At 65.4% G+C, this 113698-nt stretch carries 96 protein-coding genes (2 of these 96 only partly in view); 55 read left to right on the top strand and 41 right to left on the bottom strand.

Annotated elements, in window-relative coordinates:
- A protein-coding gene (locus AC07WS_RS08230) for an energy transducer TonB family protein (protein ID WP_494728569.1) crosses the window boundary here: on the bottom strand, positions 1-484 show its 5' portion. It extends 395 nt beyond the left edge of the window; only the first 484 of its 879 coding nucleotides appear in the window; it begins with the start codon at positions 482-484; its stop codon lies off the left edge, out of view.
- Positions 485-1319: 835 nt separating this feature from the next.
- Here AC07WS_RS08230 and AC07WS_RS08225 point away from each other — a divergent pair.
- Entirely contained in the window at positions 1320-2588 is a 1269-nt protein-coding gene (locus AC07WS_RS08225) for a Fic family protein (protein WP_494728568.1), read from the top strand.
- Between the two features lie 62 nt (positions 2589-2650).
- Here AC07WS_RS08225 and AC07WS_RS08220 read toward each other — a convergent pair whose 3' ends face one another.
- The 3 genes from AC07WS_RS08220 to AC07WS_RS08210 all read right to left on the bottom strand — a co-directional run bounded on the left by AC07WS_RS08220 (position 2651) and on the right by AC07WS_RS08210 (position 4832).
- Complete coding sequence (locus tag AC07WS_RS08220; protein ID WP_494728567.1) at positions 2651-3634, bottom strand: zinc-dependent alcohol dehydrogenase family protein; 984 nt, start codon at positions 3632-3634, stop codon at positions 2651-2653.
- 34 nt (positions 3635-3668) lie between these two features.
- A complete protein-coding gene (locus AC07WS_RS08215) occupies positions 3669-4106 on the bottom strand; it encodes a universal stress protein (RefSeq protein ID WP_494728566.1) in 438 nt (145 codons plus the stop codon).
- Between the two features lie 78 nt (positions 4107-4184).
- Positions 4185-4832, bottom strand: coding sequence for a Clp protease ClpP (locus tag AC07WS_RS08210; RefSeq protein WP_494728565.1), 648 nt, complete (start codon positions 4830-4832; stop codon positions 4185-4187).
- A 268-nt stretch (positions 4833-5100) separates the two neighbouring features.
- On the opposite strand from AC07WS_RS08210, the gene AC07WS_RS08205 reads away from it, so the two are divergent.
- On the top strand, positions 5101-5694 hold the full coding sequence (locus AC07WS_RS08205; RefSeq protein ID WP_494728564.1) for a rhomboid family intramembrane serine protease: 594 nt from the start codon (positions 5101-5103) through the stop codon (positions 5692-5694).
- An 88-nt stretch (positions 5695-5782) separates the two neighbouring features.
- Positions 5783-6436 (top strand): energy transducer TonB, encoded by a 654-nt coding sequence (locus AC07WS_RS08200; RefSeq protein WP_494728563.1) that lies wholly within the window; start codon positions 5783-5785, stop codon positions 6434-6436.
- On the opposite strand, the gene AC07WS_RS08195 is transcribed toward AC07WS_RS08200, so the two are convergent.
- Entirely contained in the window at positions 6437-6805 is a 369-nt protein-coding gene (locus tag AC07WS_RS08195) for a DUF5329 family protein (protein ID WP_494728562.1), read from the bottom strand.
- A gap of 7 nt (positions 6806-6812) precedes the next feature.
- Positions 6813-7001, bottom strand: a complete 189-nt coding sequence (locus AC07WS_RS08190) for a hypothetical protein (RefSeq protein WP_117011873.1) — start codon at positions 6999-7001, stop codon at positions 6813-6815.
- Between the two features lie 132 nt (positions 7002-7133).
- Between AC07WS_RS08190 and msrA the strand changes: the two genes are divergently transcribed.
- The 9 genes from msrA to AC07WS_RS08145 all read left to right on the top strand — a co-directional run bounded on the left by msrA (position 7134) and on the right by AC07WS_RS08145 (position 16715).
- Positions 7134-7634: a peptide-methionine (S)-S-oxide reductase MsrA gene (gene msrA / locus AC07WS_RS08185; protein ID WP_494728561.1), complete on the top strand. Its 501-nt coding sequence runs from the start codon at positions 7134-7136 to the stop codon at positions 7632-7634.
- Between the two features lie 119 nt (positions 7635-7753).
- Positions 7754-8161 carry a DUF1842 domain-containing protein gene (locus tag AC07WS_RS08180; protein ID WP_494728560.1) on the top strand — a complete coding sequence of 136 codons (408 nt, stop codon included), beginning with the start codon at positions 7754-7756 and terminating at the stop codon, positions 8159-8161.
- A gap of 297 nt (positions 8162-8458) precedes the next feature.
- Positions 8459-10174: a glycosyl hydrolase family 18 protein gene (locus AC07WS_RS08175; protein WP_494728559.1), complete on the top strand. Its 1716-nt coding sequence runs from the start codon at positions 8459-8461 to the stop codon at positions 10172-10174.
- Positions 10175-10177: 3 nt separating this feature from the next.
- Positions 10178-11194 (top strand): cupin-like domain-containing protein, encoded by a 1017-nt coding sequence (locus tag AC07WS_RS08170; protein ID WP_494728558.1) that lies wholly within the window; start codon positions 10178-10180, stop codon positions 11192-11194.
- A 16-nt stretch (positions 11195-11210) separates the two neighbouring features.
- Positions 11211-13571: a chitinase C-terminal domain-containing protein gene (locus AC07WS_RS08165; protein ID WP_494728557.1), complete on the top strand. Its 2361-nt coding sequence runs from the start codon at positions 11211-11213 to the stop codon at positions 13569-13571.
- Between the two features lie 9 nt (positions 13572-13580).
- Positions 13581-14999, top strand: a complete 1419-nt coding sequence (locus AC07WS_RS08160) for a glycoside hydrolase family 19 protein (RefSeq protein WP_494728556.1) — start codon at positions 13581-13583, stop codon at positions 14997-14999.
- A 47-nt stretch (positions 15000-15046) separates the two neighbouring features.
- On the top strand, positions 15047-15781 hold the full coding sequence (locus AC07WS_RS08155; protein WP_494728555.1) for a YoaK family protein: 735 nt from the start codon (positions 15047-15049) through the stop codon (positions 15779-15781).
- Between the two features lie 38 nt (positions 15782-15819).
- On the top strand, positions 15820-16221 hold the full coding sequence (locus tag AC07WS_RS08150; RefSeq protein WP_494728554.1) for a GFA family protein: 402 nt from the start codon (positions 15820-15822) through the stop codon (positions 16219-16221).
- Between the two features lie 5 nt (positions 16222-16226).
- Positions 16227-16715, top strand: a complete 489-nt coding sequence (locus AC07WS_RS08145; protein WP_494728553.1) for an arsinothricin resistance N-acetyltransferase ArsN1 family B — start codon at positions 16227-16229, stop codon at positions 16713-16715.
- On the opposite strand, the gene AC07WS_RS08140 is transcribed toward AC07WS_RS08145, so the two are convergent.
- The 3 genes from AC07WS_RS08140 to AC07WS_RS08130 form a co-directional block, all read right to left on the bottom strand.
- Positions 16712-16951 carry a hypothetical protein gene (locus tag AC07WS_RS08140; protein WP_494728552.1) on the bottom strand — a complete coding sequence of 80 codons (240 nt, stop codon included), beginning with the start codon at positions 16949-16951 and terminating at the stop codon, positions 16712-16714. The genes AC07WS_RS08145 and AC07WS_RS08140 overlap by 4 nt on opposite strands.
- On the bottom strand, positions 16939-17532 hold the full coding sequence (locus AC07WS_RS08135) for an RNA polymerase sigma factor (RefSeq protein ID WP_494728551.1): 594 nt from the start codon (positions 17530-17532) through the stop codon (positions 16939-16941). The genes AC07WS_RS08140 and AC07WS_RS08135 overlap by 13 nt, the downstream gene beginning before the upstream one ends.
- Before the next feature lie 154 nt (positions 17533-17686).
- Positions 17687-20788, bottom strand: coding sequence for a two-component regulator propeller domain-containing protein (locus AC07WS_RS08130; protein ID WP_494728550.1), 3102 nt, complete (start codon positions 20786-20788; stop codon positions 17687-17689).
- Between the two features lie 121 nt (positions 20789-20909).
- Here AC07WS_RS08130 and AC07WS_RS08125 point away from each other — a divergent pair, with 121 nt between their 5' ends.
- Positions 20910-24686, top strand: a complete 3777-nt coding sequence (locus AC07WS_RS08125) for a hybrid sensor histidine kinase/response regulator (RefSeq protein ID WP_494728549.1) — start codon at positions 20910-20912, stop codon at positions 24684-24686.
- On the opposite strand, the gene AC07WS_RS08120 is transcribed toward AC07WS_RS08125, so the two are convergent.
- The 3 genes from AC07WS_RS08120 to AC07WS_RS08110 all read right to left on the bottom strand — a co-directional run bounded on the left by AC07WS_RS08120 (position 24680) and on the right by AC07WS_RS08110 (position 27522).
- A complete protein-coding gene (locus AC07WS_RS08120; RefSeq protein ID WP_494728548.1) occupies positions 24680-25801 on the bottom strand; it encodes a branched-chain amino acid ABC transporter substrate-binding protein in 1122 nt (373 codons plus the stop codon). The genes AC07WS_RS08125 and AC07WS_RS08120 overlap by 7 nt on opposite strands.
- A gap of 133 nt (positions 25802-25934) precedes the next feature.
- Positions 25935-26717 carry a substrate-binding periplasmic protein gene (locus AC07WS_RS08115; RefSeq protein WP_494728547.1) on the bottom strand — a complete coding sequence of 261 codons (783 nt, stop codon included), beginning with the start codon at positions 26715-26717 and terminating at the stop codon, positions 25935-25937.
- Between the two features lie 67 nt (positions 26718-26784).
- Positions 26785-27522 (bottom strand): hypothetical protein, encoded by a 738-nt coding sequence (locus AC07WS_RS08110; RefSeq protein ID WP_494728546.1) that lies wholly within the window; start codon positions 27520-27522, stop codon positions 26785-26787.
- A gap of 191 nt (positions 27523-27713) precedes the next feature.
- Between AC07WS_RS08110 and AC07WS_RS08105 the strand changes: the two genes are divergently transcribed.
- The 4 genes from AC07WS_RS08105 to AC07WS_RS08090 all read left to right on the top strand — a co-directional run bounded on the left by AC07WS_RS08105 (position 27714) and on the right by AC07WS_RS08090 (position 32485).
- Positions 27714-28046: a hypothetical protein gene (locus AC07WS_RS08105; RefSeq protein ID WP_494728545.1), complete on the top strand. Its 333-nt coding sequence runs from the start codon at positions 27714-27716 to the stop codon at positions 28044-28046.
- 130 nt (positions 28047-28176) lie between these two features.
- Entirely contained in the window at positions 28177-29850 is a 1674-nt protein-coding gene (locus AC07WS_RS08100; protein ID WP_494728544.1) for an MFS transporter, read from the top strand.
- 5 nt (positions 29851-29855) lie between these two features.
- The gene (locus AC07WS_RS08095) at positions 29856-31055 is read left to right on the top strand and encodes an HlyD family secretion protein (RefSeq protein WP_494728543.1); all 1200 of its coding nucleotides are present in this window, start codon (positions 29856-29858) and stop codon (positions 31053-31055) included.
- Positions 31052-32485 (top strand): efflux transporter outer membrane subunit, encoded by a 1434-nt coding sequence (locus AC07WS_RS08090; protein ID WP_494728542.1) that lies wholly within the window; start codon positions 31052-31054, stop codon positions 32483-32485. Before AC07WS_RS08095 ends, AC07WS_RS08090 begins: the two co-directional genes overlap by 4 nt.
- On the opposite strand, the gene AC07WS_RS08085 is transcribed toward AC07WS_RS08090, so the two are convergent.
- The 6 genes from AC07WS_RS08085 to AC07WS_RS08060 all read right to left on the bottom strand — a co-directional run bounded on the left by AC07WS_RS08085 (position 32466) and on the right by AC07WS_RS08060 (position 40231).
- Positions 32466-33173, bottom strand: a complete 708-nt coding sequence (locus AC07WS_RS08085; protein ID WP_494728541.1) for a hypothetical protein — start codon at positions 33171-33173, stop codon at positions 32466-32468. The genes AC07WS_RS08090 and AC07WS_RS08085 overlap by 20 nt on opposite strands.
- A gap of 137 nt (positions 33174-33310) precedes the next feature.
- Positions 33311-33769: an AraC family transcriptional regulator gene (locus AC07WS_RS08080; RefSeq protein ID WP_494728540.1), complete on the bottom strand. Its 459-nt coding sequence runs from the start codon at positions 33767-33769 to the stop codon at positions 33311-33313.
- Positions 33770-33783: 14 nt separating this feature from the next.
- Complete coding sequence (locus AC07WS_RS08075; RefSeq protein ID WP_494728539.1) at positions 33784-36918, bottom strand: efflux RND transporter permease subunit; 3135 nt, start codon at positions 36916-36918, stop codon at positions 33784-33786.
- 9 nt (positions 36919-36927) lie between these two features.
- Entirely contained in the window at positions 36928-38091 is a 1164-nt protein-coding gene (locus tag AC07WS_RS08070) for an efflux RND transporter periplasmic adaptor subunit (RefSeq protein WP_494728538.1), read from the bottom strand.
- A 14-nt stretch (positions 38092-38105) separates the two neighbouring features.
- On the bottom strand, positions 38106-39536 hold the full coding sequence (locus tag AC07WS_RS08065; protein ID WP_494728537.1) for an efflux transporter outer membrane subunit: 1431 nt from the start codon (positions 39534-39536) through the stop codon (positions 38106-38108).
- 2 nt (positions 39537-39538) lie between these two features.
- Entirely contained in the window at positions 39539-40231 is a 693-nt protein-coding gene (locus tag AC07WS_RS08060; protein ID WP_494728536.1) for a CerR family C-terminal domain-containing protein, read from the bottom strand.
- A gap of 167 nt (positions 40232-40398) precedes the next feature.
- On the opposite strand from AC07WS_RS08060, the gene AC07WS_RS08055 reads away from it, so the two are divergent.
- Complete coding sequence (locus tag AC07WS_RS08055; protein WP_494728535.1) at positions 40399-41853, top strand: DUF1800 domain-containing protein; 1455 nt, start codon at positions 40399-40401, stop codon at positions 41851-41853.
- Positions 41854-41872: 19 nt separating this feature from the next.
- Positions 41873-43153, top strand: a complete 1281-nt coding sequence (locus AC07WS_RS08050) for a DUF1501 domain-containing protein (RefSeq protein ID WP_494728534.1) — start codon at positions 41873-41875, stop codon at positions 43151-43153.
- Positions 43154-43311: 158 nt separating this feature from the next.
- Here the strand turns inward: AC07WS_RS08050 and AC07WS_RS08045 are convergent, their stop codons facing one another.
- The 3 genes from AC07WS_RS08045 to AC07WS_RS08035 are packed head-to-tail and all read right to left on the bottom strand — an operon-like array spanning position 43312 to position 45947.
- A complete protein-coding gene (locus AC07WS_RS08045; RefSeq protein ID WP_494728533.1) occupies positions 43312-44667 on the bottom strand; it encodes a hybrid sensor histidine kinase/response regulator in 1356 nt (451 codons plus the stop codon).
- 54 nt (positions 44668-44721) lie between these two features.
- Positions 44722-45480 carry a 2OG-Fe dioxygenase family protein gene (locus AC07WS_RS08040; protein ID WP_494728532.1) on the bottom strand — a complete coding sequence of 253 codons (759 nt, stop codon included), beginning with the start codon at positions 45478-45480 and terminating at the stop codon, positions 44722-44724.
- 8 nt (positions 45481-45488) lie between these two features.
- Positions 45489-45947 carry a MarR family winged helix-turn-helix transcriptional regulator gene (locus AC07WS_RS08035; protein ID WP_494728531.1) on the bottom strand — a complete coding sequence of 153 codons (459 nt, stop codon included), beginning with the start codon at positions 45945-45947 and terminating at the stop codon, positions 45489-45491.
- 117 nt (positions 45948-46064) lie between these two features.
- Between AC07WS_RS08035 and AC07WS_RS08030 the strand changes: the two genes are divergently transcribed.
- Both AC07WS_RS08030 and AC07WS_RS08025 read left to right on the top strand, forming a co-directional pair.
- Entirely contained in the window at positions 46065-47180 is a 1116-nt protein-coding gene (locus AC07WS_RS08030) for an HD-GYP domain-containing protein (RefSeq protein ID WP_494728530.1), read from the top strand.
- A 16-nt stretch (positions 47181-47196) separates the two neighbouring features.
- Complete coding sequence (locus tag AC07WS_RS08025; RefSeq protein ID WP_494728529.1) at positions 47197-49122, top strand: CHASE domain-containing protein; 1926 nt, start codon at positions 47197-47199, stop codon at positions 49120-49122.
- Here AC07WS_RS08025 and AC07WS_RS08020 read toward each other — a convergent pair.
- Together AC07WS_RS08020 and AC07WS_RS08015 are read right to left on the bottom strand one after the other, a co-directional pair.
- Complete coding sequence (locus AC07WS_RS08020) at positions 49113-49928, bottom strand: sugar phosphate isomerase/epimerase family protein (RefSeq protein ID WP_494728528.1); 816 nt, start codon at positions 49926-49928, stop codon at positions 49113-49115. The genes AC07WS_RS08025 and AC07WS_RS08020 overlap by 10 nt on opposite strands.
- Entirely contained in the window at positions 49928-50767 is an 840-nt protein-coding gene (locus tag AC07WS_RS08015; protein WP_494728527.1) for a phytanoyl-CoA dioxygenase family protein, read from the bottom strand. The genes AC07WS_RS08020 and AC07WS_RS08015 overlap by 1 nt, the downstream gene beginning before the upstream one ends.
- Positions 50768-50874: 107 nt before the next feature.
- On the opposite strand from AC07WS_RS08015, the gene AC07WS_RS08010 reads away from it, so the two are divergent.
- Positions 50875-51819, top strand: a complete 945-nt coding sequence (locus AC07WS_RS08010; RefSeq protein ID WP_494728526.1) for a LysR family transcriptional regulator — start codon at positions 50875-50877, stop codon at positions 51817-51819.
- 49 nt (positions 51820-51868) lie between these two features.
- Here AC07WS_RS08010 and AC07WS_RS08005 read toward each other — a convergent pair whose 3' ends face one another.
- Positions 51869-52933, bottom strand: a complete 1065-nt coding sequence (locus AC07WS_RS08005; RefSeq protein ID WP_494728525.1) for a M29 family metallopeptidase — start codon at positions 52931-52933, stop codon at positions 51869-51871.
- A gap of 163 nt (positions 52934-53096) precedes the next feature.
- Here AC07WS_RS08005 and AC07WS_RS08000 point away from each other — a divergent pair, with 163 nt between their 5' ends.
- From AC07WS_RS08000 to AC07WS_RS07990, 3 genes are all read left to right on the top strand, one after another.
- Entirely contained in the window at positions 53097-53543 is a 447-nt protein-coding gene (locus tag AC07WS_RS08000) for a hypothetical protein (RefSeq protein ID WP_494728524.1), read from the top strand.
- 38 nt (positions 53544-53581) lie between these two features.
- Positions 53582-54052, top strand: coding sequence for a cache domain-containing protein (locus tag AC07WS_RS07995; RefSeq protein WP_494728523.1), 471 nt, complete (start codon positions 53582-53584; stop codon positions 54050-54052).
- A gap of 75 nt (positions 54053-54127) precedes the next feature.
- Entirely contained in the window at positions 54128-54481 is a 354-nt protein-coding gene (locus tag AC07WS_RS07990; protein ID WP_494728522.1) for a F0F1 ATP synthase subunit B family protein, read from the top strand.
- A 3-nt stretch (positions 54482-54484) separates the two neighbouring features.
- Here AC07WS_RS07990 and AC07WS_RS07985 read toward each other — a convergent pair whose 3' ends face one another.
- The 4 genes from AC07WS_RS07985 to AC07WS_RS07970 form a co-directional block, all read right to left on the bottom strand.
- Complete coding sequence (locus AC07WS_RS07985) at positions 54485-56497, bottom strand: tetratricopeptide repeat-containing diguanylate cyclase (RefSeq protein WP_494728937.1); 2013 nt, start codon at positions 56495-56497, stop codon at positions 54485-54487.
- Between the two features lie 330 nt (positions 56498-56827).
- Complete coding sequence (locus tag AC07WS_RS07980; protein ID WP_494728521.1) at positions 56828-58630, bottom strand: ABC transporter ATP-binding protein; 1803 nt, start codon at positions 58628-58630, stop codon at positions 56828-56830.
- On the bottom strand, positions 58620-60374 hold the full coding sequence (locus AC07WS_RS07975) for an ABC transporter transmembrane domain-containing protein (protein ID WP_494728520.1): 1755 nt from the start codon (positions 60372-60374) through the stop codon (positions 58620-58622). The genes AC07WS_RS07980 and AC07WS_RS07975 overlap by 11 nt, the downstream gene beginning before the upstream one ends.
- A 75-nt stretch (positions 60375-60449) precedes the next feature.
- Positions 60450-61181, bottom strand: a complete 732-nt coding sequence (locus tag AC07WS_RS07970; RefSeq protein WP_494728519.1) for a phasin family protein — start codon at positions 61179-61181, stop codon at positions 60450-60452.
- A 259-nt stretch (positions 61182-61440) separates the two neighbouring features.
- Between AC07WS_RS07970 and AC07WS_RS07965 the strand changes: the two genes are divergently transcribed.
- From AC07WS_RS07965 to AC07WS_RS07940, 6 genes are all read left to right on the top strand, one after another.
- Positions 61441-61692 (top strand): DUF2164 domain-containing protein, encoded by a 252-nt coding sequence (locus AC07WS_RS07965; RefSeq protein WP_161089874.1) that lies wholly within the window; start codon positions 61441-61443, stop codon positions 61690-61692.
- Positions 61693-61717: 25 nt separating this feature from the next.
- The gene (locus AC07WS_RS07960) at positions 61718-62992 is read left to right on the top strand and encodes an amidohydrolase family protein (RefSeq protein WP_494728936.1); all 1275 of its coding nucleotides are present in this window, start codon (positions 61718-61720) and stop codon (positions 62990-62992) included.
- Positions 62993-63054: 62 nt separating this feature from the next.
- Positions 63055-63576 (top strand): GNAT family N-acetyltransferase, encoded by a 522-nt coding sequence (locus tag AC07WS_RS07955; RefSeq protein ID WP_494728518.1) that lies wholly within the window; start codon positions 63055-63057, stop codon positions 63574-63576.
- Positions 63573-64088 (top strand): GNAT family N-acetyltransferase, encoded by a 516-nt coding sequence (locus AC07WS_RS07950; RefSeq protein ID WP_494728517.1) that lies wholly within the window; start codon positions 63573-63575, stop codon positions 64086-64088. Before AC07WS_RS07955 ends, AC07WS_RS07950 begins: the two co-directional genes overlap by 4 nt.
- Before the next feature lie 217 nt (positions 64089-64305).
- Positions 64306-65943, top strand: a complete 1638-nt coding sequence (locus AC07WS_RS07945) for a methyl-accepting chemotaxis protein (RefSeq protein WP_494728516.1) — start codon at positions 64306-64308, stop codon at positions 65941-65943.
- A 112-nt stretch (positions 65944-66055) separates the two neighbouring features.
- The gene (locus AC07WS_RS07940) at positions 66056-67561 is read left to right on the top strand and encodes a putative bifunctional diguanylate cyclase/phosphodiesterase (protein ID WP_494728515.1); all 1506 of its coding nucleotides are present in this window, start codon (positions 66056-66058) and stop codon (positions 67559-67561) included.
- On the opposite strand, the gene AC07WS_RS07935 is transcribed toward AC07WS_RS07940, so the two are convergent.
- A complete protein-coding gene (locus tag AC07WS_RS07935) occupies positions 67558-70101 on the bottom strand; it encodes an MGH1-like glycoside hydrolase domain-containing protein (RefSeq protein ID WP_494728514.1) in 2544 nt (847 codons plus the stop codon). The two genes, AC07WS_RS07940 and AC07WS_RS07935, sit on opposite strands and share 4 nt — an antisense overlap.
- On the bottom strand, positions 70098-71948 hold the full coding sequence (locus AC07WS_RS07930; protein ID WP_494728513.1) for a glycoside hydrolase family 13 protein: 1851 nt from the start codon (positions 71946-71948) through the stop codon (positions 70098-70100). Before AC07WS_RS07930 ends, AC07WS_RS07935 begins: the two co-directional genes overlap by 4 nt.
- Positions 71949-72418: 470 nt before the next feature.
- Here AC07WS_RS07930 and AC07WS_RS07925 point away from each other — a divergent pair, with 470 nt between their 5' ends.
- A complete protein-coding gene (locus AC07WS_RS07925) occupies positions 72419-75139 on the top strand; it encodes a TonB-dependent receptor (protein WP_494728512.1) in 2721 nt (906 codons plus the stop codon).
- A gap of 96 nt (positions 75140-75235) precedes the next feature.
- A complete protein-coding gene (locus tag AC07WS_RS07920; protein WP_494728511.1) occupies positions 75236-76786 on the top strand; it encodes a tryptophan halogenase family protein in 1551 nt (516 codons plus the stop codon).
- 76 nt (positions 76787-76862) lie between these two features.
- Here AC07WS_RS07920 and AC07WS_RS07915 read toward each other — a convergent pair whose 3' ends face one another.
- Positions 76863-78698, bottom strand: coding sequence for a M2 family metallopeptidase (locus AC07WS_RS07915; RefSeq protein ID WP_494728510.1), 1836 nt, complete (start codon positions 78696-78698; stop codon positions 76863-76865).
- Positions 78699-78769: 71 nt separating this feature from the next.
- The gene (locus AC07WS_RS07910) at positions 78770-81217 is read right to left on the bottom strand and encodes a glycoside hydrolase family 31 protein (protein ID WP_494728509.1); all 2448 of its coding nucleotides are present in this window, start codon (positions 81215-81217) and stop codon (positions 78770-78772) included.
- Between the two features lie 176 nt (positions 81218-81393).
- On the opposite strand from AC07WS_RS07910, the gene AC07WS_RS07905 reads away from it, so the two are divergent.
- The 3 genes from AC07WS_RS07905 to AC07WS_RS07895 all read left to right on the top strand — a co-directional run bounded on the left by AC07WS_RS07905 (position 81394) and on the right by AC07WS_RS07895 (position 86167).
- Positions 81394-82719, top strand: coding sequence for an MFS transporter (locus AC07WS_RS07905; protein ID WP_494728508.1), 1326 nt, complete (start codon positions 81394-81396; stop codon positions 82717-82719).
- Positions 82720-82820: 101 nt separating this feature from the next.
- Entirely contained in the window at positions 82821-84452 is a 1632-nt protein-coding gene (locus AC07WS_RS07900; protein WP_494728507.1) for an alpha-D-glucose phosphate-specific phosphoglucomutase, read from the top strand.
- Between the two features lie 23 nt (positions 84453-84475).
- Positions 84476-86167 (top strand): alpha-amylase family glycosyl hydrolase, encoded by a 1692-nt coding sequence (locus AC07WS_RS07895; protein ID WP_494728506.1) that lies wholly within the window; start codon positions 84476-84478, stop codon positions 86165-86167.
- 3 nt (positions 86168-86170) lie between these two features.
- Here AC07WS_RS07895 and AC07WS_RS07890 read toward each other — a convergent pair whose 3' ends face one another.
- The 3 genes from AC07WS_RS07890 to pulA all read right to left on the bottom strand — a co-directional run bounded on the left by AC07WS_RS07890 (position 86171) and on the right by pulA (position 91764).
- On the bottom strand, positions 86171-88453 hold the full coding sequence (locus tag AC07WS_RS07890) for a GH92 family glycosyl hydrolase (protein WP_494728505.1): 2283 nt from the start codon (positions 88451-88453) through the stop codon (positions 86171-86173).
- A gap of 116 nt (positions 88454-88569) precedes the next feature.
- Positions 88570-88929 carry a PKD domain-containing protein gene (locus tag AC07WS_RS07885; RefSeq protein WP_494728504.1) on the bottom strand — a complete coding sequence of 120 codons (360 nt, stop codon included), beginning with the start codon at positions 88927-88929 and terminating at the stop codon, positions 88570-88572.
- A gap of 48 nt (positions 88930-88977) precedes the next feature.
- On the bottom strand, positions 88978-91764 hold the full coding sequence (gene pulA / locus AC07WS_RS07880; protein ID WP_494728503.1) for a pullulanase-type alpha-1,6-glucosidase: 2787 nt from the start codon (positions 91762-91764) through the stop codon (positions 88978-88980).
- Between the two features lie 182 nt (positions 91765-91946).
- Between pulA and AC07WS_RS07875 the strand changes: the two genes are divergently transcribed.
- Positions 91947-92303: a hypothetical protein gene (locus AC07WS_RS07875; protein ID WP_494728502.1), complete on the top strand. Its 357-nt coding sequence runs from the start codon at positions 91947-91949 to the stop codon at positions 92301-92303.
- Between the two features lie 122 nt (positions 92304-92425).
- A complete protein-coding gene (locus AC07WS_RS07870) occupies positions 92426-92719 on the top strand; it encodes a PIN domain-containing protein (protein WP_494728501.1) in 294 nt (97 codons plus the stop codon).
- A gap of 5 nt (positions 92720-92724) precedes the next feature.
- On the opposite strand, the gene AC07WS_RS07865 is transcribed toward AC07WS_RS07870, so the two are convergent.
- Complete coding sequence (locus tag AC07WS_RS07865; protein ID WP_494728500.1) at positions 92725-94290, bottom strand: POT-type proton-dependent oligopeptide transporter; 1566 nt, start codon at positions 94288-94290, stop codon at positions 92725-92727.
- 214 nt (positions 94291-94504) lie between these two features.
- Between AC07WS_RS07865 and AC07WS_RS07860 the strand changes: the two genes are divergently transcribed.
- Together AC07WS_RS07860 and AC07WS_RS07855 are read left to right on the top strand one after the other, a co-directional pair.
- A complete protein-coding gene (locus AC07WS_RS07860) occupies positions 94505-96145 on the top strand; it encodes an alpha-glucosidase (RefSeq protein WP_494728499.1) in 1641 nt (546 codons plus the stop codon).
- A 96-nt stretch (positions 96146-96241) separates the two neighbouring features.
- The gene (locus AC07WS_RS07855; RefSeq protein ID WP_494728498.1) at positions 96242-98116 is read left to right on the top strand and encodes a glucokinase; all 1875 of its coding nucleotides are present in this window, start codon (positions 96242-96244) and stop codon (positions 98114-98116) included.
- A 119-nt stretch (positions 98117-98235) separates the two neighbouring features.
- On the opposite strand, the gene AC07WS_RS07850 is transcribed toward AC07WS_RS07855, so the two are convergent.
- Positions 98236-98979, bottom strand: coding sequence for a MerR family transcriptional regulator (locus AC07WS_RS07850; protein ID WP_494728497.1), 744 nt, complete (start codon positions 98977-98979; stop codon positions 98236-98238).
- 138 nt (positions 98980-99117) lie between these two features.
- Here AC07WS_RS07850 and AC07WS_RS07845 point away from each other — a divergent pair, with 138 nt between their 5' ends.
- On the top strand, positions 99118-99648 hold the full coding sequence (locus AC07WS_RS07845; RefSeq protein WP_494728496.1) for a PadR family transcriptional regulator: 531 nt from the start codon (positions 99118-99120) through the stop codon (positions 99646-99648).
- 18 nt (positions 99649-99666) lie between these two features.
- A complete protein-coding gene (locus AC07WS_RS07840) occupies positions 99667-100914 on the top strand; it encodes an MFS transporter (RefSeq protein WP_494728495.1) in 1248 nt (415 codons plus the stop codon).
- On the opposite strand, the gene AC07WS_RS07835 is transcribed toward AC07WS_RS07840, so the two are convergent.
- Complete coding sequence (locus tag AC07WS_RS07835; RefSeq protein ID WP_494728494.1) at positions 100911-101486, bottom strand: hypothetical protein; 576 nt, start codon at positions 101484-101486, stop codon at positions 100911-100913. The genes AC07WS_RS07840 and AC07WS_RS07835 overlap by 4 nt on opposite strands.
- Before the next feature lie 183 nt (positions 101487-101669).
- Between AC07WS_RS07835 and AC07WS_RS07830 the strand changes: the two genes are divergently transcribed.
- The 7 genes from AC07WS_RS07830 to AC07WS_RS07800 all read left to right on the top strand — a co-directional run bounded on the left by AC07WS_RS07830 (position 101670) and on the right by AC07WS_RS07800 (position 106524).
- Positions 101670-102578: a 2-dehydro-3-deoxygalactonokinase gene (locus AC07WS_RS07830; RefSeq protein ID WP_494728493.1), complete on the top strand. Its 909-nt coding sequence runs from the start codon at positions 101670-101672 to the stop codon at positions 102576-102578.
- A 2-nt stretch (positions 102579-102580) separates the two neighbouring features.
- Positions 102581-103201, top strand: a complete 621-nt coding sequence (locus AC07WS_RS07825; RefSeq protein ID WP_494728492.1) for a 2-dehydro-3-deoxy-6-phosphogalactonate aldolase — start codon at positions 102581-102583, stop codon at positions 103199-103201.
- 29 nt (positions 103202-103230) lie between these two features.
- On the top strand, positions 103231-104112 hold the full coding sequence (locus AC07WS_RS07820; RefSeq protein ID WP_494728491.1) for an SMP-30/gluconolactonase/LRE family protein: 882 nt from the start codon (positions 103231-103233) through the stop codon (positions 104110-104112).
- Positions 104112-105089, top strand: coding sequence for a glycoside hydrolase family 53 protein (locus AC07WS_RS07815; protein ID WP_494728490.1), 978 nt, complete (start codon positions 104112-104114; stop codon positions 105087-105089). The genes AC07WS_RS07820 and AC07WS_RS07815 overlap by 1 nt, the downstream gene beginning before the upstream one ends.
- A 48-nt stretch (positions 105090-105137) precedes the next feature.
- The gene (locus tag AC07WS_RS07810; protein ID WP_494728489.1) at positions 105138-105563 is read left to right on the top strand and encodes a DUF7684 family protein; all 426 of its coding nucleotides are present in this window, start codon (positions 105138-105140) and stop codon (positions 105561-105563) included.
- A 99-nt stretch (positions 105564-105662) separates the two neighbouring features.
- On the top strand, positions 105663-106148 hold the full coding sequence (locus AC07WS_RS07805; RefSeq protein ID WP_494728488.1) for a hypothetical protein: 486 nt from the start codon (positions 105663-105665) through the stop codon (positions 106146-106148).
- Positions 106149-106161: 13 nt separating this feature from the next.
- Entirely contained in the window at positions 106162-106524 is a 363-nt protein-coding gene (locus tag AC07WS_RS07800) for a hypothetical protein (RefSeq protein WP_494728487.1), read from the top strand.
- Between the two features lie 18 nt (positions 106525-106542).
- Here the strand turns inward: AC07WS_RS07800 and AC07WS_RS07795 are convergent, their stop codons facing one another.
- Positions 106543-107535: an OmpA family protein gene (locus AC07WS_RS07795; RefSeq protein WP_494728486.1), complete on the bottom strand. Its 993-nt coding sequence runs from the start codon at positions 107533-107535 to the stop codon at positions 106543-106545.
- Positions 107536-107696: 161 nt separating this feature from the next.
- Here AC07WS_RS07795 and AC07WS_RS07790 point away from each other — a divergent pair, with 161 nt between their 5' ends.
- Positions 107697-108335: a hypothetical protein gene (locus AC07WS_RS07790; protein ID WP_494728485.1), complete on the top strand. Its 639-nt coding sequence runs from the start codon at positions 107697-107699 to the stop codon at positions 108333-108335.
- A gap of 56 nt (positions 108336-108391) precedes the next feature.
- Here AC07WS_RS07790 and groL read toward each other — a convergent pair whose 3' ends face one another.
- On the bottom strand, positions 108392-110038 hold the full coding sequence (groL, locus tag AC07WS_RS07785; protein WP_161099843.1) for a chaperonin GroEL: 1647 nt from the start codon (positions 110036-110038) through the stop codon (positions 108392-108394).
- 48 nt (positions 110039-110086) lie between these two features.
- Positions 110087-110377, bottom strand: a complete 291-nt coding sequence (groES, locus tag AC07WS_RS07780; RefSeq protein ID WP_008451606.1) for a co-chaperone GroES — start codon at positions 110375-110377, stop codon at positions 110087-110089.
- Between the two features lie 313 nt (positions 110378-110690).
- Between groES and AC07WS_RS07775 the strand changes: the two genes are divergently transcribed.
- The 5 genes from AC07WS_RS07775 to AC07WS_RS07755 form a co-directional block, all read left to right on the top strand.
- A complete protein-coding gene (locus AC07WS_RS07775) occupies positions 110691-110882 on the top strand; it encodes a hypothetical protein (RefSeq protein ID WP_494728484.1) in 192 nt (63 codons plus the stop codon).
- Between the two features lie 74 nt (positions 110883-110956).
- Entirely contained in the window at positions 110957-111961 is a 1005-nt protein-coding gene (locus tag AC07WS_RS07770; RefSeq protein WP_494728483.1) for an ATP-grasp domain-containing protein, read from the top strand.
- Complete coding sequence (locus AC07WS_RS07765) at positions 111952-112824, top strand: SDH family Clp fold serine proteinase (RefSeq protein ID WP_494728482.1); 873 nt, start codon at positions 111952-111954, stop codon at positions 112822-112824. Before AC07WS_RS07770 ends, AC07WS_RS07765 begins: the two co-directional genes overlap by 10 nt.
- A complete protein-coding gene (locus tag AC07WS_RS07760) occupies positions 112821-113339 on the top strand; it encodes a MauE/DoxX family redox-associated membrane protein (protein WP_494728481.1) in 519 nt (172 codons plus the stop codon). Before AC07WS_RS07765 ends, AC07WS_RS07760 begins: the two co-directional genes overlap by 4 nt.
- Positions 113332-113698: the 5' portion of a hypothetical protein gene (locus tag AC07WS_RS07755; protein WP_494728480.1), read on the top strand. Its footprint extends 194 nt past the window's final position; the window shows 367 of its 561 coding nt (coding positions 1-367); it begins with the start codon at positions 113332-113334; its stop codon lies beyond the right edge, outside the window. The genes AC07WS_RS07760 and AC07WS_RS07755 overlap by 8 nt, the downstream gene beginning before the upstream one ends.

Below are 113698 nucleotides of genomic sequence, written 5' to 3'. Positions count from 1 at the left end.
GGGCGGCAAAGGCTTTTGCTGAAACTGCGGCCATTTGCTTGTAGTTCGAAATGAAGTGAGTGACATCCACTAGGCGTACAAAGGTGGTGGAATTCAAGGATTCACCGCTATTGACCAGAAAGTGGCCTTCTTTTTCAAAATTGAATCGGTAGGTAATCTCCCAAGCTGAAACATTCATTGAAGGATCGCGAACTTTGCATCCCTTGAACGGCGCACTTACTGAGACTAGGTGCTCAGCGGTCTGATCTAACTCTACATTTCCCGACGTCTCCAGGATCGTCAGTCCATCAATCTCACCGTCGGGGGTTATTGCAATCTTCATTTTCAGCTCGCCATACATGCGTTCACCGCTAGGCGACGGGTAAAGTTCGAGGCCTTTTTTTTCGATCGCCTTTTTAGTGCTGATATAGCAGAACGCTTGAAGAAAATTGCTTGTGGCTGGTGTAATGACGATTGGATCCGCGCGCGAACTGGCCTTAGTCATTGGAAGTATTTCGGAGCCGCAATAACCTTGCTGCGGAGGAGAGCAAAGCAAGAGTGTGACGACAGCACGGTATAGTTTCTGTTTCATTTTATAAAATTACCCGCGTCATCTGCGGTAACAAAACAAGGGAGGTTCACTTTGTCAGGAATGCGATACGGCAGCACCTTCCCTTGCCCTTCAAGGTGATGCACCGTATCTACAAATGAGCGGCCGCTCATTGCAGCGGCGCCATTTTCGTAGGATACCATCTTGCATATATGAAAGATGCGCAAAATGTCACGCTCATACAGGCGGGGATTAGCGATTAAACGTTTGGATACTGCATTGGTCTAACATGGGAATGGCGAAAAATTGGCTCTGACCAATGAACCCAATGCAAAATTGGAACCGTACTGGCGAACATGAGCCCGCTTGAGGGACCACCGAGGGACAAATCGGGCCCCGCAGGCCTTTTTTCATAGAGTATTCGATTCCGGCAAGCGCGCCAAAACACTATAGGGCACCTCGAAATACCGTCGTTCCCGCGCAGGCGGGAATCCCTGCGCCGCATGACCAGAGGCGCAGCAGGGACTCCTGCCCGCGTGGGAATGACGAATTGATGGTCATTCGATGCGCCCTGGGTTTGGCTGATGCTGCGGAACTTACCGCGGATCAGATCGGAGAGTCTGGGTTGTTGCGTGCCGAGGATTCCGGTCGCGCGTTGTTGCGTCAGACGGCGACTCTTGATGGCCGGCCGATCTCGTGCGCGAGTCCCGTCTTCACTAACACCTCGTCGGCGTAAGGGAGGTCGAGGTTCCCGTAGGGCGCGCTGCCGTTTTCGATGGGGATTTCGTCGATGATTTCAGTCGTATTTCCCCTCTCAGCCGGAGCGACGGCGGTGAAAGATCGCTTGTATACCCAGCATCAAATTAAAGAATGCTTTAATATTCATTCTCATATTAAAGGAATCTTTAAAATGCCGAGATCTGCCGGATTGATTGTTACGACGACAACTCTAGGCGAAAGTGTGCGCGCTTTCGTGCCCAACCCCTTGCCCCCGGCCGCGCCACCGGTGGCGCCTGAGTCGTACGCAGCCGCCAATCGTGCAGCCGAACTGGCGCTGGCCAGGCTCAACGGCGTTTCGGGCTTGGTGCCCTCTGAAGACTGGCTCCTGTACGCCGCCGTGCGCAAGGAGGCACTGCTCACCTCGCAGATTGAGGGAACGCAGGCGACGCTCGACGACCTGTTCGAGAACGAGGCCGGGATTGAGGTGGACAACGCCGATGACGTGGAGGAAGTTACCAATTACCTGCGCGCATTCCGCTTTGTGCGCGAGAACTTGCAGGCAGACGGCGGCCTTCCTATCAGTGTACGCCTGATTTGCGAGGCCCATCGGTTGCTGCTCGACGGCGTGCGCGGCGCGGGCAAACAGCCTGGAGAGTTGCGCCGGTCTCAAAACTGGATCGGCGGCACGCGACCCGGGAATGCCGTCTTTGTTCCGCCGCCGCCCGAGCGTGTGGCGGACCTGTTGGCCGATCTCGAGCGTTTCATCCATGGCGAACACGGCGAACTGCCGCCCCTCGTCAAAGTCGCGCTGGCGCACGCGCAATTCGAAACCATCCATCCTTTCCTCGACGGTAACGGTAGGATGGGCCGCCTGCTGATTTCTGCTCTGCTGGAACACTGGTCATTGATGCAAGCACCCCTGCTATACATCAGTGGCCACCTCAAGCAGCATCAAGCAGAGTATTACCGCTTGCTTTCAAGCACACGCACCGATGGCGACTGGGAAGCGTGGATCACCTTCTTCCTCGATGGAGTCGCGGCGGCGGCGGCGCAGGCGGAGCGCACGATCGTGAATCTGGCGACGCTGATTGCCAATGACCGTCGCCGGTTGCTGGAATCACCCAAGGCCGGCGCCATTGCCTACCGCCTCTTTGAATCGCTTCCCATGATGCCGCGTTTTACCGTTGAGCAGGTGAAGCAGCGTCTGACGACAACCTATCCGACCGCCAACGCGGCGGTCAAGGCCCTCGCCGACCTGGGCATCGTGCGCGAGATGACAGGCCAGCGTAAAAACCGGAGCTTCGGCTATCAGGCATATATCGATTTGCTCTCCGCATGAAGGCCACGATAAAACGGTATAAATCGTATGAATTGATGTGTCCGTCTTAATTCGGACGATGATCAGGGCGTCAATACGGCGGCACCGTCCAAGTTGCCAGCGCGCAGAGCTGCCAGCGCTGCATTGGCCTCTGCCAGCTGAAACACCGTTGTGTGCGTTTGCAGCGGACAATCGGCTGCCAGGCGGAAGAAGGCTTCGCCATCGGCGCGCGTGAGGTTGGCTACTGAGCGCAGCGTCCGCTCTTTCCACAGCAGGGAGTAGGGAAACGCCGGTATTTCGCTCATGTGGATGCCGGCGCAAATCACGCTGCCGCCGGCGCGGATTGCCGCCAGCGCTTTCGGCACCAAAGCGCCGTCCGGCGCGAACAGGATCGCGGCGTCCAGCGGAACTAGCGCGGCCTGGTCGCTGTCGCCGGCCCAGATCGCGCCCAGTGTGCGGGCGAAGTTTTGCGCGCGCGTGTCGCCGGGTCGGGTGAACGCGTACACGTCGCGCCCTTGATGGCGGGCGATCTGGCACAGGATGTGGGCGGCCGCGCCGAAACCGTACAGGCCGATGCGCTGGGCCTGGCCCGCCATCGCGTAGGCGCGGTAGCCGATCAGGCCGGCGCACAGCAGCGGCGCGGCGTGCACGTCGTCATAAGAATCCGGAAGGCGGAAGACATAGCGCGCGTCGGCCACCATGTATTCGGCGTAGCCGCCGTTCAGGTCATAGCCTGTGAAGAGGGCTTGCTCACACAGGTTTTCCGTCTGCCTGGCGCAGTAAGGGCAATGGCCGCAGCTGCCGCCCAGCCAGGCGACGCCCACACGGTCGCCGGGCGCGTAACCTTGTACTTCGGAGCCGCAACGCTCTACGTATCCGACCACTTCATGGCCGGGAATCAGCGGCGCCTTGTGCGGCGCCAATTCCCCGTCGACGATATGCAGATCGGTACGGCATACGCCGCATGCGCTCACGCGCAGCAGCAGTTGTTGCGGCGCAGGCGCGGGGATCGCTATGTGCGCGGCACGCAGCACTTCCCCTGGCCGATCCAGCAGCATGGCCAGCATTTTCCCGTCCGGCCTATGCGCACCGCTCATGATGTCAGCGGAACACCAGCACCGGGATCTGGCTGTGGGTCAGCACCTTCTGCGTTTCGCTGCCCAGCAACATGCCTTTCATGCCGCGCCGTCCGTGCGAGGCCATGCAGATCAAGTCGCATCCGTGCAGGCGCGCGGTTTCGATGATCTGCTCGTACGGCTGGTCGTCGGTGCAGATGACGGTCTTGCACTGCACGCCTATTTCGCGCGCGGCGGTTTCGATGTCGTTGAGGTAGCGCTGCGCATGCGCCTGGCTGTCGCGCAGATATTCTTCGCGGGTGGCTTCCAGCATGTCGGCGTGCGCCGTCAGTACGTGGAAGGGCGCGATCACGTGCACGGCGGTGACCGTGGCGCCGCTCTCCTTGGCGAAGGCGATGGTCTTTTGGATGATGGCGGAGGAAATATCCGAGCCGTCGGTCGGCAGTAAGATGTGCTTGAACATGATGTTCTTTCCGTAGCGTGAGCGAGTGGGGAGGGGCTGGTTACACTGTACTGCAGATCACATAAATCAGATGTACGACTAATGTTTGGCGCCGCCGGCGATGGCTACCTTGGCCTTGCGCGGTGCGGCCTGCTTGTCCTGCTCGCGCTGCAGGCGGGCCATGCGGCGCCGGATTTCATCCGAGTCCATCCACAGGTCGGAGCCTTTCAGGATGCTCTTGATTTCGCCGGTGGACAGGAACGGCTGGCAGGTGCGCGACATGAATTTCTCGAACCAGTTGCTGAGCGCCAGCGATTCGGCTTGCTGTTCGTTGCCCTTGCCGGTGAACACGCCGGAATAGATGTGGAACAGCAGCTGGCAATTGTCATGCACCACCAGTTCGTCGCCGGCCAGGAAGATGAACGCGCCCATCGAGTAGGCCCGCGCTTCCAGCACGGTGACCACGTGTGCGTTCGACGATTGCATGTTGTTGATGATTTGCAGCCCGGTGTCGAAGTCGCCGCCGGAGGTGTTCAAGTGCAGGAACACCAGGTCGTTCTCGCTGGCGGTGCGCAGGGTGTGGAACAGATCGGTGTAATAACTGGCCTGTACGATGCTGCCCGACAGGTAATACGAAATCTGCCGCAGCTGCGTGTGGTATTCGTAACGCATCAGTCCCTGAAAGGGTTCCTGGCCGGCGTCGTCCGGCTCGGTTTCATGTTCCGTGGAGACTGGTTGCTTCATCATGCGGCTCCCGCGTTATGGCGTTTTTGCGTCACGGCGCGCAGTGCCGAGACCATGGACAGCCATAGGGCACGTTGGCGGGTTTGCGTACGATAACGTTGCATCACGGGCATGATGGTTCCTTGGAGAGTTGGTGGTGTGCCAGCCGTTTCGGCCTGCTTGATTCACAAGGTAGTGCATCACCTCAACAGACGCACTAGCGGCGCTTGACTCAAATCAAAAAAACACGGAATTGATTGTGGATGCGGGCTATTGCCTGCATGATGTCCATATGGACCAGACTATGAGACCAAACAATGGGGCGGCGACGCGCCTGCTAGTCGTCACGAACGTGATCTGTTTCGTGCTGGAGTTGCTGTTCGGCGAGCGGGCCACCGCCGGCCTCGCGCTGTGGCCGCTGGGGCACGGGTTCATGCTCTGGCAGCTTGTCAGCTACGCTTTTTTGCATGCCGGCACCTTGCACCTGGTTTTTAACATGCTGGGCTTGTGGATGTTCGGCCGCAGCCTGGAGCAGGAGTTTGGCTCGCGCATGCTGCTGACTTTGTACTTCGCCAGTGTGCTGTCCGCCGCCGTCACCCAGCTGCTGTTCAGCAGCATCAGCGATGTGCAATATCCGACCGTCGGCGCATCGGGCGGGGTCTTCGGCCTGTTGCTGGCATTCGGCGTGTGCTTCCCAAGGCGCATTATCGTGCTGCTGATTCCGCCGATACCCTTGCCGGCGTGGCTCGCGGTGACGCTGTTCGCCCTGCTTGAGCTGTTCCTCGGCGTGACGAATGGCGCGCCGGATGTCGCCCATTTCGCCCATCTTGGTGGCATGGCCGGCGCCTATCTGGTGCTGCGCCGATGGCGTCTGGCGTCGCGCTAGGCGCTAGGGTGCGCGCTATGCCCAGGGCGACTTCGATCTGCTCGAGAGTTGAACCTGTAAGCAGACCGGCGTCTGATATCATCGCGCGATGAACAAGAAACTGCTTTCTGTCGCCGCCGTGGCCGGCCTGCTTGGCGTGCTCAACTTGATGAGCCACGCGGAGCAGCGAGGCCAGGCGCCGTTCCAATCGCTGGTCACACCGATCAGCTGCGCCCAGCCGCAGTGGCCGGACGAGGCGCGCCGTTATGAAATCGAAGGCGTGACGACGATCCGTTTCCAGATCGCGGAGGACGGCAAGGTGGTGCGCCCGGAAGTGTCGCAGGGCAGCGGATGGAAGATCCTCGACGATGCCGCCATCCGCGGCATTTCCCGCTGCGTGTTCAAGCCTAACCTGGACGAGGCTCGAAGCGGCGCCTCGTTCCCGATGCAATTTGTCTGGCAGTTCAGCGACGGCCCGGCAGTGCGGCCGCAGCTGGTGGCCGGCAGTTGCCAGCCCTCCGGCCGTTTCGACGGCTTCAAGGAATCCGACCGCCGGCCAAGCGGCAGCGACGGCATCCTGCTGCGCTTCCTGGTCGGCGCCGATGGCGCGCCGGCGCGCGTGGTCGCCGAACCCAACGGCCAGGCGCCGGACGTGGTGGCACAGGCGGCGGCCTATTTGCAGAGCTGCCGTTTCGCGATCGATCCGCAACAGCCGGGCCAGCGCACGGACACGGCTTTCGGTCGCGTGCTGCTCAAGCCCTAGCTATTTGCCTGCACGCAGCGCTTGCAGTTCTCCCTTGAGCCAGGCGCCGCTGGCGACGGCCGGCTGGGTGCCGCATCGCACCAGATAAGTCTTCCCCGAGCTGCTGCTGGCACTGGCCGCCAGGTCGATGAACTGTTCTGTGCTCTCGACCTGCTTTTTCTCGACCAGATAGTCGAGCTTGCGCGTCAGGTGGGTCTTCGCGTCCACCGGCGTGTACCAGCTGCCGTTGCGGTTGAACTGGCAGCCCGAGCTGGCCAGCCGGTTGAGCAAGGCGTTGATTTCCACGCGCGAGGCCGGCGGCAGTTCGGCCGCCATGCCCGAAGTCACGGCCAGCAGTAAAATGGGCAGGGCTAAGGAATTGATCTTCATGCGGGCGTTAGCGCAGGTCTTCGGCGCGGCGCTTGTCCGGTTCCGACAGCACGCGGGCGATCACGGGCAGGGGCACGCCTGCATCTTCGAGGAAAGTGGCGGCGGCTTCGCGGCCGGCGGTTTCAAGCAGGGCCAGGCCGGCGTTGACGGCGATGGCTTTGACGCGATCTGGACGCGAACGTCGTTCTATTTGCATGGATGACTCCGTTTGTTGATCAACAGCAGCCCTTGAGCTTATCACAAAGGCAATCAGAATCCTTCTTTTGGCCGGCTTGAAGAACCGGCTAATGTCGCTAAATTGTACAGAGATACTCACCAAGGATGAAACATGACAACAACTGAAAAAGCCATACTGGCCGGCGGATGCTTCTGGGGCGTGCAGGACTTGCTGCGCAAATACCCAGGCGTGCTGGCGACGCGTGTCGGCTACACCGGCGGCGACGTGCCGAACGCAACCTACCGCAACCACGGCACCCATGCCGAGGCGCTGGAAATCATCTTTGATCCGGCCGTCATCAGCTACCGCAAGATCCTGGAATTCTTCTTCCAGATCCACGATCCGACCACCCGCAACCGGCAGGGCAACGACATCGGAACGAGTTATCGCTCCGCAATCTACTATGTCAACGAGCAACAGAAGGCGACGGCCGAGGACACCATCGCCGACGTCAACGCATCCGGCTTGTGGCCGGGGAAAGTGGTCACCGAAGTGACACCGGCCGGGCCGTTCTGGCAGGCCGAACCGGAGCATCAGGACTATCTGGAGCGCATTCCCACCGGCTACACCTGCCATTTCATCCGCCCGGACTGGCAGCTGCCCAAGCGCTGACCAAAATAATATTTCCAGTCTAATCAAGCACTTGGAGGCCGGAAGGTATTCGGAAGGCAAGCTTTCCGCTTCGCCGCTACAGTTGACTCATGTTTCATCTCTATTCGTTAGGAAGTACCATGAGTCAATTATTTACAGCAGTGTATGAAGTCACCAGCGCCATCGAAGGCAACCCCACCTTGCGCTTGAACCTGGTCGTGAATGCCTTGAACGACAGCGTGATGGGCCACGCGCGGGTGGAGTTCGGCGACGGCGAAAGCGCCGGGATTTCCGTCCGCGGCCACCACACGGAAATCGACAGCGGCCAGCCCTTGCAGGCCGTGGTGCTGGCCGGATTGCCGGCGATTTTCCCGTCGCTGGAGGAGGAGCCGAACGCCTTCCAGTTGCTGATGGTGTTGCCCACTGCCGTCAAGGACGGGCAGGTTTGCTACAAGATGAGTTTTGGCGATGCGCGGCAACCGCGCATCGTCGAGGTCCGCGACGGTGTCGCGCGCGCCGTGCTGCCGGAGCTTGCCTCCGCCATGTAGCCGGCAGTACCACTTGCTTTTCGCGCAAAATTGGTACTCGCCGTTTAACACAATGTTCAATTTAAGACATTCGAAAGTCAGGGGCAAGCCACGCCGGTTTGCCTGCTGGAATTGGTTGGTAAGCACTCACACTCTCTTTCAAGTCCCACATCGAATCTTTCCGCAATAACTCTTCCTTGGTTGTAACTGGTATTTGATTGGATGTAATAAAACAAAACCACTTGACTACCACTTTTTTAAGCTCCATCCTGAAAAAATAATAAAAGCAGAGAGTTACCCACCCAAGGAGGAGATAGCATGGAACGTGCAGTCAAGGGAAATGCGGCCGTACTCGGCCTGATCGCCAGTATGCTGGCGGCTTGCGGCGGGGGCAGCGACAGCCCCGCCACCACCGCACCACAAATGAAATTGCTGGGCGGCGTGCAGACCGCCGACGCCACCGCCGATTGTCCGGCATGGTCGTCCAGCGCGATCTACACGGTCGGCATGTGCGTGACCTACAACGGCTCGACTTACAAGGCCAAGTGGTGGACGCAAAATAATGTGCCGGGCACCGAGGAGTGGGGACCATGGGCGCTGCAGTCCGTGACGCCCACTCCAACGCCGACACCGACACCAACTCCAACCCCGACGCCAACGCCAACGCCTACTCCAACACCAACTCCGACGCCTACGCCCACGCCTACGCCCACGCCCACGCCTACGCCGACGCCGGTCGGCGGCCGTGAGATCGGCTCTTACTTCGCGCAGTGGGGCGTATACGGCCGTGGCTACGAGGTGGCCGACATCCATACCACCAGGACCCCGGTCAACGGCGTGCAGACCAGCATCGCCGACCAGCTCACCTTCATCAACTACGCCTTCGGCAACACCTACGCCCAGAACGGCGGCTACGAATGCGGCATGGTCACCAGCGCAGAAGTGGGCAACGACACGCCGACCTCGCCGGCAGCCGGCACCGGCGGCGACGCCTACGCCGACTATCAACGCCAGCCAGTGCGCACCGTCGACGGCAAGACCGTCGCCTGGGACGCTCCGCTGACCGGCAACTTCCTGCAACTGAAGCTGCTCAAAGCCGCGCACCCGAACCTGAAGGTGTTCATCTCGTTGGGCGGCTGGACCTGGTCGAAGAACTTCTCGGCCGCGGCCAAGACCGACGCGCTGCGCAAGCAGCTGGCCAAGTCCTGCGTGAAGATGTTCATCGCCGGCGACCTGCCGGTGCAGGATGGACGCGGCGGCCCAGGCTCCGCCAAGGGCGTCTTCGACGGCATCGACATCGACTGGGAATATCCGGGCGGCGGCGGCCAGCCGTACAACACCGTCGACGCGGTCAACGACAAGCATAACTTCACGCTGCTGATGGCCGAGTTCCGCGCGCAGCTGGATGCGCAAGGCGCCATCGACGGCAAGCGTTATGCGCTCACGGCCGCCATCGGCGCCGGCAGCGAGAAGATCGCCCAGACGGAACCCAACCTGTACGCGCAGTACATGGACTGGGTCAACCTGATGAGCTACGACTTCCACGGCGCATGGGAAAACACCACCAACTTCCACTCGCCGCTGTACCACGATCCCGCCGATCCGGCCACCGGCGTCCTCGCCAAGTACAACACCAACGACGCCGTGACGGCGCTGGTGGCAGCCGGTATGCCGCGCAATAAGATCCTGCTCGGCGTGCCGTTCTACGGACGCGGATGGAAAGGCGTGGCCGCCGGCCCGAACGCCAACGGCCTGTATCAAACCACCACCGGCGGCGCGGCAGGCACCTACGAAACCGGCATCGACGACTACAAGGTCCTGGTCAACAAGGCCGGCACGCGCTGGTACCATCCGCAGACCAAGCAGCTGTTCCTGTACACCGGCACCGGCGAATGGTGGAGCTACGACGATCCGACCGTGATCGCGACCAAGATGCAGTACATGCGCGACCAGAGCCTGCGCGGCGCCTTCTCGTGGGAGCTGGACGGCGACGCCAGTGGCGCCCTGACCAGCGCCGTCTGGAAGGGACGCTAAGCCATGAAGCGCCATGCCGTTGTCCAAACCATCGGCGTCAGCGATGCATGGCGCAGCTGGATCGCCGAGAACCTGATCCTCGGCAGCCGGCCGGATACACTGGCCGGCATCCTGATCCAGTCCGGCATCGGCGCGCGCGATGCGCACGCGGAGATCGCCGCCGCGCTGCGCAGCCCTTACCTGAAGGGCGTATCGCGTTTGCACAACCGGCTGGCCAAGCGCGACTGGGTGATCGGCATCCAGTCGCAATTGAACCGGCTGGCGCCAACCGAACTTCCGCGACGGGCGCGCCTGTCCGGCGCGGAGTTCCTGGACCAGCACTACCGCCGCAATCTGCCGGTGATCATCACCGGCATGCTGGACGACTGCGCCGCCCGCAGCAAGTGGACGCTCGATTATCTGGGCGAGCAGTTGGGCGAGCGCACGGTGGAGGTGCAATTCGGCCGCAGCGCCGATCCCGATTACGAGATGAACAGCCAGTCGCACAAGCGCCGCATGCGCTTCGGCGAGTACGTGGCGCTGGTGCGCGACAGCGGCCATACCAACGACTTCTACATGACCGCCAATAACGACGGGCAGAATCGCGAGTCGCTGCAGGAGCTGATGGCCGACGCGCCGCCGCTGCCGGAGTATCTGAACGCGGAAGGGCGGGGCTTTTTCTGGTTTGGTCCGGCCGGCACGGTCACGCCGTTCCATCACGACCTGACCAATAACTTCATGATCCAGATCGCGGGGCGCAAGCGCGTGCGGCTGATCGCTCCTTGCGATACGCCTAAGCTGTACAACCAGCGCCACTGTTTCACTCCGGTCGATGGACGCAACATCGATCTGCAGCGCTTTCCGATGATGGCAGACGTGCCGGTCATCGACTGCGTGCTGGAGCCAGGCGAAATCCTGTTCCTGCCCGTCGGTTGGTGGCACTTCGTCGAAGCACTCGATATCACCATCACCATCTCCGCCACCCACTTCAAGTGGGACAACGATTTCTACAGCCGTTACCCGAACAATCACGATTTCTAAAATACGGGAATACAAAATGAGACATAACCTTTTGATGCTGGCGCTGATCGGCAGCGCTGTTGCCGCCTGCGGCGGCGGTTCCGACCCACAAGGCACGACGGCCACCCCCAAGCTGATGGCCGGCATACAGACCGCCGCCGCCGATTGCCCGGCATGGTCGTCCAGCGCGATCTACACGGTCGGCATGTGCGTGACCTACAACGGCTCCACCTACAAAGCCAAGTGGTGGACGCAAAATAATGTGCCGGGCACCGAGGAGTGGGGGCCGTGGGCGCTGCAGTCTGTGACTCCGACACCAACGCCGACACCGACGCCGACACCAACACCAACACCAACGCCAACGCCAACGCCGACGCCGACGCCAACGCCAACGCCGACGCCAACTCCGACACCAACGCCAACGCCAGTCGCGTGCCGTCCTGACGGCCTGACCTCGCCGGTGCCGAACGTGAACTACTGCGGCGTGTACGACGTCAACGGCCGAGAGAAACTGGCCAATGGCCTGAGCCGCCGCATCGTCGGCTACTTCACCAGCTGGCGCACGGGCGCCAACAACACGCCGTCCTACCTGGTCAACAACATCCCGTGGGACAAAATCACCCACGTGAACTACGCCTTCGCCTCGGTGGACGCCAACGCAAAAGTCCAACTGGGCAGCGGCGCCAACAACCCCGACACCGGCATGACCTGGCCGACCATCCCGGCCGCCGCGATGGACCCATCGCTGCCATACAAAGGCCACTTCAACCTGCTGGCGCAGTACAAGAAGCGCTACCCCGGCGTGAAGGTGATGCTGTCGGTAGGCGGCTGGGCCGGCAGCGGCGGCTACTACACCGCCACCACCAACGCCGACGGTTCGCTCAACACCGCCGGCATCAACACGCTGGCCGATTCGATGGTGGCCGTGCTGCGCCAGTACACCTTCTTCGACGGCATCGACATCGACTACGAACACCCGACCACCAACAACGAAGCCGGCAACCCGCTGGACTTCAGCATCTCCAAGCCACGCCTGGCGGGCCTGATGAAGAGCTACAACGTGCTGCTGAAAACCGTGCGCCAGAAGCTCGACACCGCCGCCGTCGCCGACAACAAGTACTACATGCTGACCATCGCCGGCTCCGCGTCGGGCTGGATACTGCGCGGCGAGGAAAACCTCTCCGGTCTGCAGTACCTCGACTACGCCAGCCTGATGTCCTACGACCTGCACGGCGGCTGGAATCAGTACGTCGGCCCCAACGCCGCGCTGTTCGACGACGGCAACGACGCCGAACTCAAAGCCGGCAACGCCTACTCCTACGGCGGCATCGGCTACCTGAACGTCGACTGGGCCTACCGCTACTATCGCGGCGCATTGCAGGCCGGCCGCATCAACATCGGCGTGCCGTACTACACGCGCGGCTGGAAGGATGTCACCGGCGGCAGCAGCGGCTTGTGGGGCACCACTCCGCTGGTGAGCGACACCGTCACCTGCGCCGGCGTCAAAACCTGCGGCACCGGCGCGGTCGGCATCGACAACGTCTGGTACGACCTCGATACCAACGGCAAGCCGGTTCCCGGCGGCGGCAATCCGCTGTGGCACGCGCTCAACCTGCAGAACGCGATCGTGCCGGACTACCTCGATGCCTACGGTGTGACGGAAAAGACCATCACCGGCAGCTACACCGCCAACTACAGCGCAACGATGGCGGCGCCGTGGCTGTGGAACGCCACGCGCAAAGTCTTCATCTCCACCGAGACGGCGCAATCGATGGCCGCCAAGACCCAGTACGTGATCGACAACGCCATCGGCGGCATCATGATCTGGGAACTGGCCGGCGACTACGCCTGGGACGCCAGCAGAAACGGCGGCAAGGGCGAGTACTTCATGGGCTACACGCTGACCACCAACATCTACAACGCCTTCAAGACCGCCAGCCCTTACGGCGCCACGCGGGCGGAATCGGCGATGCCGGCCAGCAGCGCGAAGGTCAGCATCTCGCTGGGTGGCTGGGCGCTCGGCGACAGCAACTACCCGATCAACCCCGTGATGACGGTGACGAACAACACCACCGTTACCATTCCGGGCGGCTCGGTGGTGGAATTCGACTATCCGGTGTCGGCGCCCGCCAACATAAGCGATCAATCGGGCTACGGGCTGGTGGTGACCAAGGCCGGCTACACGGGGCCGAACAACATCGGCGGCTTCAAGGCCAACTTCAACCACGCCAAGTTCACCATCCCATCGTGGCAGTCGCTGGCGCCGGGGGCCTCGGTGTCGCTGACGCTGAACTACTCGCTGCCGATCTCGGGGCCGTCCGCCTACGTGGTCACGGTCAACGGCGTGCGCTATGCCTTGAGCGACGAGTATCCCGGCCTGCCGGTCGCGCTGAAATAAGGAGACGCGATGAAACCAGTTCACAGCATCGCTGTGCTGAGCGCCTTGCTGCTGGCCGCCTGCGGCGGCGGCAGCGGCGGGCAGGCCGACAGCAGCGCTCCGCGCGTACTCTCCGGCGGCATCAGCACGGCCGCCGCCACCGCCTGCCCGGCATGGACCGCGACGGCGGTCTACACCGCCGGCATGTGCGCCATCTACCAGAGCAAACAGTACGAGGCCAAATGGTGGGTGCAGGGCACCGCGCCCAATCCGGCCGATACGTGGGGGCCGTGGAAGTACATCGGCGACGCCACCGATCCGACGCCGTCCGATCCCGGCACGCCGCAACCGGGCGGCGTGCCGACCAAGGCGCAGGCCGAGGCGCGCGAGGCGCAGCTCACCGACAACGATTTCTTCCGCACGGTGAAGGCGTCGATCCGCACGCTGGACAACGCGGCGGTGGAAGCCGTATCGCCCGGCGCCGCCGCCAATCCGGCCAACGTCAGGCGGGTGGAGCGTTTGCTCTCGTCGGCCAAGTGGGATTACTACTTCGGCATCCGTGAGCCCAGCTACACGTACGGGCGCTTCCTGCAGGCGGTGGCCAAGTTCCCGGCGGTCTGCGGCGACTACACCGACGGTCGCGATGCGGACGCCATCTGCCGCCACTCGCTGGCGACGATGTTCGCCCACTTCGCGCAGGAGACGGGCGACCACAACGCCAGCCTGCCGTTGCCGCAATGGCGCCAGGGCCTGAAGTACCTGCGCGAGATGGGCTGCGACGAGACGGGCTCCAACTGCGGCTACAACGTCGAGTGCTCGGACCCGGTGTTCAACACCGTCTGGACCTGCGGTAAAAACGCCGACGGCAGTTTCAAGAAGTACTACGGGCGTGGCGCCAAGCAGCTCTCGTACAACTACAACTACGGCCCGTTCTCGCAGGTGATGTACAACGGCGATCAGTCGGTGCTGCTGAAAAATCCCGACCTGGTGGCGTCGACCTGGCTCAATCTGGCCTCGGCGACGTTCTTCTTCGTCTACCCGCAGCCGCCCAAGCCGTCGATGCTGCATGTGCTGGACGGGACCTGGGTGCCGAATGCTGCGGACAAGGCGGCCGGCGCGGGCAACAACTTCGCCACCACCATCATGATCATCAACGCCGAATGCGGTACCGGCACCGAGAAGGCGGCGGCGCAGAACCGCATCGACTACTACAAGCAGTTCGCGGCGGACCTGGGCTGGAACATCGGCAGCGAGCAGCTGTCCTGCGCGACGATGCAGCGCTTCAGCGGTTCCAGTTCGGCGGCCTACAACATCTACTGGGAGAAGAACTGGAGCAGCGGCGGCGACTACCAATGCCAGTTGGTCAATTATCAAACGCCGTACAGCGCTCTAATCCCCGGAAACTACACCAAATGCGTGGAGAAGAACTGGGGAATAACGCTCAAGTGAGGTGATGGCATACAATGGACAGGCCGACAGCAACAAGGAGGCCTTCCATGCCTATGCACTACCTGCGAGCGATGACAAGCCCGCAACGCACCGATATCAGCAACCGCCGCCTTGGCCGTTCGCTGGCCTTTGTGGCCGGCGCGGTCAACGCCGGCGGCTTTTTCGCGGTGGGACAATACACCTCGCACATGACGGGCATCGTCTCGTCGGTGGCGGACAACGCCGCGCTGGGCGAGGTGGGACTGGTGCTGGCGGGTGTGGCGTCGCTGCTGGCGTTCCTGCTTGGCGCGGCCACGTCGGCGATCCTGATCAACTGGGGCAGGCGGCGCGGCGCGCATAGCCTGTACGCGCTGCCGCTGATCGTGGAGGCCGCGCTGCTGCTGTGTTTCGGCCTGATGGGCGCACGGCTCGACGCTTCCGGCCAGGTGTCCGCCATCGTGGCCTTGCTGTGTTTTGTGATGGGACTGCAGAACGCCATCGTCACCAAAGTGTCGCGCTCCGAGATCCGCACCACCCATGTCACCGGCCTGGTGACCGACATCGGCATCGAACTGGGTAAACTGTTTTACTGGAATGATAACGCCATGTCCGGCAGGGTGCTGGCCGACCGCGGCAAGCTGCGGCTACTGGGCTCCCTGCTGGGGATGTTCCTGCTGGGCGGCCTGGCCGGCGCCTTCGGTTTCAAATACCTGGGCTACATCGTCACGGTGCCGCTGGCGGTGGCGCTGCTGTCGCTGGCCATCATCCCCGTGTTCGACGACCTGCTGCAGGCGAAGAGCTGAAAACCCGTCTATACTTTGCCGCAAGGAGAATTCACCAGATGATGAGGACTTACCACGGCAGCTGCCATTGCGGCGCGGTGCGCTTCGAGGCGGATGTCGACCTGGCGCACGGCACGCTGCGCTGCAATTGTTCGTTCTGCCTGAAGATACGCTGCTGGACGGTGATGGCCAAGCCGGAGGCCTTCCGCCTGCTGGCCGGCGAGGCCGAGATGAACGTCTACCAGTTCGGCGCGAAGAACGAGCATCACTACTTCTGCAAGCACTGCGGCGTGCGTCCCTACGGCGTCGGCAACTCGCCGCGCCACGGCGTGTTCTACGGCCTGAACGTCGCCAGCCTCGATGGCGTCGGCGACGAGGACTTCGCCAACGCGCCCATCACCTACGTCGACGGCCGCACCGACAACTGGATCTCGCCACCCACCGAAACCCGCTATCTTTGAATCCGATGATACGACCCGCCATACCGGACGATGCATCAGCCATCGTCGCCATCTACAACCACTACATCGCCACCACCACCATCAGCTTCGAAGAGCATGCGGTCACGCCGGAAGACATGGCGGGCCGCATCCGCGACGTCACCGCGCATCTGCCCTGGCTGGTGTATGAGCGCGACGGCGAAGTGCTCGGCTACGCCTACGCCGCCAAATGGCGCGCCCGCAGCGCCTACCGCTTTGCCGCCGAGACCAGCGTCTACGTGGCGTTCGGGCAGGGCGGCAAGGGGATAGGATCGGCGCTGTACAGGGCGTTGCTGGAGGAGCTGCGGGCGCGCGAGATCCACATGGCCATAGGCGGCATCGCCCAGCCCAACGAAGCCAGCGTGGCGCTGCACGAAAGCCTGGGCTTCGAGAAGGTGGCCCACTTCAAGCAGGTAGGCCGCAAGTTTGATCGCTGGATCGATGTCGGCTACTGGGAGCTGCGGCTGTCAGACTAGAGCGCCTTCTCCGGCGTCAATGCCCGTTGTGTTTCCACCTCCGGTACACCACTCTTTGGTGCAGTAAGACCGGCACGGGCAACTTCCTCTTTCGCAGCCTGCAGAATACGCAATCCATCTGCCTTCACCGCTGCTGGGTCAAGGTCGTCCAATATTTGATCGTCCGGTATCGAAATCAGCTCCTTCGCCAAGGTATCGATGAGGATTTCGAACTCGTCGTTTATTATCTTTTCCATGATTTGCTCCGGTCAGGGTCCAGCATCGCTAGTCTGCGTAGAAGTCGTTTTCGAACTGCATCGTACTTTTTCTCGTCCCACCCGAGCTCTTCGCACGCTTCTGTCCCGCGAATTCCATCCGCCCACTCGACGGCCAATAGTTCCAAGTCCTTATCGCCCCCAAGAGATGCATAGAGGGCTGCGATTTGCTGCCTGCCAGATATTTCGTCTTCTGGCGTTACCGTCATTGTGCCGTGAGCGAGAGGCGTCTTGTCGTCCACATCGACTTCCGACGGATCCACAACCACATTTGCATCGACGGGGCTTAGTTCATTGCGTTTGCGCGCATTGCTGGCAATACTGTGCATGACCGTTTTGAGTATCACCAGCGGGTGTATGCCGCGAGGCCAGACTCGCGTACTTGCAAGTAGTTTGCAAAGGGCCTCCTGCAACAAGTCGTCCGCCGTCAAACCGGTCAATCCGGAGCAAAATACGGACGCAATAATCTTGGCACGCTGCCAGTCGGCCGGTTGAAAGGCCGTGAGGGCAGCCTCTACCTCAGCCTTGGTCAAGCGGTCATCGGATTTTGATGTGGCAGACATAGGCGGGTTTACTCCTAAGACTCCCCAACAGCTTGCGGTGGACGTTGTGCCCTAAATTTTTTCTCAACAGGGAGTGTAGCAGGCAGGTTAACAGAAAAATCCACAGCGATATCAGCAGATAAATCAAACTATCCGGGTTGTTCTTCCTTAAAGTTTAGGCCACTCTTGCTTCGGCGCCTTCCGGTGCCAATACGCTGCGGTTGCCGCCTTCCGAGCGGGCCAAGTACAGGGCCTGGTCTGCCGTCAGTATCAGGTCTTCGGTGGTGCCGTCCTGCGTCGCCGGTAGCGATGCGACGCCGATGCTGGCGCTGATAGTGCCCGACCTGGCTTTCAAGTTCGGCAGGTTCAACGCGGCGAGCGCCGCCTCCATGCGGCGCGCGATCTGCATCGCCTCGTCGCCGCCGGTGGCGGGGGCGAGGAAGGCGAATTGCTCGGCGCCGTAGCGCGCCACCAGGTCGCCGGCGCGCTGCACGGCGCCGCTCAGCGCATGCGCCGCCAGCCGCAGGGCTTCGTCGGCGGCCTGCTGGCCGTAGTGTTCGCGGTAGGCCGCCAGTTGGTCGATCTCCACCAGTCCGATCGCCATCGGCTTCTTGTCGCGCGCCGCGCGCCGCCATTCGCGCGCCAGCTGGTCGTCGAAGCAGCGGCGGTTGGCGATGCCGGTCAGGTTGTCGGTGGCAGACAGGTTGGCCAGCTTGTGCTGCGCGATCCGCAGCGCTTCGGTGCGCTCCCGCAGCTGCGCCTCCAGCGTCTGCGCCCGCGCGCTCAGTCGCCGCACCGCCCAGCGGAACAGCAGCAACAGCAGCACCACTGCCAGCGCCGCCACGGCGCTGCGCGCCCACCAGGTTTCCCACACCGGCGGCGTGATGGTGATCGGCAGGACGATTTCGTCGCGGCTGGCCACGCCCTTGTTGTTGCTGCCCTGGAGATGGAAGCGGTATTTGCCCGGCGCCAGATTGGTGTAGGTCGCCACAGGATGGGCGGCGTCGGCCTGCACCGGCTGCGTGTCGAAGCCTTCCAGCCAGTAGGAATAAGCGTTCCTGCGCGGTTCGGCGAAATGCAGCGCGGCGAATTCGATCGAGATGGTGTTGGCGATCCATGGCAGGGTCAGTGAGCGCGGCTGCGTCACACCGCCTTCCAGTACCACGTCCTGCGGCGGGTTCTTGCCGCCCAAGGAGCGATTGAGCACGCGGATGTCGGTGATCGCCAGCTGCGGCGGGCGCGAGGCGCTGCTGTGGATGGTCGGGTTGACGGCGGTGACGCCGCTGCTGCTTCCGAAGTACAGGAAGCCGTTGCCGCTGTTGGCGGCGGAGTCCATGTAGAAGCCTTCGGTCAGGCCGTCCTCCACCGAGTATTCGGTGACGGTGCCGGAGACCGGATCGATCTTGCTCAGGCCCGCCGCCGTGGTCACCCAGATCATGCCGTTTTTATCCGAGCGTATCGCTTCGATCAGGCGCGTACCCAGTTCGCCTTTTTCCTGGATGCGGGTGATGCCGAAGGCGCCGTCCTTGCCGGCCACCACGTGGTTCAAGCCCTTGGAGGTGCCGACCCACATGCTGCCGTCGGCATCCTGGTGCAGGCTGCTGACACGGTCGCTGCTCAGGCTTGCCGGCTTGTTCGGATCGAAGCGGAAGTGGCGGAATTTGCCGCTGGCCGGATCGAACATATCGAGCCCGCCGCCGCGATAGAACTCGCCGCTCCATACGCGGCCGGCGCTGTCCTCCACCACCGTGGTGGCGCCGTTGACGCTGCGGCTGTCCGGGTTCTTGTCGTCGTGCGCGTAGCTCTCGACCGCGCCGCTGGCCGGATCGTAGCGCAGCATGGCGGTGCCGGTGCCCAGCCACAGCACGCCGCCGCGCCCCGGCGCGATGGTGTTGATGAAGTCCGTGGTCTTGCTGCCGAAGTGGATCACCTTGAACGGCGCGTCCGGTTGGTCCAGCCGGTTCAGGCCTTCCGACGTGCCCACCCACAGCACGCCGTCCGGCGCCTGGTAGGTGCTGTAGATGACGTTGGAACTGAGCGCGCCAGCGCGGTTCGGCGCGGCGCTCCAGGTGCGCACCATGGCGCGCGTGGCCGGATCGAACAGCGCCAGGCCGTCGTCCAGCGCGAGCCACAGCTGGTTGTTGGCGGCCGCGCCCACGCTGCGCACGAAATTGCTGGACTTGACGAAGTCGGGATCGATGTCGCGCGGGACGAAACGCTCGAAGCCGTGGTAGCCAAGGTTGGCGCGGCTGACGCCATCGGTCAGCGAGCCTACCCACAAGGTGCCGCTGCGGTCGCGCATGGTGGTGTTGATGGCGTCGCTGTTGAGGCTATGCGCGTCTTCCGCGCGGTGGCGGTAGCTCTGGAACTGGCGCCGCTCGCGGTCCCAGCGCAGCAGGCCGCTGGTGCGGGTGCTGATCCACAGGTCGCCGGCGCGGTCCTCGTCGATGTCGGTCACGCGCTTGGCCTGCACCGTCAGCGCCTCGCGCCGCTCCCATGGCTGGCCGGACTTCCATGTCACCAGGCCGTCGGCCGATCCTATCCACAGCGTGGCGGCGCTGTCGAAGTACAGCGCGCGCACGTCGTTGGCCTTGGGGTTGGGATGTTCCGGGTCGTCGACGCGGAAGTGCTGGAAGCCGGTGGCGCCGGGCGCCAGGTAATCCAGGCCGCCCGGCCAGGTGGCGGCCCAGACGCCGCCCTTGTTGTCGACGGCGACGGCGTTGACGTCGTTGTACAGCAGGCTGTCCGGCCTGGCCTCGTCGTGCCGGTAGGCGGTGAAGCTGCCCTGGCGCGGGTCGAAGTGGTGCAGGCCGCCCCATGTCGCCACCCACATGCCGCCCTTGTAGTCTGAGACGATGCGGCGCACGATGCGCGCGTTGTTCGGGCCACCGGCGGGCACGTAGCGGGTGAAGTTGTTGGCCACCGGGTCGAAGCGCGCCAGGCCTTCGTCGGTGCCTATCCACAGCCTGCCGGTTTCGTCTTCGTACAGCGAGGTGACGCGCCCGCCCGGCAGGCTATGCGGGTCGGCCGGGTCGTTCATGTAGCGCACCTGCTTATGGCCGTCGTGGCGGAACAAGCCGCCCTCGATGGTGCCGATCCAGACGAAGCCCTGCCGGTCCTGCAGCATGGCGAGGATGGCGCGGCTGTCGGCGCCCAGCGAATCGACCGCGGTGAAGGCCAGCGGGCGCGGCGCCGCCGGCGCCGGCGCGGCATGCAGGCAGGCCAGCGCGCCGCACAGCAGCAGGCGTAGGAGAGGGCGTAGGGACGTGCGCGGCATTCGTGGACCTTGGTATTTTGGCTAGCCAAGTAAAGCACAGAATCGGCCGCCGTGGAAGCATTGGGCGCCAACAGTTTTCCGCTATAATCCCTTGACAAATCAATATGCTACGCAAGGCGCCATGGACGGATCTTCAGACGGAGTACCCCAACAACCGGCGCCGCTGCCGGCCCGCGCGCGCCTGCGCACATGGCGCGCGGCGTGGGGCGGGCTGCGCCAGCGCGGCCTGCCGGGCCGCCAGGCCACGCGCTGGGCCGCGCTGGCGCTGCTGCTGGCCGGCGCCGCGGTGCTGGTCCAGCGCCAGCTGGTGTTCCAGCAGCACGGCCGCGACCTGAAGGCGGCGGCCGACGACATCGCGCGCCAGATCCAGATCGACAGTACCGACGGCCGCGTGATGGGCGGCGCGATTCTCATGGGCCTGGTGGAGGACAGCGTCAAGCTGCTGCTGTCGGGCGAGCTGGCGGCGGACGCCTATCGCCTGCACGTGGACTTCGCCGCCGTCCTCGATCAATACAGCGCCGACACCGTGTTCGTGCTCAATGGCGACGGCACCACCGTCGCTTACCTGAACAAGGAGGGCAAGGCCATCGGCGTGGGCCGCAGCCTGCGCTACCGCCCGTACAGCCGGCGCGCGCTGGCGGGGCAGGCCAACGTCTACGCCGCCATCGGCAGCAATTCGCACGAGCGCGGGCTGTATTTCGCGGCGCCGGTCTACAGCGGCAATTCGCGCGACACGCCCATCGCCGGCGTCTACACCATCAAGATGCCGGCCGGGGAGATCGACCGCATCCTCGCCCGCAGCAAGGACCCGGTGCTGCTGCTGTCGCCGGACGGCCTGGTGTTCGCCACCAACCGCAACGAGTGGCTGTTCATGCAGTCCGGGAAGGCCGCGCCGGCGCGCATCGCCCAGCTGGAAAAGGAAAAGCAGTTCGGCGAGCTGTTCGCCGGCGCCGGCCCGCTGCAGCTGCCGTTCGAGCCGGTCGGCAAACACGCCGAAATACAGGGCCGCACGCACGCGCTGGCCGCCACCGAATTGAACTGGCCGGACGATGGCGGCGCCTGGCGCGTGGTGGTCATGCAGGACAAGGGCGAGTGGCTGCCGCTGTGGAACCAGCTGGCGCTGGCCGCCGGCTGCATCGCCGCCGTCTGGCTGTGCGCGATGGTGGTGACGGGCCGCACCCGCGCCGCCGAAAGCGCGCGCCGTCTGCGCTTCGAGAACGAGCGCCGCATGCGCGAGATCACCAACAACCTGCCGGTGGCCGTGTACCAGTTCCAGATGGACGCGGCGGGCCAGCCGCGCTTCCGCTTCATGAGCCCCGCCATCACCGCCATCACCGGCCTGCAGGCGAGCGACGTGCTGGAGGACGGCGCCATGCTGTTCGCGCTGCTCGATCCCGACGGCCGCGCGGGCCTGCTGGCGCAGATCGCCGACAGCGCGCGCCAGCACTGGTCCATCCACCGCCGCGTGGAGTTCGGCGCGCAGGGCCTGGTGGCGGCGCGCTGGGTCGACATCCACTGCACCTGCGTGCACCAGCACGCGGGCGAGGAGGTGTGGAACGGCTACCTGGCCGACGTGACGGCCGAGCACACGGCGGCGCAGACGCTCAGCGCCGCCAAGCAGACCGCCGAGGAGGCGACGCGCAGCAAGTCGCTGTTCCTGGCGAACATGAGCCACGAGATCCGCACGCCGATGAACGCCATCATCGGCATGAGCCACCTGGCGCTCAAGACCGGCCTGACGCCGCGCCAGCACGACTACGTGCAGAAGATCCAGCGCGCCGGCCAGCACCTGCTGGGCATCATCAACGACATCCTGGACTTTTCCAAGATCGAGGCCGACAAGCTGCAGGTGGAGAACCAGCCGTTCGAGCTCGATCAGCTGCTGGAGAACCTGGCCACGCTGATCGGCGAGAAGGTCAACGCCAAGGGCCTGGAGCTGGTGTTCGACGTGGCGCCCGACGTGCCCACCGCGCTGGTGGGCGACGCGCTGCGGCTGGGCCAGATCCTGATCAACTACGCCAACAACGCCGTCAAGTTCACCGAGCGGGGCGAGGTGGCGGTGACGGTGCGCGTGCGCAGCCAGGACCAGCACCGCGTGCTGCTGCACTTCGCTGTGCGCGACACCGGCATCGGCTTGAGCGAGGCGCAGATGCGCCAGCTGTTCCAGAGCTTCCAGCAGGCCGACGCCTCCACCACGCGCAAATACGGCGGCACCGGCCTGGGGCTGGCGATCTCCAAGAAACTGGCGCAGCTGATGGGCGGGGAGGTCGGCGTCGACAGCGAATTGGGCCAGGGCTCGACGTTCTGGTTCACCGCGCGGCTGGACATCGGCCAGGACGCGCGCCCCTCGCTGCTGCCGTCGCCGGACCTGCGCGGCAGCCGCCTGCTGGTGGTGGACGACAACGACAGCGCGCGCGGCGTGATCGCCGAACTGCTGCTGGGCATGCGCTTCGACGTGCGGGCGGCGGCGTCCGGCGCCGAGGCGGTGGCCATCGTGCGCGATGCCGCCGCCGCCGGCGAGCCGCTGGCCGTGGTGCTGCTGGACTGGCAGATGCCGGGCATGAGCGGCATCGAGACCGCCGCCGCCATCAGGGCGCTGGCGCTGCCCGAGCCGCCGCGCCTAATGATGGTGACGGCCTACGGACGCGAGGAAGTGCAGCAGCAGGCGCGCGGCGCCGGCATCGACGATGTGCTGATCAAGCCGGTCAACGCCTCGGTGCTGCTCAACACCCTGATACGCCTGCTGGGCGGCGAGGTGGACGACAGCGCGCTGGCGCGTCCGGCGCCGGCCGACACGCTGGCCGCGCTGGCGACCCTGCGCGGCGCGCGCGTGCTGCTGGCCGAGGACAATGAACTGAACCAGCAGGTGGCGTCGGAGCTGCTGCACGACGCCGGCCTGGTGGTGGACATCGCCAACAACGGCGTGGAGGCGGTGGCGATGGCGCAGCGCGGCCAGTACGACATCGTGCTGATGGACATGCAGATGCCGGAGATGGACGGCGTGGAAGCGACCCGCGCGCTGCGCGCCTTGCCGGCGCTGGACGGATTGCCGGTGGTGGCGATGACGGCCAACGCCATGCAGGCCGACCGCGAGCTGTGCACGCAGGCCGGCATGGTGGACTTTGTGATCAAGCCGATCGAGCCGGACGACCTGTGGCGCGCGCTGCTGCGCTGGATACCGCCGCGCCACGCGCTGCCGGCGCAGGACGCGGCCGGCCACGGCGTGGAAGCCGGCCGCGCTGCGCACGCCGCGCCGGAGGACGGCTTCCCGCAGGAGATACCGGGCCTGGACATGGTGTCCGGCCTGCGCCGCGTGCTGGGCAAGCGTCCGCGCTACCTGGCCATGCTGCGCGGCTTCGTCGCCAACCAGGCCGGCGCCGTGCGGCAGATCTCCGCGCTGCTGGCGGCCGGCGACCGTGCCGGCGCCGAGCGCGGCGCGCACACGCTCAAGGGATTGGCCGGCAATATCGGCGCCAGCGCCTTGCAGCTGCTGGCCGGCGAAGCCGAACATGCGTTGTCGCCTTCAGCGGTGGGGGAGGGCGGCGCCGCCGCGCTGGCCGAACGCCTGGCGCCGCAGCTGGCGCAGCTGGAATCGGTGCTGGCCGGGCAGGTGGCTGCCATCGTCGCGTGCCTGCCGGCGCAAGCCGAACTGGCGGCGGTGGAGGTCGATCCCGAACAGCGCGACGCCGTGGTGCGCGAACTGGGCGAACTGCTGGCCGACGACGACGCCCGCGCCGAACGGCTGCTGGTGGAGCATGGCGCGCTGCTGGCCGCCGCCTTCCCCCGGCACTACCGCAAGCTGGAACAGGCGGTCGGCGATTTCGACATGGAGCAGGCGCTGGAAATCCTGAACGGCGCCGTCGCCGCCATCAAGGGCGACGGCGCGCTGCATCAGTAGGTGGTCAGCGGAACCGGCTGGCCGCCCTTGAAGTGGAAGATGGTGACCGGCGACTGCTTCATGTCGCCGCGCTGGTCGAACGAGTAGGTGCCCGCCACGCCCGTGTACGAACCGGCGCTGATGGCGGCGCCCACTTTCTGCGGATCGATCGAGTTCACCTTCTGCATCGTCTGCGCGTACATCATGGCCGCATCGTAGTAGGCCGCCGCGTAGACGTCGGGGTCCTGCTTGAAGCGCGCCTTGTACCTGGCCTTGAAGGCCGGGCCGCTGGCCAACTTGTCAAGACTGGCGCCGCCCTGCGGACACAGGACGTTCTCGCCGACGGCGTCGCCACCGAGCTTGCCCATCTCCGCGGTGCAGATGGTGTCGCCGCCCAGCAGCTTGGCGTTGATGCCCAGCTGTTTCATCTGGCGCGCCATCGGTGCGCCCTGCGGCGCGTAGCCGCCGAAGAAGATCGCCTCGACCTTCTTGGTTTTCAGCTTGGTCAGGATGGAGCTGAAGTCGAATGACTTATCGGTGGTGAACTCGTGGCCGGCCACGGTCATGCCGGCGGCCTTGGCCTGCTTCTTGAACTCCTCGGCCAGCCCCTGGCCGAAGGCGGTGCGGTCGTCGATCACGGCCACGGTCTTCAGTTTCAGTTCATTGGCCGCGTACAGCGCCATCTTGCTGCCCAGCTGCGAGTCGCTGGCGTTCACGCGGAACAGGCCCTTGTAGCCTTGCTGCGTGAGCTTGGGATTGGTGGCGACGGTGGCGATCAACACGCCGGCGTCGTTGTAGGCGCGCGAGGCGGGGATGGCCACGCCCGAGTTGTACGGCCCGACCACGTACTTGACGCCCTGGTCGATCAGCTTCTGGGCCGCCGCCATGCCGGCTTTCGGATCGCCCTGGTCGTCCTCCGATTGCAGTTCGAACTTGAGCTTCTTGCCGGCCACGGTGATCGGCTTGGCGTTCAGTTCCTCGACCGCCAGGCGCGCGCCGTTCTCGTTGTCCTTGCCCGAAAACGCCTGGGCGCCGGACAGCGGGCCGCTATGGCCGATCTTGACCAGGGTGTCCTGGGCGTGGGCGCCGGCGGCGCCCAGCAGTGCGACGGCGGCTGCAATATGCTTCAATTTCATGCGATCTCCTGAGGTTATGTTGTAAGGCGATGGCAAGATTATCGCCAAAAACGCAAAATATTATCGCGTGACTTGCGCTTGCGAATGGCCTGTTTTGCGGCATATCGCCTTTCGAACCGGCTGCGGCCGAAATTTAATTCGGTGCGTGCTGGCGCCCGCCGTGCTCCCCGCGCTGCTGGATGCGCGCCAGCGCGGCGTTGATGCGGTCGATGATGCCGTCGTCGCGGTCGCGGGCGATGGCGAAAAACTGGCCGCTGTCGGTGGCCAGGGGCTTGGGCAGCACGCTGAAGCCGGCGTTGGCGGCGCCGCCGATGGCCGGCAGGCGCGAGGCCATGAAGGCGCGGATGCTGTTCTCCAGGTCTTTGGCGGTCAGGCCGTCGGGCTGGAACAGCAGCACCGCGTCCACCCGCTTGAGCATCAGGCGGGTCAGGCGCGTGCCGCGCGAGGAGATGTCGTCGTCGGTGCGGAACAGCGTGCCGCGCGCCGCGTCGAAGGCGGGGCCGTAGTTGTAGCCGCGCACCGTGCTGATGGTCTTGCCGCGCAGGTCCTCAAGGCCGTTGAAGGGGAAGGTGGCGTCGCTGCGGGTGACCACCCACAGGCTGTTGTGGGTCGCGGCGTCGGAGTAGCGCAGCGCGCGCAGGCGGTCTGCGGTTTTCGGCAGGCCGAACACCAGGCCCTCGCCGTCGAGCGCGTGGCGTTCGGCGCGCGCCCACGGATAGGTGCGCGGCGCGAAGGTCACGCCCAGCTCCTGCGCCACGGCGTCGAGCACTTTGCGCTTGACCGCCGGCATGGGGCGCGGCTTGCCCCGTTCGTCGAGCGTATCGCCGATCAGCAGCGGCACCACCGGCGCGGCCGCGGCGTGCGACAGCGCGGCGCACGACAGCGCGGCGGCGAGCAGTTTTGCGGTGATCTTCAATCGCTTCATCGGCAACAAGACAGTGGGTGTCGGACGATTATTGCATGGTTCGCGCGACGCCCGGCAATTATGATTTGTGGTCGCTGGCGCGCGCGCGGGCGGTGGCGGCCACCGCCGGCACGCGCGGGATGGCGCTGCCCGCCGGTTGCGCGGTAGGGTTGCCGATGCCGGCGATGTCGTTGATGCGGTAGGCGGCGATGGCGGCGGCCAGCGCCGGGTTGGCGCGCAGCGGATCGGTCTGCTGCGCGAGGGCCAGCTGTTCGGCGAAATCCGTCGCCACGGCGCCGAAGTTGCCGAGCGTGGTTTGCAGGGTGGCGGCGGTCGCCAGCTGGTCGGCGTGGAAGGCCGTCTGCAACTGGCTATCGTCGAGCGACAGGTTGTCGTGCGCGTCCGGCGGCAAGGTCGATTGCAGGGACAGGCCGATCTGCGCCAGGTCCTGCGCCACCGCCGGCGGCTGCAGGCTTTGCACCAGTGTGCCGAGCAGCGTTGGTTCTGTTGGTTGCGTTTGGCCGCTATCGGTGGCGGGCAGCAGGTTGAAGGCGTCGACCACGTTGCGCGTGCGGTCGCTCAGGGCCACGTCGCTGCCCGGCGGCGCGGCGCCCCGGGCGATGGCCGCTTGCAGCTGGGTCAGGTGCTGTTGGGTTTGCGACACCGCCAGCAGGAAGCTGGCCACCGGCGATAAATCGACCGTGACCGCGGCGGGCGCGGGCGCGTCGGTGGCCGAGCCGGCAGCCGCCACCAGATCGGCGTCCAGCGGCCCCACGGGCGTCACGTTGCCGACCTGCGTGGATGAAATGGGAAACATGCCGCTCTCCAGGACTGTATTGTGAACCCAGCATGCGCTATCCGGCCGCTGCCGTCCGTGTGCCAGTTCACATAGCGGAACGATGGCCGCATCCGTTGTCTTCTTTTGTTCGTTTCCGCACGGTTAAGCCGGGGCGATGGGCCTATCGTTGTCCTGGCAACGCCACCATACACCCGAGAGAGGATAACATCATGGACAACAGCACAGACAGCAGCATCGCCCAGATCGGCAACAACTTCCGCGCCGACGCGCACGCGGCCATCGACAAGGTGGCCGACAAGGTGCCGCCGGCCGCCGAGCGCGTGGCCAAGAGCGCCCACAGCGGCGTGAACCAGGTGGCCGACGCGGTGGAAACGGCGTCCGGCCGGCTGGCCGCGCGCGGCAAGCAAGTGAGCGCCAGTTGCAAGGCGCTGGCCGAATCGGGCCGCGGGCGCGTGCGCGCCAACCCGGCCATTTCCGTCCTGCTGGCCGCGGCAGCCGGCTATGGCATCTCCCGGTTGCTGAGTTCGCGCAGCGGCAAGTAAGGCCGGGCCGGCGCCTGCCGGCCTCTTCCTTTTGACCATGCTGACGGATATTCAACTATTGCTTACATAGTGATATGCTCGGTCCTATGCTGTCTAAGTCCCCTTAAAATAGCACCAGGATCGGTTGAGCATGGACGTGTACGCCCCTCAGGTATGGCTTCCGCACGAGCGTCCCACCTTGCCGGGATCGCCGTCGACCCCGCTGCACACGGCCGAGCGCCGGCTGGCCTTCCTGGTGATCGGCTTCATCGTCGCCGTCACCGGCGGCCTGGGGAACGCGCTGGTGTCGGTCAACCTGCCTTACCTGCAAGGTTCGCTGGGCGTCTACTCGGCCGAGATCCAGTGGCTGCCGGCCGCCTACGTGATGGCCAATGTGTCGATGAACCTGCTGCTGGTGAAGTTCCGCCAGCAGTACGGTCTGCGCCTGTTCACCGAATTGTTCCTGGTGCTGTACGCGCTGGCCACCGTGGCCCACCTGTTCGTGCACGGCCTGGCGTCCGCCATCGCGGTGCGCGCGGCGCACGGCATGAGCGGCGCGGCGCTGACCACCCTCGGCCTGTACTACACGCTGCAGGCTTTTCCTGCCCAGCACCGGCTCAAGGCCGTGGTGTTCGGCATCGGCTTCTCGCAGCTGGCGCTGCCGATGGCGCGGCTGTTCTCGTCGGAGCTGATGGAGTTCGGCGAATGGCGCGGCCTGTACTTCTTCGAGCTGGGACTGGCCCTGTTGTCGCTGGCCTGCGTGCTGGCGCTCAAGCTGCCGCCGGGCGACCGCGTCAAGGCCTTCGAGAAAATGGACTTCCTCACCTTCGGCCTGTTCGCGCCGGGCGTGGCCCTGCTGTCGGCGGTGCTGGCGCTGGGCCGCACCGTGTGGTGGTTCGAATCGCGCTGGCTGGGCCTGTGCCTGGCCGGCGCCATCGTGCTGATCGCCGCCGCGCTGCTGGTCGAGCATAACCGCGCGCGCCCGCTGCTCAACACGCGCTGGCTCAGCAACGGCAACATCGCGCGGCTGGCGCTGTCGGTGCTCTTGATCCGCGTGGTGCAGTCGGAGGCCAATGGCACCGTGGGCTTCCTGCAGGCGTTGGGCCTGAACAACGACCAGATGCAGGTGCTGTGGATCGTCGTCATGGTCGGCACGGTGGCCGGGCTGGTGGCCAGCGCGCTGACCATCACGCCGGCGCGCATCCCGCTGCAGCTGATGTTTTCGCTGGCGGTGATGGCGGCCGGCGCCTACATGGATTCGGACGCCACCAACCTGACCCGGCCCGCCGACCTGTATGTGAGCCAGTTCCTGCTGGCCTTCGGCGGCGCCTTCTTCATCGGGCCGACGTTTGTGTCGGGCTTCGGCGCGGTGATCGCGGCGCCGAATAACCTGGTCAGCTTCTCGGTCATGTTCAGCATCACGCAGACGCTGGGCAGCCTGCTTGGTTCGGCGCTGGTCGGCACCTTCCAGGTGCTGCGCGAGAAATTCCACTCCAGCATGCTGGTCGAGCATCTGACGCTGCTCGATCCGATGGTGGCGGCGCGCATCCAGAGCGGCGGCGCCAGCGTGGGCGCGGGCCTGGCCGATCCCGCCGCGCGCGGCGCCACCGGCATTGCGGCGCTGGGCGCGGCGGCCACGCGCGAGGCCAACATCCTGGCCTACAACGATGTCTTCCTGATGATTACCCTGGTGGCGCTGCTGACACTGGCCTGGATGCTGGGCCGCTATCTGTGGACGGTGTGCGTGGTCTGCCCCGGCAGCCCCGCGCACAACGCGCAGACCGGCATGGCCAACGTCTCCCTCAACAATTCCGGATCGCGCTGAACTACATGGCTAACACTACTCCCGACAATACCTCCTCCTCCGAAACCCGCGTCGCCGCGGTGGCCGCTGCCGCAGCGGCGGCCGCCGTCGCAGCAGCGGCGCCCACCGCGCCGGCGCCCGACCGGCGCGCGCAGATCCTGTCGGCGATCGCGTTTTCGTTCGTGGCGCTGGTCGGGGTGCTGATCGTGCTGTATGCCTGGCGGCTGCCGCCGTTCAGCAGCGCCATCGTCTCCACCGAGAACGCGCTGGTGCGCGGCCAGGTCACGCTGATCGGCACCCAGCTGCCCGGCTATGTGGTGGACGTGCGGGTGCAGGATTTCCAGCAGGTGAAGCAGGGCGATTTGCTGGTGCTGATCGACGACCGCATCTACCAGCAGCGCTACGAACAGGCGCAGGCGCAGCTGGCGGCGCAGAAGGCGGCGCTGGCCAACTGGGAGCAGGCGCGCCGCACGGCGGAGGCGGGCGTGGCGCTGAACCAGGCCACCGTCGCCAACGCGGAAGCGCAGGCCGCCAAGGCGGTGGCCGATTTGAGCCGCGTGAATTCGCTGGCGGCCGACGGCTCGCTGTCGGTACGCGAACAGGATTCGTCCAAGGCCGCCAAGGTGCAGACGGCGGCCGCGGTGTCGCAGGCGCGCGCCAGTCTGGATATCGCGAAGCAGCAGGTGCAGACGGTGGTGGTGAACAAGCTGTCGCTGGAGGCGGCGGTGGCCAATGCGACGGCCGCGCTGAAGGCGGCCAAGGTGGACCTGGATAACACGCGCATCACGGCGCCGGAGGACGGGCAGCTGGGGCAGGTCACGGTGCGCAAGGGCGCCTACGTCAACACCGGCGCGCAGTTGATGGGATTGGTGCCGCGCCAGCTGTGGGTGATCGCCAATCTGAAGGAGACGCAGATGAATGGCGTGCAGGTCGGCCAGAGCGCCACCTTCAAGGTCGATGCGCTGGACGGCGCGCTGCTGACCGGGCAGGTGGAGCGGATCTCGCCGGCCACGGGCTCCGAGTTCAGCGTGCTGCCGGCCGATAACGCGACCGGCAACTACGTCAAGATCGCGCAGCGTATCCCGGTGCGCATCCGCATCGATCCGGGCCAGGCCAAGGCGCGCCGGCTGGCGCCGGGGATGTCGGTGGTGGTCAGCATCGACACGTCGGCGGTGCTGGACGACGCCGGCGCCGCCCCGGCCAAGCATGCGGGAGTCAAGCCATGAGGGAGCGCGTTGTGATGGCGCGGGCATTGGCCATGGCGCTGGCGCTGGCCGGCTGCGCCGCCAAGGCGCCACCGCCACCCGCATCGTCCTTGCAGACGCCGGCCGCCTGGCGCACCGCCGCCGAAGTGGGGCAGGGCGCCGCCGTCGAAGCCCAATGGTGGCAAGCCTTCGGCGATCCGGCGTTGAGCGCGCTGGTGGCCGCCGCGCTGGAACACAACGGCGACCTGCGCATCGCGCGTGCCCGCGTGGCGCAGTACCGCGCGCTGGTGGGCGTGGCCGCCGCCGGCCAGAAGCCCAACGTCATCGTCGACACCGCGCCGACCCGCACGCGCCAGCTGGCCTACAACGGCGTCCCCTACGTCACCAACGTCTACCAGGCCGAGTTCCAGGCCAGCTATGAAGTCGACGTGTGGGGCAGGCTGGCAGCGCTGACCGACGCCGCCACCGCCACCTATCAGGCGGAGCAGGCCAACGCCGATGCCGCCGCGTTGTCGATCGCCGCCACCGTGGCCTCGGGCTACCTGAACCTGCGCGGCCTGGACGCGCAACTGGCGCTGACCGAAGCCACGCTGACGCTGCGCGAGGAATCGCGCGACCTGGCCAAGCGCCAGTTCGACGTCGGCTACAGCTCGCGGCTGGAGTGGCTGCAGGCGCAGGCCGAATACCAGACCACCGCCGAACAGGTGCCGCAGCTCAAGCGCGCCATCTTCGAGCAGGAGAACGCGCTGGCCATACTCACCGGCGGCAATCCCGGCCCGGTCGCGCGCGGGCTGGAGCTGGCGCAACTGGCCGCGCCGCCCGTGCCGGCCGGGCTGCCGTCCGAACTGCTGCGGCGCCGGCCGGACATCGCGCGCGCCGAATTGAACCTGGTGGCCGCCAACGCCAACCTGGCCGCCACGCGCGATCAGCTGCTGCCATCGTTCAAGCTGACGATGGTGGGCGGCGTGCAAAACCTGAAGTGGCACGATTTCGTCAACGCCCCGACGGCGCTGTGGCGCCTGACCGGCGCGGTGGCGGCGCCGGTGTTCGAGGGCGACCGCGTGCAGCACCAGACCGACGCCGCGGCGGCGCAGCGCGATCAGTCGGCGTACGCTTACGAGAACGCCGTGCGCACCGCCTTCGCCGAAACCGACAACAGCCTGGGAGCGTTGGCGCGCCTGAAGGAACAGGCGGTGCAGAACGACGCGCGCCGCGCCACGGCGGCCGAAACGCTGCGCATCGCGCACAACCGCTATCGCAACGGCTACGCTTCGTATCTGGAGGAGCTGGATGCCCAGCGCACGCTGTACAACGCCGACGTCGGCCGCCTGCAGCTGAAGACGCGCATGCTGGTGGCGTCGGTGGATCTGTACCGCGCCATGGGCGGCGGCTGGACCGCCATATCCCCGGCGCCTGCGCCCCGGCGCGGACTCAATATTCCAGATCGATGATGCTGTCGTCGTCCCAATCCGAGTCGCCCAGCGGCGGCAGGAAGGTGCGCTTGTCCACGCTGACGAACAATGGCTTGCTGCGGTCGCCGGATGAAATCCTGGCGCCGCTGAGTGGCTTGCTGGCGTCGAAGAAGACTGCGATTTTGGTGGATTTGCATGGCCCGCCGACCAGTCGGAACGTGTTGCGGATCAGGAAGGGAATGTCGTCGTACTCCACGGCCCAGATGATCCCGCACTCCAGCCTCAGATCGCCCAGGCGGCGTTGTTGCGGCGCCAGACCGGGCGTGCGGATGTAGGGACGCCAGAGCACCACATTTTTTTTCTGATTCAGAACCAGCTCCGCGTTGTCCCGGGCAGCCGCCGGGTCGTTCGGCAGGTCGAAGACGCCGTCCTGGGTCACGGGGATGGCGACCGAGGCGTTGTCGCTGGTCAGGCGCAAGGTCACTCCGTCGAGCGATGCCGCCGGATTGACCGGGCGCAGTATGAAATGCAGGTCGGCCTGCGGCGCCAGGCGGTGGTTGTCCTGGAACGCGTCGAGGCCCTTGAGCATGGTGCGGTAGGGCTTCCAGTCTGGATCCTTGGTTCCCCGTACTTCGACCGCCGGCGTTCCGGATTCCTGCGCCGGGATTTCGGCCGAGACGAGCAGCAACGCGAAGCAGCCGAGGGTGATGGATTTGATCTTATGCATCATGCGTTGAGGGGAGAAGATTGCAGGATTTCTTTTTCCAGCATGTTTTCAGGGCGCCCGGCGACATGCCGCCGGAGGAATCCCTCAGAGCGGCACTGATGAAATTGGAAGTGTAAGACCGGCGGATGTTGCGTGGCTTACTTGACCGGAATGCACAGCTCCGCTTCGAACACGCCGGTGGCCGGGTCCATCGCGTAGTCGGCCGGATAGCGCTCGAAGCAGGAGCCGGCGACCACCTTGCCTTCGGCCTGCAACTGGCCGAAGAACTCGCCCCATACCTGCGGCACCTGGTCGCCCGTGCCCTTGAACCTGGCGACGGCATAGCGGCCGCCAGGAATGGTCGCCTCCTTGGCCGGCTCCTTGACCGGATAGTCGGCCGACACTTCCACGCAGGCGTCGTAGCGGCACTGCTCCGGCGGCGTGGTGCCCGGATCGTCCTGCGCCACGCCGTAGGTGACCTTGTTCACCAGGCCGAAGGCCTTCTGCCACGGCGTGAACACCTCCTTCCAAAACTCGCCGATCGGCGCGCCGAACGGGCCTTTGTAGCGCAGGTACGCTACTCGCACCGCCGGCAAATCCTTGACTTCATATTCCATGATGATCTCCTAAGTTAGTGGCCACCGCCGGCGACCTTGCGCAGCGGCGGCGCGGTTGCTTCAGGCGCCGGCGCCGGTTCGCGGCGCAGCTTGCCCATCAGGCGTTTGAGCAGATGTTCCAGATCGTCGATGTAGGTGAACACTGCCGGTATCACCAACAGGCTCAGTAACGTCGACGTGATCAAGCCGCCGATCACCGTGATCGCCATCGGCGAACGGAAGCTCGGATCGGCGCCCCAGCCCAGCGCCAACGGCATCATGCCGGCGCCCATCGCGATGGTGGTCATCAGGATCGGGCGGCTGCGCTTGTGGCAGGCGTCGACCAGGGCTTCGAAACGGCTCATGCCTTCCTGACGCGCCAGAATAGCATAATCAACCAACAAGATTGAGTTCTTTGTAACGATCCCCATCAGCATGATCAGGCCGATCATCGACGGCATCGACAGCGCGCGGCCGGTGACCAGCAGCGCCACGAAGGCGCCGCCGATTGACAGCGGCAGCGCGAACAGAATCGTCACCGGCTGCATGAAGTCCTTGAACAGCAGCACCAGCACGCAGTAGATGCAGACCACGCCGATCAGCATGGCGATGCCGAAGCTGGCGAACAACGACGCCATCTCCTGGGTGTCGCCCAGCTCCGCGATTCGCACCGACGGCGGCAGGTTCATCATGGTCGGCAGCGCGCGCGCCTCGGTGTTCACCTCGCCCAACGAGCGCTTGCCCAGCTCCACTTCCAGCGTCACGTTGCGGCTGCGGTTGAGGCGATTGATCTGCGCCGGGCCGCTCTCCATCGTGATGGTGGCGACGGTCGCCAGCAGCACCGGGCCGTTCTTGCCCGGCACCGTCAGGCGGCCGATCGCTTCCAGGTCGGCGCGCACGGCGTCCGGCAGCTTGACGCGGATCGGCACCTGGCGTTCCGGCAGGTTCATCTTGGTCAGGTCGGTGTCGTAGTCGCCGGCGGTGGCCACGCGCACCGTCTGGCCGATGGACGCGGCGGTCACGCCCAGGTCCGCGGCCTTGGCGAAGTCCGGCGTGACGATGATCTCCGGCCGCACCAGCGAGGCGCTGGAGCGCACGTTGCCTACGCCTTTGAGCGTGCGCATTTCGCGCTCCACCTTCTGCGCCGTTTCCTTCAGCGCCACCGGGTCTTCGCTGCGCAGCACCAGCTGCATCTTGACGCCGTTGTCCGGCGGGCCGACCTTGAAGCGGGCACCCGGAATGGCGCTGAGCTTCTGGCGGATTTCGCCTTCCAGGTCGGCCATCGATTCCTTGCGGTCGTTGCGGTGCGCGGTGGTCAGCGTCAGCACGGCGTTGCGCGCCTCGGCCGCGGTGCCGGGGGCGAAGGCGTCGCCGCTGGAGCCGCCGCCGATGGAGCTGAACACCGCCTTGATGCCTTTGACTTCCATCGCGGCCTTGCGGGCGCGCTCGGCGACCACGCGGGTTTCGGCCAGCGTGGAGCCGGGCGGCAGTTCCAGGTTGATCTGGGTCTGCGCGCGGTCAGCGGCCGGCACGAAGCCGGTCGGCAGCAGGCCGACCAGCATGATCGAACCGATGAAGAAGGCCGCCGAGGCGATGGCCGTCACCAGCCGGTGCGACAGGCACCAGCGCATCACGCGGATGTAGCGCGTCATCAGCCAGCCGTCTTTTTCCTCGGCGTGGACGACCGGCTTGAGGATGTAGGCCGCCATCATCGGCGTGAGCAGACGGGCCACCACCAGCGACGCCAGCACCGCCACCACGGCGGTCCAGCCGAACTGCTTGAAGAACAGGCCGGGCACGCCGCCCATGAAGGCGGTCGGCAGGAACACGGCGACCAGTGCGAAGGTGGTGGCGATGACCGCCATGCCGATTTCGTCGGCCGCTTCCATCGCCGCCTCCATCGGAGTTTTACCCATGCGCAGGTGGCGCGCGATGTTTTCGATTTCAACGATGGCGTCGTCCACCAGCACGCCCACCACCAGCGCCATCGACAGCAGCGTGACGGTGTTGAGCGTGTAGCCGAACAGGTACAGGCCGAGGAAGGCCGGCATCACCGACAGCGGCAGCGCGGCGGCGGCCACCAGCGTGGCGCGCCAGTCGCGCAGGAACCACCACACCACCAGCACCGCCAGCAGCGCGCCCTCGTACAGCAGCTCCATCGAGCCGTTGAAGTTCTCTTCGACCGGGAAGGCGTTGTCGATCACCGGCTTCAGTTCGACGCGCGGATTGGCGCGAGCCAGTTCGGCGACGGCGGCGCGCGCGCCCTTGGCGACGGCCAGTTCGCTGGCGCCCTTGGTGCGGAAGACTTCAAAGCCGATCACCGGCACGCCGTCCTGCAGCGCGATGGCGCGCGGCTCGGAGACGGTGTCGGTCACGGTGGCCACCTGGTCGAGGCGCACGCGGCGGCCGTCGGTCAGCGGCAGTTCGATCGCGGCCAGCGAGGCCGCGCTCTGCACGGTGGCGATGGTGCGCACCGATTGCTCGGCGCCGCTGACGTCGCCGCGTCCGCCCGGCGCTTCCTTCTGCACCAGGCGCAGTTGGCGCGACACGTCCAGCGCCGACACGCGCAGCGCGGCCATGCGGGCGTCGTCGAGCTCCACGCGGATCTCGCGCTTCACGCCGCCCACGCGCTTGACCGCGCCCACGCCGGGCACCGCCAGCAGGCGCTTGGAGACGGCGTTGTCGACGAACCAGCTCAGTTCCTGGTTGTCCATCTTCTCGCCGGGCGTCTTGGCCGCTGCGGCGGTGAAGGTCATGATCACGCGGCCGGCGGTGGAGGCCTTGGTCACGGTCGGGTCGCGCAGTTCGGCCGGCATGTCGGCCTTGACGCGGGCCACGGCGTCGCGCACCTCGTTGACGGCGTCGGAGATCGGCTTCTCAAGAATGAATTCGACGGTGGTGGTGGACACGCCATCCAGCACCGTGGTGTAGATGTTCTTGATGCCTTGCAGCGTGGCGACCGAATCCTCGATCTTGCGTGCCACTTCGGTTTCCAGCTGGGCCGGCGCGCTGCCGTCGAGCGTGGCGGTGACGGTCACGATGGGCAGTTCGATGTCCGGGAAGTCCTGCACCGGATTGGCCTTGAAGGCCAGCAGCCCGGCCAGCGTGAGCAGGGCAAACAGCATGATCGCCGGGATCGGGTTCTTGATCGATAGGGAGGAGAAGTTCATGGCGCGTCCTTACTTCGCGGCCAGCTTGGCGGCCGGCGCGGTCTCGGCGACGTTGTGTACCAGGTCGCCGTCGTTGAGGAAGCCGGCGCCGCGCACCACCACCTGCGTGTCGGCGGTCAGGCCGCCCAGCACCTCGATGCGGTCGCCCAGGCGGCGGCCCGGCTGCACCTTGATCTGGCTGACATGCTGGTCGGCGTTGAGGCGGAACACGAAGCTGAAACCGTCGCGCACCACGATGGCCTGCTGCGGCACCGTCATCGCGTCCGACGTGCCCAGTTCGAACTGGCCGCTGGCGAACATGCCGGCCTTGAACGGCGCGTCCTTGGCGCCGGCGCTGGCCGGCAGGTCGACGTAGACCAGCGCGGAGCGGGTCTGCGCATCGACGGTCGGCGCGATCATGCGCACCTTGCCGGTCACCTCGCTGCCGTTGGCGGCCTTGACGACGGCGCCGGTGCCGGTCTTCAGGTTGCGCAGGTCGGAGGCCACCACTTCGGCGCGCCATTCCAGGCGGCCCTGGCGGATCATGCGGAACAGCTCCGTGCCGGGGCCGGAGACCGCGCCCACGGTGGCGTTGTTGGTCCGGGCGGAGATGATGCCGCTGTCCGGCGCCACCACCTTGGTGTACTTGAGGCGCAGCTGCTGGCTGGCCAGCGCCGCCTTGGCCGAGGCGATGCGGGCGTTGGCGGTCTGCTCGGCGGTGGTGTATTGGCTGATCTGCTGCGCGCTCAGGGCGCCGGTGTTTTGCAGCGTGCGCGCGCGGGCCGCGTTGGCGACGGCGTCGGCGGCGTTGGCTTCGGCCTCCTGCACGGCGGCCCTGGCCTGGGCCAGGTCGGCGTTGACGGTATCGGCCGAGAACACGGCCAGCACATCGCCAGCCTTGACCACGTCGCCGACGTTGACGCGCACTTCGGTCAGGCGCAAGCCGTTCGTTTCGGTGCTGACGCTGGCCTCCTGCCAGGCGGCGACGTTGCCGTTGGCGGCCAGCTTGATCGGCAGGCGTGCGGCCGAGGGCTTAGTGGTGGTGACGGTCAGCGCCGGCTTGGCGGTTTCCGCCTTCTTGTCGTCGGCGGCCTGGGTGGCGGACGGGTAGAACGCCATGCCGGCGCCGCCGATGACGAATACCGCCAGCAGTGCGTAGGCGACGGGCTTCAGATTGGTTTTCAGGTTATTCATGTTGGCTCTTGTCCTTAGTTGGCGCTGGCGACGGCGGGGGCGCCGTCGGTCGGGGCGGTCCAGCCGCCGCCGGCCGCGCGGTACAGCGCGACCCAGGCGGCGCTGCGTTCGCGCTGCAGGTTGATGACGGTTTGTTCGGCGCCCAGACGGGTGCGGCGCGCGTCTTCCAGTTCGAACAGGCTGGCCAGCCCGTTCTTGTAGCGGTCTTCCACTGCGGTGAAGTTGACGCGGTAGCCGTCCAGCGCGGCCTGCGCGTCGGCAGCGCGGGCACCGGTGGCGTCCAGATTGACCAGCGCCTGTTCGACTTCGCTCACGGCCTGGCGCACGGCGGCGCGGTAGCTGGAGACGGCGGCGTCGTAGCGGGCGCTGGCCGCGTCGACGTTGGCGCGGCGCTTGCCGGCGTCGAAGATCGGCAGCGACATCGAGACCGGGCCGATGGTCCAGGTGTCGGTGCCGGTGTTGACGCCGCCGGCGCGGAAGTTGCCGTAGCCGATGGAGCCGGACAAGGCCAGGCGCGGATAGCGCTGCGCCTGCGCGCTGCCGACATCGGCGCTGGCGGCGGTCACTGCGCGTTCGGCGGTGAAGACGTCGGGCCGCTGGGCCAGCGTTTGCGCCGGCAGTTCAGCGATGGCGATGGTCGGCGCAGTGGCGGCGGCGCCTGCGGCGGCAGATGCGCCGTCGGCCAGCTTGCGGCGCAGCTCAGGTTCGGCGACGGCGGTCAGCGCCACCAGCGCCTTGACGTTGATGTCGCACGCGGCGCGCTGCGTGAGGTAGCGGTTGCTGCCGTCGGCCGCGCTGGCGCGGGCCAGCGCCAGGCTGGCCGGCGACTGGAAGCCCGCCTTGGCGCTCAGCTCCGTCAGGCGCGCGGTGTCGGCGCGCGAGACGGCGTCCTGCTTGGCCACGGCCAGCAGCTGCTCGCAGGCGCGCAGGCCGTAGTATTGGTTGGCCACTTCGGCCGCCACCGAGACGCGGGCATCGTGCCAGCCGGCGTGGGCGCTGTCCAGGCGCGCTTGCGCCGCGTCGCGCGCGGCGCGGTTGCCGCCGAACAGATCGATCTCCCACGAAGCCTGCAAGGCCGCCTGCGAGGTGGTCCCCATCGGCAGCGACGATTGCTGGTTGGAGCGGTTGACGCTGGCCGTCGCGTCCAGCGACGGCGCCAGCGCGGCGCCGGCGGCCACGCGCTCGGCGCGCGACTGCGCGATGCGCGAACCGGCCGTGGCGACGGTCGGGCTGACCGCCTGCGCCGATTCGATCAGCTGCACCAGCAGCGCGTCGGCCTGGCGGCTCCACCACGTGGCCAGGTCGGCCTGGCTGCCGTTGTGCGGCAACGGCGCCTGCCATTGCTGGGGCGCTTGCGCAGCCACGTGCGGCGCCGGCGCCTGCGTGGCGCAGGCGCTCAGCGACGCGGCGATGGCCAATGCCGCCGTGCGTAGGAATATCTTCATAGTCATCCTTGTTGAAGTTTGGATTTCTCGGCGAGCACCAGGGCTTCGGCAAAGCCGACCAGGTACTGCGCCCACGTTTCTATCGCTTCCGGTCCATCCAGCAGGTGCGGCGTGATCGAGGCGATGATGTCGCGTCCGACCATCATCTGCACGGCCATGCCGACCAGCGCATAGGCCAGCCGGTGCACATCGTCGGTGGGCCGCTCCAGGCCCAGGTGACGGCACAGGGCCTCGACCAGCGCCAGGTGCTCCGGCTTGATGTTGTTGTCGATCTCCTGCTGCCACAGGCCAGTCGGCTCCAGCATCTCCCGGTAAAACAAACGCAGCATCAGCTGCGCATCGCCGCCCGCCGTCAGCGGCGCCAGCATCTGCCGGTAGTAGCCTTCCAGCGTCTGCCGCAGCGTGAAGTGCGGCTGCGCGAACTGCGCGATGTTGTCCGGCTCCGGCTGGCACATAAAGCTGAAGCAGGCGTGGTACAGCCCCGCCTTGTCGCCGAAGTAGTAGCTGATCGCGGCGACGTTGGCATTGGCCGCCTGGGCGATCTCGCGCGTCGAGGTTTTGGAAAAGCCCTGTGCGGCAAACAGGCGCATGGCCGCCAGCAGCAGCCGCTCGCGCGACTGCTCGCCGTCGGAACGTGGCTTGCGGCCGTCGTCGGCTGGCTGGCTGGTATCGGTGGAAGTGTGTTTAGCGTTCATGGGCGGCATTACAACACATAATTTAAACGATTGATATAACTAAATCAGTTGTTTAATTTATTTGTGAAGCAACGCTAACAGCCGCTTACAACCGATACATGGCAGTCGTTTGAGGGGCAACAATATTGCGTTATAAAGTAAATATATTTTTTGACAGGAGTGCCGCCATGAATTTCTCCCGCTGGATCGCCGTGGCCGCCGTGGCTGCCTCCGCGACCGCCGCCATCGCCGCCGAGCCGCTGACGCCCGAGCAGGCCGCCGCCCATGTGCTCAACCGCATCGCCTACGGCCCCAAACCGGGCGACATCGAACGGGTGGCGCAGATGGGCGTGCAGCGCTACATCGACACGCAGCTCAATGCGGGCATGCCGCTGCCGCCGGCGCTGAGTGCGCGCCTGGCCGGCCTGGATGCGGCGCAGGAGCCGGCCGGCGTGGTGATGAAGCGTTACCTGGAAGTGCGCGCCATGGCCAAGGACGAATCGGACGGCGACAAGTCCAAGCGCCGCGAGGTGGTCACCGCCATCGCGCAGCAGACGGCGGAGGCGCGCATCGCCCGCGCCGTCGACAGCCCGAACCAGCTGGAAGAGGTGATGGTCGATTTCTGGTTCAACCACTTCAACGTCTTCTCCGGCAAAGGCGTGGACCGCGCGCTGATCGCCAGCTACGAGCGGGACGCGATCCGCCCCTACGCGCTGGGGAATTTCCGCGACCTGCTGGGCGCCACCGCCCACCATCCGGCCATGCTGTACTACCTTGACAACTGGGTCTCCACCGCCAACGGCTACGTCCCGCGCGGCAGAAAGCAGGGCGGCCAGAAAGCCAAGAGCAGCGGCCTGAATGAAAACTATGCGCGCGAGCTGATGGAGTTGCACACCATGGGCGTCGACAGCGGCTACACGCAGAAGGACGTGACCGAGCTGGCGCGCATGCTGACCGGCTGGACCTACGACAACCGCGAGCTGTTGAAGCGCAACCGCACCTTCGTCTTCGATCCCGCGCGCCACGACCGCGACGACAAGGTCTGGCTGGGCCGCCGCATCAAGTCCGGCGGGCAGGAGGAGGGCGAGTACGCACTGGACGTGCTGGCGATGCTGCCGGCCACCGCGCATCACCTGAGCTACCAGCTGGCGCAGTACTTCGTGCAGGACCAGCCGCCAGCGGCGCTGGTGGACCGCATGGCCAAGACCTACATCGACAGCAAGGGCGACATCCGCAGCGTGCTGCGCACCCTGTTCGCCAGCGCGGAGTTCATGGCGCCGGAAGCTGTGGGCGCGAAGTTCAAGACGCCGTATCAATACGTGATCTCGGCCGCGCGCGCCAGCGACACGGCGCCGTCGGACATCAAGCAGACATTGGGCGTGTTGAACCGCCTGGGCATGCCGCTGTACGGTTGCCAGACGCCGGACGGCTACAAGAACACGCAGGACGCGTGGCTCAATCCCGATGCGCTGAGCCGCCGCATCGCCTTCGCCACGCAGCTGTCGCCGGCGCTGGACGCGCAAGCCTTGCAGGCCACGCTGGCCGGTTCGATCTCGCCGAAGACGCGGGACGCGATCGCCGGCAGTCCGCCGCCACTGCGCGCGGCCATGCTGCTGGGCAGTCCCGATTTCATGCAGCGCTAACCACCTGACGGAGAACACCATGCAACGCAGAGACTTCCTCAACGCGCTGGCCGCCGGCGCCGGCCTGATGATACCGCTGGGCCGCCACGCCTGGGCCGCCACCGCCGCTACCGGTGCCACGCCAAACGCCGACGCCACCGGCCGCAAGCTGATCGTGGTCATGCTGCGCGGCGCGGTGGACGGCTTGAACGTGGTGGCGCCGGTGGCCGACGCCAACTACGCGCGCCTGCGTCCGACCATCGCGCTGGGCCGGCCGGGCGAGGACAACGGCGCGCTGAACCTGGACGGCTACTTCGGCCTGCATCCGGCGCTGGCGCCGTTGCTGCCCTTGTGGGAGCAGAAGAAGCTGGCCTTCATCCACGCCAGCGGTTCGCCGGACGCCACGCGCTCGCACTTCGACGCGCAGGACTACATGGAATCGGCCACGCCCGGCGTCAAGAGCACGGCGGATGGCTGGATGAACCGGCTGGTGGCGGCATTGCCCGGCACCGCCACGCCGACGCGCGCGTTGAGCATCGGCCCGACCATGCCGCGCATCCTGTCGGGCCACGCGGCGGCGGTCAACCTGGCCAACGGCGCGGCCGGCACCAAGGCCAATGTGCTGGACCGGCCGGCTGTGGGCAAGGCCTTCGACCAGCTGTACGCGGACAACGCGCGCTTCGGCGCCGCCTACCAGCAGGGCCAGGATGCGCACCGGGAAGTGATGGACGCGGCGGCCGGCAAGATGGCCGGCGGCGGCATGGGAGGATCGATGTCGGCGGAGATGCAGGCCGCGAACGGCGGCGCGCCTTTGCCGAACGGCTTCCCCGACGACGCGGCGCGGCTGGCGGCGTTGATGCGCAACGACCCCAATATCCAATTGGCCTTCGTGGCGCTGGGCGGCTGGGACACGCACGCCAGCCAGGGTTCGGCGCGCGGCCAGCTGGCCAACCGTCTGCAGCCGCTGGGACAGGGGCTGGCGGTGCTGGCGCAGCGGCTTGGGCCGCTGTTCGAGCAGACCACCATCGTGGTGATGTCGGAGTTCGGCCGCACCGCGCGCGAGAACGGCAACGGCGGCACCGATCATGGACATGGCAATGCGATGTGGGTGTTGGGCGGCGGCGTCAAAGGCGGCAAGGTGCTGGGCGACTGGCGCGGCGTCGGCGACGCGGAATTGAACGAAGGCCGCGACCTGCCGGTGACGACCGATTTCCGCACCGTGCTGGCCACCATCGCCGAGCGCCACCTGCGCCTGGGCGACAAGCAGCTGGTGCAGGTATTCCCGTCGCTACCGCGCGCCGGGCGGCTCGATCTCGTCTGACAAAAAAAACGCCCGCTACCTTGACGGTGCGGGCTGAATTCCAATGTTCAGCGAACGGTTGGAGGAGACAGTTCCAACTATATGCCGATTCATGTTGCAGTGCAATACCGTAGAACTACGGTGTCCAAGTTTCTACAGTATAAAAAAGTCAAGCCGGATCAGGCGCTGCGCAGCGGCAGCGCCAGCGTGAACGTGCTGCCCTGCCCGAAATCGCTCTTGAAGAACAGCGAGCCGCCGATCAGGTTGGCCAGGTTCTGGCACAGGTACAAGCCCAGCCCCGCGCCTTCCGCGTGCCGGGTCGAGGTGGAGTCCAGCTGCGAGAAGGCCTGGAACAGCTTGGCCTGGTCTTCCTCGCGGATGCCGGCGCCGCTGTCGGCCACCGAGAATTCGATGGTGTCGTGGCCGTCGCCCGGCCGCTTCGACAGCGCCACCCGCACCTGGCCCGATTCGGTGAACTTGATCGCGTTGTTGGCCAGGTTGAGCAGGATCTGCGTCAGCGCCCGGCGGTCGGTCTGCAGCACGATGGCGTCGTCGGCCAGCGTCACCTCCAGCCCCAGCCCCTTCTGCAGCGCCAGCGGCCGCAGCGTGTCGACCACGTCGTTGACCAGGTGCTGGCACTGCACCGTCTCCAGCTCCAGCGTGACCTTGCCCGCCTCGATCTTGGCCACGTCCAGGATGTCGTTGATCAGCGAGAGCAGGTGGCGCGCGCTGGTGCGGATGGTGTTGAGCTGCTTGTCCTGCTCGTCCGTCAGCGGGCCGGGCAGCTTCATCAGCAGCGCGCCGGTGAAGCCGATGATGGCGTTGAGCGGCGTGCGCAATTCGTGCGACATGTTGGCGATGAAGGCCGACTTCATGCGGCTCGCCTCGGCCAGCTCCAGGTTCTTGAGCGCGATCTCGCGGTTGATGGTCTCCAGTTCGCCCGCGTGGTGCGCCAGCCGCATGTTCAGCTCGATCACCTGGCGCTCGCGCGCCTGCAGCTCGCTGTTGACCTGCACCGCCTGCTCGTAGGTGGAGATCAGCAGGTCGAGGATCTGCTGGCGCTCGGCGTTGATGAAGTGCTTCTGGTCGCCCAGGTACAGGGCGATGCCGATCTCCATGTTCTGGTTCTTGCGCAGCTTCTGGTTCATCAGCATGTGGCCGATGCGGTTGAGCAGGTAGTCCTCGGCGTAGGGCTTGCGGATGAAGTTGTCGGCGCCGCACTCGATGCCGCGGATGATGTCCTTCGGGTCCATCAGCGACGTCACCAGGATCACCGGGATGTCGCGCAGGTCGGGGTCGGTCTTGATGGCGCGGCACAGCGTGTAGCCATCCATCTCAGGCATGACGATATCGGACAGCACCAGGTGCGGCTTGCGCTCGCGGATCGCATCCAGCGCCAGCTGCCCGTTGGCGGCCACGCGGGCGCCGTAACGCATCGACTGGATCAGCCGGCGCAGACGCTCGGCCTGGGTCGGACTGTCTTCAACGATGAGGATCTCGATTTCGTCGGGCTGGATTTCGTAGCTGGTGTCCACAGACGACCCTCCTGAATGCGTTTTAGCTGATATGACTATATCGGATTTAGCCCTTCAGGGGGGACTTTCCTGTCCCTGGAAGCCGCCCGCGCGCCAGGTCAGCACCAGCGTGTCGCGATGGCCGTGGTCGGCCAGCGGCTGGATCGGCGTCGATTCGTGGATCACCGCGGCGTCGTCCAGCAGCAGCATGGTCCACGGTTCGGTCATCGTGAAGCGCTTGCCGTTGGGGCCATCGGCTTCAAAGATGCGAGTCTCTCCGCCCTTGATCCCGTCGCGCCCGACCAGCAGCACGGCGACGAAATCGACGCCGTCGCGGTGCGCGCCTTCCGGCGTCGGCCGGCCGATGCCGTCGGTGGTGTCGATGCGGAACTGGTGCGCCTCGACATACCACGGCGCGCTGCTGCGGCCGGTGTTGCCGCGTGCGGCGCTGCACAGCTGGCCGATGCCGCGCACCAGCGCCTGCCACGCCGGCTGCGCCACGGTGGCCGGCAGCATCGGCGCGAACAGGCGGTTCATGCCGCCGTGCAGGGCGTTGTATTCCAGCGGCTGCCAGTGGGCGCGGTGCGGCGACTGCGTCAGTTCGGCGCCGTCCTGCACGAAGCACGAGTGGCGCCGGCGCCGGTAGCGGCCGCCGTCCTTGAGGTAGTTGTCCAGTTCCAGCGCGTCCCAACTGGGCGCCAGCGCGTTGAGCTCGGCCAGCGTCACGCCGGCCAGCGCCGCTACGTCCTGCGGCGGCATGACTGCGTAGCCGTCCTTGCGCAGCGCCTCGGCCAAATGGAGGGGATGGGTGTAGATCGGGTTGGAGGTCGTCATCGGCGCGCTCAGCTGGCGGACATCAGGCTGGTACGCAGCGCGTCGAGCTGCTGCTTCATGCCGACCACTTCGTCCAGCGTGCACCTGGTCGCTTGCAGGATGGAGGGCGGCAGCTTGGCCGCCTCGTGGCGCAGCGCGTCGCCGTGCGGCGTGAGCGAGATGATGACCTGGCGCTCGTCGTTGGCGGCGCGGGTGCGGGTGAGCAGCTCGGCCTGTTCCATGCGCTTGAGCAGCGGCGTCAGCGTGGCCGAATCGAGGAACAGGCGCTCGCCCACCTCCGACACGGTCAGCTCGTTTTTCTCCCACAGCACCATCATCACCAGGTACTGCGAATAGGTCAGGCCGAGGCCGCGCAACAGTTTGCGGTACAGCTTGCTCATCGCGAGCGAGGTCGAGTACAGCGCAAAGCACAGCTGGCCGTCCAGCTGGGGCACGGCGGAAGGGATGGGGGGTGTTTTGGTATCCATGTGCACAGTATAGATAGTGCACTATACAATTGCAAGCTAGCCGAGAAAAATGTTTTGCAGGCAAAATCCCTCGGTTATGATGCTATCGACACAGACCAATAGCGGGAGTAGGGGCGGATGAACATCAAAAAAGCCATCGTGCTCGTGGCCGACGAGGCGGCGGACAACCTGATCCTGATGCATGGGCTGCTGCAGGACCAGTACGAGGTCAAGCTGGCCAACAGCGGCCGCGCCGCGCTCGACATCATGCAGCAGGTGCCGCGCCCGCACCTGGCGGTGCTGGACGCCGCGCTGCCCGACATGGACGGCTACAGCGTGTGCCAGCAGCTCAAGTCCAGCCCCGACACGGCCGACATCCCTGTCATTTTTCTGCAACGCCACGCCGACGAGGCGCGCGCCTTCCGGGCCGGCGGCGCCGACGTGGTGCACAAGCCGATCGCCGCCGACGTGCTGCGCGCGCGGGTCGACACCCATCTGCAGCTGCGCCATTCGCGCGAGCTGCTCAAGCAGCAGCGCAACCTGCTGGAGCACGTGGTCGAGGAAGTGACGGCGGAACTGAGCCAGATGCTGGACGCGATGATCTGGGCGCTGGCCTCGCTGGCCGAGACGCGCGAATACGAAACCGCCAACCACCTGCGCCGCGTGCAGCACTACGTGGCCGCGCTGGGCCGCCAGCTGCAATCGCACAAGCGCTTCAAGGAGGAGCTGAGCGAGGCCAATATCAAGTCGCTGTTCAAGGCCGCGCCGCTGCACGACATCGGCAAGGTGTCGATCCCGGACGCCATCCTGCTCAAGCCGGGTCGCCTGACGGACGAGGAATTCGCCGTGATGAAGCTGCACACCGTGTACGGGCGCGACGCCATCGTCAACGTCGAACACCATCTGGGCTACACCAACACCTTCCTGCGCTACGCGCGCGAGATCGCCTGGTCGCACCAGGAGAAGTACGACGGCTCCGGCTATCCGCAAGGGCTGGCGGGCGACGCCATCCCGATGTCGGCGCGGCTGATGGCGGTGGCCGACGTCTACGACGCGCTGATCTCCAAGCGCGTCTACAAGCCGGCCTTCACCCACGAGACGGCGATGGAGATGATACGGCAGGGCAGCGGCGAGCATTTCGATCCCGACGTGGTCGACGCCATGCTGACCATCGAAGAGGAATTCATGGCCATCGCCGAACGTTACAGCGACCATCCGGCCACCGGCAGCGCAGCGCCGGACATCGCGGCATAGACGCCGCCGCCATGCCATGCGATCGCGCGGCTACCTGGCGTTCATCGTAGGTATCTGCGTCACCGCCGCCACCTGCGGCCTGGTGATCATGACGCAGCGCCAGCAGGTGCAGGCGAACTTCCAGCGCGACGCCGAGAAGGTGGCGCACGACACCGAGGTGCGGCTGCAAACCTACTTCGACGTGCTGCTCGCCATCAAAGGCATGTACGCGCTGGAGCAGGACATCGACCGGCCGCGCTTCCACCGCTTCGTGGCGGAGCTCAAGCTGGACCGGCGCTATCCCGGCTTCCAGGCGATCCAGTTCGTGCGCGCCGTGCCGCAGGCGCGCCTGGCGCCGTTCATCGCCGCCGTCCGGGGCGACGGCTCCATCGAGGCCGGCGGCTATCCCGATTTCCATGTGCATCCGGCCAGCGTGCGCGATCCGCACTTCATCATCGAATACACCGTGCCGCTGAAAGGCAACGAGAACGCCTTCGGCCTGGACCTGTCGGCGCTGCCGCCGCACCTGAAGGCGCTGGAGCTGGGCCGCGACACCGGCGAAATCGTCGCCACCGAACGCATCACGCTGGTGCAGGACTCCAGCGGCGAACCTGGCTTCGTGGCGCGCGCCCCGGTGTACCGCGGCGGCCAGCTCTTGCAGACGGCCGATCAGCGGCGCGCCGCGCTGGTCGGCTTCGTCGCCATCGTGTTCCGCGTCGGCACGCTGATGCGCGAGGTGATCGACGGGCCGCTGCTGGAGCACCTGCACGTGCGCATCGACGACGACGGTTATTTCGATCTGAAGGAAGTCCGGACGTCCGGCGCCGACACGCTGCTCTACAACAGCGCCGGCATGGCGGGGATACGCCGTCCGCGCGGCGAGCCGCTGGAAGGCCTGGCGTCGCAGAAGGAGCTGATGGTGGGCCAGCGCCGCTGGCTGATGCGCTTCGAAGGCTATGGCGGCGGGCGATACAGCAGTTCGCCGCTGCCGGTGCTGCTGATCGGCGTGGCGGGCTTCATCATCAGCGCGCTGATCGCGGCGCTGCTGGTGTCGGCCCGGAGCGTGGTCGACGCCAAGCACGGGCTGGAATATAGCCTGGCCGAACTGGAACGGCAGAAGGCCAATGTGGAGCAGGCGCGCAGCGACCTGGCGGTGGTGGCCGAAACGCTGAAGCAGGCGCAGACCAACCTGCTGACGTCGGAGAAGATGGCGTCGCTGGGCGCGCTGGTGGCCGGCGTGGCGCACGAACTGAATACGCCGATCGGCAACAGCCTGCTGACGGCCAGCGCCCTGAGCGACATGGTACGCGATTTCGAACGGCGCCTGGCGGCGGAAGGGGGGCTGAAACGCTCGGTGCTGGAGGCGCACCTGCGCGACGCCCGCAAGGCGTGCGACATCATGGGCAGCTCGCTGACGCGGGCGGCCGATTTGATCACCTCCTTCAAGCAGGTGGCGGTGGACCAGGCCAGCGGCCAGCGGCGCCGCTTCCAGCTCGACGAGGTGGTGCGCGACACGCTGGCCACCTACGCGGCGCAGCTGCGGCGCAACGGCTGCGAGGCGCGCGTCGATGTGCCGCCGGGACTGGAGTTCGATTCCTATCCGGGCAGCTTGAGCCAGGTGCTGAGCAATTTGATCGGCAACGCGCTGCTGCACGGCTTCGACGGCCGCGAGCACGGCGCCATCGCGATCGAGGCGCGGCGCGAAAGCGTGGACACGGTGAGGCTGACGTTTTCCGACAACGGCGTCGGCATGAGCGCCGGCACCCTGCACAAGATATTCGATCCCTTCTTCACCACCAAGCTGGGACAGGGCGGTTCAGGGCTGGGGATGAATATCGTTTATAACATTGTGACCGGCGTGCTGCGCGGGACCATACGGGTCGACTCCAAGCCCGGCGCCGGCACCACCGTCACGCTGATGCTGCCGATGCAGGCGCCGCACGATCCGGCGCTTCAGGCATAACGGCCGCGCAGCAGCTCCAGCATCGCCACGTTCAGCTCCCACGCGTTCGACACTTCCTTCTGCGTGTAGGGCAGCGTTTGCGTGTACGGCACCGGGCCGAATTCCGGCGTCAGCGTCATGCGCTGCGCGCCGGCGGCGCGGCGCAGCCGTATCACCTCGTCCCACCACGCCAGGTGCGCCTGCAGCGCGGCCTGCGCTTCCGGCGCGCGGAAGTCGGCCACCTGCGGCCCCTGCGGATGGCCGACGCGCGCGTGGATGTGGCGCACATGCGGCAGCGTGGCCGCCAGCGTGTGCGGCTGGTCTTCCAGCAGCGATTCGCAGGCGCAGCACCAGTGCGATAGGTCGGCCGTCAGCTCAAGCTCCGGCATCTGCTCCAGGTAAGGCAGCAGCAGCATCGGGTGGCCGCTGAAGCGGCTGCGGTGGATCTCGTGCACGACAGGCACGCCGTGCTGGCGCGAGATGGCGGCCGCCAGTTCCAGCAGCTCGCGGTTCTGCGCCGGCGTGAAGTAGTCCTTGCCGGTGTGCGAGTTCACGTGCAGCGGCCTGGCCGCGCAGGCGTTGTGCAGCAGTTCGGCCAGCGCGGCGCGGTGCGGCTCGAAGGTCGGGTGGAACACCGTCTCCCATTGGGCGGCGATCAGTTCCAGTCCGGCGGCGGCGATGCGGCCGGTCCAGTCGTCTCGGGCGGCGGCGTCCAGCGGCAGCGACATTTCGATGCCGTCGAAGCCGGCCTGCTTGACGCGGTCGATGAACACCTGCGGCGCCAGTTCGTTGTTGCCCCAATGGGCGGCGAAAATCTGAATCCGCATTACAGGAAGCCCCGCACCGGGAAGGCGGCGTCGCGCTGGATCCAGTTCTGCGGCGAGTATTCGGTGGCGCCGTCGGTCACGTGCAGCGTGTAGGCGTGGCGCGAGACGGCCGAGCGGTTCGGCGCGCTGTAGTGCGGCAGCAGGCCGTGGAAGCATACCAGGCTGCCGGCCTTGCATTCGAGCGGCACGGCGGTGCTGTCGTCCGGCCACGGCAGGTCGCTCAGCTTTTCCATGCGCACTTCGTCGCCATTGCGCAGGAAGCGTTCGCGCATCGGGCCGCGGTGGCCGCCCGGTTCAGCCCACATGCAGCCGTTCTGCAGGGTGGCGTCTTCCAGCGCGAACCAGAAGGTGGTCACGCTGACAGGATCGGTGTCGAAGTAGGTGGCGTCCTGGTGCCAGCGCACCTCGCCGCCGATGCCGGGCTGCTTGAAGATGTACATCGACTGCCACACCTGGGCGTCGGCCAGGCCCAGGTCGCGCGCCACGGAGGCCAGCCGCACGTCGGTGGAGAAGGCGCGGAACACCGGGTCCAGGTCGTGCATGGCGTGGCCGATCTTGTTGATCGACAGCGCCTTGTCCTGTTTCAGCCGGCCGTCCGGGCCGAAGGCCTCTTCCTCGAAGAAGCAGCGCACCGTGTTGTCGGAGCCGAGGAAGTAGTCGTCGTTGGTCTTTTCCTGTTCGACGGTGCTGAAGATGCCGGACCTGGCGCTGGGATCGAAATCGTTGACAATCTGCGCGGCGCGTGCGCGCAGCGCGGCGATCTCCTGCGGCGTCTTGAAGTTGGGCAGGACGATGTAGCCGTCCCGTTGATATTGTTGTTTTTGTGCGTCTGTCAGCATGGCGGGCTCCGAAGTGCGGGGATGGATGACGCATTGTAGGGCGCGCACCGGAGCCGGACAATCCGTAAAAGGTTGACACATTGTCTCCATAATGAAGACAATGTGATATGGATCAATTACGGGCAATGGAGATTTTCATCGAGGTGGCGCGCCAGCGCAGCTTCAGCGAGGCGGGCCGCCGGCTGGGGCTGACGCGCGCCATGGTCAGCAAGCATATCCTGCAGCTGGAGGACAAGCTGCAGGCGCGCCTGCTGCACCGCTCGACCCGCGAGGTGAGCCTGACCGACGCCGGCCAGGCCTATCTGGCGCCGTGCATGGCGACGGTGGCGCAGTCGCAGGAGGCGGCGCGGGCGCTGAGCCAGGCCACCCAGGCCGGCGCCGAGCTGGCGGGGCCCTTGCGGATACAGGCGCCGTCCAGTTTCGGCAGCGAGTGGCTGGCCGACGCGGTGGCGCGCTTCAGCGTGCCGCATCCGCAGCTCTCGCCCTTGCTGTACGTGGACGACGCGCTGCTCGATCCGATCGAGCACGGTTTCGATCTGACGATACGGGTGGGCGGCATCCCCGACGTGCACGCGCTGGCGATGCGGCAGCTGGCGCCGTGCCGCGGCGTGTTGTGCGCGTCGCCGGCGTATCTGGCGCGCCACGGCGTGCCGCAGGCGCCGCAGGATCTGCACCAGCACCGCTGTCTGCATTTCAGCCACCTGACCGACGGCACGCAATGGCACTTCGCGCGCGGCGCGGAGCGGCAGACGGTGCGGGTGCAGGCGGCGTTCACGGCGAACAACGGGGTGGTGCTGCAGCGGGCGGCGCAGCGCGGATTGGGGATCGTCTACAACACCACTTTCCTGGCGTGGCGCGCGCTGATGGAGGGCACGCTGGTGCCGGTGCTGACCGACTGGGAGCTGCCGCTCAATCATCTGAGCGCGCTGTATCCGGCCAGCCGTCAGCCGTCGGCCAAGGTGCGGGCGTTGATCGATTTCCTGGTGGCCGAATACCAGCCGGTGCCGCCGTGGGACCGTGAACTGGCCGCCGCCGGCTTGCTTGAGCGTTGACCCGCAACCCGGACGCCGGGGTCAGACCCCTTCGGGCCGCAGTGCGGGGTCAGGTAGCGACCCGCCAGGCGCCGTCTCGGTAGACCTGTTCGTCGTCGAGGTAGACCGCCTCGGTCACGGCGAACACGTCGACGTGGTAGCGCGCGTCCTTGCGCTTGAACTGCGGCTTGGCGTACACGCCGTGCTTGGCGCCCAGCGACAAGTGGATGCCGCACATGCGCTCGTAGGTGCCGATGTCGTTGACCATGCAGTCGCGCGAGAAGGCGCGGTTCATGCCGAAGCCCAGCTCGCGCAGCCAAACCTCGCCCTCGTGCGCGCGGATGATGGCGAGCATGTTGTCGAATTCCGGCGTGGCGTTTTCGGCGCCCACCACGCGGCCCTTTTCAACCACCAGCGTCACCGGCGTGGCCGGCTGGTTGACCAGGAACGAGGTGTCGCCGAACACGAAGATCCGCACCCGGCCGTTGACCGCCTCCAGCTCGCGCGCCTCGGTGAACACTTCGCCCAGCGGGAACTGGCCGCCGACATTGTTCATGCCGCTGTAGTCGCCGATATTGAGCTTGGCCGGTTCGAACGGCGAGCCGAACACCAGCCGCGCGCCGTCGCCGCTGTCGACCACGCCGCACCGCGCGCGGTCGATGCGCGCCTTGAGCGCGTGGCCCACGCCGCGGTAGTAGGCCGGGTCGTAGGCCAGCGAGGCGATGTAGTGCAAGCCCTGCTCGCCCGGCATGCGCGACAGGTGCACATGCTCGATCACCTTCAGCCCGCGCTTGAACAGTTCGATGCGGATGCGGAACGCCTCCAGCCGGAAGCTGGTCGACTGGATCAGCACCACCAGGTCGCCGGCGTGCAGGCGGGCGAAGGCGGCCAGCACCTGCTCCGGCGTGGTGCTGTCGAAGTCGACGAACTCGGCGTCCGGCACCACGCGGCGGTAGGCCTCGGTCAGCGCGCGGTTGAGGTCGGTTCGGGTGTCGTAGACGATCAGCGCGCCGTGCGGGGCGGCGTGTTCGATGGCCACCGCCAGCGTGGCGCGCACGTTGCGTTCGGCCGTGTCGACCGCGTGTTCGGGAATGGCGCCGAAGCGGGAGCTGGCGGGGAGGGAGGGCGGCGTCATGAGGCGGCGGTCAAAAGGGATCAGCCCGCATTATACGGGCAGAGCGGGCGCCATTACCCGCTACGCCACGCCGGCGCGGTTTCTCCTTGTATTGGGCTGGGACGCGATATAGAATCACAAATATAGCCTAGCAGCAACTCCGGCGACAACAACAGGAAGCGTGATGAGCGTAATAATGGGACAGGATTTGCCGCTGGAGCGACCGGACACCACCGGCCGAGCGGCGTTGTTCGTGCCGACCGCGAACATCAAGGAAGACGTGCTGGAGACGGTGCGCAAGGGCGCGGCCATTGTCGGCTTCGGCAACCACGACCGCACCCTGACCATCTACTACGAGAGCAACCGTTTCAACGAACCCAATCTGGCCAAATGGGAGCAGAAGGCGCGCAAGGCCTTCGAGCGCCTGGCGGAGAACCTGCCGACCGTGTCCAAGATGGTGAGCAAGCCCGAGAATTTCGAGCAGGTGGGCTACATCAGCAGCAAGGGCATCTTGATCCGCCGCATGGAAAAACTGATGAAGTGGCTGGAGGCGTCCGACGCCCTCGACGGCGCACCTGAATCGGAAAACATCGTTTTCACGCCGCCACCCCCGCCCAAGAAGATCACCTGACACCCGCCGCCGCGGCGCGCCAACCCCCTAGGAGACGCATGATGAAGAATCTGTTCCAGTTGTTGTTGGCCGCGGTACTGACCCTGAGCCTGACCGGGGTCGTCTCGGCGCAGGACGCGCCCAGGCGCGGCACCGCCGACGAGGCGGTGGCGATGGTCAAGCGCGCCGGCGAGTACCTGCAGAAGAACGGCAAGGACAAGGCGGTGGCCGCGTTCAACGATCCCAAGGGCGAGTTCATCCAGGGCGACCTGTATGTGTTCATGTTCGACAAGGCCGGCGTGGCGCTGGCGCACGGCCAGAACCCCAAGATGGTCAACAAGAACCTGATGGAGCTGAGCGCCGGCGGCGTCTACCCGATCAAGGAATTCCTCAAGATCGGCGCCAGCCCGGCCGGCAAGGGCTGGGTCAAGTACATGTGGCCCAACTCGATCAGCAAGAACCTCGAAGAGAAAAACACCTACGTCGAAAAGGTCGGCGACTACATCATCGGCGTGGGCATCTACAAATAAGCCCTCAGCGGCGCGCCGTTGCGGCGCCTGGCGTTGTATGCTGTCGGGAATGTTTGATTCCTTGAGGAGATGGCGATGACGGCGATGACAACGGTACGCGGCGCGGCCGCCGCTTTGGTGGTGCTGGCGCTGCTGGGCGGCTGCCAGAAGAAGGATGAATCGGCCCCGGGCCCGGCCGAGACCGCCGGTCGCAAGCTCGATCAGGCCACCGACAAGGCCGGCCGCCAGCTGACCGAGGCCGCGCAGCAGGCCAACCAGCAGATCACCGACGCCGCCAAGGAAACCAGCCAGCAGATCAACAAGGCCACCGAGGCCGCCGGCGACAAGCTCAATCAAGCCACCGAGCAGGCCGGCAAGAAGCTGGAACAGGCCGGCGAGAAGATGCAGGAAAAAGCCCGCGAACGCGAGGCGTCCAGCCCCGCCAAATAAGCGTCAGTGGCCGTTCTTCTGCGCCGCCTGCTTGAGCGGCACCACGTTGCTGTGCTCTGACGGCGACGGCGGCAGCGTTTCCGGCTCGCCGCCCAGCACCACGCTCAGGTCCACATAGCCGGCCCGCCACGCGCTCTCCAGATCCTGCTCGATCGCCTCCATCGTGGTCAGGTGGAAGTTCTCGAAGCCGCGCACGCCGTAGGCGCGGTTGCGCCCGTGCGACTTGGCCAGGTACAGCGCCATGTCGACCAGGTTGACCGCGCGCTCCCACGGCAGCGGCACGTTGGCCGGCGCCAGCGGGAACGGCGAGAAGCCCACCGACACGTTCACCGAAATCTCGTGCTCCTGGTAGCGGATCGCCTGCGAGGAGATGCCGACCAGGATGCGGCGCGCGATCTCGTCGACGCCATGGCGCGGAATCGCCGGCAGGAAGGCCAGGAATTCCTCGCCGCCCCAGCGCACGATCATGTCGGTCTCGCGCAGCACCACGCGCAGGTTCTCGGCGATCATCTTGAGCACGGCGTCGCCGGCCGCGTGGCCGTAGCGGTCGTTGATGTGCTTGAAGTGGTCGACGTCCAGCAGGAACAGCGCGCCGACGATGTCGTCGCCGTGCAGCGTGCGCTTTTCCACCGGCGGCTGGTCGCCGTGCAGCCGCTCGCGCATGAAGTCCTGGAAATGGCGGCGGTTGTAGAGCGAGGTCAGCGGATCGAGCGTGGACTGCGCCTTCAGCTCCAGGTTCTTCACCTCCAGCTGGGCGTTGGCGTGGCGCACCTTGCGGTACAACAGCCCGACCACCATCGACGCCAGCGCGAACACCAGGGCCAGCAGCCACCACACGCGCTGTTGCAGGCGGCGGTTGTCGATCTCGGCGCCCTTGACCTGGTTCTCCTTGCTCAGCAGCTGAATCTGGCGCTGCTTCTTCTCGGTCTCGTATTTTTCCTGCAGCTCCAGCACGGCCTGCCGGCGCTGCTTCTCGAACATCTCGTTCGACAGCGCGCGCTCGCGGTGGTAGGCCGACACCGCGCCCGCCAGGTCGCCCACCCGCTCCAGCGCTTCGCCATATTCGCGCAGGGCCGCTTGCAGATCGGGCTTGTTGTTCTCCTGCTCGTAGCGCGCCATGCCGGCCTCGTACTGCTTCTTGCCCTCGGCGATGCGGCCCATGCCCAGGTAGGCCTGGCCCAGGTTGACGCGGGCGGTGGCCTCCACCGATTTGTCGTTGGTCAGCTGGGTCGAGCGTAGCGACTCGGCCGCGTACTGGGCCGCGCGCGGATAGTCGTGTTCCTTCAGGTAGCTGTCGGCCAGGTTGACCAGGGTGACGCCTATCATGCGCTCCGCGCCCAGCTTGCGCTCCAGGTCCAGGCTTTGCAGCAGCGCGCGCAAGGCGCGCTTGGGCTGGCCCGAATCGATGGCCAGGCCGTATTCGGTGTTCTTGGCGATCGCCATGCGGCCGGGCGAGCGCAGTTTTTCGGTTTCGCTCAGCAGCTCTTCCAGCGCGGTGGAGGCCTTGTCGTAATCCTTCATCTGCGTGTACAGCGTGACCAGCGCGTTGAGCGCGCCGAACAGGATCACCGGATCGTCGTTCACCTGGCGCGCCATGTCGACGCCGTTCTGCAGCTTGACCAGCGCGGCGGGGAAATTGCCCAGCTCGGCATAAGTCTGGCCGACGCTCACCGCGATCTGCGAGCGCAGGGCCAGGTTGCTGCTGGTGGCGGCGGTCTTCTCGGCGTCGAAGGCCAGCTGGTGCGAGGCGTCGACCTCGGCGCGGTCGAACAGCACATAACCCTTGGCCATCTGGCCCTTGGCGACGATGGCGTCGTCGTGCAGCGATTTGCCGTAGGCGATCAGCTGGTCGGCGGCGGCCAGCGCGGCGTCGCTGTGGCCGGCGCGCATATTGGCCACGCTCAGCTGGTTGAGCAGCTCGGCCTGGGTGGCGGGCGGCGCGTTGGCCGCTTCCGCCTGCAGCTTGAGCAGCTGCGTCAGCGCCTTGTCCGGTACGAAGTTGCTTTGTTCGCGCACGTCGAGGATGCGGGCGTACAGCGAGGACGGGTCGGCGTCGGCGGCGGCCGGCGCCGGCGTCAGGGCGAGTGCCACGGCGGCCGCGACGGCACGCGGTCCCGCGCGGACTAGCCACCAGCCATTTCTGTTACCCGCCAACTGACGCTCCCGGTTGTCCACTGCACATGCAAAGTGTCTAGACAATTATATTCTTGTTGCAGACGAGAAAGCCCGTGCAGGCGCGATTTTTCACATGAAAATGCACATATTTCGTGGCGGAAATGGCAATAAAATGAGCGATATTGCCACTTAAATAGCAAGGTTTTTTACAATGTTGTCGGAACGTGCAAGCTAGGCGGCCAGTTGCTGCAGCAGGTAGAGGCGCTGGTACAGGCCGCCGTTTATCTGCATCAGCTGCTCGTGCGGGCCGGTCTCGGCGATGCGGCCGTGGTTGAGCACGATGATGCGGTCGGCGTCGCGGATGGTCGACAGCCGGTGCGCGATGGCGATCACCGTCACCGTGCCGCGCAGCTCGTCGAGCGCGGTCTGGACGATCTGCTCGGTCTGCGAATCGATGTGCGAGGTGGCCTCGTCGAGCAGCAGGATGCGCGGCGATCCGGCAAGCGCGCGGGCGATGGCGATCAGCTGCTTCTGGCCGACCGACAGGCGCGAGCCGCCTTCGCCCAGCGGAGTGTCGTAGCCCTGGTCCAGCGCGGCGATGAAGTCGTGCGCGTGGGCGGCGCGCGCGGCGGTCTCGATCTGCGCCTGCGTCAGGCCGCGGCCCATGTCGATGTTCTCGCGCGCCGAGGCGGCCAGCAGGAAGGGGTCTTGCGGCACCAGGCCGACCTCGGCGCGGAAGCGCTCGTTGGCGATGGCGTCCAGCGGCATGCCGTGGATGGCGATGCTGCCGTGCTTGACCGGATAGAAGCGCAGCAGCAGCGACAGCAAGGTGGACTTGCCGCTGCCGGTGTGGCCGACGATGCCCACAAAAGCGCCCTGCGGAATCTCCAGCGACAGGTCGTGCAGCACCGGATGGCCTTCGTTGTAGGCAAAGCTCAGGTGGCGGATGGCGACCGCCGGCGCGTCGGCGTCGTTGGCGGCGGTGCGCGCGGTGGCCAGGCCGGCGTCGTGGCCGTGGGCGGCGTGCTCGGTGGCGGTGGCCTCGTCGAGCAGCGTGGCCACGCGCGCGGTGGCCACCACCGATTGCTGCAACTGGCTGAACTGCATGGTGATCTGGATCAGCGGCTCGATCACGCGCGCCAGGTAGCTGATGAAGGCGTACAGCACGCCCACCTCGGCGGCGGTCATGGCGCGCTGGCCGAACAGGTAGATCACCGCCGCCAGCAGGATGATGTTGAACATGTCCAGCGCCGGCCGCAGCAGCCAGGCGTTGGCGCGCAGCTCGGCCAGGCGGGCGGTGTAGTGGTCCTGGTTGGTGGCGGCGAAGCGTTGGCCGAAGCGCGCCTCGGCGTTGTTCGCCTGCAGCACGCTCATGCCGCCGATCGACTCGGCCATCTGGCCGTTGATGTCGCTGCGCAGCGCGCGGGCGCGCGTGACGGCCGGCGCGCTCCAGCGCTGGTACAGCCAGACGATCAAGAGCACCGCCGGCAGCAGCGCCAGCACGATCAGCATCAGGTGCCAGTCCAGCCAGGCCATGGCCGCCACCGTGCCGACCAGCACGATGGTCGAGTCCAGCATCACGAACAGCACCTGGATGTACAAGGTCTTGACGGCCTCGGTGTCGTTGGTCACGCGCGAGACCAGCTGGCCGGTGATGGCGCGGTCGAAGAAGGCCATCGGCAGCAGCAGCACGTGGGTGTAGACCATCTCGCGCAGCCGCATCACCGAGCGCATCGCCAGGCCGGACAGGCGCACCAGCTGCAGGTAGCGCAGGCCGCTGGCGATCCAGCCGGTCAGCACCATGCCGGCCAGCAGGCCGGCCATGCGCGGCCAGTCCAGGTGGTGCGGCAGCAGGTGCTCGTCGATCAGCGCCTTGCCCATGATGGGGCCGGACACTTCCAGCAGTGCGGCCAGCACCAGCCACAGCACGGCCCAGCCCAGGTGGCGCTGGTCGGGCAGGGCGGCCCGTCGCAGCAGGGAGAACGCCTGCCAGGTCTGGCGGCGCGCGGAGGTGGGTTCGGGCTTAAAGGGCATCGAGGCTGGCTTCCAATTGTTGATAGCGCCACTGGCTGGCGTACCAGCCATCCTGCTCCAGCAGTTGTTCGTGGCTGCCGGTTTCGCTGACGCGGCCGTCGCGCAGCACGACGATCAGGTCGGCGTTGACCACCGCGCTCAGGCGGTGGCTGGCGATGACGGCGCTGCGGCCGTGGCGCGCCTGGCGCAGCTGCTCCAGGTGCTGCAGGATGCGCGTCTCGGTGCCGGTGTCGACGGCGGACAGGGCGTCGTCCAGCAGCAGCAGGTCGTTGTCGGCCAGCAGCGCGCGGGCGATGGCGACGCGCTGGCGCTGGCCGCCGGACAGGGTGATGCCCTTCTCGCCCACCTCGGTCTCATAGCCCTGCGGGAATTGCAGGATGTCGTCGTGGATGGAGGCCAGCGTGGCCGCGTGCTCGATCTGCGCGCGCGTGGCGCCGGGGCGCGCCAGCGCGATGTTGTCGGCGATCGAGGCGGAGAACAGGAACGATTCCTGCGGCACCCAGCTGATGGCGGCGCGCAGCGCGTGCAGCGTGTATTCGTCGAGCGCGTGGCCGCTCCAGCGCACGCTGCCCGCCTGCGGCGTCAGCTGGCGCAGCAGCACCCGCAGCAGGGTCGACTTGCCGCAGCCGGTGGGGCCGACCAGGCCGAGCGTCTGGCCCGGCTTGAGTTCGAGCGTGATGCCGCCCAGCGCCGGCGCGCCCTGCTCGGGATAGGCATACGTGACGCCGTGCAGCGACAGCGCGCCCGGCGCCACGGCGTTCAAGGTGCCGTGGTCGGCGATGGCCAGCGGCGCGTCCAGCATAGGCTGCAGGCGCTGCCAGGCGGCGCGGCCGCGCTCGATCAGCGACAGCACCCAGCCGGCCGCGAACATCGGCCAGATCAGCTGGCCGAGGTACATGGTGAAGCTGGTCAGCGCGCCGATGGTCAGCTGCTGCTGCCAGACCAGGTAGCCGCCCAGGCCCAGCGTCAGGCCGCCGGCCGCGGTCAGCGTCAGGCCGACCGCCGGTTCGTAGGCCGCCTCCCACACCTGGGCGCGCAGGCTGGCGTCGGACGCCTGCTGCGCCAGCTCGCCGAACTGGCGCGCGCTGCGCTGCTCCAGCCCCAGCGCGCGCAGGGTGCGCACGCCGGACAGGGTTTCCTGCACATGGTCGTTGAGGGCGCTGAAGCGCTTGAGCGAATCGGTGGAGGCGGTGTGGATGTGGCCGGAGATGTACCAGAACGCCCAGCCCATCAGCGGAAACGGCAGCAGCGCGATGCAGGCCAGGCGCCAGTCGACGCCGAGCAGCATCACGCCCAGCACCATCACCAGCGTCAGCGCGCCGTCGAAGCCGGCCAGCATGGCTTCGCCGGCGGCCATCTCGATGGCGTCGATGTCGTTGGTGGCCAGCGCCATCAGGTCGCCGGTGCGCTGGCGCTGGTAGAACGCCGGGCCCTGCACGGTGAGGCGGTTGTACAGGCGGGTGCGAAGCGACACGCCGAGCTGGTAGGCGGCGCCGTACAGGATCTGGCGCCAGGCCACGCGCAGGAAATAGATGCCGGCGCCGATCAGCAGCAGCGCGCCGATTTCCGTCAGCAGGGCGTTGCCGGCCAGCTTGTGGGCGGCCAGGCCGTCGATCATGGCGCCGACCTTGCGCGGCACCCAGATGGTGAGTATGGCCACGCCGGCCAGCATCAGGCCGGACAGGGCGTAGGCGCGGCTGTGCTGGCGGACGAAGCCGCCGATCAGCCCGGAAAGATTAGACATGTTGCCTCGGATTAGCGCGTAGTCCGCTAGGATACAACATGCCCGCCGGACGTGCCCGGCGTCGCCGAGATTGGCTTATTTCTTGGTTTTGCTGCTGCCCAGCATGTCGAGCTGCTTGCCGGTGGGCTTGGCTTTGGCGGACGGCACGGATTTCAGTTCCGGCTTGCTGTCGGCGGCGGCGGCGACCGGTTTGGCGGGCGGCGCAGGGAAGGACGGCTTGGCGGCGGCCGCCTTGACTTCCTCCTGCACCGGCGCTTCCTCGGCCTTCGGCTTGACCGCGGCCTTGACGGCCTTGACTTCAGGCTCGCTGGCCGGCTCGTTGGCTGGCGCGGTGGCCTGGTGGGTGACGACCACGGGCGGCGCAACCGCCACCGGCGCGGCGGCCGGCGCAGCTGCCACCGGCGGCGCGGCTGCCGGCGCGACCGCCTTGACGCCGGCCTTCAGTGCGGTGACCGGCGCGGCGGCCAGGTCGGAGACTTGCTTGATGGTGTACTGCGCGCTCTGGATCAACTCGTTCTGGACGCCGGAAGCGATGCTGTACAGCTCACGGCCGTAGGCCAGCAGGTTGTCGAAGCTGGCCGGTTCGGCGGTGCTCAGGCTGAAGAATTCGCGCGGGTCTTTGGCATCGAGCAGCTTTTTCGCCGCGGCCGACGATTTTTCCACCGAAGCCTTGGTGGTGCTGATGTTCAGCGCGATGACCTTTTCCGCGCTGTCGACGGCGGTGCTGGCAAACGTGTTGAAGATCTTGAATTGGGCTTCCAACTGGGACTTCGTAGCTGCGGAAAACTGTTCGGTGATCGAAGACATGGTTTCTCCTGAGACGATTAGAATGTCGGTAAAGCTGTGCACGCTGCGCGCATTATGATGCATTGCAATATACCCATTCTAGCGGTGAAAGTTGGGCTTGGAAAGTTATTTTTTCTGCCATGTCGCAAAGCCCGCAACAAGGAAACATGCCGCACGGACATTATCTGCCCGGATCTTGATGTATCGCAATGCGCGAGGGGAAAAAGTCTGAATTACTGCGCCGCAACAAGTTATCGAATTCAATGAAAAAAGGAAACGCATGGCCATCAAGCTGAACAAGGAAGTCGAGCAACGCCTGCTGGGTTCGATCCAGCGCTACTGCGCGGAAAACATGGACGAGGAGGTCGGCGAGCTGAAGGCGCGTCTGCTGCTCGATTATTGTTTGCGTGAAATCGGCCCGTCTGTCTACAATCAGGCCATCCTCGACGCCCAGGCGGCGATGCAGGACAAGATCGCGGAGATCGAAACGGTCTGCTACGAGTCGGAATTTTCATACTGGACCAAAAAATAAGCCGGGAGCGCGGATGGATGCGGTGATCGAGACGGTAATACGGAACGCCAGCCTGGCCGATGGACAACGGGGCGTCGACGTCGCCATCGAGCACGGCCGCATCACCGCCGTGGGGCCGGCGCTGCCGCTCAAGGGCGCGCAGGAAATCGACGCCGGCGGCGACCTGCTCAGCGCGCCGTTCGTGGACGCCCATTTCCACATGGACGCCACGCTCAGCTACGGCCTGCCGCGCGTCAACGCCTCCGGCACGCTGCTTGAGGGCATAGCGCTGTGGGGTGAGCTCAAGCCCGAGCTGACCCAGCAGGCGCTGGTCGAACGCGCGCTGCAGTACTGCGACTGGGCCGCCGCGCGCGGCCTGCTGGCGATCCGCACCCACGTCGACATCTGCGACGACCGCCTGCTGGCGGTGGAGGCGCTGCTGGAGGTCAAGCGCCTGGTCGCGCCCTACGTGGACCTGCAGCTGGTGGCCTTTCCGCAGGACGGCGTGCTGCGCAGCCCGACCGCGCTGGCCAACCTCAAGCGCGCGGTCGGCATGGGTGTGGACGTGGTGGGCGGCATCCCGCACTTCGAGCGCACCATGGCCGACGGCGCCGAGTCGGTGCGCATCCTGTGCGAGTTCGCCGCCGAGCAGGGCCTGATGGTGGACATGCATTGCGACGAGTCGGACGATCCGCTGTCGCGCCACATCGAAACGCTGGCCTACCACAGCCACCGGCTCGGCCTGCACGGGCGCGTGGCCGGCTCGCACCTGACCTCCATGCATTCGATGGACAACTACTACGTCAGCAAGCTGCTGCCGCTGATCCGCGAGGCGGGCGTGGCGGCGATCGCCAACCCGCTGATCAACATCACCTTGCAGGGCCGCCACGACAGCTATCCGAAGCGGCGCGGCATGACGCGGGTGCCGGAGCTGCTGGCGGCCGGCATCGAGGTGGCGTTCGGCCACGACTGCGTGATGGACCCGTGGTACAGCCTGGGCTCGGGCGACATGCTGGAGGTCGCGCACATGGGCTTGCACGTGGCGCAGATGACCGGGCAGGACGCCATGCGCGCCTGCTACCAGGCGGTGACGGCGGCGCCGGCCCGCATCCTCGGCCTGAGCGGCTACGGCGTGGCGCCCGGCTGCCACGCCGACCTGGTGCTGCTGGACGCGGCCGATCCGGTGGAGGCGATCCGCCTGCGGGCGGCGCGGCGCATGGTGATGCGGCGCGGGAAGGTGATCGCCGAGGCGCCGCGCGCGCAGGCGCGCCTGAGCCTGCCGGGCAGGCCGGCCACGGTCGATTTCCGCCTGGGCCGCTGAGGCTGGACTTGCCACCGGAAATACATGACAATTGAACACTGCTTAACCCGCCTGGAGCTGACTTGAAAGAAATCGCCATCCGTCCCGCATCGGAAGCCGACTTCGGCGCCATGTGGGAAATTTTCCAGGAATTGATAGCCAGCGGCGATACCTATTATTTCGCCGCCGACACCAGCCGCGAAGATTGCCACGCGTACTGGTTCGGTCCCGGCGTGCAATCGTATGTGGCCGTCCTGAACGGCGAACGGCTGGTCGGCATGTACCGGCTGATCCCCAACCAGCGCGACCGCGGCGCGCACGTGGCCAACGCCTCCTTCATGGTGAGCCCGGCGGCGCAGGGCGTCGGCGTGGGCAAGCTGCTGGGCGGTGACTGCCTGGACCGCGCCCGCGCGCAGGGCTACCTGGCGATGCAGTTCAACTACGTGGTCAGCTCCAACATCGCGGCCGTGCTGCTGTGGAAGAAGCTTGGCTTCACCATCGTCGGCACGCTGCCGCGCGCCTACTACCACGCCCACCTCGGGTATGTCGACGTGTACGTCATGTACCAGTTGCTGGACGATCCTTCCCATTGGCCCGACGCATGAAAATACTGGAAACTGAACGTCTCAGCCTGCGCACCATCAATGTCGATGACGCGGCGTTTTACTACGAACTGGTCAACGATCCGACCTGGCTGGAATTTATCGGCGACAAAGGCATCCGCAGCATCGACGATGCGCGCAAGGCCATCCTCGAAGGTCCGCGCACCATGCAGGAACAGCTGGGCCATTCGCTGTACGTGATGGAGCGCAAGAGCGACGGCGTGCCGCTGGGCTTGTGCGGCCTGATCAAGCGCGACGGCCTGGACGACGTCGACATCGGCTACGCGATCCGCCCGGCCTGGTTCGGCCAGGGCTACACCTACGAGGCGGCGGAGGCGGTGGTGGCCTACGCGCGCGACCAGCTGCGCATGAAGCGCCTGCTGGGCCTGACCGCGCCGGGCAATGTCAATTCCATCCGCCTGCTGCAAAAGCTGGGGCTGGAATTTGTCGAGCTGCGCAATTTGCCGCCGCATGAGCGTCCTACCAACATTTACCGCATCCAACTGCAGGACTAGACGCTGAGCCTGTTGCAGCGGTGGGAATCCGAGAGATTTTCGACGGTGCTTGCTTGGATTTTTTTGCGCGCGGGCGCATGATGAACCCAAAGAATTAAAGGTTGCTTGTTCCCTAGAAAACGGAAGCAATTCAAAAAATATGAGGCATACATTCGCAGCGGGTTTCGCCGCTGCGGGGAATCTTGTACGGATTGAATTTTTACCGAAAGGGAAACTTATGAAACTCGCCAATTTGAAGATAGGCGTGCGACTGGGTTTGCTGGGCACTTTCTTCTTCGTCGCGCTGCTGGTGGTCGCCACCGGCGGCTGGCGCGCGCTCGACAGCAGCAACGGCCGCAACGCCAGCGCCATGCAGCGCATGCAGTCCATGACGCAGGCCATCGACCTGGCGCGCAGCGCCCAGGTCGAATTCAAGATCCAGGTCCAGGAGTGGAAGAACACTCTGCTGCGCGGCAACGACCCCGCCAATTTCGACAAGTACAGCAAGGCCTTCGTCAAGGGCGGCGAAAGCACGCGCGCGGAATTGCAGAAACTCAATGCGCTGCTGGCCAAGCTGGAGCTGAAAACGCCGCTGGTCGAGGAGGCCATCCGCACCCAGAACGAGCTGGTGACGCGCTATATGTCGGCCTTGCAGAAATACGATGGCGCCAATCAGGACAGCGCCCATGTGGTCGATGCGCTGGTCAAAGGCATGGACCGCGAGCCGACCAGGAAGATCGACGATATCGTGGCCTTCATCGGCAAGGAATCGCAACGCCTGATGGCCGAGATGGAGGAGGACAACAAGGCGGCGCATGCGCGCGCCATGCTGGCCATGGGCGTGACGCTGGCGATCACGCTGGTGGTCGGCTGCGTGACGGTGCTGTGGCTGATCAAGAGCATCACGGTGCCGCTGAACGAGGCGGTCGGCATGGCGGAGACGGTGGCTGCGGGCGATCTGAGCAGCGAGGTGCATGTCCGCAGCACCGACGAGATCGGCGCGTTGCTGGGCGCGCTCAAGCGCATGCAGGGTAACTTGAGCAACATCGTCGGCCAGGTCCGCGTCGGCACCGACGCCATCCACGGCGCGGCGGTGGATATCGCCGCCGGCAATCTCGATTTGTCGAGCCGCACCGAGGAGCAGGCCAGCTCGCTGGAGGAAACCGCGGCGGCCATGGTGCAACTGACCACCACCGTGCAGCAGAACAATGTCAACGCGGCCGAGGCCTGCAAGCTGGCCGACACCGCCTCCAGCGTGGCGGCCCGGGGCGGCGACGCGGTCGAGCAGATGGTGCGCACGATGGGATCGATCAACGAATCGTCGCGCAAGATCGTCGACATCATCGGCGTGATCGACGGCATCGCTTTCCAGACCAACATCCTGGCGCTGAACGCGGCGGTGGAGGCGGCGCGCGCCGGAGAGCAGGGGCGCGGCTTCGCCGTGGTCGCTTCCGAGGTGCGCAACCTGGCCCAGCGTTCGGCTGCGGCCGCCAAGGAAATCAAGGAACTGATCGGCGATTCGGTGGGGCGGGTGGAGGCCGGCAGCCGGCTGGTCGGGCAGGCCGGCGAGACCATGGGCGAAGTGGTGGCCAGCGTGCAGCGCGTGACGGCCATCATCGGCGAAATCTCGATCGCCAGCGGCGAGCAGCGCGACGGCATCGAACAGATCAGCATCGCCATCAGCCAGATGGACAGCGTGACCCAGCAGAACGCCGCGCTGGTGGAGCAGGCCGCTGCGGCGGCCGACGCGCTGGAGCAGCAGGCGGCCGGGCTGGCGGCGGCGGTCAGCGTGTTCAAGTTGCAGGAGCAGCGGCACGCGTCCCACGCGGCGCCGGCGGCGCCCCGGCGCGTGCTGCAGATGGCCGGCACGGCCTGATCCCGGCGGCGGCGTTTGACGCCGCTCAAGCCCAGGCGCGAACGGCCTTGGATCTGCCGGGCTATTGACTATGCTTCCGTCTTCCCCGGTGCACCGGACGGAGAGGGACAGCATGAATAGCCTATTGCCGGTACTGACCGGCATCGCACTCAGCCTGCTGGCGCTGTGGTACGGCGAATTGCGGGTCCGCGGCTTGCGCGGCCGTTGCGCACAGCTGCAGTCGGCACTGGAAGCCCACCGCGACGCGGAAATGCGGCTGGACTACATCGCCCACCACGACAGTCTGACCGGCCTGCCCAACCGGCTGCAATGCCAGATGCAGCTGGAACACGGCATCGCCTACGCGCGCCGGCACGGCAGCCTGCTGGCGGTGTTGTTTGTCGACATAGACCATTTCAAGGCCATCAACGACAACCTCGGCCACGACGCCGGCGACCAGGTGCTGGTGCAGTTCGCGCAGCGCCTGCGCCAGTGCGTGCGCGAGGTCGACACCGTGGCGCGCCAGGGTGGCGACGAGTTCATCGTGCTGCTGACCGAGTTGCGCAACGCCCAGGACGCGCAGCAGGTGGCCGACAAGATCAACGCCGCGATTGCCGCGCCGTTCCTGATCCATGGCGAGACGCTGGCGGTGGCCGCCAGCATCGGCATCGCCGTCTATCCCGACGACGACCTCGACATCGAAGCGCTGCTGGAGAAGGCCGACCTGGCCATGTACGCGGCCAAGCAGCGCGGCAAGGGCGCCGGGCTGCGCTTCGCGCCCACAATGCAGGCCAAGGCGTACTCGCGGGTGGTGCTGGAGACCGCGCTGCGCCACGCGCTGGAGCACGGCGAATTCGTGCTGACCTACCAGCCCAAGCTGAACCTGAACGAGCAGAAGATCACCGGCGTCAAGGCGCTGCTGCGCTGGCGCCATCCGGAGCTGGGGCTGGTGATGCCGCCGGATTTCCTGCCGGTGCTGGAGGACAGCGCGCTGATCCTGCCGGTGGGCGCATGGGTGCTGGCGACCGCCGCCGCCCAGGCGCGCCGCTGGATGGAGCTGGGCCATCCGCTGACGGTGTCGGTGCACCTGTCGCCGCGACAGTTCTACCAGAAGGACATCGCCGCCATCTTTGCCGAGATCCTGCAGCAGGCCGGCCTGCCGGGGCGCTACATCGAACTGGAAATCACCGAGGGCATGCTGATCGACAAAAGCCAGAATTGCGAGGCCGTGCTGCGCCAGTTCAAGCAGCTGGGCATGCGCATCTCGATCAGCGACTTCGGCACCGGCTACGCCTCGCTGAACTACCTGCGGCGCTTCCCGGTCGACCTGGTGAAGATCAACAAATCGTTCGTCGACGACCTGCGCCGCGCGGCCCTGCATCCGCCCGACCGCCACAGCGACGGCCGCACGGCGGACGAGGGCGCGATGGTGCGGGCCATTATCGCGATGGCGCACACGCTGAACATGCAGGTGATCGCCGGCGGCGTGGAAACCGGCGACCAGCTCACCCAGCTGACGGCGATGGGCTGCGACGAAGCCTTCGGCTTCTGCCTGAGCGCCGCCGTGCCGCCGGAGGAACTGGAGACGTTGCTGGTGAACCGCCGGCACCTGGCGGCGCCGGCGCACACCGCCGGCTAGCCCCCGCCCGGCACCGCGCCGCGCGGCAGAGGCATGATGCGCACGCTGTGGATGTCGAAGCGGTTCGATGGTCCGCTGGCGCCGCCGGCGTCGGCGTAGCTGGCGTTACTTTGCAGGTAGCTCATGTTGTAAAAATCGCCGAGCTCCAAGCGGTAGTTGCCGGCCTTGAGCACGGCCTTCAACGGCGTCGACCACGACGGCCCGGCACCGGCCGGCGAATGCGGCATCACCACCACGCCTTGGGCAACGACGCCGCCGTTGCCGTCCTTGAGCGTCATCCACTTCACGCCGCCGCTGATGCCCAGGTTGACCTGATGCGCAGTGTTGCGGTACTGGAGCTGCACGGCATAGCTGCCGTCGCGCTCGACCTCGATGTCCCGCACCGCGAAGCTGTCGGCCGGCGCGCCCCAGCCGGCGATACGGCCCTCGGCTGCGGCCACGCTGGATTGCACGCGGCGGTCGCCGGCGGCGATCTGCACGCCGGCGTCCAGGCAGACCGGCGCGCTGTGATGGCTGCGGTTGCCCGAGACGGCATACATCGCCTCCACCGCGTAGCACAGATTGCCGTTCTCGCCCCGGCCCAGCAAGGCGGCGCGGCGGTCGGCCCAGGTCTTGGCGCTCACGCGCTGCGTGGCCAGCTTGCCGTTGCGGTAGATGTTGTAGACCACGCCTTTGCCTGCGCCGTCCAGATGCAGCGTAGGGAAGCCGTAAGTGCCGCGCTCCAGCTTGACGATGCGCGGCTCGGGCGGCGCGTACACGGCCGGATCGACCGCCAGCGGCTGCGCGGCCACGCTGCGCTTGACCTGCTGGCCCGCCACCAGCTTGCCGAGCCGGACCTCGATGACATTGTCCGCGTCCAGCGCCGGCCATGCCAGCGTTGCCGCCGCCGGCTTGCCGTTCAGCGTGACGGCATCGACTTCGTAATAGCCGTCGCCACGCGCAGCGGGCGGCAGCGACAGGCGCACCTGCACGCGCTTGCCGCGCAGCGTGAGATTGTTCAGCGTGACGGCGTCGCTGCCCGCGAACGCCTCGCGCCGCAGCCGGGCCGTCACGAACGGACGCAGCGCGATGCCGTCGCCGGTCGTCTGCACGCCGAACACGCCGCCCACCACCATGCCCAGATAAGCGCCGACGGACCACAGCTGCCGGCGCGAGTCCACCACCGGCCCGCTCAAGTCGAGCTGCCCCTGGCGGTCCTTCAGCATCGGCTGCCCGGACAGCCACTCCAGGTTCTCCATGTTCGACAGATTGAGCGCCGCGCCGCGCATCAGCGTGTCGTAGGCCGCGTCGGCGACGGCGACGTTGCCGGTCATCGCCGCCGCCTTCAAACCGAAGGCCGTCACGAACGGCCACATGGCGCGGTTGTGGTAGATCGCCACGCCGGGCTGCTGCGGATAGATCACCGGCGCGCCCAGCGGACCATGCGGATAATGCGCCAGGATGCTCCCGGCCTGCTGGCGGTCGGCGATGCCGGTGACGATGGCCAGCGACTGTCCCAGCCAGTCGTACTTGTACATCGGCGCGCCGTCGAAGTGGCCGGCCGTCAGGCTGCTGTACATGCCGGCGTCGGCCTGCCACAGGCGCTGGTTGATGGCGCGCTTCAGATCCGCGGCCCATGCCGCATACTTGTCCGCCAGCGCCGCGTTGTCCTGTTCCTTAGCCAGTTGCGCCGCCAGCGTCAGCGCCTTGTAATGGGCGGCGTTGGTGGACAGCGCCTTCGACGTCGCCATGCTGGCCAGGTCGCCCGCGATCCAGCCCGCGTAGCTTTGTTCGCGCCAGTCGAGGAAGGATTCCTCGCCGTTGTACAAACCGTCCGCCGCATCGTAGGCGGCCAGCCGGTCGTTCTCCAGCGTGTTCGACAGCGCGCGCAGCGCGGTCGCCGCGAAGGCCTGGCGCTCGTCCGGCGCCAGCGCCTTCAACGCTTCCTCGGCGCCGAAGGCCCAGCTGACCCGATCCGTGCTGACCGGCCAGCTGCCGCCGCTGCCGGTGTCCTGGATGATCTGCAAGCCGTCGGCGCCGCCGGCTGCGTGCGCGCCCGGCCGCGCGCCGTCGCGGTAGCCGGACAGCTTGAACTCCAGCGAGTTGCGCACGCGGCGCGGGTCCAGCAAGCCCAGTCCCAGCGAGGCCGCGTAGGACAGGTCGCGCGTCCAGACGTAGTGCCAGTACTCGCCCGTTTCGAAGCAGTCGCAGGCGATGGCGTTGCCACCGTTGTAGCTGCCGTCGCGGATCTCGCTGACCGAGTCCTGCTTCATCTCGACGCCGGCCAGGGCGAACAGGGCGTCGAAGGCCAGGTTGCCGCTGCGGACGGACGGCAGCGCCGGCGTTTCCGCGTAGCCGATTTCCTGCTGGCCGCCGTCGCGCACGCGCATCGTGGTCGATTGCGTGTAGCTGCGCAGCGGGGCGCCGGCGTCCGGCGTGGTGTAGCGCACGGTCTCCTGCTTGCCGTCCCAGGTGGAATAGCCGGTGCTCAGCGTGGTGGCGGCGCCGGCCGCCAGCGCGGGCAGGGCAAGGGACCAGGCGCCAAGGCGGGCCAGCTTCATTGATCGATCTCCAGTATCAGCGCGGAGCGTGCGGGCAGCGTCACCTCGCCATCGAGCGCGAGACGCTTGCCGCTGATGACGTCGACGCCGGAGCGCACGCCGGCCAGCATCTCGTGGAAGCGCGCGGTTTTCAGCACGGTGTCGGTGGTGTTCTTGTTCAAGGCTACCATGACTTTTTTGGCGCCGTCGTAGCGGAAGTAGACGTAGGTGTTGTGCTCCGGGCCGTAGTGCATCATCTTCCCGTGATGGATCACGGACGCGCCCTTGCGCCAGTTGAACAGCTTCTTCACGTACGCCTGCGCGGCCGCCTGCTGCGCGCTCAGGCCCGCGCCGGTGAAGGCGTTGACGGCGTCGCCGCGCCAGCCGCCGGGAAAGTCGCGGCGGTAGGACGCATCGTCGCGGCCCTTGGTGGTGCTGGTCATCTGGATCTCGGTGCCGGCGTAGAACTGCGGAATGCGCGGCGCGGTCGCCACGAAGGCCATCGCCATGCGGAACAAACCGTCGTCCGCATTGAGCTCGCTGTAGATGCGCGACATGTCGTGATTACCTTCGAACAGCACCAGGTTGCCGGCGTTCGCGTACAGGTAATCCTGCGACAAGGTCTCGTACAGATTGGTCAGGCCATGCTCGGCGCCTTCCGGCGCGGCCAGCGCGCGGCGCATCGCATCGGTCAGCGGGAAGTCCATCATGCTTGGCATGTGCGACACATAGCCGTTGAAATTCTGCTTGCCCTCCTGCCAGTGCGCGACCACCGGTATCAGCGGGCTCCATTCCTCGCCCACCAGGTTCAGTTTCGGATACTCGGCCATCACGCTGCCGGACCAGCGGCTCAGGAACGCGGTGTTGGAATAGCCGTAGGTGTCGACCCGCAGGCCGGACAAGCCCGCGTACTCGATCCACCAGATATCGTTCTGGATCAGGTAGTTCGCCACATACGGGTTGGCCTGGTTCAGGTCCGGCATGCCTTCGACAAACCAGCCCTCGGTGAAGTTGCGCTTGTCCTCGTCCGACGCGTACGGGTCTTGCAGCGCCACCCGATGGTGCTCGGTCGGCACGAACTTGCCCTGGTAGGTCAGCCAGTCCGCCATCGGCATGTCCTGCATCCACCAGTGCTTGCTGCCGATGTGGTTGAGCACCACGTCCTGGATCACGCCCAGGCCCTTGGCGCGCGCCTGCGCGACAAAGGCGCGGTACTCCTCGTTGCTGCCGTAGCGCGGGTCGATGCGGTAATGGTCGGTGGTCGCGTAGCCGTGGTAGGAGTAGGCCGGCGAATTCGATTCCAGCAGCGGCGTCGGCCAGACGGTGGTGAAGCCCATGCCGGCGATGTAGTCCAGATGCTCGGCCATGCCGCGGATGTCGCCGCCGTGGCGGCCGGAGGCGTCGGCGCGGTTGGCGCGCTCGCTCATGCCGGCCGCGTTGTCGTTGGCGGGATCGCCGTTGGCGAAGCGATCCGGCATTACCTGGTAGATGGCGTCGCTGCTGCCGAAGCCGGCGCGCTGGGCCGAGCCGGCGGCACGCGCCAGCAGCTGGTAGTCGTAGTGCACGGCCTGGCTGCCGCGCTTGAACACCAGGTCCATCCGGCCCGGCGCGGCGTCCGGCGCGATCTCCAGGTTGACGAACAGGTAGTTGCGGTTGGCGACCCGCGCCACCGAGGCGATGCGCACGCCCGGATAGGCCAGCGCCGGCTCCAGGTCGGCGATCTGCGGCCCGTGCACCATCAGCTGCAGCGAGCTGTTGTGCATGCCGGTCCACCACAGCGGCGGGTCCATATGCTCGATGCGGTAGTTGTCGGCGTGGGCGATGAACGGCAGCGCGGACAGCAGCGCGGCGGCGAGGATTTTGCTCATGGTGTCTCCATCAGGTAGTCGGACTACAGCTGTTTTTCTGTGCAGTTCCGCCTGAGAATACTATGAAAGAGGGAGGGCATCAAATACCGGATTCTAGTTTTAATACATTTCATAGTTGAGTACGCCTCAAAATTACCCGGATGACAACTTCGGCGCGCGGGCGAGGTTGGAATTGCTACGTGGCGAAGTGGTATTCAGGTCAAATATGTAGTTACACTACACGCTGCCGGGTGGTTGTCTGTAGCCGAAATACAACGCGCACGGCATTTTCGCAGGGCGCACAAGGGCAGGCGCCACTCTGCGTGCGTAGCGCAACTGAAGTTTGATTGACACAGAATCTAGTTTTAGTACAAAATTCTTCATAGAACGTCTTTTAGAACGTTTGCAATCCTTGGAACCCGTGTAGTCGATGGTGCGAGAGCAGGCTGTAGTGTCGCGGGTATATTTTTAGATGAGTGAGGGGACATTTGATGATCAAATCCGCCAACCAGCGCGGCGCCAGCTCGGCTCCGACCAGTGTTGCATTTAAGTTGAGCCCGGTAGCAGCCGGCTGTGCAATGCTGCTGTCCGCCATTTCCGGTTCCGCCTACGCGCAAGACGCGACCGCCGGCCAGGCCGCCGACGCGCCTGTAATCCAAACGGTGAAAGTGTCCGGTATCCGCCGCGGTATCGAAGACGCGATCTCCGTCAAAAAGAATTCCGAATCCATCGTTGAGGCGATCTCGGCTGAAGACATCGGCAAGCTGCCGGACGTGTCGATCGCCGAATCGCTGTCGCGCCTGCCAGGTGTGGCCGCGCAACGCGTGGCCGGCCGCGCCCAGGTGCTGAGCATCCGCGGCCTGGCGCCAGACTTCTCGACCACCACCCTCAACGGTCGTGAACAGGCGTCCACCGGCGACAACCGCAGCGTCGAATACGACCAGTATCCATCGGAACTGATCAATGGCGCCGTGGTCTACAAGACCCCCGACGCGGCGCTGGTCGGCCAGGGCCTGTCGGGCACCGTCGACCTGCAGACCGTGCGTCCGCTGGAATTCCCGGGCCGCACCATGGCGATCAACGTGCGCGGCGAGAAGAACTCGCTGGGCAAGCAGAACGCCGGCTACAAGGACAAGGGCTACCGCCTGAGCGGCATCTACATCGACCAGTTCAACAACCGCACCCTGGGTGTGGCGCTGGGCTACGCCCGCCTGGATTCCCCAGGCCAGTACCAGAAGTGGAGCAGCTGGGGCTACGGCTTCGATCCTAAGACCGGCAGCACCACCGGCCTGGCCAACTCCGGCAACGAGATCGACGCCGGCTCGACCAAGCAGACCCGCGACGGCCTGATGGCGGTCGTGCAGTGGAAGCCGACCCGCGACTTCCAGTCGATGGTCGACACCTACTACTCGAAATTCGATTCCGACACCACCATCCGCGGCATGCAGTTCGGCACCGGCAACTGGATGGGCGGCCTGACTTACGCCAACCCGGTCTTCGCAAGTTACGGCGGCACCCAGGTGCTGCAGAGCGCGACCGTGGGCGGCATCAAGCCCGTGCTGCGTAACGACCTGAACACCAACCGCGACAAGCTGTTCGCGATCGGCTGGAACAACAAGCTGCGCATGAACGAGGACTGGACCGGCATGGCCGACTTCAGCTACTCGAAGGCGGATCGCCAGGACATGATCCTGGAAACTTACGCCGGCGCCGCCACCACCGACACCGCCAAGATCGTCCGCGACAACAACACCGGCCTGCCGCAAGTGACCACCGGCCTGAACTACGCCGATCCTGCCGTCGTCAAGCTGAGCGATTCGGGCGGCTGGGGCCAGGACGGCTACGTCAAGTATCCGCAGGTGACCGACAAGCTGAAATCGGCCCGTTTCTCGGCCAAGCGCGGCCTGGACGGCATGTTCAGCAACCTGGACGTGGGCGTCAACTTCACCAAGCGCGACAAGACCCGCCAGTCGGCGGAGATGCTGGTCAACCTGAAGAACGGCCGCGCGCCGATCGGCGTTCCTGCCAACCTGATCCAGGACCCGACCTCGCTGGGCTTCGCCGGCATCCCTGGCATCATGTCCTACGACATCATGGGCGCCGTCAACAGCCTGTACACGCTGACGCCTAAGATCCACCAGGATATCTACAACAAGGACTGGCTGGTCAGCGAGAAAGTCTCGACCGCCTACGCCAAGGTCGGCATCGACGACACCTGGGGCGTGCCGGTCAAGGGCAACTTCGGTGTGCAGATGATCCACACCAACCAGAGCTCGAACGCGTTCAACGTCGACACCAACGGCCTGAACAAGCCGAAATCGGTGGACGAGGGCACCTCGTACAACGACTTCCTGCCGAGCCTGAACCTGAACTTCGACCTGGGCAGCGAGCAGCACGTGCGCTTCGGCCTGGGCAAGACGATGGCCCGTCCACGTCTGGACCAGCTGCGCGCATCGTCGAGCGCTTCGGTCGACACCAGCAAGCTGCTGTGGACCGGCAGCGGCGGCAATCCTACGCTGAAGCCATGGCGCGCCAACGCGATCGACCTGACGTACGAGAAGTACTTCGACAAGAGCACCTACTTCAGCGCCGCGACCTTCTACAAGAAGCTCAAGACCTACATCTACGACCAGGTGCTGCCGTTCGACTTCTCCAGCTATCCTAACGATGGCCTGCCACCGAAATCGAACATCGGTACGCTGACCCAGCCGGCCAACGGCACGGGCGGTTCGATCAAGGGCGTGGAACTGTCGGGCTCGATCGACGGCAAGGTCCTGTGGACCGGCCTGGACGGCTTCGGCGCCACCGGTTCGATCTCCCGCACCAAGAGCGAGATCGCTCCGGACGGTCCCGGCACCACCGGCGCACTGCCTGGCTTGTCGCGCACCGTATCGAACGTCCAGTTCTTCTACGAGAAGTCGGGCTACTCGGCACGCGTAACCCGCAGCGAGCGCTCCAACTTCCGTGGCGAAGTGACCGGCTTCGGCGCCGACCGCACCTTCACCGACATCAAGGGCGCCGCGCAAGTGGACTTCCAGGTCGGCTACGAGTTCAAGGAAGGTCAGTACAAAGGCCTGTCGCTGCTGTTCCAGGTGATCAACGCCAACGACGCCGCGTACCAGACCATCCTGAGCAACGGTACCCTGAAAGTGCCGGGCGAGTACACCAAGTACGGCCGCACCATGCTGCTGGGCCTGAACTACAAGATGTAATTCGGACCAGTGCAAAACACCCCCTGTCAGCAGCAGCCGGCAGGGGGTGTTTTTTTTCGTGCACAATATCGGACAACACAAAAGCTGGAGACGAACATGCAGCACAAGCAAGCGGATCGCCGCATCAAGCAGATCCTGATCGTCGGCGGCGGCACCGCCGGCTGGATGACGGCGGCGGCCATGTCCAAACTGCTGGGCGGCCACTACCAGGTACGCCTGGTGGAGTCGGACGAGATATCCACCGTCGGCGTGGGCGAGGCCACCATCCCCCAGATCAAATTATTCAACCAGGCGCTGGGCATAGACGAGGACGACTTCCTGCGCGAGACGCAGGGCACCTTCAAGCTGGGCATCCAGTTCGTCGACTGGGGTCGGCTGGGCGAGAACTACATCCACACCTTCGGCAGCATCGGCCAAGACATGGGCCTGGTCGAGTTCCACCACTACTGGCTCAAGCTGCATCAGGCCGGGCTGGCGCCGGACTTCGGCGCTTATTCGCTGGCGGCGGTGGCCGCGCCGCAGAACAAATTCATGCGCGCGGTCGATGCCGGCAATTCGCCGGTGTCGCATATCGCCCATGCGTTCCAGTTCGACGCCGGCCTGTATGCGCGCTACCTGCGCAAGTTCGCCGAGGCGCGCGGCGTGGTCCGCACCGAAGGCAAGATCGCCGACGTGGTCGTGCGCGAGGGCGACGGCCACGTGGCGGCGGTGACGATGGAAGACGGCGAGCGCATCGAAGCGGACCTGTTCATCGACTGCTCCGGCTTCCGTGGCCTGCTGATCGAGGGCGCTCTGAAAACCGGCTACGAGGACTGGACCCACTGGCTGCCGTGCGACCGTGCGCTGGCGGTGCCGTGCGAATCGCGCGGGCCGATCACGCCGTATACGCGCGCCACGGCGCGCACGGCGGGCTGGCAGTGGCGCATTCCGCTGCAGCACCGCATCGGCAACGGCCATGTCTATTCGAGCAAATACATCAGCGACGACGAGGCCACCGCGCAGCTGCTGGCCAATCTGGACGGCGCGCCGCTGGCCGAGCCCAAGCCGCTGCGCTTCGTCACCGGCAAGCGCAAGAAATTCTGGAACAAGAATGTGGTGGCGATCGGCCTGTCCAGCGGTTTCATGGAGCCGCTGGAATCGACCAGCATACACCTGATCCAGTCGAGCATTGCGCGCTTGATGAGCTTTTTCCCGGATCGCGACTTCAACCAGGACAGCATCGACGAATTCAATCGCCAGGCGCACTTCGAAGTCGACAAGATCCGCGACTTCCTGGTGCTGCACTACCACGCGACGGAGCGCGACGATACGCCGTTCTGGAACTACTGCCGCACGATGGAGGTGCCGGAGAGCCTGAAGCAGAAGATGGACCTGTTCAAGCAGCACGGCCGCTTCTATCGCGAGAAGGACGAGATGTTCGCGTCGGTGAGCTGGTTGCAGGTGATGCTGGGGCAGGGTTTGCGGCCGCAGTCCTACCATCCGCTGGTGGACCTGTATCCGCAGGAGCAGATCGAGGCGCATCTGCGCACCATCAAGACCGTGGTGGAGAACTGCGCCGGCAAGATGCCGGGCCATGAGGACTTCATCGCCGCCCACTGCGCGTCGGCGGCGATGCAGATGAAGCGCCCCAACTACGGCATGCGCTAGAGCGGAACCCCGAGGCTTGCGCTCAGGGTCAGACCCCGTACGGGGTCTGACCCTTGTGTCGCCGTGCGGGGTGGCCTTACTTCTTCTCGGCCGCCGCGAAGGCCGCGTTCTGGGTATCGAGCCAGGATTTAAGCGGCGCGAAGTAGTCGAGCAGCGCGCCGCCGTCGATCTTGTCCTCGCCCGAAATGGCCTTCAACGCTTCCGGCCACGGCTTGCTCGCGCCCATCGCCAGCATCTGCTGCAGCTTGGCGCCGGCCTTGGCGTTGTCGTACACCGAGCAGCGATGCAGCGGACCTGTGAAGCCGGCCTCGCGGCACAGCGCGCGGTGGAACTGGAACTGCAGCATATCGGCCAGGAAGTAGCGTGCATACGGCACGTCCGCCGCCACGTGATACTTGGCGCCGGCGTCGAAGCCCGCGCCGCTGGCGTCGATGGCGACCGGACGCTTCATGCCCATGTACTGCTCGCGCAGCTGCCACCAGCTCTTGTCGTAGTCGGCCGGCTTGGTCTTGCCGGAGTAGACGTCCCAGCGCCACTTGTCGACCGAGTAGGCGAACGGCAGGATGGCGACCTTGCTCAATGCGCGCTCCAGCAGCTGGCCGATGTCGGCGTCGGCATCCGGCGCCTTGTCCATCAGGCCGACCTTCTGCAGATAGTTCGGCGTGATCGACAACGCCACCGTATCGCCGATGGCTTCATGGAAGCCGTCGTTGGCGCCGTTGCGGAACAGGAAGGGCTGCTTGGTGTAGTTGAGGAAGTAGTAGATGTGACCCAGCTCGTGATGGATCGTGGTGAAGTCCTCGGCCGTCGGCGTGATGCACATCTTGATGCGGACGTCGTCCTTCTCGTTCAGCGGCCAGGCGGAGGCGTGGCACACCACGTCGCGGTCGCGCGGCTTGGTCAGCAGCGAGCGTTCCCAGAACGACGCCGGCAGCTTCTGCATGCCCAGCGAGGTGTAGAAACGTTCGGCATATTGCGTCATCTGCTTGGCGTCGGTCTTGCGCTCTTCCAGCACCTTGGTCAGGTCGAAGCTGCTGGCGCCCGTCGCAGGCTTCAACAGCGGATACAGGTTGGTCCAGCTCTGGCTCCACATATTTCCGAACAGGTGGGCGGGAATTGGGCCGGTCAGCGGCACCACGTCCGGGCCGTAGGTCTGGCGCAGCTTGTAGCGGGTGTAGGTGTGCAGCGCTTCATACAGCGGCTTGACCTGCTGCCACAGGCGCTCCATCTCGGCGGAGAAGGCCGCCGGCGGCATGTCGTATTGCGCGCGCCACATCGCGCCGGTATCGACAAAGCCCATCTGCTTGGCGCCCTTGTTCGACAGCGCGACGTACTCGGTGTATTTCTGTTTGTAGGATGGCGACTGCGCGTGCCAGCCAGTCCACATTTCCTTCAGCTTGGCCTCGTCGCGGCTGTTGGCCAGCACCTTCTCCATTTCGCCCAGCGCCATGCAGGCGTCGGCCGAGCCGTCCGGCTTTTTCGGGCAGTACTTGGCTTTGCCGTAGGCGCCGTTCATCGCGGCCTGCAGCTGCGCGTATTGTTCGCGTTCCTTGGGATCGGCGAAGACCAGCGTCTGCTGCAACAGCATCATCTTGCGCGCCGATTCGGCCGGCAGCTTCAAGCCGTTGAAGCGGCGCGCCGCGATGGCCGCCTCGCCGGCCGCCGTCAGATAGCGCTCGGCGAAGAAGGAGGCGATGGCTTCCGTGTCGTCGGTGATGAAGTTGGAACCGACCCAGGCGCCCCGGGACTGTTCGTTGTTGAGCTTATTGAGGCGCTCTTCGGTGTCGGCGAGAAAACGCTCGGCTTCCGCGACGGTGGGTTTTTTTGCGGGGGCAGCCAACACGGTAGTGCTGGCGGCTGTCATGGCGCTGAGCGCGAACAGCGTGCTGATGATTTTTGGTGACACTGGCATCTCCCTATCTCCGTATATTGTCTTGTCAGGCCATCGAACCGGTCGATTCGATGGCCGACAATCATACACGCTTACAGGGTGATGACGACGTTCCGGCCAGGCTGGCTGCTGGCTGGCAGCTGGATGTTCAGCACCTTGGCCGCTTCGTCCCAGACGAAGATGACCGGCTTGCCGTCGACGCGCACCAGCGACGGATGCGCCGTCACGTTATGCACCTGCAGCGCGATGCTGCGCTCGGGGCGCTCGTACTGCTTGCCCACTTCCGATTCGATGCGCAGCGTGAGGCTGCGGCCCTGCAGCTTGCTGGCGAAGTGCAGCAGCTCGTACTTGCCCTGTTCGTAGGCTTGCGCGGTGGCGCCGTCGTCGTCATACAGCTTGCCCGCGCCGGCGCCGACCGAGGCGTCGTGGTAGTAATGCAGTTCGAGTTGTTTGGTCGAGTAGTCGCGCGTGGTCTGCACCACCTTGACCATCGGGATGAAGGCGCCGGCGCGCACGTAGACCGGCACGTGGTCGTCGCTCAGTTTCACCGCCTCGGTGGCGCCGCCGGCGTGCTTCTCGCCGTTGTAGAAATCGAACCACGCGCTGCGGGCAGGGAAGTAGACATCGGCCGTCGTCGCGCCTTGTTTGAGTACCGGCGTGACCAGGAAGTCCTTGCCCCACAAGTAGGTCGACGACATCGCGCGCACCTTGGCGTTGCCCGGCTCCTCGTACAGCATGGGGCGCATCAGCGGCAGGCCTTTCTGGTTGTTGTCGAAGCCCAGCGTGTAGTTGTACGGCAGCAGGCGATAGCGCAGACGGATCGCCTCGCGCGCCAGCGCCTTGGTGCGGTCTTCGCGGTAGACCGGCTCCGGCGGCACCTCGTCCTGCGCGTGCGGACGGAAGATCGGCTGGAACACGCCGTACTGCAGCCAGCGCGTGTAGAGCTCATTGTCCAGCACCGGATTGGCGAAGCCGCCCAGGTCCGAGTGCATATAGCCCGTGCCCTGCATCCCCATCTGCAGCGAGATCTCGGGCTGCGCCTGCAAACCGCCCCAGCCCCGGTCTACATCGCCGGACCACGGGATGATGCCGTAGCGCTGCGTGCCCGAGTACCCGGCGCGCATCAGGATGAAGGGGCGCTCGTTCGGGAAGTCCTGCTGGTAGCCTTCCGCCACCAGCCGCGCCCATTGATGGCCGTAGATGTTGTGCACCTGGTCGGCGCTGCCGGTGGCGTGGCGCATGGCGGTGGGATGCACTTCCGGTTCGCCCAGGTCGCCCCACACGCCGGTCACGCCCTGCTGGCGCAGGCCCTTGTAGATGTTCCAGAACCAGTCCTTGCCCGGCTTGCCGAAGATGTCGATCAAGCCGGTGTGGCCGAAGTAGAAGTCGTAGGCCAGCGGTGCTCCGCTGGCGTCCGTGCCCAGCACCTTCTGTTCGACGGCTTCCTTCCATTTGCCCGACGTATCGAGAATAAAGGGCTCGGTGATCACCACCGTCTGCACGCCTTTTTTCTGGAAGTCGGCGATCATGCCGGTGGGGTTGGGGAAGCTGTCCTTGTCCCATGCCAGGTTGCCCATCGTGCCCTTGATCTCTTTGCCGAACCAGAACAGGTCGAACACGATGGCGTCGAGCGGGATATCGTCGGCGATGAATTTGTTGACGGTGTCGCGCGCGACGGCCTCGTTGCGGTAGCCGAAGCGCATCGCGAAATTGCCGAAGGCCCAGCGCGGCGGCAGCGGTTGTTTGCCGGTCAGGCTGGTGTAGTTGCCCACCACGTCCTCCCAGCTGTCGCCGGCGATCACCTGATAGGTCTTGCGGCCGCCGATGGTTTCGTAGGTCAGGCTGTCGTTCTTCTTGCTGTCGAAATCGAGGTAGCCGGTTTGCGGATTGTCGAAGTGGATCGCGTACATCTTTGACGACAGCGCCATCGGAATCGCATAGCCCATCTGTTCGGACTTGTCGTCGTAGCCGTAGTGCGCCTTGTTGTACAAGGTGAAGCGATGGCCGCGCCGGTTCATGCCCACCGCGCGCTCGCCGGCGCCATACAGCGCCTCGTCCTTGTCCAGCGCGAACTCGATGCCTTCCAGCTCGCGCGCCTCGCCCTTGTTGATATCCTTGCTGCCGGTGGCCACGTCGTCCTTGACCTTGATGTAGCCATGCTTTTCCGCGACCAGGCGCTTGCCCTTGTAGGCATACGAAATCTGGAACGGCGACTTGGTGATGGTGACCACGATGCCGGGTGTGGCATATTCGAGGCTGTTGAGCTTTGTGGTCAGCGTGGTCCGGACGTTGGCCGGCGCCAGCACCACCGCGTGCGAGGCCGGGTCCAGCTGCTCGCCGGTCGGCACGAAGGTGGTTTCAACCATGCCGGCGGAGTAGGGCTTGATGATGTAGCTGCCGTCGCTGGTGTGGACCTCCAGCTGGCCGTCGCGGCGGGTGGCGCTGTCGAAGCGGCGGTCGGCGTTTTGCGCGTTCCCGGCCTGGCTGGCGACCAGCAGCGGCAAGACTGCCGCAAGTTTGGCGATGGAATTGCTTTTCATTTAAGTTTAGTGGTCTCTAAGGTTGTTATGATTTTGTTGTTTGGCTACATTTGACTACAAAATTCTGCCCTTGGGATGGCTTGTTTCCTTTATTTTACTGGGAAACGCTTTCAATTGACACGCATCAGGCAGCGTGTTATTTTGCTACAAATTCAAAATAGTCGGGGACACTCAGCATGCAATCTTCCAGCAGCAAGCCCATACTGTCGTTTTGGCAGTTGTGGAACATGAGCTTCGGCTTTTTCGGCATCCAGTTCGGCTTCGCGCTGCAAAATGCCAACGTCAGCCGGATCTTCTCCACGCTGGGCGCCAGTCCCGACGACCTGCCCCTGTTCTGGCTCGCACCGCCCGTGACCGGATTGCTGGTGCAGCCCATTATCGGCTACCTGAGCGACAACACCTGGCACCCGACCTGGGGCCGCCGCCGCCCGTTCTTCTTCGTTGGCGCCTTGCTGGCGTCGATCGCGCTGTTCCTGATGCCGAATTCCTCCGCGCTGTGGATGGCCGCCATCGTCCTGTGGCTGCTCGACGGCGCGATCAACGTGTCGATGGAGCCGTTCCGCGCCTTCGTCGGCGACAAGCTCGGACCTGCGCAGCAGACCGCCGGCTTCGCGATGCAGACCTTCTTCATCGGCTGGGGCGCGGTGATTGCCTCGCTGCTGCCGACCATCTTCACCCATCTGGGCGTGAGCAACGTGCCGGTCGGCGGCGCCATTCCCGACACCGTGCGCTACTCCTTCTACAGCGGCGGCGCGATCTACTTCCTGGCCGTGCTGTGGACCGTGCTCACCGCGAAGGAAACGCCGCCCGACGACATGGACGCCTTCCGCGCCGAGCAGCGCCGCACCAAGGGCCTGGGCCACGCGCTCAAGGAAATCCTCGGCGGCTTCCTGCGCATGCCGAAGACGATGGTGCAGCTGGCCGCAGTGCAGTTCTTCTCCTGGATCGCGCTGTTCTCGATGTGGATCTACACCACCAACGCCATCGGCGAGAACGTGTTCGGCACCACCGACGCGCAATCGGCCGCGTTTCAGAGCGCGGGTAACCATGTGGGCGTGATGTTCGCGGTGTACAGCGGCGTGTCCGCGCTGGCCGCCTTCGTCCTGCCCATCCTTGCGCGCAAGACCAGCCGCAAATTCGTCCACATGAGCTGCCTGACGATAGGCGGCATCAGCCTGTTCAGCATCTTCGCCATCCACGACTTGAACATGCTGTTCGTGCCGATGGTCGGCGTCGGCATCGCCTGGGCCAGCATCCTGACCATGCCGTATGCGATCCTGGCCGGCGCGCTGCCCGCCAAGCGCATGGGCTACTACATGGGCGTGTTCAACTTCTTCATCGTGATCCCGCAGATCGTCAGCGGCCTGCTGCTCGGTTACGTGACCAAGCACTGGTTCGAAGGCCATCCGGTCAAGACCCTGATGCTGGGCGGCGTCTGCATGGTGGTGGCGGGCGTGCTGACGCTGGCCGTGCGCGACAACGCCGATCCGGTTGCCCGCTGAGGTAAGATTGTTCGCTTGACCATGTATTTGCGCGCCGCGGTTTCGCCGGAACAGGTAAAACAGGGGCTGCGAATACAGTCCTTCACCCGTGCGGAGCGAACATGAGCATACAGACCGTAGCAACCAAACCATTCCCCGGCCAGCGGCCGGGAACTTCGGGCTTGCGGAAAAAAGTCGTCGTCTTCCGGCAGCCCGCCTATCTCGAAAACTTTGTGCAAAGCGTGTTCGACACGTTGGGCGACTGCGCCGGCAAAACGCTGGTGCTGGGCGGCGATGGCCGTTATCACAACCGCGAGGCGGTGCAGACCATCGTGCACATGGCGGCGGCGCACGGCTTCGCCAGGGTGCTGGTGGGCCAGGGCGGCATCCTGTCGACCCCCGCCGTCAGCTGCGTGATCCGCAAGCGCGGTGCGCTGGGCGGCATCGTGCTGTCGGCCAGCCATAATCCCGGCGGGCCGGATGGTGACTTCGGCATCAAGTACAACATCGCCGCCGGCGGCCCCGCGCCGGAAGGTGTGACCGAGGCGATCTTCCACCGCGCCGAATCCATCTCGCGCTACCGCATCAGCGATGCCTCGGCCATCGACATCGACCGCATCGGCGTTTCGCGCGTCGAGCAGATGGACGTGGAGGTGATCGACCCGGTGGCCGATTACGCGGAGCTGATGCAACGCCTGTTCGACTTCAACGCCATCAAGGCCCTGTTCGGGCGCGGCTTCCGCATGTGCTTCGACGGCATGCACGCGGTCTCCGGCCCCTACGCCAAGGCCATCCTCGAAGGCATGCTGGGCGCGCCGGCCGGCACCGTCATCAACGCCGTGCCGCTGGAGGATTTTGGTGGCCATCACCCGGACCCCAATCCCGTCAACGCGGCCCAGCTGATCGCCATCATGGCGGCGGACGACGCGCCGGATTTCGGCGCCGCCTCCGATGGCGATGGCGACCGCAATATGATCGTCGGCCGCAAATTCGACGTCACGCCGTCCGACAGCCTGGCCGTGCTGGCCGCGAATGCGACCATGGCGCCGGGCTACCGCGCCGGCTTGAAAGGCATCGCCCGCTCGATGCCGACCTCGCAGGCGGCCGACCGCGTGGCCGCTTCGCTGGGCATCCCATGCTACGAAACGCCGACCGGCTGGAAGTTCTTCGGCACGCTGCTTGATGCCGGCAAGGCCACGCTGTGCGGCGAGGAGAGCTACGGCACCGGCTCGGACCACATCCGCGAGAAGGACGGCTTATGGGCCGTGCTGTTCTGGCTTAACCTGCTGGCCGCCAGCGGAAAATCGGTGCAGCAGCTGGTTGAAGATCATTGGGAACGCTTCGGCCGCAACTACTACTCGCGCCACGATTACGAGGCGGTCGATCCCAAGGCCGCCAATGAGCTCATGGCTTCGCTGCGCATCAAGCTGTCCACGCTGGCGGGGCAGGACCTGGGCCATCACGTGGTCGATTTCGCCGACGATTTCGAGTACACCGATCCGGTCGACGGCTCGGTCGCCACGCAGCAGGGCATACGCATCGTGATGACCAACGGCTCGCGCATCGTGTTCCGGCTGTCCGGTACCGGCACCGAGGGCGCGACCCTGCGCGTCTACCTGGAGCGCTACGAGGCCGATCCGACCTACCACCACCTGCTGACCCAGCAGGCCTTGTCCGCATTGATACTCATCGCCGAGCAGGTGGGCGGCATCACCGGATGGACCGGACGTGCGCGTCCGACCGTCACCACATAAAAACCACGACTAAGGACGACAGCATGAAATTGACTCCCCTTGCAATGACTTTGGCGCTGGCGCTCGGCGCCGCGACAGTGGGCACGAACGCCATCGCCGCGCCGGCAGCCAAGCAGGCCGCGCGCCAGCCATTCCTGTGGGAGAACGCCACCGTCTACTTCCTGCTGACGGATCGCTTCAACAACGCTTATGTCGGCAACGACCTGGCCTACGGCCGCAAGGCGGATGCGGGTCCGCTGCGTGGCTTCATGGGCGGCGACCTGGCCGGCATCACCAACAAAATCAACGAAGGCTATTTCGACAGCCTGGGCGTCAGCGCGATCTGGGTATCGCCGCCGGTGGAGCAGATCCACGAAGGCACCGATGAAGGCACCGGCAAATCCTACGGCTTCCACGGCTACTGGGCCGCCGACTTCACCGCCGTCGACGCCAATCTGGGAACGGAGAACGACTTCCGCAACTTTGTCGACGCCGCGCATGCGCACGGCATACGCGTGCTGCTGGACGTGGTGATGAACCAGACCGGTCCCGTCACCGAGACCGACTACGTGTGGCCGGACGACTGGGTGCGCACCGGCCCACAGTGCACCTACAAGGACGCCAAGACCACCATCGAATGCACGCTGGTGAAGAACCTGCCGGACTTCCGCACCGACAGCGACACTCCGGTCGAACTGCCGGAAAATCTGGCGGCCAAGTGGCAGCGCGAAGGGCGCTTCGAACGCGAAGTGAAAGAGCTGGACGAATTCTTCGCCAGCACCGGCTACCCGCGCGCGCCGCGCTACTACCTGATGAAATGGCATTCGGACTGGGTACGCAAGTACGGCGTGGACGGCTTCCGTGCCGACACCGTCAAGCACGTGGAAGCCAAGGTGTGGAAGGAACTGGGCACCGTGGCCGGCGCGGCCTACGAGGACTGGAAGCGCGCCAATCCTGACAAGAAGCTTGGCGACGACAAGTTCTTCATGACGGCGGAAGTCTTCAACTACAACATCGCCCAAGGTCAGGTGTTCGACCTGGGCGGCGGGCAGACCGCCAACTACTACCAGAACGGCTTTAACAGCATGATCAACTTCGGCATGGTGTACGACGCCGCCAAAGATTACGAATCGCTGTTCAGCAGTTATTCGAAGACGCTGCACGGCGGCGCGCTCGATGGCTACTCGGTGCTGAACTACCTGGACTCGCACGACTACGACCAGCCGTTCGACGCATCGCGCAAGAAGCCTTTCGAAAGCGCGAACAAGCTGCTGCTGGCGCCCGGGGCGGCGCAAATCTACTACGGCGACGAGACCGCCCGCAAGCTCGATGTGGCGGAAGCGGTGGGCGACGCCAAGCTGCGTTCATTTATGAACTGGGGCGAGCTTGAACAGAACGCGCAGCGCGACGGCTACAAGATCGCCGACGTGCGCGTGCACTGGGCCAAGCTGGGCCTGTTCCGCAAGGCCCACGTGGCGGTGGGCGCTGGCGTGCACCAGCAGCTGCAGGCGAAGCCCTATGTCTTCAAGCGCACCTACGACAAAGGCGCGCTGCACGACAAGGTCGTCGTCGCGCTGGACCTGCCGGCCGACAAACCCACCAGTATCAAGCTGCACGGCGTGTTCGCCAATGGCCAGAAGGTGAAGGACTACTACTCCGGCAAAACCGCCGTCGTCAAGGGCGACAGCGTCAACTTCGGCACGAAGAACGCGGTCGTGCTGATCGGTCAGGAGTAAGCGCTAGCGGTCGGTCGAGAGCGAATAGGGCGCGTCGGCCGGGGCGGTGGCGCGCTGTTTGTTCGGCTGGCTGGACATGTCGAAGTCCAGCACCGCGCCCTGCATCAGGCCTGCGTGGCTCAGCCAGTTCTTCGAATAGGCCTTGCCGTCGACCTTGAGCGCGTTCACATAGCGCTTGCTGTCGCTGTTGGCCGGCGCGTTGATGACCACCGTCTTGCCATTCTCCAGCCGCAGCGTGACCTTCTTGAACAGCGGCGCGCCGACCACGTACTGCGGCACCGCCGGCGTGACCGGGTAGAAGCCCAGCGCCGAGAACACATACCATGCGGAGGTCTGGCCGTTGTCCTCGTCGCCGCAGTAGCCGTCGGGCGTGGCCTTGTACAGGCGGTTCATGGTCTCGCGCGCCCAGTACTGCGTCTTCCACGGCGCGCCGGCGTAGCCGTACAGGTAGATCATGTGCTGGATAGGCTGGTTGCCGTGCGCGTACTGGCCCATGTTCGCGATCTGCATCTCGCGAATCTCGTGGATCACCTCACCGTAGTAGCTCTCGTCGAAGGTCGGCGGCAGCGCGAACACCTGATCGAGCTTGGCGACGAACTTCTCGCGGCCGCCCATCAGGCCAATCAGCCCGTTCACGTCGTGGAAGACGGACCAGGTGTAGTGCCAGCTGTTTCCCTCGGTGAAGGCGTCCCCCCATTTGAAGGGATTGAAGGGTGACTGGAAGCTGCCGTCCTTGTTCTTGCCGCGCATGAGGCCCGTCTCCGGGTCGAACAGTTTTTTGTAGTTCATCGCCCGCTGTGCGTAGATGGCGATCTCCGACTGCGGCTTGCCGAGCGCCTTGCCCAGCTGGTAGATGGTGAAGTCGTCATACGCGTATTCCAGCGTGCGGGCGGCGTTCTCGTTGATCTTGACGTCGTACGGAACGTAGCCAAGTTCGTTGTAGTACTTGACGCCGGCGCGGCCGACGGCGCTCATCGGCCCTTCGTTGTCGGCGCCGTGCTTGAGCGCCTGCCACAGGGTTTCGATGTCGTAGCCGCGCAGGCCCTTGATGTAGGCGTCCGCCACCACCGATGCCGAGTTATTGCCGATCATGACGTCGGCCAGGCCGGGGCTGGACCACTCGGGCAGCCAGCCGCTTTCCTTGTAGTCGTTGGCCAGGCCGGCCTGCATCTCGCGGTTGATCGACGGGTACATCAGGTTCAGGAACGGATACAGCGCGCGGAAGGTGTCCCAGAAGCCGGTGCCGGCGAACATATAACCGGGCAGGATCTTGCCGTTGTAGGGACTCCAGTGGACCACCTGGTTGTTGGCGTCGATCTCGTACAGCTTATTCGGGAAGAACAGCATGCGATACAGGCTGGAATAGAAGGTGCGCGTCTGCTCGTCGCTGCCGCCTTCCACGCTGACGCGGCTCAGCGTCTTGTTCCACACGTCCTTGCCTTTTTGCGCGGTGGTGTCGAAGCTGTCGGAGGCCAGTTCGCGCTTCAGGTTCAGCTCCGCCTGTTCCTCGCTGATGAAGGAGGAGGCCACGCGCATGCCGACCTTCTCTCCTTTTTCGGTCTTGAAGCCGACCACCGCGCCGCTATGGTCGCTGGCCAGTTCCATCACGTCGCCGGCCAGTTTGTCGCCGTTCCAGATGCGGGTGGAGGCGAAGGGCTTGTCGAAGTAGATGACGAAGTAGTTCTTGAAGTTCTTCGGCAGCGGGCCGCGCGCGTAGCGCGTGCTGTAGCCGACGATCTTGCGTTCCGACGGAATCACCTTGATGTACGAGCCCTTGTCGTAGGCGTCCACCACCACGTAGGCCTGGTCGGTCTTGGGGAAGGTGAAGCGGAACTGCGCTGCGCGTTCGGTCGGCGCGATTTCGGTGGTCACGTCGGCGTCGGCCAGGTAGACGCTGTAGTAGTACGGCTTCGCCACTTCCGCCTTGTGCGAGAACCAGCTGGCGCGGTCGTCCTGCGTGAACTTGAGTTTTCCCGTCACCGGCATGATGGCGAACTGGCCGTAGTCGTTCATCCACGGCGAGGGCTGGTGCGTCTGCTTGAAGCCGCGGATCTTGTCGGCGTCGTAGGTGTAGGCCCAGCCGTTGCCCATCTTGCCGGTCTGCGGCGTCCAGAAGTTCATCCCCCACGGCATGGCGATGGCCGGGTAGGTATTGCCGTTCGAGAGTTCCGGCTTGCTGGCGGTGCCCATCAGGGGATTGATCAATTCAACCGGATCGGCGACGGGCGCGGCGGAAGCGGTCAACGCGAGGAAGAAAAGGGGCAGCGCGAGCGTGTGCAGTTTCATGTTTTGGACGACGGTGACGGGCGAAAATCTAGTGTAGCAGCTATGCCGTCGCCGGGAACCTGCAGGCCGTGGCGGCCGCCATGTTTAATGGCGCCGCACTAAACGAAGTGCGACAGCTACTGCGCGGTGATGACCACTGACGACGGCGCGCTATTGAGTTTGCCGTCGTCGACGACCAGCGTGGCGATGTAGACGCCCGGCAGGTCGGCAAAGAAGGTCGGCGTGGCGACTTTGGCGTTGAGCAGGGTTGCCGCGCTGCCGGTGGGCTTGGTCAGCGTCCAGGTGTAGCTGAGGATATCCTGGTCGGCATCGGTGCCGCTGCCGGCCAGCTTGATCGATGTGCCGGCGGCGACGGTTTGCGCGGGACCGGCGGCGGCGACCGGCGCCCGGTTAGCCTGCGCGACGTAGTCGCCGCCGCCACCGCAGGCGCTGAGCGTGAACAGTAGCAGCAGCGCTGCGACGGGGTTGTGTCTCATTGTGATCTCTTTCCGGATCGATGGGGAGCCAAAAAGATATCACGGTGTTTACTTCTTTTCTACGAATACCACGGCGCTGCGTGGCGGAATTGCAAACGTGCCGGAGGCCGCGTCGTACTTGGCTTCCAGGGCCACGCGTTTGTCCGCTGCGGTCATGCTGGTGTGGGCCGGATGCAGCTGGTAGCGGCGGTTCTCTTCTTCCGCGACCTTCACGCGCTGCGCCACTTTGTCGACGTTGATCAGGTAGGTGATGGACTTGAAGTTGGCGCCCGCGTAGCCGGCGCCGTCCAGGTGGGCGACGATCACGGTCGGAACCTGGCCGTTGCCGGTGTTGTAGAAGCGCAGGCGCTGTTTGATGTCCGCCGCCGTGCGCAGGCGGAACAGCGTGCTGCTGGAGCGGATCGCCAGCAGGTCGCGGAAGGCGTCGCGCGCGTAGGCGATGTCCTTCGGCGACGGCTTGATGGCTGCGTCGCGCAGCAGGGGCTTGATCAAGGCGTAGTCCTTGCCGTTGTCTTCCGCGCGCGGCGCGCCGGTGCCGAAGTAGTTGTCCTGGTAGCTCCAGTCGATGCGGTTGAACCAGTCGCCCGATTCGAAGCTGTTGCGGTCCAGCGATTTGGAGCGCAGGATGTCGAAGCCCGCGTGGAAGTAGGCCACGCCCTGGCTGAAGGCGTTGATGGCGGCGCCCAGCATCTGCACCTGCGCGCGTTCGGCGCTGGTGGTGGACTGCGGCAGCTTGAAGGCGTTGATGTCGTACAGGGTCTGGTTGTCGTGATTCTCGACATAGTTGACCACTTCGCCCGGCTCGCTGGCGTAGCCGGCCGGCTGGTTGCCGCCGTAGACGATGTCCTGCAGCTGTTGCGTCTTGCCGTCCCAGGTTTGCAGCGGGTAGCTGCGGATCGAGCCGGCCAGGCCGGCCTTGACCAGGTCCGCCGCTTGCAGCAGGTCGCTGGCGGGGCGTGTACCCGCTTGCGCGTTGGCGTCGTACACCAGGCCATTGATGTAGCCCTGCTGCGTGATCATCTGCACGCCGCTGTCGCCGGCGCCGCCGCCGCGCACGGCGTCGCGCGCGCGGTCGCTGAAGGTGCCGATGCCGCTGCCGTTGAGCGACAGCTGCGACGCCTGCACGAAGCGCGCGCCGTCGGCTACTTCGCCGAAGTTCCAGCCCTCGCCGATAAGGTTGATGTGGCGGCCGGTGGCGCGATCGGCGCGCGCTTGCAGCTGCTCCATCGCGGCGCGCGGCTGGTGGCCCATCAGGTCGAAGCGGAAAGAGTCGATCTTGTATTGCACCGCCCACTGCTCGATCGAGTCGATCATCAGCTTGGCCATCATCAGGTTTTCGGTGGCGGTGTTGTCGCAGCAGGTGGAGCGTTCGATCGCGCCCTTGTCGTTCAGGCGGTGGTAGTAGCCGGGCACTACGCGGTCCAGCACCGACTTTTCATTCTGGCCGGCGATGAAGGTGTGGTTGTACACCACGTCCATGCCGACGCGCAGGCCGGTCTTGTGCAGCGCCTGCACCATCTTGCGGAATTCGATGATGCGCTTCGCGCCGTCGGCTGGATCGGTGGCGTAGCTGCCTTCGGGCGCGTTGTAGTGGTAGGGATCGTAGCCCCAGTTGTAGCAGTCGGTGGACTGGGTCTTTGCGATCAATGCTTGCGGTACTTCGCTGTCCGGCGGCAGACCTGCCGGGATGGCGGGTGCGACGCAGCCTTTTTCCGGCACGCTGCCGATGTCGAACACCGGCAGCAGGTGGATGTCGGTCATGCCGGCCTTGCTGAGCGCCGCCAGGTGCTTCATGCCGTTGGAGCCGGCTTCGGTGAAGGCGGTGTACTTGCCCCGGTTGGCGGCGCTGACGGTGTTGTCGTTGATCGAGAAGTCGCGCACATGTAGTTCGTAGACTGTCATGTCGGATTGGGTGGCGACCTTTTTCGGCGCGGGGGTTTTGTCCCAGCCGGCGGGTTTCAGGTTGGCGGCATTCAGGTCGGCGATGTAGCTGCGCTTCGAATCGGTGGTCAGGCTGATCGAGTATGGATCGGTGACGAGGTTGCGCACCAGGCCCGCCGTTGGCGCCACCACGTCCACCAGGTACTGGTAATACTGGCCGGAGCGGTTGCCTTCAAGATGCGCGGACCAGATGCCGGTGGCGTCGTCGCGCCGCATGGCGGTGAGGGCGGTGGCCTTGCCTGAGCCGTCGGCATAGGTGCACAGCGCCACGCGTTGTGCGGTCGGCGCCCACAGCTTGAATCCGGTCTGCGAGCGTGACTGCGCGTCGGAGCCGCCAATGCTGACGCCCAGATTCCGCACATCGGCGGCGCCGGCATACAAGTCGTCAAGCACGCCGGCGATTTGCAGCGTGGTGGCGTCGCGCACGGTGCCGTCGTCGGCCTCGTGCACCAGCATAACCTGCTGCGTCAATATGTCGCCAAGGCGCGCCGCATCCGCAGGCGCCAGCGCGAGCACCGCGCCGTTGCCGACGAACTTGAAGCGCTGCGCGACGTCGGCAGGCAAGGCGCCATCGAAGCGCGCCAGGGCCAGCGCGCCATCCGCGCCGGACACGCGCGCGCCAGGCGCCGCGTGCAGCGAGGCGGAGGCGGAGTGATAGAGTTTGAAAGTGCCGCCGGCCGCATCGGCGCCCGGCCATTTGATCAGCTGGCGATTGAGCCAGTAAGCCCGCGCATCGGCGGCGACGGCGGGCTGCAGGATGGTGGCGAAAGGGCCATCGCAGGCGGCGAGCGTCGCCGCATCGGCAGCCGTGGCCGCAGCACAGCTCAACGCCAGCGCGCCGCCAACAGAAACCCCAGCCACCCGCCGCCATACTCCAAGATGCTTACCGCCCATATCGCCGCCTCCAAAAACTATAGATTTAGGTAGTGTGGCTACAAAAAGCCAGCAAGCACCCTTGAATTTGCCGGTTATGGTAATCCAAAATCTGTAGTTTTGATACTTTTGTTGTCTGGTGGGTGCGCCCCCTGCACGTGTGTTATACACTGTCAGCGTGGATAACTGAAAACCGGTGTGTCATGGCACAACTTACCGTGGAGTTGGATGATCGCGAAATGGCGCGTTTGCGGGCAGCTGCGCGCGCACGCCATATCGATCCGAATCGTTTGACTGGTGTCCAGCTGCTGCAGGTGCTTTCGACTGGGCATCCGAAGAAGGCCAAAGCTAAAGGATTATGGCTCAGCGGTGGCGCGGTACGCATGACGCGTACAAAAGCGGTGAAAGGCATGGCCGCTGACACTGCCGTCCCCAGCGCCGCTGCGCGCGCAAAACGTCTTGCTGCCGTCATGAGCGTGCATGGCATGTGGAAGAATGACCCGGACAAGCCGCGTGATGCGGTCGCTTACCAGCGCGAGGCGCGGGCCGAATGGAAATAGTCCTGTTCGACACGAATATTCTGATTGACAATCTGGAGGGGCATGCTGCTGCGGTGGTCGAACTGACGAGCTATGACGATGCTATCATTAGTTCCATCACCTGAATGGAGGTGGCGTGCAAGATGGACTCGGTTGGCAGGAATAGCTTCAAGGCTTTCCTTGCCGGGGCGGGTATCCGGGTTGTTCATCTGAACGACGATATCATGGAGCGCGCGGCTACTTTGCGCGGCAATAGCATCGCCCATCCTCCCAAATACTCACTGCCGGACTGCATCGTACGTGCGACAGCTGAAGTGGATGGTCGTCTCATCATTACGCGCAATCCTGCCGATTTCGGCGGCGAAGGGCCGCGTGTGCGCGTTCCATATGACATCGTTGCGGGCGCTGCCGTGAACATCAAGGCACCGCCCGCGTAAGGTGCTTAATTAGTCGCGGCTCGCTTATCATCGCTGCGGTAGTTATCCACCATCTTGTAGCGTATCGCGTACAGCGCGAAGATGGCCGCTACCAGCAGCGCGAAGGCGGCGAAGAAGAACATCTGGAACGCGATCACGCCCATGCCGCTGCCGGCGATGTACGCGCTGACCGCGTCGTTCTTCACGCCCGCGTTGACGATCAGCACCCACAGGTTGCCGACCGTGATGGCCAGGTACCAGAAGCTCAGGATGATGCCCTTCATCGGCGCCGGCGCCTGGCTGTAGGCGAACTCCAGCCCCGTCGCCGACACCAGCACCTCGCCCAGCGTCAGCAGCGCATACGGCAGCAGCTGCCACAGGATGGACACCTTGTCGCCGGCGTCCATCTGCAGCTGGATGGCGCCGATCACGATCCACGACACGCCCGCCAGCGCGATGCCCATGCCCATGCGGCGCAGCGGCGTCGGCGTGATGCCGATGAAGCGCATGATCGGATACAGCGCCAGGTTGTTGAACGGGATCAGCAGCATCACCAGGATCGGATTGACCGCCTGCATCTGCGCCGGCAGCAGCGTGAATTCCCAGCCGAAGATGTGCAGCAACGGGCTTTCCATCGCATTGGCCTGCACGATCCAGGTCGACGCCTTCTGGTCGAACAGCGAGTGGAACGGCGTGACCATCGCGAACACGATCAGCACGCGCAGCACGGCGCGCACGCCTTCGACCGCCTCGTCGCTGTGCAGGCCGCGCGCACGGTCCAGCTGCATCGACACGCCAATGCCGCCGAACGCCAGCACCAGCACCAGCGCCAGGCAGGCGGCGATGACGAAGCCCCACTGCGGCGTCATGCACAGCGACGCCGCCGCGCCCAGCGCGCCGACGCCGGCCATCACCAGGCCGGGGCGCGATTGGCCGGGCTGCTTGCTCATCAGCGCGGTGCGCGCCACGCTGCTGAAGGAGTTCGGGTTCGGCGCGGCCGGCGGCACGTGGATGTACTTGCGCTTGCCGAGCCAGAATACCAGCGTGGCGACCGCCATCAGGATGCCGGGAATGCCGAAGGCGACGGCCGGGCCGTAGTCGCGCAGGAACAGCGGCATCAGCAGCGAGGCGAAGAAGGAGCCGAAGTTGATGATCCAGTAGAAGGCGTCATACACCGCCTTGGCGCGGTTCTTGTTGGTCTGGTCGAACTGGTCGCCGACAAAGGCCGCCACCAGCGGCTTGATGCCGCCCGAGCCAAACGCGATCAGGAACAGGCCGAAGTAAAAGCCCTTGAGGTTGTCGTCGAAAATCGCCAGGCAGGCGTGGCCGGCCACGTAGATCAGGCTGAACCAGAACACCGTGTTGTACTTGCCGAACCAGCGGTCGGCCAGCCAGCCGCCCAGCAGCGGGAAGAAGTACACGCCGATGACGAAGGTGTGGAACACGTGCTTGGCCTCGCTGGCGCGGTCGGCCAGCGGCACGAACAGCAGTAGGGTGCTGAGCAGGAAAGGCGTCAGGATGTTGCGCATGCCGTAGAAGCTGAAGCGTTCGCAGCCTTCGTTGGCGATGATGTAAGGGATTTGCCGGGGCATGGCCCCGTTGCCGGTATTGCTCACTATGTCTCTCCTGAGTGTGTAGTTTGACTACTATTTTTATCCGGCGAATTTTTGTAAAAATACGCAAGATATTGATTTTTAAGGATTAATTGTATTAATCCACTGGCGGTGGATGGATTGAAAATTCCACTACCGTGATGTATATTGTCTACAAACCTATATCCCAGCTTTGCCAACCCCGGATTCTCTTATGACTAAGCAACTTACACAAGTTTCCCCGCACGCCCAGGACTGGTACCGGGAGGCGATCATCTACCAGGTCTACCCGCGCAGCTTCAACGACACCAACGGTGACGGCATCGGCGATATACCGGGAATTACGGCAAAGCTGGACTATATCGCATCGCTGGGCGTGGACATCGTCTGGATCTCGCCCTATTTCAAGTCGCCGATGAAGGACTTTGGCTACGACATCTCCGACTACTGCGACGTCGATCCGATGTTCGGCACGCTGGCCGACTTCGACGCCATGATCGCCAAGGCGCACGGCCTGGGACTGAAGATCATGATCGACCAGGTGATGGCACACACGGCCGAGGAGCACGCGTGGTTCAAGGAGAGCCGCTCCAGCCGCGACAATCCCAAGGCCGACTGGTACGTCTGGTCCGATCCCGCGCCGGACGGCAACCCGCCCAACAACTGGATGTCGGTGTTCGGCGGCTCGTCGTGGCAGTGGGACACGCGCCGCCGTCAATACTATTTACACAATTTCCTGGTCAGCCAGCCGCAGCTCAACTTCCACAACCCGCAGGTGCAGCAGGCGCACCTGGACGCGCTGCGCTTCTGGCTGGAGCGCGGCGTTGACGGCATCCGCCTGGACGCCTGCAACTTCCACTTCCACGACCTGGAGTTGCGCAGCAATCCGCCGGCCGTCAACCGCGACACCGCCACCGTCTCGGACGTCAACCCGTACGGCATGCAGGCGCACATCTACGACAAGAGCCGTCCGGAGAACCTGGCGTTCCTGCGCAAGCTGCGCACCTTGCTGGACGAATACAAGGCGGTCGCCATCGGCGAAGTGGGCGCTGACGATTCGCTGGCCGTGATGGCCGAGTACACCGCCGGCGGCGACAAGCTGCAGATGGCCTACAGCTTCAACCTGCTGGTGCCGACCTGCTCGTCGCACTACATCCGCAAGCAGGTCGAGAATTTCGAGGCGCGCGTCAAGGGCGGCTGGGCTTCCTGGTCGGTCGGCAACCACGATGTGCAGCGCGTGGCGACCCGCTGGGGCGGCCCGTCCGCGCCGGTGGCGTTCGCCAAGATGATCCTGGCGATGCAGTTGTCGCTCAAGGGCACGCCGTGCCTGTACCAGGGCGACGAGCTGGCCTTCGCCGAGGCGGACGTGCCGTTCGAGCTGCTGCAGGACCCGTACGGCATCACCTTCTGGCCGGAGTTCAAGGGCCGCGACGGCTGCCGCACGCCGATGGCCTGGACCACCGGCGCCAACGGCGGCTTCACCGAAGGCAAGCCGTGGCTGCCGGTGTCGCCGGACCATCTGGCCAAGGCGGCCTCGGTGCAGGAGGGCGACGCCGCGTCGTCGCTGGAGTTCACCCGCAAGTTCATCGCGTGGCGGCGCAAGCTGCCGCAGCTCACGCGCGGCGCCATCCAGTTCTTCGATGCGCCCGAGCCGGTGCTGGCGCTGCGCCGCGACGCCGAGGGCGAGCGCGGCATCATCGCCGTGTTCAACCTGGGCGCGGAGCCGGTCGAGTGCGCGCTGCCGCAGGCGGTGGGCGCCGAGCAGATGGAGGGCTACGGCCTGCCGGGCGCGGTGGTCGACGGCCAGGTGCGGCTGCCGGCCTTCGGCGCGTGGTTCGGCTACGCGGCCAGGTAAAAACTGCGGCCAGGAAGGATACGATTTCGCATCGTTTCCTTCTTAACATCGCGTATTTCGGGTATGCTTCCGCCAACTGTTTTGACTGAATCGACGATGAAACAAGCTGAAGTGGATCAAAAACTGAATCGCACCGCCTTTGCCGACGGCCCGCGCCTGCTGGCCGACATCGGCGCCACCCACGCCCGCTTTGCCCTGCAGACCGCGCCCGGCGAATTCCGCGCGGTGCGGGTGCTCAAGTGCGACGACTACACCGACATCGTCGCCATGCTGCGCTCCTACCTGTCGGACCACGCCGACATCACGCTGAACCACGCGGCGCTGGCGGTGGCCAACCCGGTCAGCGGCGACCATGTGCGCATGACCAACCGCGACTGGGAATTCTCGACCGACGAGGTGCGCCGCGCGCTGGGTCTGCACACGCTGCTGGTGGTGAACGACTTCACCGCGCTGGCGATGTCGCTGCCGGGCCTGAAGCCGGCCGATCTGATGCAGGTGGGCGGCGGCAAGCCGGCCTCCAATTCCGTCATCGGCGTGCTGGGGCCGGGCACCGGCCTGGGCGTGTCGGGCGTGATCCCGACCGTGGACGGTTTCGTCACGCTCGGATCGGAAGGCGGCCACACCAACTTTGCGCCGGCCGACGAGCGCGAATATTCGATTTTGCAGTACGCCTGGCAGACCTGGTCGCACGTGTCGACCGAGCGCCTGATTTCCGGCCCCGGCATGGAGATCATCTACCGCGCCATCGCCAAGCGCAACGGCCGCCAGGTGCGCGACCTGAGCTCGCAGGAGATCATGGCCGGTGCGCTGACCGACAAGGACCCGCTGTGCCTGGAGGTGCTGGAGTGCTTCTGCGCCATGCTGGGCGGCGCCACCGCCAACCTGGCCGTGACCCTGGGCGCGTTCGGCGGCATGTTCATCGGCGGCGGCATCGTGCCGCGCATGGGCGAGTGGTTCGCCTCGTCGCCGTTCCGCGCGCGCTTCGAGGCCAAGGGGCGTTTCACCAGCTACCTGTCGGAGATTCCGACGTATGTGATCACCACGCCGAATCCGGCGTTCTATGGCGTGGCGACGATTTTGTCCGAACACCTGCGCGGCCGCAGCGGCGCCAACACGCTGATGGAGCGCGTGCAGCATCTGCAGCACGAGCTCACGCCGGCCGAGCAGCGCGTGGCGCAGCTGGTGCTGGAGCAGCCGCGCCTGGTGCTGAACGAGCCGATCGCCGACATCGCGCGTCTGGCCGAGGTGAGCCAGCCGACCGTGATCCGCTTCTGCCGGTCGCTGGGTTTCCTGGGCCTGGCCGATTTCAAGTTGAAGTTCGCCAGCAGTCTGACCGGCGCGATACCGGTGCGGCACAGCCAGGTGCGCGTGAGCGACAGCACGCATGATCTGAGCGCCAAGGTAATCGATAATACTGTTTCCGCGATTCTGAAATTCCGCGACCAGCTGGACGTGCGTTCGTTGGACAAGGCGATCGCGCTGGTGGCCAAGGCCAAGCGGGTCGAGTTCTACGCGATGGGCAATTCGCGCGTGGTGGCGCTGGATGGGCAGCACAAGTTCTTCCGCTTCCGCATTCCGACGGCGGCGTATGGCGACTCGCATTTGCTGACGCTGGCGGCCGAGCTGCTCAATCCGGGGGATGTGGTGATCGCCATTTCCAACTCCGGCAAGCTGCCGGATTTGCTGGCGGCCGTGGACGCTGCGCGGGCGGCGGGGGCGGATGTCATCGCCATCACGTCGAGCAATTCGCCGCTGGCCAAGAAGGCCAGCGTGTGCCTGGCGGTCGATCACAGCGAGGACAGCACGACCTTCCTGTCGATGATCTCGCGCATCCTGCAGCTGCTGCTGATCGACATCCTGTCGGTGGGCATCTCGCTGGACGCGCAAAACTCGCGCCTGGTGGTCGAGCACAAAGCCAGCACCGGCGACGCCGACAGCCGCCGCCTGCTGATCTCCCACCTCGACAGTTAACCCCTGGGGTCAAGTCTGACATTCGGACACGAGCACAACCGTAGGCGGCGCCTACGGTTGTGCTCGTGTCCGAATGTCAGACTTGACCCCCAGCCCACGGCAGAGGCCGTGTCCGAATGTCAGACTTGACCCCCGACGTAGTGGCGCACCGCCTGCAGCATGAAGGTCGCGAGTTCGGGGTGGATCTTGTCGAAGTTGGCTTTGAAGCGCGGGTCTTCGGAGTAGGTGGCGGCCAGGCTGGTCAGTTGCCCGACCTGCGGCATCCAGAAATACTCCAGATGGTCGCGCCAGCGCTGCACGATCGCCTGCACCGCCGCGCTGTCCGCCCCCTGCGGCATGGCCGCGACCATATCGGTATAAACCGTATTCCCTTCCGCCATGATGGCGTCTTGTTTGGCCTTGCTGTACGCGCCCCATTGCTTGGTCGATGCCCGCACGGTGGCGGTGTCGTAGCGCTGTTCCGCTTCCCGCGCATACTCCTGCTGCTGCGCCTTGTTCAGGCCGGAGAATAATCCTTCGCTGCTCATGATCTGCTTTCCCTGTAGGTGGAGGATGGTGTTGTCCACAGTCGCGATCAAGCCTTGCAGCCGTTCGGCCTGGTTGCGCAGCGCTTCCTTGTGACTGAGCAGGGCGGCCATGACGTCGAAATCGTCGCGGTCCATCAGCCGGCGGATCTCCGCCAGCGGCACGTCCAATTCCCGGTAGAACAGGATCTGCTGCAGCCGCAGCTGCGCCGCCTCGCCGTAGTAGCGATAGCCGTTCTCGCCCACGCGCGAGGGCTTCAACAAGCCGATCTCGTCGTAGTAGTGCAGCGTCCGGGTGGTGACGCCGGTCAGTTTGGAAAGTTGTTTTACTGTGAGCATGGACCCATCCTGAACTCTGACGTGGCGTGAAGGTCAAGCGCAAATTATATAAAAAAAATCCTTGAACTCTTCCGTAAACGGGTTAAGATATATCTCAATAAGTTATATCTTAACTTGTTATATCGTAAGGAGAGTCAAATGTTTAGATTTTTACATCACCAGCACCGCCATCACGCCATGCATGGCGACCACCACCACCATCGCGGCGGCGGGCGCGGCCGTGGGCCGAAGATGTTCGACGCCGGCGCCATGCGCTACGTCGTGCTGCACCTGATCGCGGAAAAGCCGCGCCACGGCTACGAGATCATCAAGGCGCTGGAGCAGCTGTCCGGCGGCGGCTACACGCCCAGCCCCGGCGCGATCTACCCGCTGCTGTCGATGATGCTCGACATGGGCCACGTCTCGGCCACGGCCGACGGCAACAAGAAGCTGCACACCATCACGCCCGAAGGCGAGGCCTTCCTGGCCGAGAACCGCCAGTTCGTCGACGTCATCCTGGCGCGCCTGGCCGAGCCGTCCGAAGGCCGCGTCGACCTGCGCCTGATGATGCACGAGCTCAAGGCCGCCGTCATCGACAAGGCCCACGGCCCCGGCGCCAGCGACCAGCGCGCCGCGCAAATCCGCGCCATCCTGCAGCGCGCGGTCGACGACGTGAAGCAGCTGGACTAATTCAACCGGATCGATCGCATGACAACAATAACCAACCCCCTGCCGCCGGCGCGCGAGCGCCTCGTGCTCTGGCTGCTGGCGCTGACCCAGTTCACCGTCATCATGGACTTCATGGTGATGATGCCGCTGGCGCCGCAGCTGATGCGCGCGTTTGCCATCACGCCGGCGGCCGTGTCCGGCGCGGTGTCGGCCTACGCCTGGTGCGCCGGCCTGTCCGGCCTGCTGGCCTCGATGTATATCGACCGCTACGACCGCAAGCGCCTGCTGCTGGCGATGTTCGCGCTGTTCACGCTGTCCAACCTGGCCTGCGCGCTGGCCCCGAACTTCCACGTGCTGGTGCTGTCGCGCGCCTTCGCCGGCCTGACCGGCGGCGTGCTGGGCTCGATCATCATGGCCATCATCGGCGACCTGATTCCACCCCACCGCCGCGGCGCCGCCACCGGCATCGTGATGACCTCGTTCAGCCTGGCCGCCGTGGCCGGCGTGCCGACCGGCGTGATGCTGGCCGCGCACTATGGCTGGGCCTCGCCGTTCTATCTGCTGGTGCTGTTTTCGCTGCTGATCTGGGGCGGCGCCTGGCGCGTGCTGCCTGCGCTGAGCGGCCACCTGACGCGCCCCGTGCCGCTGTCCGCGGTGCTGCCCAACCTGATCGGCCTGTACCGCGTGGGCGGCCATCTGAAAGCCTTCCTGCTGTCGGGCGTGAACATGATGACCGGCATGCTGGTGATTCCCTTCATCTCGCCGGTGCTGGTCGATAACATCGGCGTGCTGCCGGTGGAGATCACCTGGGTCTACCTGGCCGGCGGCGTGGCCACGCTGTTCAGCGCGCGCATGATAGGCAAATGGTCGGATCGCTCGGGCGCGCAGCGCGTGTACCGCTATATCGCGCTGTTTTCCATCCTGCCCATCCTGTTCATGACGCACATGCCGGTGATCCCGCTGGTGGCGGTGATGCTGTTCTTCCCGTTCTTCATGATGGCGCTGTCGGGCCGCAATATCCCCATGCAGGCGCTGATGACGACGGTGCCGGAGCCGGCCCGGCGCGGCGCCTTCCTCAGCTCGAACTCGGCGATCCAGCAAGTGGGCAGCGGCGTGGGCGCGCTGGTGGGAGGTTTGATGTTGCACACCGACGCGGCCGGCCATATCGCCGGCTACGGCCTGAACGGCTGGATCGCGGCCGGGTTGACCTTGTTCTCGGTGCTGTGGGTGGGCCAGGTGGGCGCGGCCGCGAAGGCCGCGCCGGCGGGGGAGCGGAAGCTCGCTTAACCGTCGATGCCGGTGCGCTTGGCCGGGTGTTTTTCGCGGCGCCAGCGCGCCAGGCTGATCACCTCGTCGGTGCTGGCGTCTTCCACCAGGATCTCGTCGTCGCTGGACGAGACCAGGAAGCTTTCCCAGCGCTGCGCCGCGTCGCTGCTGTTTTCCACAAAGCTGAACTGCCAGTAGCTCTTGCCGTTCAACATGCGCGGGGCCGGGTCGTATTCGATCAGGGCGCCGTGCGATTTACCGCCCGAATTCTTTTCCACGATGGCCGACCAGGCTTGCAATTCCGGCAGCGCCATCAGGGCCGCCGCCGCCTGTTCCTTGGTGCGCAGGTGTTTGGCTTCGGCCGGGGCCGACGTCGCCGCGCTGGCCACCGCGCGCGGCGCAACCGCGGCCGGGGCGGAGCTCGTCGCCGACGCCGGCGTGCTGGCGCTGGCCGGATGCTTGGCCGGGGCCGGCATGACCTGCGATTCGGCCGGCGTCATGGCGGAAAAATAGACACCCCCGCCCAGCAACAGCGCACCGGCGACGGCGCCTGCAATGAACAGATTACGGGTGGACGGGGTGCGAGATTCCATATACGTGAATGCCTGGATTGTTGGTTGCGGTCATACTAAACCAAAGGCATCCAAGGGGCAACTTTTACCGGCCTCGACAGCGCTTGCCTATACCATTTTGATATTAGTCCTGCGAGATAATTCATTGGAGGCGCGGCGGCCTTTTTCGTACCATGACGGCAGCGTCAGCAAAGGGATCGCATAGTGGACAAAAATATACTGGGAGTGGACTGGGGCACGAGCAACCGGCGCGCCTATCTGGTCGATCAACACGGCGCCTGCCTGGCCGAGCACGAGGACGGCCTGGGCATGCTGGCGGTCGGCGGCCGCGAGCGCTTCGGCGCCGCGCTGGCCGGGCTGCTGCAGGCCATGGGCGTGGGCAACGAGGTGCCGGTGATCATGTCCGGCATGGTCGGCAGCGCCTCGGGCTGGCAGGAAGTGCCTTACCTGGACAGTTCGGTGCCGCTGCTGGAGCTGCCCGCCCATCTGGCGCCGCTGGCCGACGCCGACTGGACCGGCCGCTGCCGCATCGTGCCCGGCTACTGCTACCGCCACGGCGGCGCGGTCGATGTCATGCGCGGCGAGGAGACCCAGCTGCTGGGCGCGGTGGCGCTCGGCCATCGCGACGGCTGGCTGGTCCTGCCCGGCACCCACAGCAAATGGGTGCTGCTGCGCGACGGCTTGATCCAGTCGATGTCCACCTACATGACCGGCGAACTGTTCGCCATGCTGTCGGCCGGCGGCACGCTGTCGTCCATGATGGGCGGCGACGCCGCCGACGCCGGGGGCTACGCCATCGGCCTGGCCCAGGCGCGCCGCAACGAGCCGCTGTCGAACACGCTGTTCCGCGTGCGCGCCGGCGTGGTCTCGCGCAGCGCCCCGGCGGCGCAGGCGCCTGCCGTGGTCAGCGGCCTGCTGATCGGCGCCGAATTTGCCGCCGCCACCCGCGCGCCGGGCGAGGCCGGCGGCGCGGCCGGCATCACCGTCGTCGGCTCGCCGGCGCTGGCCGCCCGCTACGCCGTGGCCGCCGAACACTTCGGCCTGCGCTGCGACGTGCTCGATCCGCATCGCGTGTACTGCAGCGCGATCTCCCAATTCATTCAACAGGCTTGATCATGACTCCTTCCCATCCCACCATCCCCCTGGTCGCCATCCTGCGCGGCCTGCGCCCCGAGGAGGCGGTCGCGGTCGGCCAGGTGCTGCACCAGGCCGGCTTCCGCGCGCTGGAGGTGCCGCTCAACCGTCCCGGCGCCATCGAGTGCATCGCCGCGCTGGTCCAGGCGCGGCTGCCGGACACGCTGGTCGGCGGCGGCACCATGCTCAACGTCGCCCACGTCGAGGCCGTGCACGAGGCGGGCGGACGCCTGCTGGTCTCGCCGAACTGCAATCCGGCCGCGATCCGTCGCGCGGCCGAGCTCGGCATGTACTGCGCGCCCGGCGTCGCCACGCCGACCGAGGCGTTCGCCGCGCTGGACGCCGGTGCCCATGCGCTCAAACTGTTCCCGGCCGACATGGTCGGCCACAACGGCCTGAAGGCGTTCAACAGCGTGGTGCCGGCCGGCACGCCGATGTGGCCGGTCGGCGGCATCACGCCGGACAATATGGAAGGCTGGGTGCGCGCCGGCGCCACCGGCTTCGGCATCGGCGGCCAGTTGTACACGCCGGGCGTCGGCCTCGACGAACTGGGCCGCCGCGCCGCCGCCTATGTGAGCAAATGGCGCGCTTTGAACGTATGATGGCGGATCCCACACTCGGAGTGAAATTGATGAGCAAGCATGAAGTGCAATGTATCTGGGAAGCCGGCGCGCAGCTGGGTGAAGGCCCGTCGTGGGTGGCCGAGCAAAACCGCCTGTATTTCGTCGATCTGAAGAACCGGATCCTGCACGCGCTCGACGCCGGCAGCGGCCAGCGCCACAGCTGGGCCATGCCCGACTACATCTGCTGGCTGATCGCGCGCCGCGACGGCGACGGCTTCATGGCCGGCCTGCGCGACGGCATCGTCCGCCTGTGGCTGGAGCCGGAAGTGCGCATCGAATACCTGGCGCGCCCGTTCCCGGCCGGCAGCGCCCTGCGCATGAACGACGCCAAGGCCGACAGCGCCGGCCGCATCTGGGCCGGCTCCATGCACAACACCGATTACGCCCAGAGCATCGGCCAGCTGTTCCGGCTCGACACCGGCCTGTCGCTGACGGTGGCGGACCAGGACTACCACATCTGCAACGGCCCGGCCTTCAGCCTGGACGGCGCCACCATGTACCACACCGACAGCTATGAGGGCCGCACCTACGCCTATCCGCTGGCGGCCGACGGCACGCTGGGCGCGCCCCGCCTGTGGCGCCAGTTCGGCGACGGCGAAGGCTCGCCGGACGGCATGACGGTCGACAGCGAAGGCTGCGTCTGGATCGCGCAGTGGGGCGGCAGCCGCGTCTGCCGCTACTCGGCCGACGGCGAACTGCTGGACACGATCCACGTACCGGCGCGCAATCCCGCCTCCTGCACCTTCGGCGGCACCGACCTGAAGACGCTGTACATCACCACCGCGCGCGAGGACAACACGCCGGAGCAGCTCAGGGAGTTCCCGCTGACCGGCGCCCTGTTCGCCGTGCGTCTGGACGTGGCCGGCGTGCCGGCCGCGCGCTTCGGCTGATGATGGGGCGCTGGCTGACTGCGTTCTGCGGCTTGGCGTTGAGCCTGGCCGCGCAGGCCGCCACCTTCGCCAACGGCGCCGACGTCGGCTGGGTCAGCCAGCAGGAGTCCAGCGGCTATGCGTTCTACAACAGCAGCGGCGTCAAGACCGATCCCTTCGTGCTGCTGAAGAACCTGCAGGTCAACGCGATCCGCCTGCGCGTCTGGGTCAACCCCAGCGGCGGCTGGAACGACGGCGCGGACGTGCTCTACAAGGCCAAGCGCGCCGCCGCGCAAGGCCAGCGCATCCTGATCGACTTCCACTACAGCGACAGCTGGGCCGACCCCGGCCAGCAGACCAAGCCGGCCGCCTGGGCTAATCACACACTGGCGCAGCTGAACAACGACGTCTACAGCCACACGCAGGGCATCCTCAACTACCTGAAGACCAACGGCATCACGGTTGAGTGGGTACAGGTCGGCAACGAGATCAACAGCGGCATGCTGTGGCCCGAGGGGAAAACCACCAGCTTCGCCAACCTGGCCGGGCTGATCAACAGCGGCTACAACGCGGCGAAGGCGGTCTATCCGAACGCCAAGGTGATCCTGCATCTGGCCAACGGCTACGACAACGCCGTGTTCCGCTGGTTCTTCGACGGCGTCAAGGGCGCGGGCGCCAAGTGGGATGTGATCGGCATGTCGCACTATCCGCCGGCGTCGGACTGGGCCAACTACAACAACAAGATCTCGGCCAATATGTGGGACATGGTGTCGCGCTACGCCAGGCCGGTGATGGTGACCGAAGTGGGCATGGACTGGACCCAGGCTGCCACCGGCAAAGCCATGCTGGCCGATCTGCTGAACAAGACCAAGGCGCTGGGGGCGAACGGCCTGGGCGTGTTCTACTGGGAGCCGCAGGCGTATCCGGGCTGGCATGGCTACACCATGGGCGCGCTCGACGCGAGCGGCAAATTCACCATCGCGCTGGATCCGTTTTAAGCGGCCGCGCCCTGTTAAAATCCGGGACTCGTCATCAATGGTCCCATCATGCAGAAACCGGTCATCCGCTATTTACACCTCACACCCGACAGCGATCTTCCCGCGCTGGAGGGCCTGTCGCACTTCAAAGCCGTGCTGGTCGTCGAGGCCGATGTGGCGGAGATGACGATGTGGGAAACCAGCCGCTGGCTGGTGGAGTCCGGCTGCGCGCTGGCGCTAGCCTGGGGCAAGGAGTGCGAGGCCTGGCGCGAAGCGATCGAAGACGCCAGCCTGGAAGCGGTCGACTACGAAGACGTGCCGGACGAGCAGTTGCTGATCACCACCGCGCACGAGGACGAAGACCTGAGCGAAGTCTTCTGGTTCGCCCGCCACCGCGCCGCGCATCCCGCGCACGAGCTGCGCGAAACGCTGATCCTGCACATCGCCGACACGCCGCGCCGCGAGGAACTGGAAGCGGAGTATCGCGACGCCTGAGCAGGCGGGCGCACCTTTGAGTGCGGTCATGCTGCATCCCTGCGCCCCATGCTACATCTGCCATCGAGGCGTTGTAACGCTTGATGGGGAGGCAGCGGAATGAACAACAAAAGTATTTATTACTCTTGCTCGACTTGGATCGCATATGAAATCAGCCAGTGGTTCTACGGTGAGGTCCACTATGCCTGGTGTACACCGTACTTCGACCCGCCATCTCGATTAAATCTTTATAACTCGGTACCGCCAAGCTCAAGTCCACGTGCTCTGTATTGGAGTCTTATGCGAGATGTGGATTCGTTGGATATGCACTCATTCAGAATGAAAAATGTCCGGGCAGGCATTCAACGCGGCGCTTCCAGTAGGCTAAACGAAGGTATGATTGGAACGTCCCAGTACAGAGAAATTTTAGAGCTGATGCAGCTGGCCCCACTCGCCAATTTCAAGCCCCTCATGCTGGTGATTCCGGCGGCACCAGTTACCGCTCTGCTGAATTCGGTACCGGTGGCACTGCGGGCCAGCGTTTTTTCAGAAGAATACATCATCGAGAATTTGCCGAGAAGCCTCTTTGATGCGATCGAGCTGTGAATTGGAGCGAGTCATGGACATACTTACCTATGTTGAATGCGTACCTGAAAATACCGCGTTTTCTGTGATTTATTATTGCATTCGAGCGTTGGATCAGGCGGGCCTGCCCGAAGAGCAGCAGCGTGATATTTTTTTCGATGGGCCGTCCAACCCTGCTACGCCGGAAGGCATCGAGCTGACCAAGACCATTTTGGCCGCCATCGAAGAAGCAGAGCATAAGCGCCTTGATGATCTGGACCGGAAGACTGCCGAGGCCTATATCCGAAATGCCGGCGACGCGATGGATACGCTGGTCCAACGGATGGAAGGATACGACGAGGCGAGGGGCAGGGAACTCTTGCGGAAAATGGAAGCCGCATCGCTGATCCCGCTGTAGCTTCCACCGCCGGCTTGCTTACTGCTTGACCAGCTCGACACGGCGATTCTTTTCGCGGCCGGCCTCGGCATCGTTGGAGGCCGCGGGCGCGTAGGAGGCCACGCCTTTTGCGCTCAGCCGTTTCGCGTCGACCTTGTAATCGGCCGCCAGCACCTTGATCACCGACTCCGCCCGCTTCTGCGACAGCTCCAGGTTGTGCGCCAGCGCGCCCTGGTTGTCGGTATGGCCGACCACGTACAGCTTCAGCCTGGCGTCCTGCTGCAGCAGCTTGGCCATCTCGGCCAGCGCGGCCTTGGATTCCGGCTTGACCTCGGTCTTGTCGGTGTCGAAGAAGACGCCGTACACGGCCACCTTGCCGTCGGCCGCGATGCCCTTGGCCATGTCGGCCGCGTTCAGGTTGGCCGAGACCTTGCCGCCCTCCATCGCCTTGGCCTCGACGATCTCGACGTAGATGCCGCCCAGCTTGTCCTGCACCGGGGCGACCGAGTACACGCCCACGTGGACCAGCGACCCGTCCGGGCGCGTGCCCTTGGCCAGCAGGTAGCGTTCGTCGTCGCGGCCGTAGTTGAACGGCGCCCAGCTCGCCTCGCTGCCCTGGATGAAATGATCGCCGACGCGTTTGTCGAGGAAGAACTCGCCGAAGCCCTTGCCGCAGCTTTCCTTGGCGCAGGCGAACACGGTTTTCAACCCCGCCTTGTCCAGCGCCTCCTGGTAATTGCGCATCACCTCCAGCGCCGATCGCTCGCGCGGGAAGTTGTAGGCGATGCGGGTGTACTTGCCCTCCAGCTGCAGCGCGTTCTCGAACGCCATCTGGCCGCCCTTGTTGTCGACGCGCTTACCGGCGGGCAGCATCACCTCGTCGAATTCCTTGAGGCCGTAGCCGACCATCTTCGACCCCTCAAAGCGCGACAGCAGCGGATGGTCCTTGCCGCCCTTGACAGTGTCCTGCGCCGGCATCTGGGCGTGGGCGGTGGCGCAAAGCAGCAGCGGAAGTAGGCGGTGGGCGCGCATGGAAGTCCCATCTGAACAAAGTTGAGGAACGTCGATTGTAGGGAGCGATTGTCTTTGAATCAACGTTAACTTTTCAATCGGATCACCGCTCCTGTGACAATTGATGTATTTTTAATATTATAAAAATTATATAATTTCGGCAATAACCTCGTGGAGATCAGATGAATCAACTCAAAATTGCAGCGCTGATGCTGACAATGTCGGTGGCCGGCTGCGGCGGCGGCTCGACCGACACCACCCCGCCGGCGACCCAAAAATCGGCCCTCATTTCGGGCACTGTGGCTGGCCTGTCGGCTAACAGCACTCTGCTGCTGGTCAACAACGGCACCGAGACCATCGCCGTCAAGGGCAGCGGCGGCTTCAAGTTCACCTATCCAGTGGCGTCAGGCGCGCCGTACAGCGTCGTGAAGTTCGCCGATCCGAACGGCGGCGACTGCACCGTCGCCAACGGCTCGGGCACGATCGCGCAGGACGCGGTCGATATCGGCAATGTCGCCGTGACGTGCCAGCCTGCCATGATCGGCTTGTTGAAGTATCACGTGGGCGTGACCGTGTCGGGACTGGCGGCCGGCAATGCCGTCAGCTTCGTCGACGCCAAGGGCAATATCCTGAAGGCCAGCGCGAATGGCCTGAGCGTGTTCGCGGCATCGTATTCGCCGCTGGAGCTGCACGGCGCCAGCTATCAAGTCACGGTGTCGTCCAACCCGACGGGCCAGACCTGCACGCTGACGAACAACGCCGGCACCAATGACACCACCGGGTTCGTCGACTTCATCAACGTCACCGCGCTCTGCAAATAAAAAAGCCAGCCTCCGAAGAGGCTGGCTTTCCTGTACAGCGAGGCTTATGCCGGCAATTACATCATGCCGTCCATGCCGCCCATGCCGCCCATGCCACCCATACCGCCCATGCCGCCGGCTGGTTTGTCTTCGGTGACTTCAGCGATCATGCAGTCGGTGGTCAGCATCAGGCCAGCGATCGAGGCTGCGTTTTGCAGTGCCGAACGGGTGACTTTCGCTGGGTCCAGAACGCCCATTTCCACCATGTCGCCGTAGGTGCCGTTGGCGGCGTTGTAGCCGTAGTTGCCTTTGCCGGCCAGAACCGCAGCAACCACCACCGACGCTTCTTCGCCAGCGTTTTGCACGATCATGCGCAGTGGCTCTTCCATCGCGCGCAGCACGATCTTGATGCCAGCTTCCTGGTCAGGATTGTCGCCTTTGACGTTCAGCGCGGCACGAGCGCGCAGCAGGGCTACGCCGCCGCCTGGCACGATGCCTTCTTCCACGGCAGCGCGGGTGGCGTGCAGTGCATCTTCGACGCGGGCTTTCTTCTCTTTCATTTCGACTTCGGTGGCTGCGCCAACCTTGATCACGGCAACGCCGCCGGCCAGCTTGGCCACGCGCTCTTGCAGTTTTTCACGGTCGTAGTCCGAGGTCGCTTCTTCGATCTGCACGCGGATCTGCTTGACGCGGCCTTCGATGCCTTCAGCGCGGCCGGCACCGTCGATGACGATGGTGTTTTCCTTGCCGACTTCGATGCGCTTGGCCTGGCCCAGTTCTTCCAGGGTGATTTTTTCCAGGGTCATGCCGACTTCTTCAGCAACCACTTGACCGCCGGTCAGGATCGCGATGTCTTCCAGCATGGCCTTGCGACGGTCGCCGAAGCCTGGGGCTTTGACTGCGCAGGTTTTCAGGATGCCGCGGATGTTGTTCACCACCAGGGTGGCCAGTGCTTCGCCTTCGATGTCTTCGGCGATGATCAGCAGTGGACGGCCGGCTTTGGCGACTTGTTCCAGTACCGGCAGCAGGTCGCGGATGTTGGAGATCTTCTTGTCGCACAGCAGGACGAATGGATTGTCCAGGATCGCGACTTGCTTCTCTTGGTTGTTGATGAAGTATGGCGACAGGTAGCCGCGGTCGAACTGCATACCTTCAACGATGTCCAGCTCGTCGTTCAGCGACTTGCCGTCTTCCACGGTGATGACGCCTTCTTTGCCGACTTTTTCCATCGCTTCAGCGATGCGGTCGCCGATCGACGAATCCGAGTTGGCGGAGATCGAACCGACCTGGGCGATTTCCTTGGTGGTGGTGCATGGACGGGCGATGATGGCGATCTGCTCGACGGTCGCGGCAACGGCCTTGTCGATGCCGCGCTTCAGGTCCATCGGGTTCATGCCGGCGGCCACGAACTTCATGCCTTCGCGCACGATGGCCTGGGCCAGCACGGTGGCGGTGGTGGTGCCGTCGCCGGCGTTGTCGCTGGTGCGGGAAGCAACTTCCTTGACCATCTGCGCGCCCATGTTCTGCAGCTTGTCTTTCAGTTCGACTTCCTTGGCGACCGAGACGCCGTCCTTGGTGACGGTCGGGGCGCCGAAGGAGCGCTCCAGCACCACGTTGCGGCCTTTCGGGCCCAGGGTGACTTTGACTGCGTTGGCCAGGACGTTGACGCCTTCAACCATTTTGGCGCGCGCTGCGTCGCCGAAAATTACTTCTTTAGCTGCCATGTTGTTTCTCCAGAATTAGGTGAGTACTAGTGCAAACGTGCGTGTCAATTACTTGACGACGATTGCCATGATGTCTTCTTCGCGCATGACCATCAGTTCCTGGCCATCGACCTTGACGGTCTGGCCGGCGTATTTGCCGAACAGGACACGGTCGCCCACTTTGACGTCCAGCGGACGGACTTTGCCGTCTTCCAGAATCTTGCCATTGCCGACGGCGAGCACTTCGCCTTGATCCGGTTTTTCAGCGGCCGCATCAGGGATGATCAGGCCGGACGCAGTTTTGGTTTCCTGGTCGAGGCGTTTGACGATTACGCGATCGTTCAAAGGGCGAAGGTTCATACAAAACTCCTTAAATTAACAATGGTACAGTTTGTTGCTACACCAACAACGTTGCTGTAGCGGAAAGTTTGGTCGAGAGCGCTGTTAGCACTCCCTTAGAACGAGTGCCAATTATAGGGACGACCCTGCCGTATTTCAAGACGCTAGGCTTGCGTGCACACAAATAAGCACAAAAATGATGCGGATCTGTACCCAAAAAGGAATGTTTGCACTTTTGGTATAGAAGTTGACAACGTCTGACCAAGCTCCTACTATTGCAAAGCTGCAAATAGAGACTGTGTTAATTTTTCAATATTCTTTAAGGACTATGAAAATGGCAGATCAAAAAGAGGCAAAACTGTTCGCATTCAAACTGGCTGCGAAACAGGCACAAGAAAAACCTGCAGAACAATGGAAAGTCCGCGACGGCGTTGCCGTGGCCGGCTGCACCGGCCCGGTCGACTTCGACAACTACCGCGATTACGACAACATCTACCACCGGAACGACAAAGGCATCTACTGCTAAGTACTGGCCCGTCCACGAAAGCCTTGCTGCGTCAGCAAGGCTTTTTTGTTTTTCGCCCAGTCGTGGAGCATTCGATGAGCAAGACGATTTTGATTGTCACCAACAGCCAGGATCTGCATGCCGACCTGGTCGCCGCCAGGCTGGCGGCCGGCGGGCACCGGCTGTTCCGGCTGGACCTGGACCGCTTCCCGCGCGACTTCCAGACCTGCCAGTGGCATGCCGGCGGCGCGCTGCACCACAAGCTACGCCGCCGTGGCGACGAGCACTGGCTCGATCTGGCCGAGGTGGGCGCGGTGTGGATACGCAAGCCGGCCGAATTCACCTTCCTCAGCGACGAGCTGGCGCCGCAGGAACTGGCCTACGCCAGGCAGGAGGCGGAACACGCCTTGTTCAGCCTGCTCTACACGCTGGACTGCTACTGGATCAGCCACCCGCTGGCGCTGCGCGGCGCGCAGTGGAAGGGCGAGCAGCTCAAGCGCGCCGCCCGCATGGGCTTTGTGGTGCCGGACTCGCTGACCACCAACGCGCCGGGCGAGGTGCTGGCGTTCAAGGACAGCCTGGCCGGCGACATGATCTTCAAGTCGCTGTCGGACCCGATGCTGGGCGGCGAGCAGCTGGCGCCGGAGCAGCGCAGCACTGGCGGGCTCGGCACCACCATCGTCGACGACGACATGCTGCGCAACGTCGAAGCGGTCGGCCAGTTGCATTGCCACTTCCAGCGCTACATCCCCAAGCAATATGAGCTGCGGGTGACGGTGATCGGCGAGCGGGTGTTCGCCGCCAGGATCCACAGCCAGGACGACGCCCGCACGGCCGTCGATTCGCGCGACATGTCGGCGCCGATCCGCTACGAGGCGGCGCAACTGCCCGACGAGCTGCGGCGGCGCTGCGTGGCCTTCGTGCGCAGCTACGACTTGAACTACGGCGCGCTGGACCTGATCGTCACGCCCGATGGCGAGGTGGTGTTCCTCGAAAATAATCCCGCAGGCCAGTTCCTGTATATCGAACAATTGATACCGGAGTTTAAGATGATCGATGCCATGGCCGACACGTTGGCGGAGGGCGCGCAATGGCACTAGAGCACACCGTCCTCGCCGACCGCATCCGCGAGCTGGAGGCAGTGCGCGACAGCCGCGTGCTGGTGCTGGCCGCGTCGCACCTGGAAATGGAACTGCTGCCGGCGCTGTACGAACAATGCCGCGACCTGGCTCCGGCGCGCCGGCTGGACGTGGTGCTGCACGGACGCGGCGGCGAGGTGCAGGCCGCGCGCCGCATCGCGCTGCTGCTGCGCGCCCAGGCCGGGCAGCTGAGCTTCATCGTGCCCTACCACTGCGAGTCGGCCGCCACGCTGCTGACCTTGTGCGGCGACGAGATCATCGCCGGCGAGCTGGCGCTGTTCTCGCCCATCGATCCGCTGCTCAACGGCGCCGACGGCACGGCCTTCTCCGGCCTCGACATCAAATGCCTGGGCGACATGGCACAGCAGTGGTTCGGCGTGGAGGCCGACGAGGCGCGGCAGCAGGCGCTGGCCCTGCTGTGCGGCAGCGTGTTCCCCGCCAGCCTGGGCGCCTTCTACCGCAGCACGCTGGAGCAGCAGCAGATCGGCGAGCAGCTGCTGGCCTTTCACCTGCCCGGCGAGGACGCGGCGTTCCGCAGCCGGCTGGTGGGCCAGCTGATGGCCGGCTACCACTCGCACTACTATGCGATCACGCGCGAGGAGCTGGCGGCGCTGGGCCTGCGCGTGCGCGGCGACGCGGCGGTCGAGCGGCCGGCGTGGGAAATCTCGCGGCTGCTGCAGGGCCACGTCGGCGGCGGCCAGCGCGCCAGCGAGGACGCGCCGTGGTGCGATGCGCTGTTCGCCACGCGCCACGGCGCCAGCGAGCGCCGCCGGCAGCCGGGCGGCCTGGCGCCGTCGTGGAGCGTGGAGCGCTACCCGCGATGAGCACCGGCCAATTCCTGGGCGAGATACTGCGCTACTTTGTCGCGCTGCTGATGCTGGCCGCCGCCACGGCCAAGCTGCGCGACCTGGCCGGCTTCCGCGACAACCTGGCCAGCCTGTTCGGCATGGGCGCGGCGCAGCGCGCGCTGGCTGCGCCCACGGTGGCGGCGGCCGAACTGGCGGTGGCCGCGCTGCTGCTCGGCGGCCTGGCGCGCGCCGGCCTGCTGGCCGCGCTGCTGATGCTGGCCGTGTTCACGGCGCTGGTCGGCTACAAGTTTTATACGCAGAGCGTGGTCCGCTGCGGCTGCTTCGGCGAGGCCGAGCGCTCGCTGTCCGGCCTGGACCTGCTGCGCAACGGGCTGGTGATGGCGGCGATCGCCGCCGGCCTGGCGCTGCCGGCCGGGTTCGCGCCGCCGTGGCATGTCGCGCTGCTGGCGCTGTCGCTGGGCTGTCTGGCCTGCGTCGTCGCCGTGCACTTCCACGAAATTGTCCACTTGTTGAGCCCGAGCGATGGATAGCCCGATCCTTCACCTGACCCTGGCGCTGCTGGCCCTCGGCCTGGCGCTCAACCTCAAGCTGACGCTGTCGGTGCTGCATACGGCGCGGCGCGAGCGCGACACGCCCGAGGCGCTGCCGCCGGGCGCGCCGCTGCCGCAGGTGTCGGCGCGCGCGCTGCGCGGCGGCGCGGTGCATCGCCTGGGTGCCGGCGGCCAGGCGGCCGCGCTGCTGTTCTTGTCGAGCAAATGCCCGAAGTGCAAGACCAAGCTGCCAGAGATCGGCCGCATGCTGGCGCCGGCCGAGCAGGCGGGGCTGGACATATGGATCGTCAGCCACGAACCGGGCTGGCGCCTGCGCCAGTTTCTGCGCGGCGCCTTCC

This window comes from Duganella sp. GW821-FHT01E12 (assembly GCF_059422325.1).
This window is presented reverse-complemented; position numbering and strand designations above follow the sequence as displayed.

Excerpts from the sequence above, each read along its gene's own strand:
- AC07WS_RS07815 (WP_494728490.1), top strand. The coding sequence starts at position 104,112 with ATGATGGGGCGCTGGCTGACTGCGTTCTGCGGCTTGGCGTTGAGCCTG.
- AC07WS_RS08025 (WP_494728529.1), top strand. The coding sequence starts at position 47,197 with ATGCGATCGCGCGGCTACCTGGCGTTCATCGTAGGTATCTGCGTCACC.
- AC07WS_RS07935 (WP_494728514.1), bottom strand. The coding sequence starts at position 70,101 with ATGAAGCTGGCCCGCCTTGGCGCCTGGTCCCTTGCCCTGCCCGCGCTG.
- AC07WS_RS07790 (WP_494728485.1), top strand. The coding sequence starts at position 107,697 with ATGAATCAACTCAAAATTGCAGCGCTGATGCTGACAATGTCGGTGGCC.
- AC07WS_RS07810 (WP_494728489.1), top strand. The coding sequence starts at position 105,138 with ATGCAGAAACCGGTCATCCGCTATTTACACCTCACACCCGACAGCGAT.
- AC07WS_RS08225 (WP_494728568.1), top strand. The coding sequence starts at position 1,320 with ATGATTTCAGTCGTATTTCCCCTCTCAGCCGGAGCGACGGCGGTGAAA.
- AC07WS_RS08220 (WP_494728567.1), bottom strand. The coding sequence starts at position 3,634 with ATGCTGGCCATGCTGCTGGATCGGCCAGGGGAAGTGCTGCGTGCCGCG.
- AC07WS_RS08095 (WP_494728543.1), top strand. The coding sequence starts at position 29,856 with ATGGCTAACACTACTCCCGACAATACCTCCTCCTCCGAAACCCGCGTC.
- AC07WS_RS08125 (WP_494728549.1), top strand. The coding sequence starts at position 20,910 with ATGGACGGATCTTCAGACGGAGTACCCCAACAACCGGCGCCGCTGCCG.
- AC07WS_RS08080 (WP_494728540.1), bottom strand. The coding sequence starts at position 33,769 with ATGGAATATGAAGTCAAGGATTTGCCGGCGGTGCGAGTAGCGTACCTG.
- AC07WS_RS07970 (WP_494728519.1), bottom strand. The coding sequence starts at position 61,181 with ATGTCTTCGATCACCGAACAGTTTTCCGCAGCTACGAAGTCCCAGTTG.
- AC07WS_RS07875 (WP_494728502.1), top strand. The coding sequence starts at position 91,947 with ATGGCACAACTTACCGTGGAGTTGGATGATCGCGAAATGGCGCGTTTG.
- AC07WS_RS08060 (WP_494728536.1), bottom strand. The coding sequence starts at position 40,231 with ATGAACGCTAAACACACTTCCACCGATACCAGCCAGCCAGCCGACGAC.
- groES (WP_008451606.1), bottom strand. The coding sequence starts at position 110,377 with ATGAACCTTCGCCCTTTGAACGATCGCGTAATCGTCAAACGCCTCGAC.
- AC07WS_RS08135 (WP_494728551.1), bottom strand. The coding sequence starts at position 17,532 with ATGTCTGCCACATCAAAATCCGATGACCGCTTGACCAAGGCTGAGGTA.
- AC07WS_RS08040 (WP_494728532.1), bottom strand. The coding sequence starts at position 45,480 with ATGACGACCTCCAACCCGATCTACACCCATCCCCTCCATTTGGCCGAG.
- AC07WS_RS08085 (WP_494728541.1), bottom strand. The coding sequence starts at position 33,173 with ATGCATAAGATCAAATCCATCACCCTCGGCTGCTTCGCGTTGCTGCTC.
- AC07WS_RS07795 (WP_494728486.1), bottom strand. The coding sequence starts at position 107,535 with ATGCGCGCCCACCGCCTACTTCCGCTGCTGCTTTGCGCCACCGCCCAC.
- AC07WS_RS07800 (WP_494728487.1), top strand. The coding sequence starts at position 106,162 with ATGGACATACTTACCTATGTTGAATGCGTACCTGAAAATACCGCGTTT.
- AC07WS_RS07925 (WP_494728512.1), top strand. The coding sequence starts at position 72,419 with ATGATCAAATCCGCCAACCAGCGCGGCGCCAGCTCGGCTCCGACCAGT.
- AC07WS_RS07845 (WP_494728496.1), top strand. The coding sequence starts at position 99,118 with ATGTTTAGATTTTTACATCACCAGCACCGCCATCACGCCATGCATGGC.
- AC07WS_RS08160 (WP_494728556.1), top strand. The coding sequence starts at position 13,581 with ATGAAACCAGTTCACAGCATCGCTGTGCTGAGCGCCTTGCTGCTGGCC.
- AC07WS_RS08180 (WP_494728560.1), top strand. The coding sequence starts at position 7,754 with ATGAGTCAATTATTTACAGCAGTGTATGAAGTCACCAGCGCCATCGAA.
- AC07WS_RS07890 (WP_494728505.1), bottom strand. The coding sequence starts at position 88,453 with ATGAAACTGCACACGCTCGCGCTGCCCCTTTTCTTCCTCGCGTTGACC.
- AC07WS_RS07980 (WP_494728521.1), bottom strand. The coding sequence starts at position 58,630 with ATGCCCTTTAAGCCCGAACCCACCTCCGCGCGCCGCCAGACCTGGCAG.
- AC07WS_RS08210 (WP_494728565.1), bottom strand. The coding sequence starts at position 4,832 with ATGATGAAGCAACCAGTCTCCACGGAACATGAAACCGAGCCGGACGAC.
- AC07WS_RS08020 (WP_494728528.1), bottom strand. The coding sequence starts at position 49,928 with ATGCGGATTCAGATTTTCGCCGCCCATTGGGGCAACAACGAACTGGCG.
- AC07WS_RS07850 (WP_494728497.1), bottom strand. The coding sequence starts at position 98,979 with ATGCTCACAGTAAAACAACTTTCCAAACTGACCGGCGTCACCACCCGG.
- AC07WS_RS07775 (WP_494728484.1), top strand. The coding sequence starts at position 110,691 with ATGGCAGATCAAAAAGAGGCAAAACTGTTCGCATTCAAACTGGCTGCG.
- AC07WS_RS07840 (WP_494728495.1), top strand. The coding sequence starts at position 99,667 with ATGACAACAATAACCAACCCCCTGCCGCCGGCGCGCGAGCGCCTCGTG.
- AC07WS_RS08155 (WP_494728555.1), top strand. The coding sequence starts at position 15,047 with ATGCCTATGCACTACCTGCGAGCGATGACAAGCCCGCAACGCACCGAT.
- AC07WS_RS07900 (WP_494728507.1), top strand. The coding sequence starts at position 82,821 with ATGAGCATACAGACCGTAGCAACCAAACCATTCCCCGGCCAGCGGCCG.
- AC07WS_RS07940 (WP_494728515.1), top strand. The coding sequence starts at position 66,056 with ATGAATAGCCTATTGCCGGTACTGACCGGCATCGCACTCAGCCTGCTG.
- AC07WS_RS07760 (WP_494728481.1), top strand. The coding sequence starts at position 112,821 with ATGAGCACCGGCCAATTCCTGGGCGAGATACTGCGCTACTTTGTCGCG.
- AC07WS_RS08010 (WP_494728526.1), top strand. The coding sequence starts at position 50,875 with ATGGATCAATTACGGGCAATGGAGATTTTCATCGAGGTGGCGCGCCAG.
- AC07WS_RS07825 (WP_494728492.1), top strand. The coding sequence starts at position 102,581 with ATGACTCCTTCCCATCCCACCATCCCCCTGGTCGCCATCCTGCGCGGC.
- AC07WS_RS08195 (WP_494728562.1), bottom strand. The coding sequence starts at position 6,805 with ATGAAGATCAATTCCTTAGCCCTGCCCATTTTACTGCTGGCCGTGACT.
- AC07WS_RS08140 (WP_494728552.1), bottom strand. The coding sequence starts at position 16,951 with ATGGAAAAGATAATAAACGACGAGTTCGAAATCCTCATCGATACCTTG.
- AC07WS_RS07965 (WP_161089874.1), top strand. The coding sequence starts at position 61,441 with ATGGCCATCAAGCTGAACAAGGAAGTCGAGCAACGCCTGCTGGGTTCG.
- AC07WS_RS07835 (WP_494728494.1), bottom strand. The coding sequence starts at position 101,486 with ATGGAATCTCGCACCCCGTCCACCCGTAATCTGTTCATTGCAGGCGCC.
- AC07WS_RS08015 (WP_494728527.1), bottom strand. The coding sequence starts at position 50,767 with ATGCTGACAGACGCACAAAAACAACAATATCAACGGGACGGCTACATC.
- AC07WS_RS08205 (WP_494728564.1), top strand. The coding sequence starts at position 5,101 with ATGGACCAGACTATGAGACCAAACAATGGGGCGGCGACGCGCCTGCTA.
- AC07WS_RS07770 (WP_494728483.1), top strand. The coding sequence starts at position 110,957 with ATGAGCAAGACGATTTTGATTGTCACCAACAGCCAGGATCTGCATGCC.
- AC07WS_RS07930 (WP_494728513.1), bottom strand. The coding sequence starts at position 71,948 with ATGAGCAAAATCCTCGCCGCCGCGCTGCTGTCCGCGCTGCCGTTCATC.
- AC07WS_RS08070 (WP_494728538.1), bottom strand. The coding sequence starts at position 38,091 with ATGAATAACCTGAAAACCAATCTGAAGCCCGTCGCCTACGCACTGCTG.
- AC07WS_RS07805 (WP_494728488.1), top strand. The coding sequence starts at position 105,663 with ATGAACAACAAAAGTATTTATTACTCTTGCTCGACTTGGATCGCATAT.
- AC07WS_RS08005 (WP_494728525.1), bottom strand. The coding sequence starts at position 52,933 with ATGACGCCGCCCTCCCTCCCCGCCAGCTCCCGCTTCGGCGCCATTCCC.
- AC07WS_RS07905 (WP_494728508.1), top strand. The coding sequence starts at position 81,394 with ATGCAATCTTCCAGCAGCAAGCCCATACTGTCGTTTTGGCAGTTGTGG.
- AC07WS_RS07870 (WP_494728501.1), top strand. The coding sequence starts at position 92,426 with ATGGACTCGGTTGGCAGGAATAGCTTCAAGGCTTTCCTTGCCGGGGCG.
- AC07WS_RS07995 (WP_494728523.1), top strand. The coding sequence starts at position 53,582 with ATGATGAAGAATCTGTTCCAGTTGTTGTTGGCCGCGGTACTGACCCTG.
- AC07WS_RS08215 (WP_494728566.1), bottom strand. The coding sequence starts at position 4,106 with ATGTTCAAGCACATCTTACTGCCGACCGACGGCTCGGATATTTCCTCC.
- AC07WS_RS07950 (WP_494728517.1), top strand. The coding sequence starts at position 63,573 with ATGAAAATACTGGAAACTGAACGTCTCAGCCTGCGCACCATCAATGTC.
- AC07WS_RS08055 (WP_494728535.1), top strand. The coding sequence starts at position 40,399 with ATGAATTTCTCCCGCTGGATCGCCGTGGCCGCCGTGGCTGCCTCCGCG.
- AC07WS_RS07895 (WP_494728506.1), top strand. The coding sequence starts at position 84,476 with ATGAAATTGACTCCCCTTGCAATGACTTTGGCGCTGGCGCTCGGCGCC.
- AC07WS_RS08165 (WP_494728557.1), top strand. The coding sequence starts at position 11,211 with ATGAGACATAACCTTTTGATGCTGGCGCTGATCGGCAGCGCTGTTGCC.
- AC07WS_RS07945 (WP_494728516.1), top strand. The coding sequence starts at position 64,306 with ATGAAACTCGCCAATTTGAAGATAGGCGTGCGACTGGGTTTGCTGGGC.
- AC07WS_RS07910 (WP_494728509.1), bottom strand. The coding sequence starts at position 81,217 with ATGAAAAGCAATTCCATCGCCAAACTTGCGGCAGTCTTGCCGCTGCTG.
- AC07WS_RS07855 (WP_494728498.1), top strand. The coding sequence starts at position 96,242 with ATGAAACAAGCTGAAGTGGATCAAAAACTGAATCGCACCGCCTTTGCC.
- AC07WS_RS07975 (WP_494728520.1), bottom strand. The coding sequence starts at position 60,374 with ATGTCTAATCTTTCCGGGCTGATCGGCGGCTTCGTCCGCCAGCACAGC.
- AC07WS_RS08035 (WP_494728531.1), bottom strand. The coding sequence starts at position 45,947 with ATGGATACCAAAACACCCCCCATCCCTTCCGCCGTGCCCCAGCTGGAC.
- AC07WS_RS08175 (WP_494728559.1), top strand. The coding sequence starts at position 8,459 with ATGGAACGTGCAGTCAAGGGAAATGCGGCCGTACTCGGCCTGATCGCC.
- AC07WS_RS08105 (WP_494728545.1), top strand. The coding sequence starts at position 27,714 with ATGGACAACAGCACAGACAGCAGCATCGCCCAGATCGGCAACAACTTC.
- AC07WS_RS08065 (WP_494728537.1), bottom strand. The coding sequence starts at position 39,536 with ATGAAGATATTCCTACGCACGGCGGCATTGGCCATCGCCGCGTCGCTG.
- AC07WS_RS08090 (WP_494728542.1), top strand. The coding sequence starts at position 31,052 with ATGAGGGAGCGCGTTGTGATGGCGCGGGCATTGGCCATGGCGCTGGCG.
- AC07WS_RS08030 (WP_494728530.1), top strand. The coding sequence starts at position 46,065 with ATGAACATCAAAAAAGCCATCGTGCTCGTGGCCGACGAGGCGGCGGAC.
- AC07WS_RS07915 (WP_494728510.1), bottom strand. The coding sequence starts at position 78,698 with ATGCCAGTGTCACCAAAAATCATCAGCACGCTGTTCGCGCTCAGCGCC.
- AC07WS_RS08170 (WP_494728558.1), top strand. The coding sequence starts at position 10,178 with ATGAAGCGCCATGCCGTTGTCCAAACCATCGGCGTCAGCGATGCATGG.
- AC07WS_RS08050 (WP_494728534.1), top strand. The coding sequence starts at position 41,873 with ATGCAACGCAGAGACTTCCTCAACGCGCTGGCCGCCGGCGCCGGCCTG.
- AC07WS_RS08200 (WP_494728563.1), top strand. The coding sequence starts at position 5,783 with ATGAACAAGAAACTGCTTTCTGTCGCCGCCGTGGCCGGCCTGCTTGGC.
- AC07WS_RS08000 (WP_494728524.1), top strand. The coding sequence starts at position 53,097 with ATGAGCGTAATAATGGGACAGGATTTGCCGCTGGAGCGACCGGACACC.
- AC07WS_RS08130 (WP_494728550.1), bottom strand. The coding sequence starts at position 20,788 with ATGCCGCGCACGTCCCTACGCCCTCTCCTACGCCTGCTGCTGTGCGGC.
- AC07WS_RS07920 (WP_494728511.1), top strand. The coding sequence starts at position 75,236 with ATGCAGCACAAGCAAGCGGATCGCCGCATCAAGCAGATCCTGATCGTC.
- AC07WS_RS07765 (WP_494728482.1), top strand. The coding sequence starts at position 111,952 with ATGGCACTAGAGCACACCGTCCTCGCCGACCGCATCCGCGAGCTGGAG.
- AC07WS_RS07885 (WP_494728504.1), bottom strand. The coding sequence starts at position 88,929 with ATGAGACACAACCCCGTCGCAGCGCTGCTGCTACTGTTCACGCTCAGC.
- msrA (WP_494728561.1), top strand. The coding sequence starts at position 7,134 with ATGACAACAACTGAAAAAGCCATACTGGCCGGCGGATGCTTCTGGGGC.
- AC07WS_RS07990 (WP_494728522.1), top strand. The coding sequence starts at position 54,128 with ATGACGGCGATGACAACGGTACGCGGCGCGGCCGCCGCTTTGGTGGTG.
- AC07WS_RS07820 (WP_494728491.1), top strand. The coding sequence starts at position 103,231 with ATGAGCAAGCATGAAGTGCAATGTATCTGGGAAGCCGGCGCGCAGCTG.
- AC07WS_RS08120 (WP_494728548.1), bottom strand. The coding sequence starts at position 25,801 with ATGAAATTGAAGCATATTGCAGCCGCCGTCGCACTGCTGGGCGCCGCC.
- groL (WP_161099843.1), bottom strand. The coding sequence starts at position 110,038 with ATGGCAGCTAAAGAAGTAATTTTCGGCGACGCAGCGCGCGCCAAAATG.
- AC07WS_RS07860 (WP_494728499.1), top strand. The coding sequence starts at position 94,505 with ATGACTAAGCAACTTACACAAGTTTCCCCGCACGCCCAGGACTGGTAC.
- AC07WS_RS08145 (WP_494728553.1), top strand. The coding sequence starts at position 16,227 with ATGATACGACCCGCCATACCGGACGATGCATCAGCCATCGTCGCCATC.
- AC07WS_RS08110 (WP_494728546.1), bottom strand. The coding sequence starts at position 27,522 with ATGTTTCCCATTTCATCCACGCAGGTCGGCAACGTGACGCCCGTGGGG.
- AC07WS_RS08100 (WP_494728544.1), top strand. The coding sequence starts at position 28,177 with ATGGACGTGTACGCCCCTCAGGTATGGCTTCCGCACGAGCGTCCCACC.
- AC07WS_RS08190 (WP_117011873.1), bottom strand. The coding sequence starts at position 7,001 with ATGCAAATAGAACGACGTTCGCGTCCAGATCGCGTCAAAGCCATCGCC.
- AC07WS_RS08075 (WP_494728539.1), bottom strand. The coding sequence starts at position 36,918 with ATGAACTTCTCCTCCCTATCGATCAAGAACCCGATCCCGGCGATCATG.
- AC07WS_RS07865 (WP_494728500.1), bottom strand. The coding sequence starts at position 94,290 with ATGCCCCGGCAAATCCCTTACATCATCGCCAACGAAGGCTGCGAACGC.
- pulA (WP_494728503.1), bottom strand. The coding sequence starts at position 91,764 with ATGGGCGGTAAGCATCTTGGAGTATGGCGGCGGGTGGCTGGGGTTTCT.
- AC07WS_RS08150 (WP_494728554.1), top strand. The coding sequence starts at position 15,820 with ATGATGAGGACTTACCACGGCAGCTGCCATTGCGGCGCGGTGCGCTTC.